At 61.5% G+C, this 115,343-nt stretch carries 93 protein-coding genes, 1 tRNA gene and 6 pseudogenes (1 of these 100 running past the window's edge); 47 read left to right on the top strand and 53 right to left on the bottom strand.

The features are described 5' to 3' along the window. The 3 genes from CGZ66_RS27475 to CGZ66_RS27465 form a co-directional block, all read right to left on the bottom strand. Positions 1–173: the 5' end (the start) of a c-type cytochrome gene (locus CGZ66_RS27475; protein ID WP_095089871.1), read on the bottom strand. Its footprint begins 265 nt before the window's first position; only the first 173 of its 438 coding nucleotides appear in the window; it begins with the start codon at positions 171–173; its stop codon lies off the left edge, out of view. Positions 174–443: 270 nt separating this feature from the next. After that, positions 444–1,040 carry a superoxide dismutase gene (locus tag CGZ66_RS27470; RefSeq protein WP_095089869.1) on the bottom strand — a complete coding sequence of 199 codons (597 nt, stop codon included), beginning with the start codon at positions 1,038–1,040 and terminating at the stop codon, positions 444–446. Positions 1,041–1,215: 175 nt separating this feature from the next. Beyond that, positions 1,216–2,094 (bottom strand): branched-chain amino acid aminotransferase, encoded by an 879-nt coding sequence (locus tag CGZ66_RS27465; protein ID WP_095089867.1) that lies wholly within the window; start codon positions 2,092–2,094, stop codon positions 1,216–1,218. A gap of 156 nt (positions 2,095–2,250) precedes the next feature. On the opposite strand from CGZ66_RS27465, the gene CGZ66_RS27460 reads away from it, so the two are divergent. Together CGZ66_RS27460 and CGZ66_RS27455 are read left to right on the top strand one after the other, a co-directional pair. Further along, entirely contained in the window at positions 2,251–2,913 is a 663-nt protein-coding gene (locus CGZ66_RS27460) for a haloacid dehalogenase type II (protein ID WP_095089865.1), read from the top strand. Positions 2,914–3,086: 173 nt separating this feature from the next. Beyond that, positions 3,087–3,914 carry a L,D-transpeptidase gene (locus CGZ66_RS27455; protein ID WP_095089863.1) on the top strand — a complete coding sequence of 276 codons (828 nt, stop codon included), beginning with the start codon at positions 3,087–3,089 and terminating at the stop codon, positions 3,912–3,914. Between the two features lie 75 nt (positions 3,915–3,989). On the opposite strand, the gene CGZ66_RS27450 is transcribed toward CGZ66_RS27455, so the two are convergent. After that, positions 3,990–4,532 carry a class I SAM-dependent methyltransferase gene (locus CGZ66_RS27450; protein ID WP_245331240.1) on the bottom strand — a complete coding sequence of 181 codons (543 nt, stop codon included), beginning with the start codon at positions 4,530–4,532 and terminating at the stop codon, positions 3,990–3,992. A 102-nt stretch (positions 4,533–4,634) separates the two neighbouring features. Continuing rightward, positions 4,635–5,441, bottom strand: a complete 807-nt coding sequence (locus tag CGZ66_RS27445; protein WP_095089860.1) for an alpha/beta fold hydrolase — start codon at positions 5,439–5,441, stop codon at positions 4,635–4,637. Between the two features lie 108 nt (positions 5,442–5,549). On the opposite strand from CGZ66_RS27445, the gene CGZ66_RS27440 reads away from it, so the two are divergent. From CGZ66_RS27440 to CGZ66_RS27425, 4 genes and pseudogenes are all read left to right on the top strand, one after another. Continuing rightward, positions 5,550–7,094 (top strand): bifunctional AfsR/SARP family transcriptional regulator/alpha/beta hydrolase, encoded by a 1,545-nt coding sequence (locus CGZ66_RS27440; protein ID WP_095089856.1) that lies wholly within the window; start codon positions 5,550–5,552, stop codon positions 7,092–7,094. A gap of 347 nt (positions 7,095–7,441) precedes the next feature. Next, positions 7,442–7,531 (top strand): annotated as a pseudogene (locus CGZ66_RS39390) (L,D-transpeptidase); the annotation flags it as partial. A gap of 83 nt (positions 7,532–7,614) precedes the next feature. Beyond that, complete coding sequence (locus CGZ66_RS27430; RefSeq protein ID WP_095089852.1) at positions 7,615–8,337, top strand: hypothetical protein; 723 nt, start codon at positions 7,615–7,617, stop codon at positions 8,335–8,337. Beyond that, the gene (locus tag CGZ66_RS27425) at positions 8,292–8,906 is read left to right on the top strand and encodes a hypothetical protein (RefSeq protein ID WP_143748864.1); all 615 of its coding nucleotides are present in this window, start codon (positions 8,292–8,294) and stop codon (positions 8,904–8,906) included. The genes CGZ66_RS27430 and CGZ66_RS27425 overlap by 46 nt, the downstream gene beginning before the upstream one ends. Before the next feature lie 222 nt (positions 8,907–9,128). Here the strand turns inward: CGZ66_RS27425 and CGZ66_RS27420 are convergent, their stop codons facing one another. Beyond that, positions 9,129–11,984 (bottom strand): ATP-binding protein, encoded by a 2,856-nt coding sequence (locus CGZ66_RS27420; protein WP_095089848.1) that lies wholly within the window; start codon positions 11,982–11,984, stop codon positions 9,129–9,131. A 226-nt stretch (positions 11,985–12,210) separates the two neighbouring features. On the opposite strand from CGZ66_RS27420, the gene CGZ66_RS27415 reads away from it, so the two are divergent. From CGZ66_RS27415 to CGZ66_RS27385, 7 genes are all read left to right on the top strand, one after another. Continuing rightward, positions 12,211–13,572, top strand: a complete 1,362-nt coding sequence (locus tag CGZ66_RS27415) for an epoxide hydrolase family protein (RefSeq protein WP_095089846.1) — start codon at positions 12,211–12,213, stop codon at positions 13,570–13,572. Positions 13,573–13,659: 87 nt separating this feature from the next. Then, positions 13,660–14,976 (top strand): epoxide hydrolase family protein, encoded by a 1,317-nt coding sequence (locus CGZ66_RS27410; RefSeq protein ID WP_095089844.1) that lies wholly within the window; start codon positions 13,660–13,662, stop codon positions 14,974–14,976. A gap of 54 nt (positions 14,977–15,030) precedes the next feature. Then, positions 15,031–15,678 (top strand): VOC family protein, encoded by a 648-nt coding sequence (locus CGZ66_RS27405; protein WP_095089842.1) that lies wholly within the window; start codon positions 15,031–15,033, stop codon positions 15,676–15,678. 120 nt (positions 15,679–15,798) lie between these two features. Beyond that, positions 15,799–16,458 (top strand): VOC family protein, encoded by a 660-nt coding sequence (locus CGZ66_RS27400; protein WP_245331239.1) that lies wholly within the window; start codon positions 15,799–15,801, stop codon positions 16,456–16,458. A 70-nt stretch (positions 16,459–16,528) separates the two neighbouring features. Further along, a complete protein-coding gene (locus tag CGZ66_RS27395; RefSeq protein WP_245331238.1) occupies positions 16,529–17,647 on the top strand; it encodes a redoxin domain-containing protein in 1,119 nt (372 codons plus the stop codon). 43 nt (positions 17,648–17,690) lie between these two features. Further along, on the top strand, positions 17,691–18,713 hold the full coding sequence (locus CGZ66_RS27390; protein ID WP_095089966.1) for an alpha/beta fold hydrolase: 1,023 nt from the start codon (positions 17,691–17,693) through the stop codon (positions 18,711–18,713). 55 nt (positions 18,714–18,768) lie between these two features. Then, the gene (locus CGZ66_RS27385) at positions 18,769–19,188 is read left to right on the top strand and encodes an Ohr family peroxiredoxin (RefSeq protein WP_095089836.1); all 420 of its coding nucleotides are present in this window, start codon (positions 18,769–18,771) and stop codon (positions 19,186–19,188) included. A 194-nt stretch (positions 19,189–19,382) separates the two neighbouring features. On the opposite strand, the gene CGZ66_RS27380 is transcribed toward CGZ66_RS27385, so the two are convergent. Continuing rightward, positions 19,383–20,930, bottom strand: a complete 1,548-nt coding sequence (locus tag CGZ66_RS27380) for a helicase HerA-like C-terminal domain-containing protein (RefSeq protein WP_095089834.1) — start codon at positions 20,928–20,930, stop codon at positions 19,383–19,385. Between the two features lie 316 nt (positions 20,931–21,246). On the opposite strand from CGZ66_RS27380, the gene CGZ66_RS27375 reads away from it, so the two are divergent. From CGZ66_RS27375 to CGZ66_RS27360, 4 genes are all read left to right on the top strand, one after another. Beyond that, on the top strand, positions 21,247–22,689 hold the full coding sequence (locus CGZ66_RS27375; protein ID WP_095089832.1) for a methylmalonyl-CoA mutase subunit beta: 1,443 nt from the start codon (positions 21,247–21,249) through the stop codon (positions 22,687–22,689). Beyond that, positions 22,686–24,806, top strand: a complete 2,121-nt coding sequence (gene scpA / locus CGZ66_RS27370) for a methylmalonyl-CoA mutase (RefSeq protein ID WP_095089830.1) — start codon at positions 22,686–22,688, stop codon at positions 24,804–24,806. The genes CGZ66_RS27375 and scpA overlap by 4 nt, the downstream gene beginning before the upstream one ends. A gap of 75 nt (positions 24,807–24,881) precedes the next feature. After that, positions 24,882–25,103, top strand: coding sequence for an AbrB/MazE/SpoVT family DNA-binding domain-containing protein (locus CGZ66_RS27365; protein ID WP_095089828.1), 222 nt, complete (start codon positions 24,882–24,884; stop codon positions 25,101–25,103). After that, positions 25,100–25,489 (top strand): type II toxin-antitoxin system death-on-curing family toxin, encoded by a 390-nt coding sequence (locus CGZ66_RS27360; RefSeq protein ID WP_095089826.1) that lies wholly within the window; start codon positions 25,100–25,102, stop codon positions 25,487–25,489. The genes CGZ66_RS27365 and CGZ66_RS27360 overlap by 4 nt, the downstream gene beginning before the upstream one ends. Here CGZ66_RS27360 and greA read toward each other — a convergent pair. Further along, positions 25,486–25,959 (bottom strand): transcription elongation factor GreA, encoded by a 474-nt coding sequence (gene greA, locus CGZ66_RS27355; RefSeq protein WP_095089824.1) that lies wholly within the window; start codon positions 25,957–25,959, stop codon positions 25,486–25,488. The genes CGZ66_RS27360 and greA overlap by 4 nt on opposite strands. Positions 25,960–26,080: 121 nt before the next feature. On the opposite strand from greA, the gene CGZ66_RS27350 reads away from it, so the two are divergent. Further along, the gene (locus CGZ66_RS27350; RefSeq protein ID WP_095089964.1) at positions 26,081–27,457 is read left to right on the top strand and encodes a TIGR03808 family TAT-translocated repetitive protein; all 1,377 of its coding nucleotides are present in this window, start codon (positions 26,081–26,083) and stop codon (positions 27,455–27,457) included. Between the two features lie 11 nt (positions 27,458–27,468). Here CGZ66_RS27350 and CGZ66_RS27345 read toward each other — a convergent pair whose 3' ends face one another. Further along, a complete protein-coding gene (locus tag CGZ66_RS27345; protein WP_095089962.1) occupies positions 27,469–28,473 on the bottom strand; it encodes an asparaginase in 1,005 nt (334 codons plus the stop codon). A gap of 124 nt (positions 28,474–28,597) precedes the next feature. Beyond that, entirely contained in the window at positions 28,598–29,764 is a 1,167-nt protein-coding gene (locus tag CGZ66_RS27340) for an acetyl-CoA acetyltransferase (RefSeq protein WP_095089960.1), read from the bottom strand. A gap of 199 nt (positions 29,765–29,963) precedes the next feature. Between CGZ66_RS27340 and betI the strand changes: the two genes are divergently transcribed. From betI to betB, 5 genes are read left to right on the top strand one after another with little or no spacing between them, the layout of a single operon-like run. Next, positions 29,964–30,554: a choline-binding transcriptional repressor BetI gene (betI, locus tag CGZ66_RS27335; RefSeq protein ID WP_095089822.1), complete on the top strand. Its 591-nt coding sequence runs from the start codon at positions 29,964–29,966 to the stop codon at positions 30,552–30,554. Further along, the gene (gene betC, locus CGZ66_RS27330; protein WP_095089819.1) at positions 30,551–32,080 is read left to right on the top strand and encodes a choline-sulfatase; all 1,530 of its coding nucleotides are present in this window, start codon (positions 30,551–30,553) and stop codon (positions 32,078–32,080) included. Before betI ends, betC begins: the two co-directional genes overlap by 4 nt. Beyond that, a complete protein-coding gene (locus tag CGZ66_RS27325) occupies positions 32,077–33,087 on the top strand; it encodes a threonine/serine dehydratase family protein (protein ID WP_167392267.1) in 1,011 nt (336 codons plus the stop codon). The genes betC and CGZ66_RS27325 overlap by 4 nt, the downstream gene beginning before the upstream one ends. A gap of 3 nt (positions 33,088–33,090) precedes the next feature. After that, a complete protein-coding gene (gene betA / locus CGZ66_RS27320) occupies positions 33,091–34,743 on the top strand; it encodes a choline dehydrogenase (RefSeq protein WP_095089815.1) in 1,653 nt (550 codons plus the stop codon). Between the two features lie 51 nt (positions 34,744–34,794). Further along, entirely contained in the window at positions 34,795–36,258 is a 1,464-nt protein-coding gene (gene betB / locus CGZ66_RS27315) for a betaine-aldehyde dehydrogenase (RefSeq protein WP_095089813.1), read from the top strand. Positions 36,259–36,265: 7 nt separating this feature from the next. Here the strand turns inward: betB and CGZ66_RS27310 are convergent, their stop codons facing one another. After that, positions 36,266–38,506: a mannose-1-phosphate guanylyltransferase/mannose-6-phosphate isomerase gene (locus tag CGZ66_RS27310; protein ID WP_095089811.1), complete on the bottom strand. Its 2,241-nt coding sequence runs from the start codon at positions 38,504–38,506 to the stop codon at positions 36,266–36,268. Positions 38,507–38,556: 50 nt separating this feature from the next. Next, positions 38,557–39,456, bottom strand: coding sequence for a LysR family transcriptional regulator (locus CGZ66_RS27305; RefSeq protein WP_095089810.1), 900 nt, complete (start codon positions 39,454–39,456; stop codon positions 38,557–38,559). Positions 39,457–39,556: 100 nt separating this feature from the next. On the opposite strand from CGZ66_RS27305, the gene CGZ66_RS27300 reads away from it, so the two are divergent. Then, entirely contained in the window at positions 39,557–40,444 is an 888-nt protein-coding gene (locus CGZ66_RS27300) for an NmrA/HSCARG family protein (RefSeq protein WP_095089808.1), read from the top strand. A 46-nt stretch (positions 40,445–40,490) separates the two neighbouring features. On the opposite strand, the gene CGZ66_RS27295 is transcribed toward CGZ66_RS27300, so the two are convergent. Further along, a complete protein-coding gene (locus CGZ66_RS27295) occupies positions 40,491–42,011 on the bottom strand; it encodes a phosphomannomutase/phosphoglucomutase (protein ID WP_095089958.1) in 1,521 nt (506 codons plus the stop codon). 199 nt (positions 42,012–42,210) lie between these two features. Between CGZ66_RS27295 and CGZ66_RS27290 the strand changes: the two genes are divergently transcribed. Both CGZ66_RS27290 and CGZ66_RS27285 read left to right on the top strand, forming a co-directional pair. Beyond that, positions 42,211–42,287: transfer RNA gene (locus tag CGZ66_RS27290), tRNA-Pro, on the top strand. Positions 42,288–42,652: 365 nt separating this feature from the next. After that, positions 42,653–43,401: pseudogene (locus CGZ66_RS27285) on the top strand (IS5 family transposase); the annotation flags it as partial. 56 nt (positions 43,402–43,457) lie between these two features. Here CGZ66_RS27285 and CGZ66_RS27280 read toward each other — a convergent pair. From CGZ66_RS27280 to ggt, 6 genes are all read right to left on the bottom strand, one after another. Beyond that, the gene (locus tag CGZ66_RS27280; protein WP_095089806.1) at positions 43,458–43,889 is read right to left on the bottom strand and encodes a hypothetical protein; all 432 of its coding nucleotides are present in this window, start codon (positions 43,887–43,889) and stop codon (positions 43,458–43,460) included. A gap of 140 nt (positions 43,890–44,029) precedes the next feature. Then, positions 44,030–45,145: a helix-turn-helix transcriptional regulator gene (locus CGZ66_RS27275; RefSeq protein WP_095089804.1), complete on the bottom strand. Its 1,116-nt coding sequence runs from the start codon at positions 45,143–45,145 to the stop codon at positions 44,030–44,032. Between the two features lie 757 nt (positions 45,146–45,902). Then, on the bottom strand, positions 45,903–46,598 hold the full coding sequence (locus CGZ66_RS27270; RefSeq protein WP_167392266.1) for an alpha/beta fold hydrolase: 696 nt from the start codon (positions 46,596–46,598) through the stop codon (positions 45,903–45,905). A gap of 605 nt (positions 46,599–47,203) precedes the next feature. Continuing rightward, complete coding sequence (locus tag CGZ66_RS27265) at positions 47,204–47,512, bottom strand: EthD family reductase (RefSeq protein WP_095089802.1); 309 nt, start codon at positions 47,510–47,512, stop codon at positions 47,204–47,206. 203 nt (positions 47,513–47,715) lie between these two features. Then, positions 47,716–48,099, bottom strand: a complete 384-nt coding sequence (locus tag CGZ66_RS27260) for a hypothetical protein (RefSeq protein WP_342586879.1) — start codon at positions 48,097–48,099, stop codon at positions 47,716–47,718. A 417-nt stretch (positions 48,100–48,516) separates the two neighbouring features. After that, the gene (gene ggt, locus CGZ66_RS27255) at positions 48,517–50,106 is read right to left on the bottom strand and encodes a gamma-glutamyltransferase (protein ID WP_095089800.1); all 1,590 of its coding nucleotides are present in this window, start codon (positions 50,104–50,106) and stop codon (positions 48,517–48,519) included. 321 nt (positions 50,107–50,427) lie between these two features. Here ggt and CGZ66_RS27250 point away from each other — a divergent pair, with 321 nt between their 5' ends. The 3 genes and pseudogenes from CGZ66_RS27250 to CGZ66_RS27240 form a co-directional block, all read left to right on the top strand. After that, positions 50,428–51,051: a GNAT family N-acetyltransferase gene (locus CGZ66_RS27250; RefSeq protein WP_143748863.1), complete on the top strand. Its 624-nt coding sequence runs from the start codon at positions 50,428–50,430 to the stop codon at positions 51,049–51,051. Between the two features lie 74 nt (positions 51,052–51,125). Continuing rightward, positions 51,126–51,560 carry a J domain-containing protein gene (locus tag CGZ66_RS27245; RefSeq protein ID WP_245331237.1) on the top strand — a complete coding sequence of 145 codons (435 nt, stop codon included), beginning with the start codon at positions 51,126–51,128 and terminating at the stop codon, positions 51,558–51,560. Between the two features lie 85 nt (positions 51,561–51,645). Continuing rightward, positions 51,646–51,903, top strand: a pseudogene (locus tag CGZ66_RS27240) (CbtA family protein); the annotation flags it as partial. 191 nt (positions 51,904–52,094) lie between these two features. On the opposite strand, the gene CGZ66_RS27235 reads toward CGZ66_RS27240, so the two are convergent. Next, complete coding sequence (locus CGZ66_RS27235; RefSeq protein WP_095089794.1) at positions 52,095–52,922, bottom strand: DUF4344 domain-containing metallopeptidase; 828 nt, start codon at positions 52,920–52,922, stop codon at positions 52,095–52,097. 548 nt (positions 52,923–53,470) lie between these two features. Between CGZ66_RS27235 and CGZ66_RS27230 the strand changes: the two genes are divergently transcribed. Continuing rightward, on the top strand, positions 53,471–54,619 hold the full coding sequence (locus tag CGZ66_RS27230; protein ID WP_095081857.1) for an IS30 family transposase: 1,149 nt from the start codon (positions 53,471–53,473) through the stop codon (positions 54,617–54,619). 294 nt (positions 54,620–54,913) lie between these two features. Here CGZ66_RS27230 and CGZ66_RS27225 read toward each other — a convergent pair. The 7 genes and pseudogenes from CGZ66_RS27225 to CGZ66_RS27195 form a co-directional block, all read right to left on the bottom strand. After that, a pseudogene (locus CGZ66_RS27225) lies at positions 54,914–55,453 on the bottom strand (HlyD family secretion protein); the annotation flags it as partial. 179 nt (positions 55,454–55,632) lie between these two features. Beyond that, positions 55,633–55,986: a DUF305 domain-containing protein gene (locus CGZ66_RS27220; protein WP_095089792.1), complete on the bottom strand. Its 354-nt coding sequence runs from the start codon at positions 55,984–55,986 to the stop codon at positions 55,633–55,635. Positions 55,987–56,025: 39 nt separating this feature from the next. Next, entirely contained in the window at positions 56,026–57,063 is a 1,038-nt protein-coding gene (locus CGZ66_RS27215; protein WP_095089952.1) for an alpha/beta fold hydrolase, read from the bottom strand. Positions 57,064–57,809: 746 nt separating this feature from the next. Further along, positions 57,810–58,658 carry an alpha/beta fold hydrolase gene (locus CGZ66_RS27210; RefSeq protein WP_245331236.1) on the bottom strand — a complete coding sequence of 283 codons (849 nt, stop codon included), beginning with the start codon at positions 58,656–58,658 and terminating at the stop codon, positions 57,810–57,812. Positions 58,659–58,766: 108 nt separating this feature from the next. Continuing rightward, a complete protein-coding gene (locus CGZ66_RS27205) occupies positions 58,767–59,201 on the bottom strand; it encodes a VOC family protein (RefSeq protein WP_095089788.1) in 435 nt (144 codons plus the stop codon). Between the two features lie 155 nt (positions 59,202–59,356). Continuing rightward, positions 59,357–59,842 (bottom strand): RidA family protein, encoded by a 486-nt coding sequence (locus CGZ66_RS27200; protein WP_095089786.1) that lies wholly within the window; start codon positions 59,840–59,842, stop codon positions 59,357–59,359. After that, complete coding sequence (locus tag CGZ66_RS27195) at positions 59,836–60,561, bottom strand: SDR family NAD(P)-dependent oxidoreductase (protein ID WP_095089784.1); 726 nt, start codon at positions 60,559–60,561, stop codon at positions 59,836–59,838. Before CGZ66_RS27195 ends, CGZ66_RS27200 begins: the two co-directional genes overlap by 7 nt. A 131-nt stretch (positions 60,562–60,692) precedes the next feature. Here CGZ66_RS27195 and CGZ66_RS27190 point away from each other — a divergent pair, with 131 nt between their 5' ends. Further along, positions 60,693–61,595: a LysR family transcriptional regulator gene (locus CGZ66_RS27190; RefSeq protein WP_095089782.1), complete on the top strand. Its 903-nt coding sequence runs from the start codon at positions 60,693–60,695 to the stop codon at positions 61,593–61,595. Positions 61,596–61,628: 33 nt separating this feature from the next. On the opposite strand, the pseudogene CGZ66_RS40945 reads toward CGZ66_RS27190, so the two are convergent. After that, positions 61,629–61,897 (bottom strand): annotated as a pseudogene (locus tag CGZ66_RS40945) (type II toxin-antitoxin system HipA family toxin); the annotation flags it as partial. 1,278 nt (positions 61,898–63,175) lie between these two features. On the opposite strand from CGZ66_RS40945, the gene CGZ66_RS27170 reads away from it, so the two are divergent. Both CGZ66_RS27170 and CGZ66_RS27165 read left to right on the top strand, forming a co-directional pair. After that, a complete protein-coding gene (locus CGZ66_RS27170; RefSeq protein ID WP_095089778.1) occupies positions 63,176–63,733 on the top strand; it encodes an OsmC family protein in 558 nt (185 codons plus the stop codon). A 53-nt stretch (positions 63,734–63,786) separates the two neighbouring features. Beyond that, positions 63,787–65,001, top strand: a complete 1,215-nt coding sequence (locus tag CGZ66_RS27165) for an NAD(P)-binding domain-containing protein (protein WP_280952829.1) — start codon at positions 63,787–63,789, stop codon at positions 64,999–65,001. A gap of 65 nt (positions 65,002–65,066) precedes the next feature. Here CGZ66_RS27165 and CGZ66_RS27160 read toward each other — a convergent pair whose 3' ends face one another. The 3 genes from CGZ66_RS27160 to CGZ66_RS27150 are packed head-to-tail and all read right to left on the bottom strand — an operon-like array spanning position 65,067 to position 67,245. Further along, the gene (locus CGZ66_RS27160) at positions 65,067–65,516 is read right to left on the bottom strand and encodes a CoA-binding protein (protein ID WP_206073782.1); all 450 of its coding nucleotides are present in this window, start codon (positions 65,514–65,516) and stop codon (positions 65,067–65,069) included. A gap of 5 nt (positions 65,517–65,521) precedes the next feature. Next, positions 65,522–65,893 carry a 2Fe-2S iron-sulfur cluster-binding protein gene (locus CGZ66_RS27155; protein ID WP_095089772.1) on the bottom strand — a complete coding sequence of 124 codons (372 nt, stop codon included), beginning with the start codon at positions 65,891–65,893 and terminating at the stop codon, positions 65,522–65,524. Continuing rightward, positions 65,890–67,245: a selenium-binding family protein gene (locus CGZ66_RS27150; RefSeq protein ID WP_095089770.1), complete on the bottom strand. Its 1,356-nt coding sequence runs from the start codon at positions 67,243–67,245 to the stop codon at positions 65,890–65,892. Before CGZ66_RS27150 ends, CGZ66_RS27155 begins: the two co-directional genes overlap by 4 nt. A gap of 970 nt (positions 67,246–68,215) precedes the next feature. Between CGZ66_RS27150 and CGZ66_RS27140 the strand changes: the two genes are divergently transcribed. Beyond that, positions 68,216–68,533 carry a hypothetical protein gene (locus tag CGZ66_RS27140; protein ID WP_095089766.1) on the top strand — a complete coding sequence of 106 codons (318 nt, stop codon included), beginning with the start codon at positions 68,216–68,218 and terminating at the stop codon, positions 68,531–68,533. Positions 68,534–68,821: 288 nt separating this feature from the next. After that, positions 68,822–69,166, top strand: a complete 345-nt coding sequence (locus CGZ66_RS27135; protein WP_095089763.1) for a hypothetical protein — start codon at positions 68,822–68,824, stop codon at positions 69,164–69,166. A 27-nt stretch (positions 69,167–69,193) separates the two neighbouring features. On the opposite strand, the gene CGZ66_RS27130 is transcribed toward CGZ66_RS27135, so the two are convergent. The 4 genes and pseudogenes from CGZ66_RS27130 to CGZ66_RS27115 all read right to left on the bottom strand — a co-directional run. Next, positions 69,194–70,813, bottom strand: a complete 1,620-nt coding sequence (locus tag CGZ66_RS27130) for an ABC transporter ATP-binding protein (protein ID WP_095089759.1) — start codon at positions 70,811–70,813, stop codon at positions 69,194–69,196. A 1-nt stretch (position 70,814) separates the two neighbouring features. Next, a complete protein-coding gene (locus CGZ66_RS27125) occupies positions 70,815–71,936 on the bottom strand; it encodes an ABC transporter permease (protein ID WP_095089757.1) in 1,122 nt (373 codons plus the stop codon). Then, positions 71,929–72,852: an ABC transporter permease subunit gene (locus tag CGZ66_RS27120; RefSeq protein WP_095089755.1), complete on the bottom strand. Its 924-nt coding sequence runs from the start codon at positions 72,850–72,852 to the stop codon at positions 71,929–71,931. The genes CGZ66_RS27125 and CGZ66_RS27120 overlap by 8 nt, the downstream gene beginning before the upstream one ends. Positions 72,853–73,268: 416 nt before the next feature. After that, a pseudogene (locus tag CGZ66_RS27115) lies at positions 73,269–74,414 on the bottom strand (peptide ABC transporter substrate-binding protein); the annotation flags it as partial. A 564-nt stretch (positions 74,415–74,978) separates the two neighbouring features. Here CGZ66_RS27115 and CGZ66_RS27110 point away from each other — a divergent pair. Then, complete coding sequence (locus CGZ66_RS27110) at positions 74,979–75,434, top strand: TadE/TadG family type IV pilus assembly protein (protein WP_095089751.1); 456 nt, start codon at positions 74,979–74,981, stop codon at positions 75,432–75,434. Beyond that, positions 75,435–77,126 carry a Tad domain-containing protein gene (locus CGZ66_RS27105; protein ID WP_095089750.1) on the top strand — a complete coding sequence of 564 codons (1,692 nt, stop codon included), beginning with the start codon at positions 75,435–75,437 and terminating at the stop codon, positions 77,124–77,126. A 55-nt stretch (positions 77,127–77,181) separates the two neighbouring features. On the opposite strand, the gene bglA is transcribed toward CGZ66_RS27105, so the two are convergent. The 10 genes from bglA to CGZ66_RS27055 form a co-directional block, all read right to left on the bottom strand. Further along, positions 77,182–78,807, bottom strand: a complete 1,626-nt coding sequence (bglA, locus tag CGZ66_RS27100) for a beta-galactosidase BglA (RefSeq protein WP_095089748.1) — start codon at positions 78,805–78,807, stop codon at positions 77,182–77,184. Beyond that, the gene (gene glgX / locus CGZ66_RS27095) at positions 78,794–80,824 is read right to left on the bottom strand and encodes a glycogen debranching protein GlgX (RefSeq protein WP_095089747.1); all 2,031 of its coding nucleotides are present in this window, start codon (positions 80,822–80,824) and stop codon (positions 78,794–78,796) included. The genes bglA and glgX overlap by 14 nt, the downstream gene beginning before the upstream one ends. 11 nt (positions 80,825–80,835) lie before the next feature. Further along, positions 80,836–82,464 (bottom strand): alpha-D-glucose phosphate-specific phosphoglucomutase, encoded by a 1,629-nt coding sequence (locus tag CGZ66_RS27090; protein ID WP_095089745.1) that lies wholly within the window; start codon positions 82,462–82,464, stop codon positions 80,836–80,838. Positions 82,465–82,467: 3 nt separating this feature from the next. Further along, positions 82,468–83,913, bottom strand: a complete 1,446-nt coding sequence (gene glgA, locus CGZ66_RS27085) for a glycogen synthase GlgA (RefSeq protein ID WP_095089744.1) — start codon at positions 83,911–83,913, stop codon at positions 82,468–82,470. Between the two features lie 91 nt (positions 83,914–84,004). After that, positions 84,005–85,270: a glucose-1-phosphate adenylyltransferase gene (glgC, locus tag CGZ66_RS27080; protein ID WP_095089743.1), complete on the bottom strand. Its 1,266-nt coding sequence runs from the start codon at positions 85,268–85,270 to the stop codon at positions 84,005–84,007. Between the two features lie 50 nt (positions 85,271–85,320). Beyond that, positions 85,321–87,534, bottom strand: a complete 2,214-nt coding sequence (gene glgB, locus CGZ66_RS27075; protein WP_095089741.1) for a 1,4-alpha-glucan branching protein GlgB — start codon at positions 87,532–87,534, stop codon at positions 85,321–85,323. A 182-nt stretch (positions 87,535–87,716) separates the two neighbouring features. Next, positions 87,717–90,185 (bottom strand): glycogen/starch/alpha-glucan phosphorylase, encoded by a 2,469-nt coding sequence (locus CGZ66_RS27070; RefSeq protein WP_095089739.1) that lies wholly within the window; start codon positions 90,183–90,185, stop codon positions 87,717–87,719. Between the two features lie 132 nt (positions 90,186–90,317). Next, positions 90,318–91,121 carry an ATP-binding cassette domain-containing protein gene (locus tag CGZ66_RS27065; RefSeq protein WP_425352322.1) on the bottom strand — a complete coding sequence of 268 codons (804 nt, stop codon included), beginning with the start codon at positions 91,119–91,121 and terminating at the stop codon, positions 90,318–90,320. Continuing rightward, positions 91,097–92,215, bottom strand: a complete 1,119-nt coding sequence (locus CGZ66_RS27060; RefSeq protein ID WP_095089737.1) for an ABC transporter permease — start codon at positions 92,213–92,215, stop codon at positions 91,097–91,099. The genes CGZ66_RS27065 and CGZ66_RS27060 overlap by 25 nt, the downstream gene beginning before the upstream one ends. 97 nt (positions 92,216–92,312) lie before the next feature. Continuing rightward, positions 92,313–93,329, bottom strand: a complete 1,017-nt coding sequence (locus CGZ66_RS27055; protein WP_095089735.1) for a substrate-binding domain-containing protein — start codon at positions 93,327–93,329, stop codon at positions 92,313–92,315. Positions 93,330–93,538: 209 nt separating this feature from the next. On the opposite strand from CGZ66_RS27055, the gene CGZ66_RS27050 reads away from it, so the two are divergent. The 4 genes from CGZ66_RS27050 (at position 93,539) to CGZ66_RS27035 (ending at position 97,533) form a co-directional block, all read left to right on the top strand. Beyond that, positions 93,539–94,765, top strand: coding sequence for an ROK family transcriptional regulator (locus CGZ66_RS27050; RefSeq protein ID WP_095089733.1), 1,227 nt, complete (start codon positions 93,539–93,541; stop codon positions 94,763–94,765). Further along, positions 94,765–95,211, top strand: coding sequence for an RbsD/FucU family protein (locus tag CGZ66_RS27045; RefSeq protein WP_095089731.1), 447 nt, complete (start codon positions 94,765–94,767; stop codon positions 95,209–95,211). Before CGZ66_RS27050 ends, CGZ66_RS27045 begins: the two co-directional genes overlap by 1 nt. Further along, a complete protein-coding gene (locus CGZ66_RS27040) occupies positions 95,208–96,131 on the top strand; it encodes a carbohydrate kinase family protein (protein ID WP_095089729.1) in 924 nt (307 codons plus the stop codon). The genes CGZ66_RS27045 and CGZ66_RS27040 overlap by 4 nt, the downstream gene beginning before the upstream one ends. Positions 96,132–96,390: 259 nt before the next feature. Beyond that, a complete protein-coding gene (locus CGZ66_RS27035) occupies positions 96,391–97,533 on the top strand; it encodes a DegT/DnrJ/EryC1/StrS family aminotransferase (RefSeq protein ID WP_095089727.1) in 1,143 nt (380 codons plus the stop codon). Between the two features lie 14 nt (positions 97,534–97,547). Here the strand turns inward: CGZ66_RS27035 and cysQ are convergent, their stop codons facing one another. Genes cysQ through cysD form a run of 3 tightly spaced genes read right to left on the bottom strand, consistent with a single transcriptional unit; the run spans position 97,548 to position 101,216 of the window. Continuing rightward, a complete protein-coding gene (cysQ, locus tag CGZ66_RS27030) occupies positions 97,548–98,360 on the bottom strand; it encodes a 3'(2'),5'-bisphosphate nucleotidase CysQ (protein ID WP_167392271.1) in 813 nt (270 codons plus the stop codon). Between the two features lie 10 nt (positions 98,361–98,370). Then, on the bottom strand, positions 98,371–100,308 hold the full coding sequence (gene cysN / locus CGZ66_RS27025; protein ID WP_167392265.1) for a sulfate adenylyltransferase subunit CysN: 1,938 nt from the start codon (positions 100,306–100,308) through the stop codon (positions 98,371–98,373). A 2-nt stretch (positions 100,309–100,310) separates the two neighbouring features. Then, on the bottom strand, positions 100,311–101,216 hold the full coding sequence (gene cysD / locus CGZ66_RS27020) for a sulfate adenylyltransferase subunit CysD (protein ID WP_095089719.1): 906 nt from the start codon (positions 101,214–101,216) through the stop codon (positions 100,311–100,313). 138 nt (positions 101,217–101,354) lie between these two features. Here cysD and CGZ66_RS40020 point away from each other — a divergent pair, with 138 nt between their 5' ends. The 3 genes from CGZ66_RS40020 (at position 101,355) to CGZ66_RS27010 (ending at position 103,967) form a co-directional block, all read left to right on the top strand. After that, a complete protein-coding gene (locus tag CGZ66_RS40020; protein ID WP_167392264.1) occupies positions 101,355–101,498 on the top strand; it encodes a hypothetical protein in 144 nt (47 codons plus the stop codon). Positions 101,499–101,697: 199 nt separating this feature from the next. After that, positions 101,698–103,023, top strand: a complete 1,326-nt coding sequence (locus CGZ66_RS27015; protein ID WP_095089717.1) for an O-antigen ligase family protein — start codon at positions 101,698–101,700, stop codon at positions 103,021–103,023. Next, a complete protein-coding gene (locus tag CGZ66_RS27010) occupies positions 103,020–103,967 on the top strand; it encodes an NAD-dependent epimerase/dehydratase family protein (RefSeq protein WP_095089713.1) in 948 nt (315 codons plus the stop codon). The genes CGZ66_RS27015 and CGZ66_RS27010 overlap by 4 nt, the downstream gene beginning before the upstream one ends. A gap of 49 nt (positions 103,968–104,016) precedes the next feature. On the opposite strand, the gene CGZ66_RS27005 is transcribed toward CGZ66_RS27010, so the two are convergent. The 3 genes from CGZ66_RS27005 to CGZ66_RS26995 form a co-directional block, all read right to left on the bottom strand. Continuing rightward, positions 104,017–104,556 (bottom strand): sugar transferase, encoded by a 540-nt coding sequence (locus CGZ66_RS27005; RefSeq protein WP_095089711.1) that lies wholly within the window; start codon positions 104,554–104,556, stop codon positions 104,017–104,019. A gap of 121 nt (positions 104,557–104,677) precedes the next feature. Further along, positions 104,678–105,610, bottom strand: a complete 933-nt coding sequence (locus tag CGZ66_RS27000; protein WP_095089948.1) for a glycosyltransferase family 2 protein — start codon at positions 105,608–105,610, stop codon at positions 104,678–104,680. Positions 105,611–105,853: 243 nt separating this feature from the next. Then, positions 105,854–107,842, bottom strand: a complete 1,989-nt coding sequence (locus CGZ66_RS26995; RefSeq protein ID WP_167392263.1) for a nucleoside-diphosphate sugar epimerase/dehydratase — start codon at positions 107,840–107,842, stop codon at positions 105,854–105,856. A gap of 341 nt (positions 107,843–108,183) precedes the next feature. Between CGZ66_RS26995 and CGZ66_RS26990 the strand changes: the two genes are divergently transcribed. Both CGZ66_RS26990 and CGZ66_RS26985 read left to right on the top strand, forming a co-directional pair. Next, the gene (locus CGZ66_RS26990) at positions 108,184–108,975 is read left to right on the top strand and encodes an ABC transporter permease (protein WP_095089707.1); all 792 of its coding nucleotides are present in this window, start codon (positions 108,184–108,186) and stop codon (positions 108,973–108,975) included. Between the two features lie 5 nt (positions 108,976–108,980). After that, the gene (locus tag CGZ66_RS26985; RefSeq protein WP_095089705.1) at positions 108,981–109,682 is read left to right on the top strand and encodes an ABC transporter ATP-binding protein; all 702 of its coding nucleotides are present in this window, start codon (positions 108,981–108,983) and stop codon (positions 109,680–109,682) included. A gap of 125 nt (positions 109,683–109,807) precedes the next feature. On the opposite strand, the gene CGZ66_RS26980 is transcribed toward CGZ66_RS26985, so the two are convergent. Then, entirely contained in the window at positions 109,808–111,649 is a 1,842-nt protein-coding gene (locus CGZ66_RS26980) for a rhamnan synthesis F family protein (RefSeq protein WP_095089703.1), read from the bottom strand. A gap of 394 nt (positions 111,650–112,043) precedes the next feature. Here CGZ66_RS26980 and CGZ66_RS26975 point away from each other — a divergent pair, with 394 nt between their 5' ends. Next, complete coding sequence (locus CGZ66_RS26975; protein WP_095089701.1) at positions 112,044–113,165, top strand: acyltransferase family protein; 1,122 nt, start codon at positions 112,044–112,046, stop codon at positions 113,163–113,165. A 96-nt stretch (positions 113,166–113,261) separates the two neighbouring features. Here CGZ66_RS26975 and CGZ66_RS26970 read toward each other — a convergent pair whose 3' ends face one another. Next, on the bottom strand, positions 113,262–115,235 hold the full coding sequence (locus tag CGZ66_RS26970; protein WP_245331235.1) for a rhamnan synthesis F family protein: 1,974 nt from the start codon (positions 115,233–115,235) through the stop codon (positions 113,262–113,264). Positions 115,236–115,343: the final 108 nt, after the last annotated feature.

The raw sequence follows: 115,343 nt of genomic DNA, 5'->3' as shown, positions 1-115,343 counted from the left end.
GCCGTCAGCACAGCCGCGGCATCAAAAGGTTCCTCGCCCTTTACCACCTTGGAAATGCCGCCGACGATCTTTCCACGCTCCTTCATCAGAGCCTGCCGATCGAGGATCGGGTCGGCAAAGGCCGCCGACGCCGCGAGGGCGAGCATTGAGATGGCGATGACAAGCTTTCTCATTCAATTGGCTCCATGATGAAGGTATTTTGGGGATGAGGGCATTTCGGGACAGGACGTTAACGGATGCCACGAAGGGAATATTCCCTTCGCCTCGGATGAATTTGCTGCGCCACAGCAAAAGAAAAGCCCCGGGAGTGCCGGGGCTTTGCTGGAGATCGATCAGGTCATCAAACGCGTCGCGCCCAAACGGACCCAAACGACGCGGCTTGAGTCCTTGCTCTCGTACAAATCGTGGTCCCAAAACCGCTGCGCACGTTTGGGCGACATGCATCAGGCCTTTTCGTAGAGCTCAAGCACGTGATCCCAGTTGATCAGGCTGTCGACGAACGCCTCGAGATATTTCGGCCGGGCGTTGCGATAGTCGATGTAATAGGAATGCTCCCAAACATCGACGCCGAGGATCGGCGACGCGCCATGGACGAGCGGGTTTTCGCCATTCGGCGTCTTGGAGATCGCCAGCTTGCCGTCCTTGACTGAAACCCAGGCCCAGCCGGAACCGAACTGCGTCGTGCCGGCGGCGATGAAATCGGCCTTGAACTTGTCGTAGCCGCCAAGATCGCTGTCGACTGCCTTCTGCAGGGCGCCGGGCAATTTGTTGCCGCCGCCGCCTTTCTTCATCCATTTCCAGAAATGGATGTGGTTGTAGTGCTGGGCGGCATTGTTGAAGAGGCCGGCATTCTTGCCGAACGACTGCTTGACCACCTCTTCGACCGACAGATCGCCCATTCCGGCTTCCGCGGCCAGCTTGTTGCCGTTGTCGACATAGGCCTTGTGGTGCTTGTCGTGGTGATATTCCAGCGTCTCTTTCGACATGTAAGGCTGCAAGGCCTCATAGTCGTAAGGCAAAGCGGGCAATTCAAAAGCCATGGGTAGTACTCCCTCGTGGAAAATCCGGTGTCGATACCGGACTAAGATAGGTCTGGATTGAGCTCGGACAACTCCGGAATGAAGCGCCGGTTCCCTTTCTAGGCGGGTAGCGGAAAACTGTCACACGGTTTTCCGACGACGAACCGCGCAGCGACAAAAAGCCAGGCCGGACGCGTCAGCCAGCCGACGTCGAATGCGCCCAATCCCAATAGAGTTCGCGCGCCTTCTTGGCCACCGGTCCGGGTTGCAGGTTGCGCTCCTCGATGCGCGTGATCGGCACCACCTTGGAATGGTTTCCGGTCGAAAAGATTTCGTCCGCTTCCAGGAAATCCCGTATCGACAGGGTCTTTTCGGTGGTCTTGAAGCCATACTCGCCGAGCAGCGTCATGGTGCGGGAGCGGGTGATGCCGGACAGGAAGGTGCCGTTCGGGGCCGGCGTCAGGACATGGCCATCCTTGACCAGGAAGATGTTCGAGGTTCCGGTCTCGGCGACGTTGCCCAGCATGTCGAGCACCAGCGCGTTGTCGAACCCGCGCATCTTGGCTTCGAGAATGGCACGGCCGTTGTTGGGATAAAGGCAGCCGGCCTTGGCATTGGTCGGCATGGTTTCGATGGTCGGGCGCCGGAACGGCGATACGGTAACCGAAAAGCCCGTCGGCGGGATCATCGGCGACTCATAAAGGCAAAGGCAAAAACGGGTCGAGGCGGGATCGGCCGGAACGCCCATATAACCGCCATGCTCGGCCCAGTACATCGGCCTGATGTAGACGGCTGTCTTGCCATCGAACTTCTTCAACCCGTCCCAGGTAAGCCCGACGATCTTGTCGGCGGTCATCGACGGCTTGAGGCCGAGCGCAATCGCCGAGGAATTCACCCTGGCGGCATGGCGGTCGAGGTCGGGGGCAACACCTTCGAACCAGCGGCCGCCGTCGAACACGCTGGTGCCAAGCCACATGGCGTGGCTGCGCGGCCCCAGAATGGCGACATTGCCCTCGTGCCAATCACCATCGACGAAAGTCCATGTCGCAGATAGTGCCTCAGCCGCCAGTGTCATCGCGTTGTCCCGTCCCGATCGATCTCGTGTGACGGCCAATGGAAGATGCTTTGGCGGGCGCCGTCAACCGGCATTGCGGAGTTTTGTTGAGGCCAGCGGCGCGCGCGATGCAATCAAAGCTTGCACCTTCTCGCGCCTCGCCTCAAAACTGTTGCCATGCAATACGCCGCCTATGTCTTCGACGCCTACGGCACGCTGTTCGACGTCCATGCCGCCGTGCGGCGTCATGCCGACCAGATTGGGCCGGACGGCCAATTGTTGTCCGAAATCTGGCGCGCCAAACAGCTCGAATACTCCTGGGTGCGCACACTGATGGGCGCCTATGCCGATTTCTGGCAACTGACGGAACAGGCGCTCGATTTCGCCTTGCGCAAGGTTCCCTCGGCCGATCCTGGCCTCAAGGCCAAACTGCTGGACGCCTACTGGCGGCTGGATTGCTATCCGGAAGTGCCGGCCGTGCTCAAGGCGCTCAAGGCTTCGGGAGCCAAACTGGCGATCCTGTCCAATGGCTCGCCAGAAATGCTGCAGGCGGCGGTCAAGTCCGCCGCGCTCGATCAGGTTCTGGACGACATCTATTCGGTCGATACGGTCAGGCGCTTCAAGACCGATCCGGCGGTCTACGACATGGTCACTACCGGCTGGCGCCTCTATCCCAACGCGGTTTCCTTCCAGTCCTCCAATCGCTGGGACATCGCCGGTGCGACCAAATTCGGCTTCCGCACGGTCTGGATAAACCGTTCCAACCAGCCGGAAGAGTACCGGGACTTTCCACCGGCCCTGATCCTGCCATCGCTCGAAGCATTGGTGCCCGGCAGCTAGGTTGCAAAGCTGTGTCTCTGACGCCACAGTGGCAGCGCAGTCACAGCTTCGCCTTTGTTTGTCCACGTTCGGGCCAGAATCGGAACCGCCTATCGCGCCGGGTGTTGTCAGACACCCACGCAGCAGTCGGCGTTTCAACCTTTGTTGCGATTTGACACCTAAAGAAGGCAACCATGTCCATAGCCGAAATCGAATCCTTTCGCCTGAGCCGTCGCGGCTTTCTCAACGCCGCTGCATTGGGCGCCGCTTCGATCGCGGTTTCCGCATGCGCCACCACCGGGCCGGAACCGGTCGAGCCGCCACCGCCGCCAACCTATGTCGAGCCGCCGCTGCCCGACTATGCGACCATGTACGCGGCCGTCAGCGACGGCGGCTTCGACCTTCCGCCAATACCGTTCGAGAGGATCGATCCGCAGTTCCTGCGCCAGATCGTCCCCGACCCGACGGGACAGAAGCCCGGCACCATCATCGTCGACACAACCGGGCACCATCTCTATCTCGTGCGCCAGGGCGGCCAGGCGATCCGCTACGGCGTTGGCCTTGGCCGCGCCGGCTTCGAATGGTCCGGCGACGCCGTCGTCCAGTGGAAGCAGAAATGGCCGAAATGGACGCCGCCGGATGAAATGGTCGCCCGGCAGCCGGAACTGAAGCCATACAGCGCCGAAAATGGTGGCATGCCGGGCGGGCTGAAGAATCCGCTCGGGGCGCGCGCCCTCTACCTCTTCCAGGGCGACGTCGACACGCTGTACCGCCTGCACGGCTCGCCCGAATGGAAGTCAATCGGCAAGTCGGTCTCGTCAGGCTGCGTGCGCCTGATGAACCAGGACATCATCGATCTCTACGACCGCGTGCCTTCGAAGACACCGGTGATCGTGACCAGCGATGTCAGCCAGCCAATGGTGGCAACGGCCAATCGCCGGGCTATTCCGATCGACGCCGGCGTGCCGGACGGATCGGTCCTGCTCGGGCCAGTGAAGGCCATCACGAATTCGATTTTCTGAGCCGCGGGGTGCGTGGCGGAAGGGCCATGCGAGCACAGTGCGCATTTTCGGACGTGCAGGTTTTGACGAAGGCCGTCAACCTGTCGGGGGTGCCGCGACGCCGGCGTAGTGGCTTCCCAATTGCCAGAAGGGCAGCGAGAACCGCCCGCGCTCCTCTTCAACGAGACTGAAGCCCGCCCTGCGGATCAAGAGCAACGGATCGCGATTGAGGTGGCAGCCGCCGGCGATCCGCCCCCACAGCCTGTTCAGGCGCTCCTGCCATCTGCGGCAACGCGGCTCCTCGGCCTGGCCATGCTCTATGAAGATCAGCCGGCCCGTCGGCTTCAGGATGCGTCGGATTTCGGTCAGCGCCATCTCAGGGTCCGGAATGGTACAGAAGGCATAGGTGACGACAACCGTGTCGGCGAAGGCATCGGCCAGCGGCAGACTTTCGCCGCTGGCCCGGAGGCATTCGACATCGAACGGCAAGGAGCGGCTCTTCGGTGCGGCCAGGCCGAGCATCGTGCCGTCGGGATCGACGCCGATCAGCCGCTCGACCCTGGCAGCGTCGTAATAGGGAAGGTTCAGCCCGGACCCGAAGCCGACTTCGACGACTATGCCCTCTGCCCGCGGGATCATTCGCCTTCGCATGTGTGCGAATGTGTTGGCCGAACAGCCGGCGTGGACGACGTAGGGAGCAATACAGCGTGCATACCAGGAGAGACAGGTTTGGCACATGACTTAGTCTCCTTGCCTTGTGCTCTGAGCACCGACACGGTCCAGAAAAGCGTCGACCACCGGCGTCACGGTGTCGACATCGAGGAAGGCGGTGACATGGTTCTTGCCCGCGAGCGGCAGAAACTCGCCGCCCGCCAGTTCCGCGAAATTCCGGACGGGCTCGCAACGGGGATCGAGCGTGCCGCTGATTGTCAACACCGGTATCCCCAGCCCCGCGAAGGCCGCCGAGAAATCCAGCCTGTCCCTGGCAAGGCTTGCTCGAACAGCGGTGAGATCGTTGGCCCTGATCCGCCGGCTTGCGGCCTGCGAAAGGTCGGGGGCCAGTTGCGTCAAGGAGGCGAGCCAGGTCTCGAAGTCATTCTTGAGCGCAGCTCGGAGGGAGGTGAGATCCTCCGCGTACGGATGCGCGCCATTGACGATCAGCGCGCTGACGCGGTCCGGGTGGTAGAGAGCCACGGCCAGCGCGACCACGCCGCCCATTGAATGTCCCATCAGTGCAGCATGCTGGACGCCGGCACTGTCGAGCACGGCAACGACATCTGCTGCCCGCCTGAGCCCGGAATAGGCAATCGGGTTGTGAGGCTTTCCGCTCCGGCCATGGCCGCGGCAATCGATGAGGATCAGCCGGCGCCCGCGCCGCAGCAGCTGGTCGACGTAACCCGCCTCGTACCAGGACTCGCTGTTTTCCGTCACGCCATGCAGCAGTACGAGCGGCTCGCCGCGACCCAGATCCTGGTAGGCGATGGAGATGCCGTCCCTGGCAACAGCCTCGGACGTGCGATGACAGGTGAGAGTATTGACCGGTAACATTTCTCGCTCCAAGGGAAGTCTCCTGATTGGGCCCAATCGGCCCGACCTCCTGGGGTGGATAGAAGGCCGGCGTCCCCTCAACGTCCCCGCGCGGCCGCATACGGATCGATGGAGCGATTGGAGTTCCGACTTCTGGGTTTTCCTGAGTTCCGTCTGAACGGGCGGCGGGTGGAACTTGCCTTGCGCAAGGCGACAGCGCTTCTCGTCTACCTCGCCGAGTCCGCCGGGCCTGTGGCGCGTGAGGTCGCAGCCACGCTTCTATGGCCCGAAACCGACGAGGAAGCCGCACGCGCACGCCTTCGGCGCACGCTGTATAAAATCCGCATCGCGTTCGGCAGCGAGGTTATCGCTACCAGCGGAACATCCCTAAGCCTGCACCCGGCGCTGTCCGTTGAGGTCGACTCCAAGGTCTTCGAGCATGCCTGCAATGTCGGTCCTCTCGACGAGGCAGCCGACATGCTTAAGGGCGACTATCTCGCCGGCTTCTCCGTCCCTGATTGTCCGGAATTCGAGGAATGGGTCTTCTTCAGGCGCGAGGCCCTGCGCAGCCGGCTCGTGCAGGCGCTGGAGCGGCTCATCGAAGCGAAGATCGCCGCCGGTGAGCCTCGCAGCGCGGTCGTGCATGCGACGCGCCTGACGGGACTGGACCCTTTGAGTGAAAGTGCGCACCGTCACCTGATCCGTGCCCACCTGGCGGCCGGGGACAGGGCGGCAGCCGAGCGCCAAAGGGACACCTGTGTTCGGTTGCTGCGGGAAGAACTCGGCATAGCGCCGGACCCAGCCACGCTTGCCCTGCTGCGTGAGCCATCTCACGATGCCGCCCCGGACGTGCCCAGAACGCGCTATGTCGAGGTGGACGGCATCCATATCGCCTATCAGATCGTTGGCAGCGGTCCGATGGATATCGTGCTTGTTCCGGGCTTCATTTCGCATGTCGAGCGGATCTGGGAAGACAGAAGCTGCCGCGCCTGGATCACCGCGGTTTCGCGTCTCGGCCGCCTGATCCTTTTCGACCGGCGAGGCATGGGACTTTCCGACCGTGTCGGTGCCCGCCCGACTGTCGAAGCGACGGCGCAGGATATTCTGGCGGTCATGAACGCGGCCAGTAGCCGTAGGGCCTTGCTCATCGGCGCGTCAGAAGGTGGGCCGGGTTGTGTCCGTTTTGCCGTAAACCACCCCGATCGCCTGATCGGTCTTGTTCTGTGGGGTTCCCTTGCGAAAGGCAGCCGCGCACCCGACTATCCTTTTGCCCTGACCGTCGCGCAATACGATCTGTGGAAGCCACGACTGCTCGCCAGTTGGGGTGGCCCGGCGGAAATCGAAACTTTCGCCCCCAGCCTGGCCGCAGACCGCCAGGCGCAGGCCTGGTGGGCTGGGTTGCTCAGGGCAGCCTCCAGTCCCGGCGCGGTCGCGGGCCTCCTGGAAGCGCTGCGTGATACCGATGTCCGTCATTTCCTTGCAAAGGTTTCGGCAAGGACGATGGTTCTGCACCGCTCCGGCGACCGCGCCGTTCGCATCGAAGCCGGGCGCTTCCTCGCGGCCAACATCCCAGGCGCGAAGTTCATTGAGGTTGCCGGCAATGATCACTGGTTCTGGGTCGGGGACCAACAGCCGCTGCTTAACAGCATCGGCGCGTTTGCACGACGTAGCTGATCGCTCAGCCAAGGGCGCTCACACTGCCGGGATGATCTTTGCAAGAGATCGGTGAAGGCCGCGCGCTAGGCGGCCTCCGCCATGCTGGTCAGATGGCGGAGCATTGACTTTGCCTCGGCCGTCATGCGCCGGACTGCCTCGCCCGCCGGCCGAACTTCGTCGATGTTGCCGGCGCTTTGTCCGGCCGTCACGCATGCTTGCTCCGGGATTGTCTGGCCGTTGAGGATGGTAGGGCCGATGAACTGGCCTCCGCATCCCTGGTGGCTTCGGCCTCCCGCTCCAGCGCCGCACGTGCGCCGTCATTGACGATGGCTCGCATCATCTGATCGGGCCACTCCGGGCCGTAGATGGTGGCGACGGCCAACCGCCGGGCCATTCCGGTCGACGCCCGCATGCCGGACGGATCGGTCCTGCTCGGGCCGGTGAAGGCCATCACGAAGGTGCTGCTCGGCAATCAGGCAAGCGAGGAAATCCGATTCTTGTTGTTGTTGCCGGTACTAGGTTGGGATAACGTTGCGTCATGGGGGAGTTGATCCAAAAGAATTTGGCGCTGTGGGGAGGTATTTTGGCCTCTCTAGTGGCGCTGATTGGAACGTTTGAAAGTTTTACCAACGCGCTCCTCTTCTGGCGCCTACTGGTGACAGGGGTGGCAGCCTCTCTAATTCTGTGGGAGGTGGCAGAGTATTTTGCGGCCCGGTCGAAGCCCGCCCCTAGAAAGATCACCTATGGCGAGGCAACCAAACCATCGCCACCGTGGGGGCTGATCCTATCCGGGGCGGTCATTTTGGCCGTGTGCGCCGCATTTGTCTTGCTTGCCTGCCTGCAAACTCAGCGCTTCATAATGAGGGTCGACGAGCAAATGGCCGGCTCCAGTGTCCGGACCGATTTGTATGCGCCCCTCAGGATGGTGGAGAAGGTCCTCATCCAACTTCCGGCGAAAGCTGAGAATATTTGCGACTGGCAAGATCTGCGACCTGGCGCATTGCCTGCGCTGTTTCCGCAGGAGATCGATATGGCAACGCCCACACCGAAACTACTCCTGCAAGATTTCGTGCAACCACAGGCGGTCAGGGTCGATTGCAAGGCTCCAACCTCAATCGCGAGCGGTATTCGAGTTTCTCCTCCGTCTACCGAAGTTTTCCGGACCAGCGATCTTCGCACTTGGCGACTGTGGATTTACATCATGGGAGGTCTGATATGGTTGAGCGCCGTTGGTCGAATGTGTTGGCTGTATTTTCGGTAGCTGCGGTTTCGTTGTTGCTTGGGGCGGTCGTAGGGGCGCATTCGGCAAACCCTCATCGTCATCCTGGCCGAGTGCTTGAACGTGCGTCGGGAGACCCAATTGTGGCCTCGGTGAAAGCGTGGCCTAACTCAGAACCGACGGGAAGCGAGGGAGACTGCGGGCTCTACGGCGAAAAGCCGCTCGCGTCGGTGATCTCGGACGCGGGGGGCGCATTCGAACTCGCGTTAGACGCCGATCAAAAGACCTACACGGCGGTTTATTGCGCGAACGGCTACACCACCTATGTCGCCCGTGACTTGCCGAACCTGACTGATGGCGACGCAACCATTCCCATCCCTGTCTTCCTAAGGGCAAAAGCGTCCCAACAAACCGGCGCAGCCGATTTCCCGGGTGACGTTATTCGCACAGCCCTGGGCGCTCTCAACGAGCTCGCCTATCTTCGCAGCGTTGATTCAGAGCGCTACAATTCCGCAATCAACGATTATGCCAGCCTTATCAAGGAAACGGACGGCAACCGAGCCGAGCTGTTTTTGGCGCTTGCGAATGTCACGGCGTCCTGGGGAAAATAGAGTCCCTAAGGTGAGCCTCGCCAAGGTCGGGAAGCGACGAGCAGGGCAAGCGATACCAAAATCACGGGGCACGGACGCGGCAGCCAGATCAGCATGCGCTTGAGCGGGGTCTTGGCCGCATAGACGGCCCGCACAGTGGCGCGTTCTCTCTCCTCGTCTGCGAGATCGGCCCTCCATGGAGATTGTTTGGGCCGACAGAGGCGGCGGTGGCATTGAAGGGTGCTACCTGAGCGTCGCCAGCAGGTGTTCGGCAGTCTTGACATCCGCCGTGTTCAGCCCCTCCACAAAATGCGCCGCAACCGGTTGCAAGAGCTCGCGAGCGCTATTGATCTCCCCTCGCCCGGCCATCAGCGTCGTCATGTCGATTGCGGTTCGCAACTCCCATGCCCGTGCGTGCTGACTGCGGCTCAACTCCAGTGCCTGCATGAGGTAGGCGGCAGCTTCGTCGCGGTTGCGTTGCGACTGGAGAAGGAGGCTTCCCTTCATCCGCAGCAACTCCGGGAGGTACAATTGGTCGCCGTTCTTTTCGACGAGGCCAAGCGACTCGTCGATCAGCGCAGTTGCTTCATCGACATGACCGATTGCGGACAATCCCCTGACCAGCGAGAGGTTGAGCGGAGTTGTGAGCAATTCGTAAGGTGCCGCGTGCAGCTTCTGAAGAGACGTCTGCAGGCCCTCGACACCGCCTTCTGCATCGCCTTGACGGATCGCTACTTCGCTTTTGAATCCCCGACCGACCAGCAGGTAAGGAGTCATGGAATGGGATTCCGCGCGGGCGATGAGCATGTCGATGTAAGCCTCGGCGCTCTTCAGGTCGCCCGTCCACAGGAAGACCGATATCGCCCAGATCAACGCGATCGCCAGCGTTAGAGAATGATCCATGGCGGCAGCCTCTTCGACGGCCTGCCGAGCATGCGCCATGGCTTGATCGGGATGGCCTTGCAGCCAAAGGTTCCTCGCCAGAATTGCCCTGGCCAGGATTTTGCCTTCGAAGCCCAGATAGATCGTGGTGGTCCGCTGAGAGCGCGGCCCACGGTCGAGCGCCGCCTCCAGCTCGGCGCGCGCTTCCGCTAGGTCACCCCGCAGGTGAAGCGAGATACCCAGGATCGAGTGTGCAAGCGCAATCGCGACCGAATCCTCCAGACCGGCGGCTGTGGCTGAACACCGTCTTGCAATTTCGAGGGCGGTTACGAAATTGCCCGTCCGCAGATGGAACATGTTGAGCGGACCCAACAGACGCGCCTGATCCAGCGGATCGCCGCGCTCCTCGGCGATCGCCAGGCTTCTCTGCAGGGCTACGCGCGCCCTGTCGCGTCCTCCCCGCATGAACATGAAGGATACGCCGAGAGCTGCCTGAAGATGCATCTCGTCAAGTCCGCCAAGGGCGGTACCGTCGAAAGCCAATATTGCTCTTTCAGACCAGCGATGACACTCCGGCAACAAGGACATCGCCAGGAAAACCGGCGCGGCAGCGATGGCGAGTCCGATGCCGATGTCGGTGTTTCCGTTGTTGCCGAAGCACCATTCCAGGGCAGCCCGGACATTGTTGATGGCGGCGAAGTGAGGAGCCCGTTCCTCACCGGTCCCGAGTTTTGGCCATCCGATCCCTGTTTGCTCCAGCCATCTCCGATAGTAGGCGGCGTGGCGCACTGCCAGATCGGCAGCCTCGGCATCATCGATCCGGATATCGAGAACGTAGGCGCGCGTGGTATCGAGGAGCCGGTAGCGCATCATCGCTCCGGCCGGACGCGTCGCCACAATCGATTTGGCGACGAGACTGTCCATGGCGCCCAGGACGGTCGATCGATCGAGGGTCGCGCTCGTCACCACCTCCAGCGCGGCATCGAGCGTGAAATGACCGACGAATACAGCGAGCCTGCGCAACACTATGCGCTCAAGGTCGGTCAGGAGCCCAAAGCTCCAGTCCAGTGTCGCCTGCAGGGTTTGCTGACGCGGCGGCGCGGTCCGCGAACCGAGCCATAGCAGTGTCAGGCGTTGATCAAGAAGTGCGGCGGTCTGTTGCAGCCCATAGGATTCGACGCGCCTGGCCGCCAGTTCGATGGAGAGCGCCACTCCGTCGAGCTTTCGACAGATGCTTGCGATGAGCAGGGCCTCCGCGTCGCTGATGTCCAAACGAGCGCCGCCTGCCGCCGCTCGTTCGACGAACAGTTGGGTGGCCGGGAAGGTCTGGACAATGGCCGCCGTCAGGCCAGGTTCGTCGGGCGGATAGGCAAGCGCATCCAACCGATAGATATGCTCGCCTTCGACCCGAAGCACCTCGCGGCTCGTCGCCAGGATGTGGACCTGTGACGCCGCATCGACAATGCTTGCTGCCAAAGGCGCCACCGCATCCAAGAGATGCTCACAGGTATCGAGGATCAAGAGAATCCGCTTGTTGCGCAAGTAAGCGATCAGGTTGGGCGTGGCATCTTCTGTTTGAACGGATAGCCCAAGCATCGAGGCGACGGCTGTCGTCACCAGACCGGGATCACCGATCATCCCCAGATCGACGAAAAGAACTGCCCCATAAAATGCGTCGATCAGATGATGTCCGACTGCGATCGCGACGGTGGTTTTGCCGACACCGCCGGCGCCAACGATGGTGACGAACCGCGAAGCATTCAGCTGCGCCGACAGCTTGAGAACGTCCTCATCCCGCCCGACCATTCTGCTCAAGCGGTTCGGAAGATTCGCATGCGGAAACCGGGCGGCGATGAATGGGGCTTCGTCGTGTGGGCTGCTTAATCGCGAGACCGGTGCAACGAAGCAATAGCCGCGCCCCGGAAGCGTCGCGATGTAACGCGCGCCATCCTTTCCATCGCCCAGCGCCTTGCGCAGTCCGGTCATGTGGAACCGCAGGCTGCCTTCCTCGACAACCACATCGGGCCAAACGCGCGCCATCAGATCCTTCTTGCTGACGACTTCATTCGGCGCGGAAGTCAGCACGATGAGAATTTCAAGGGCGCGCGAGCCCAACTCTACGGGAGCGCCTTCTCTTGTCAGGAGCCTTTCACCCGCAGCCAAATAGAAAGGGCCAAACGACAATCTGTCTTTGGCCTGACTTGGCGTTATCGTCATGGCGTCTCTTCTTTTGGGAGCCGCCTGCACCCAGCGCCTTACCTTAGGTCAAGGAGCGCTCCCGCACCATAGGGAGTCTCCACTGTCTGGCGCGCCTCCTATCTGCTCAAAAAAGCGGCAGGCGGGCAGCGACTAACAAGAGCTCACGACGCATAACGGGCTAATCCCATCTCCCGGGGGTACGTCAAGCAGCGCAAATCGCATCCGTCAACCCCAGGAGAGTCACATGGACACGACCAGAACCTCCGAAACAATCGACCAGGATCGCCGGCGACTTTTGGGCACTGCCGCGGTCGGCATCGCCGCCGCAGGCGCCGCGAGCCTGCTCCCGTCACAAAAGGCCGCCGCATCAACCAGCGATGGCATCCGCCCCTTCACCGTTAGCTTCCCGCAGGAAGAGCTCACCGAGCTTCGCCGGCGCATCGTCGCTACGCGCTGGCCCGAGCGCGAGCTCGTATCCGACGAGGCTTCCCGGCGGATCTGGTCCACCCCGGCGACGGTAGGGCCAACGCAGGGCGTGCAACTCGCCACGATGCAGAAGCTCATGAAGTACTGGGGAACGGAATATGATTGGAGCAAATGCGAGGCGCGGTTGAAGGCGCTGCCGAATTTCGTCACCGAGATCGACGGCCTCGACATCCACTTCATCCACGTGAAATCCAAGCATCAGGGCGCCCTGCCCGTCATCATCACGCATGGCTGGCCCGGTTCGGTCATCGAACTCCTGAAGATCATCGATCCGCTCACCAATCCCACCGCGCACGGCGGTGCCGAGGCCGACGCGTTCGACGTGGTGATCCCGTCGATGCCGGGCTACGGTTTTTCCGGCAAGCCAACCGAAACCGGATGGGATCCAGCGCGCATCGCGCGGGCGTGGATCGTGCTGATGAAGCGCCTCGGCTATGACCGGTATGTCGCGCAGGGTGGCGATTGGGGAGCACTTATCACCGAACAGATGGCGCTGATCGCGCCTCCCGAACTGGCCGCCATCCACACGAACATGCCGGGGACCATTCCGCCCGAGATCGTGAAGGCGCTTGCCTCTGGCGGCCCGCCCCCTGCCGATCTCGGTCCCGACGAGAAGCGCGCCTACGAGCAGGTCGCGTTCTTCTACAAGAACGGCCTGGGCTACGCCAACGAAATGGCGCTTCGTCCGCAAACGCTCTACGGGATCGTCGATTCACCGGCCGGCCTGGCGGCGTGGATCCTCGATCACGATGCGGACAGCTGTGCGCTGATCGCCCGCTCCTTCGACGGAGAGCCGGAGGGCCTTACCCGCGACGACATCCTCGACAACATCACGTTCTACTGGCTGACCAACACGGCGATCTCCTCGGCACGTCTCTATTGGGAACACTCGCAAACGGCGAAGGCCGGCTTCTTCGACGCCAAGGGCATCACAATTCCTGTCGGCGCCACTGCGAACCCCAGCGAAATCTACACAGCGCCGAAGAGCTGGACTGAACGCGCGTTCCCGAAGCTTCTGCATTACGGCCGCACAGACAAGGGCTGCCATTTCGCGGCCTGGGAACAGCCGAAGATCTTCACCGATGAGGTGCGCGCAACATTCAAGACGTTACAGACCTGACGAGTTGGCGGGGGATGGCGCGCCGGACGTGGGTCATCTTCCGCCCTGCGATAGCAGCGTACCGAACTTCCGAAGGGAGCGACTGCAATGAACCCCCTCACCAAGACGCTTGCCGCCGTTGCGGCTTGGACCGTGCTCGCTATCGCTGCGCTGGTGTTCGGGCTTTGCACCCTCTCCGCGCCCGCCTTCGCAAATCCGGTCGAGGATCGCTCGATCCGGCCCTTCAAAGTTCAGGTGCCGCAAGTGGCGCTCGACGATCTCCGCAGGCGTATTGCAGAAACACGGTGGCCCGACCGGGAGACCGTCGGTGACCAGTCGCAGGGCATTCAACTCGCGAAGATCAGGCCGCTCGTCGAGTATTGGGGCACGGCCTACGACTGGCGGAGAGCGGAAGCGAAGCTGAATTCCCTGCCTCAGTTCATGACCACGATCGACGGCGTGGACATTTACTTCATCCACGTTCGCTCGAAACATTCCCATGCCCTGCCGCTGATCATGACGCACGGCTGGCCCGGCTCGGTGCTGGAACTGTTGAAAACGGTCGGCCCGCTCACCGATCCCACCGCGCATGGGGGCAGTCCTGAGGACGCGTTCGACCTCGTACTGCCGTCGTTGCCGGGTTTCGGCTTCTCCGGCAAGCCGACCGAGACCGGTTGGGGTACAGATCGCATCGCGCGAGCCTGGGCAGAGCTGATGAAGCGCCTCGGCTATACGGAATACGTCGCCCAAGGCGGCGACTGGGGCTCCCCTGTTTCGAATGCGATGGGCCGCCTGGCCCCTGCAGGACTTCTTGGCATCCATGTCAACCTGCCGGCTGTCGTACCACCTGAGATAGCTGCTGTGCTCGCCACCGGCGGACCAGTGCCGGCAGGCCTGACGGGTAAGGAGCGCACGGCATTCGACGCGCTCAGCATGGCCGCCAAGATGGGGAACAGATCCTACGCCACGATGATGGGCACCCGACCGCAGACGATAGGTTACGCCATCAATAACTCCCCTGCGGGGCTCGCAGCGTGGATGCTCGGGCATCCGGGCTTTTCAGGCTGGACCTACGACGACAGCGACCCTGAAAAGTCGCCGGACGAGGTGCTGGACGACATAACTCTGTACTGGTTGACGAACACCGCCACCTCGTCCGGGCGAATTTACTGGGAGTACGGCGGCGGCCGCAGTCCCGTTTTTGCCGACCCTGAAAAGACCAACGAAGTCTCGCTGCCGGTCGCCATCACGGTCTTTCCGGGAGAAGGCTATCAGGCCCCCGAGACGTGGGCCCGGCGCGCCTACCCCAACCTGATCTACTTCCATGAGGTCGACAAGGGCGGCCACTTCGCCGCGTGGGAACAGCCGGAGCTCTTCTCCGCCGAGTTGCGCGCTGCCTTCAGGTCGCTGCGGCAAAGAAACTGAACTGACCGGAGGCACAAAGAAGCATTCCCATCAAACTCAACTGAGGAGGCAGACATGACGATTGCCACTACCCGCAGCAACACCGCAGTCGATATCAAGCTCGAGGTCGTAGTCATTCCAGTTTCCGATGTCGACCGCGCCAAGCTGTTCTATGCAGGCTTGGGTTGGCGGCTGGACGCCGACCTCATAGGCGACGAATTTCATATCATCCAGTTTACGCCTCCTGGCTCCCAGTGTTCGGTTGTCTTCGGCTCAGGCGTTGCACCAGGCCCTTATGCTCGTATCGAGCTCGACATCCTCGAAACCGCTGGTGAACTCGTCGTGTCGGACATCGAGGCAGCACGCGCCGAACTCGCCGATCGCGGGGTCGACGTAAGCGAAGTGTATCACTATGCCGGTGACAAAGGGCGCGTCAGCGGGCCCGATCCGGAAAGACGCAGCTACGCCTCGTGGGCTTCCTTCAGCGACCCGGCCGGAAACAAGTGGCTCTTGCAGGAGGTCACTGCGCGAGCACCAGGCCGCGTCGACGCTGGAGGCGCCACATTTGTCTCGTCGGCCGAACTCGCAGCCGCGCTTCGGCGTGCATCTGTGGCTCATGGCGAGCACGAGCAGCGGACAGGCGGCCAGCGTGATGAGAACTGGCCGGACTGGTACGCCGCGTACTTGGTGGCGGAGCACGCCGGCCAACCGCTTCCGCAATGAGTACTTCGATTGAACGGACGGCGTCGCGGGCGCTACCTGGCTAGAACTCGCGGCATTCGGGTTCTGTCCCGAGCCGCACGCGAGACGAGCTTCTCACGCAACTTAACGCAGGAGGTAGATATGGACATCACTAGCACCGTCAGCAGTATCGCAGTTGAGACACAACGGTCGCGATCCCTCGACATGAAGCTCGAAGTTGTTGTCATTCCCGTCTCGAATGTAGAGCGCGCCAAGCAATTCTACGAAGGGCTGGGCTGGAGACTCGACGCTGACTTTGTCGTTGGAGACACGTTCCGTGGGATACAGTTCACACCTCCCGGCTCGCCGGCCTCGATACACTTCGGCACCGGGATCACGACGGTCGCGCCCGGCTCGGCAAGCGGACTTTATCTTATCGTTTCGGACATTGAATCGGCTCGCGCCGAGCTTATCGGCCGCGGCGTCGAGGTCAGCGAGGCGTTTCATCGCGAAGGCCCCGGCAAGCCAACGGTGAAAGGCCGCGATCCCCAGCGACGCAGCTACTCCTCGTTTGCTACCTTCAAAGATCCGGACGGCAACGAATGGTTGCTTCAGGAAATCACCACCCGGTTTCCCGGTCGCATCGACTCCAGCACCACGACCTACGCCTCCGAGGCGGATCTTGCTTCCTCGCTGCGACGCGCGTCGGAGGCCCACGGCGAGTACGAGAAGCGCAACGGCGGTCGGCGCGATGAGAACTGGCCCGACTGGTACGCGAAATACATGGTGGCTGAGCAGGCCGGCAACGAGCTTCCGCTGTGAAGGGTTCGGCAGGCAGAGCGCATTCGAACCGTTCGCGCGACGACAGCGATCGAACCAAAAGGCGTCGTTGATGAAAGCAACCAAGCTGCTGCTCGCCACGGCGCTCGCAATGGCAATCGGGGCTCCGATTGCCGGTTTTCTAGGAGGCACGAACGTGGCGCAGTCCATAATCTCCACACCAATGCGGGTTCCGTTTCTTCACGAACTCTCTACCTACCGGCTTGAGGAAAAGTCGCAGCTTGCTTCGCTCGAAGCGGCGCACGAGTGGATAAATTCACCGCCGCTGACGGCGTCGGCCTTGCATGGCAAGGTCGTCCTCATCGATTTCTGGACCTTCACCTGCATCAACTGGCTGCGCACGCTTCCCTACGTTCAGGCCTGGGACGAGAAATACCGGAAGCATGGTCTGGTGGTGATCGGAATCCACGCGCCGGAGTTCGCATTCGAAAAAGACCTGAACAACGTGCACCGGGCGGCGAAAGACCTGCGGATCGATTATCCGATCGCCGTCGACAACGACCATCTCATATGGCGGGCCTTCAGCAACCAGTATTGGCCGGCACTCTATTTCATCGATTCGCAGGGACGTGTCCGGTATCATCATTTTGGCGAGGGGTCATACCAACAATCGGAAATGGTCATCCAGGAATTGCTGGCCGAGGCTGGCGCTGGCGGATTCGATAGTAAGCCTGTGTCGGTGGATGGCCGCGGCATCGAAGCGGCGGCCGATTGGGAGAGCCTCAAGTCTCCGGAGAACTATTCCGGATATGAACGCACCCAGAATTTTGCATCCAGCGGCGAGCTGGTCTTGGACGAGCCGCATGCCTACGAATTGCCGGCGCGGTTACGCCTGAATGAGTGGGGGTTGTCTGGCGATTGGACGGTAAGGAAAGAAAACGCCGTACTGAACAAGCCCGACGGCCGCATCGTCTACCGTTTCCACGCACGCGACCTTCATCTGGTCATGGGTCCGGCATCGCCGGGAACGTCCGTGAGATTTCGCGTGCTGATCGACGGACAGCCACCAGGCACGGCTTACGGCATCGACGTCAATGAAAAGGGCGAAGGTGCAGTGACAGAGCAGCGCCTGTACCAGCTGATTCGACAATCGAAACCCATCGTCGATCGCCAGTTCGAGATCGAGTTTCTCAACTCGGGCGTGGAGGTCTTTGCCTTCACGTTTGGCTGATCGTCCGGACAACAATAGAGGTTTATAAATGCATTCGTTCAATATCCCGGATGAGATCGACCAAGAACGCCGACGGTTCTTTGGCGCCACCGCGATGGCGCTCGCCGCCACTCAGTTCGGCTTGATGGGCCCGGCACAAGCGCAAGAGGCGGCGGGAGAGCCCGTGGCGGCGTCCTTCGGACCCTTGAAGCAGATCGATGCCGGTCTGTTGAGCGTCGGCTATGCCGAGCTTGGACCCGCCGACGGCCCACCCGTGATCCTGCTGCATGGCTGGCCGTATGACATCCACACCTATGCCAATGTCGCGCCTCGGCTGGCGGCGAAAGGCCACCGCGTGATCGTGCCGTACCTGCGCGGATACGGGCCGACCCGTTTCCTGTCGCACGATACGATTCGCAACGGCCAGCAGTCGGCGATCGCCGCCGACATTGTCGCCCTGATGGATGCACTGGGCATCGAAAAGGCGACGATCGGCGGCTGCGACTGGGGCGCCCGCACCGCGAACATCATTGCCGCGCTATGGCCTCAACGCTGCAAGGCTTTGGTCTCCGTGAGCGGCTACCTCATCGGCAACCAGCAAGCCGGCAAGCTGCCGCTGCCACCCAAGGTCGAGTTGCAATGGTGGTATCAATATTACCTCGCAACCGATCGCGGCCGCGCTGGCTACGAGAAATACACACGAGATTTCGCCAAGCTGATCTGGCAACTCGCGTCCCCCCAGTGGAACTTCGACGATGCCACATTCGAGCGCAGCGCCGCGGCCTTGGACAATCCCGATCACGTGGCCATTGTGGTTCACAACTATCGCTGGCGGCTCGGACTGGCCGCCGGCGAGCAGCAATATGACGCGTTTGAGGAGCGACTCGCGCAGGCACCGGTCATCGGCGTGCCGACGGTCACGCTCGAGGGCGACGCCAATGGGGCGCCGCATCCGGACGCCAGCGCGTACGCCAAGATGTTCTCAGGGAGATACGCGCATCGGGTTGTCACCGGAGGCATCGGGCACAACTTGCCCCAGGAAGCGCCGCAGGCCTTCGCTGATGCCGTTGTCGAGGTCGACGCCTGATCGAGTTCGCGGTAACCGCAGCCGGCGGTTACCGCTGCCAGCAAAAAGAATGCCCATGAGCCGCATCGCAAGGGTTGTCTACACGGCCAGGACCGCAACTACGGGCGGCCGCGAAAATGGCGCCTCGCGCAGCTCCGACGGCCTTCTGGACATCTGGCTTTCGGCGCCCGGATCGGCGCGCATAGGCACCAATCCGGAGCAGTTGCTCGCGGCCGGCTGGTCGGCCAGCTTCGCAAGCGCAGTCGCATCTGCGGCCCACGAACGAAAAATCGCGCTGCCTGCAGGGGTGAGCATCAAGGCGGAGGTCAATCTGAACTACGGAGAAAACGGCCACTTTCTCAGCGTCCAACTGGATATTGCCGTGCCGGATCTGGAGCGTGATGTCGTACAAATTCTGGTGGATGAAGCGCACGAGATCTGTCCTTACTCCAAAGCGACATGGGGCAACATCGATGTCATAACGAGGATCGTCTGATCTGATCTAAATCGCCCGTCGACGTTGAAGGGACCTCGCTCCCGGCCTGTTCTGGGTCAGATCATGATCATGCCCACGTCGACGCGAATGTCCGCTTCGATATCCGCGGGCTCGAAGCGGCCGGTCCGTTGTCGGCCCAACTGCGGTCATTTGGGAACCGTGGATGACCGCTTCTGGCGCATAGCTGCCGCTCCTTACCGCCCTCGCGACAAACTTCCCAATATGCCGCGCACGATCGCGCGGCCGACCGACGAACCCACCGAACGCACCACCGACTTGATCGCGGCTTCCGCCACCGTCTGGCGGTTGGACGGGCGCGGCGCCGGTGCGCGCCTACCACCCGATTGCGGTGCCGGGTCGTCATTGCCGAAGCCGGGAATGGTCCAGCGCGAACCGCCGCCTCCCGCCTGCTGCGCCTGCTCTTCGGCGTCCTGCGCCTCCCTGGCCTTTTTCTGCAGCATCTCGAAAGCCGATTCGCGATCGATGACCTGATCGTACTGGCCGGCGACCGGGCTTTCCTGGATCAGCTTTTGCCGCTCGGCAGGGGTGATCGGTCCAAGGCGCGAGGCCGGCGGGCGGATCAGCGTTCGCTGCACCATGGACGGAACACCCTTGGTTTCGAGCGTCGAGACCAGCGCCTCGCCGGTGCCGAGCTGGGTGATCGCGGTGGCGCAATCGAAGTCGGGATTCGGCCTGAAGGTTTCGGCCGCGGTCTTCACCGCCTTCTGCTCGCGCGGCGTATAGGCGCGCAGCGCGTGCTGCACGCGGTTGCCGAGCTGGGCGAGAACGGTTTCTGGAACATCCAGCGGGTTTTGCGTGACGAAATAGACGCCAACGCCCTTCGATCGGATCAGGCGAACCACCTGCTCGACGCGGTCGATCAGCACTTTCGGCGCGTCCTCGAAAAGCAGATGCGCCTCGTCGAAGAAGAACACCAGCTTCGGCCTGTCGGGATCGCCGACTTCCGGCAGCACCTCGAACAGCTCCGACATCAGCCACAACAGGAAGGTCGCGTAGAGCCGCGGATTCATCATCAGCTTGTCGGCGGCAAGCACGCTGATGGCGCCGCGCCCGTCACGGGTGGTGCGCATGATGTCGGCGATGCGCAAGGCCGGCTCGCCGAAGAAATGCGCCGCACCTTGCTGCTCCAGAACCAGCAGCGTGCGTTGGATGGCTCCCACGGAAGGCTTGGTCACATTGCCGTAACGCGAACCCAGCTCGTCGGCGCGCTCGGCGATGTTGGCCAGCAGCGCCTGCAGGTCCTTCATGTCGAGCAGCAGCAGGCCTTCCTCGTCCGCCAGGCGGAAGGCGATGTTCATGATGCCTTCCTGTGCCTCCGTCAGGTTCATCAGGCGCGACAGAAGCAGCGGCCCCATTTCGGAAACGGTGGCGCGGATCGGATGGCCTTGCTCGCCGAACAGATCCCAGAAAATGACTGGAAATTCCTGGAAGTCATAGGGGGCCAGCTTGACCTGCTCGGCCCGCTTGACCAGAAAATCCTGTGCCGTGCCCATCATCGCAATGCCGGACAGGTCGCCCTTGATGTCGGCGCAGAACACCGGCACGCCCGCATTGGAAAAACCCTCGGCAAGAATCTGCAAGCTGACGGTCTTGCCCGTGCCGGTGGCGCCGGTCACCAGGCCGTGACGATTTCCATATTGCAGCAACAGGTGCTCGGCACGCTGATAGCTGTCGTCCGGCTTGCGGCTGGCGCCGATGAAAATGCTGGTGTCGTCAGCCATATGTCGGTCTCCGCAAACTGATGTGTTTAAAGCCAGTGGCCTTGCCGCAGGTATAGTGAGGCCCTTGCACAGCGACAATGCCAATCGTTCAAGTGGGGCCAATCGTCCAAATCCGGCCCAATCGTCCAAATCGGTTTTTTGGAACTTGCGGATTTTGCCGGTGTTTGGCAATCGTTCATGGTTCGTCCATGCAGGCTACCTATATCTGGTGGATTGAATTCCGACCCTGAAAGCGCATTGCATTGCGATATCGGACCGTGGACCTTAGACTGAACTGCTCCAGGCTGGTGCGGCCGCATGAAAACGAGGAAGACGGATGGGCGCCGGAGCCTTGATCCAGGACGTTGAACCAGAGAATGCCGAGCGCCAGCGATGGCTGGCCCTGGCGGAAAAGGCGTTGGCCGGCGCCTCCTTCGAGGAAAAGCTGGTCTCGCATACCGACGACAACATCCGCATCGAACCGCTCTACGACCGCAGCATCGCAGCGGAACCGATCGTGCGCGCAAACCCGAAATTGCCCTGGATCGTCAGCCAGCGCATCGATGATCCGGATATCGAGCGCGCCAGAACCCAGGCCCTGGAAGAGGTGGCCCAAGGCGCGACGGGATTGTCGCTTGTCTTCGAAGGCGCGCCCAACGCATTCGGCTACGGCCTGCCGAGAACGGCGCAGGCGCTTGAGACGGTGCTGGACGGCGTACCGCTCAACCGCATCCAGGTCCGTATCGACGCCCATCCCTGGAGCCGCGCCGTGGCCGACTGGCTGGTGGCGTTCCTGAGCAAGCGCCGCTCGGATCCGGCAAAGCTCAACCTCTCCTTCGGCATCGATCCGGCGGCGATCTTCGCCGGAACCGGCCGACTGCGCATGTCGATCGAGGCGCTGCAGGCCTCGATGCCGCAGTCGCTTGCGCATTTCTTCTCGATAGGCGTTCCGGGCGTGCTCCTGGAGGCGGACGGGCGCGTGTTCCACAATGCCGGCGCCACGGAAGCGCAAGAACTTGGCATCATGCTGGCTTCGGCGGTGTCCTACCTGAGGATGTTCGAGACGGCGCGGCAGCCGCTTGTCTATGCCGCACCCCATATCGGCTTTGCACTAAGTGTCGACCAGGACCAGTTCCTGTCGGTGGCCAAGGTCCGGGCGCTGCGCAGGCTCTGGGCACGGCTGCAGGAGGCCTGTTCGATCCCCAATTCCACCGCCAATATCCATGCCGAGACGTCGTTTCGCATGATGACGGCGATGGATCCGGAGACCAACATCCTGCGCACCACAATTGCCTGCTTTGCCGCGGCATCCGGCGGCGCCGATTCGATCTCCATCCTGCCGCACACGATCGCGCATGGCTTGCCGGCGGGGTTTGCACGTCGCGTTGCCCGCAACGCGCAGCTGATCATGGCCAATGAAAGCCATATCGATCATGTCGCCGATCCTGCCTATGGCTCCGGCGGGGTCGAAGCGCTGACCGCGGAACTGTGCGAGATGGCGTGGGCGGAACTGCAGACAATCGAGGCCGAGGGCGGCGTCCTGTCCAGCCTTCAGGACGGACATATCCAGAAGCGCGTTCACGCCGCGGCGGCGCGACGCAACGCAGCCTACCAGGCCGGCGAGCGGGTCATCATCGGCACCACGCTCTACCCGTCCACAAGCGAACGTCCCGTCGAGACGCTGGCAGCGGAACGGCGGCCCGCCTTCACCGAAGGTGTTGCCGTCTGCGAACCCCTGTTTCCGGTCCGCATCGACCAATCGATCGGAGCCGCCTCTTGATCCCTGATTTCAGCCAGATCGGCTGGGCGCCGCCACGCCGCGCACCCGTCGAGGTCAAAGGCCAGCGGACGACGCCGGAAGGCCTTGTCGCCAAGCATCTGTACAATCAAAGCGACCTCAAGGGGTTGCCGCATCTCGACACCTATCCCGGCCTGCCGCCCTTCGTGCGCGGCCCCTACCCGACCATGTATGTCCAGCAGCCCTGGACGATCCGGCAATATGCCGGCTTCTCGACGGCCGAGGAGTCCAACGCTTTCTACCGCCGCAATCTTGCCGCCGGCCAGAAAGGACTGTCGGTCGCCTTCGATCTCGCCACGCATCGCGGCTATGACAGCGACCATCCGCGTGTCGCCGGCGATGTCGGCATGGCGGGGGTCGCCATCGATTCCATACTCGACATGCGGCAGCTCTTCGACGGCATTCCGCTCGGCGACATGACGGTGTCGATGACCATGAACGGCGCGGTGCTGCCGATCATGGCGCTTTACATCGTGGCGGCGGAAGAACAGGGCGTTGCGCAGAAGGATCTCGCCGGAACCATTCAGAACGACATTCTGAAGGAGTTCATGGTCCGCAACACCTACATCTATCCGCCGAAGCCCTCGATGCGGATCGTTTCGGACATCTTCTCGTATACGTCGAAGAACATGCCGAAGTTCAATTCGATCTCGATCTCCGGCTATCACATGCAGGAGGCCGGGGCGACGGCCGACCTGGAGCTCGCCTATACCATCGCCGACGGCATCGAATATGCCCGCGCCGGCGTTGCGGCGGGCCTCGATATTGACCGCTTCGCGCCGCGCCTGTCCTTCTTCTGGGCGATCGGCATGAATTTCTTCATGGAGGTCGCCAAGCTGCGGGCTGCCCGCCTGTTGTGGGCGACCTTGATGGCGAAGAATTTTTCGCCCAAGGACGAGCGGTCGCTGTCATTGCGCACCCATTGCCAGACCTCGGGCTGGTCGCTGACGGCGCAGGACCCCTACAACAACATCATCCGCACCATGATCGAGGCGATGGCGGCGACGCAGGGCCACACGCAGTCGCTGCACACCAATTCCTTCGACGAGGCGATGGCGCTGCCGACCGATCATTCGGCGCGGATCGCCCGCAACACGCAGCTGATCCTGCAGAAGGAATCCGGCACCACGCGCATCATCGACCCATGGGGTGGTTCGGCCTATCTCGAACGGCTGACGCATGACCTGGCGGCGCGCGCGCTTGCCCATATCGAGGAAGTCGAGGCGCTCGGCGGCATGGCCGCGGCGACCGAACAAGGCATTCCCAAACTGCGAATCGAGGAAGCAGCGGCCCGCACGCAGGCACGCATCGATTCCGGCGAGCAGATGCTGGTCGGCGTCAATGCGCATCGCCCCGAGACCGACATCAAGGTCGACGTGCTGAAGATCGACAATGCCGAAGTCAGGGCGCGGCAATTGTCGAAGCTGCAGCGGCTCAAAGGCACACGCGATGTCGGCGCGGTCGAGAGCGCCCTCGATGCGCTGACCCGTGCCGCTGAAGGCAATGAAAACCTGCTGGAGTTCGCCGTCCGCGCCGCGCGCGCCAATGCCACGGTCGGCGAAATCTCATTCGCCCTGGAAAGAACCTTCGGCCGCCATGTCGCGACGGTGCAGACGATCTCCGGTGTCTATCGAAAGGCACTCGGCGACAATTCCGTGGTCGAAGGGCTGCAGGGCAAGCTTGAAGCCTTTGCGAAGAAATCCGGCGGCAAGCCGCGCATTCTCGTTGCCAAGATGGGACAGGACGGCCACGACCGTGGGCAGAAGGTCATCGCCACCGCCTTCGCCGATCTCGGCTTCGATGTCACCGTCGGTGCGATGTTCCAGACACCGGATGAGATCGCCAGGCTGGCGGTCGCGCATGACGTTCATATCATCGGCGCCTCTTCACTGGCGGCGGGACATCTGACGCTGATCCCGGAATTGCGCGATGCGCTGAAGAAGCTCGGCCGCGGCGACATGCTGATCGTCGCCGGCGGCGTCATCCCGCCACAAGACTATGACGCGGTGCTGCAAGCCGGTGCGGCGGAAATCTTCCCGCCGGGCACGGTCATTCCGGAAGCGGCGGATCGCCTGCTGGACCGTCTGCTGAAGGCCTGACGGGAGCTGTTATAATCTCTGTTGCAACAACACTTCGCTCTGGTTATAATCGGCGTTGCAACAGGATGATCCATCATGAACACGACCATTCGCAAGATCGGCAATTCCGAAGGTGTGATCCTGCCCAAGGAGCTGCTTGAACGTCTGAACCTCAAAGCCGGCGACCAGCTTCAGATTCTCGAAACGGATAAGGACATCGTCCTCAAGGTGGTGGACGACAGTTTCGAGCGGCAGATGGAAGCAGCTCGCAAGGTCATGGACAAGTACAAGGTCGCACTACAGAAACTCGCCGAATGAGCTGGGAGTTTCTGTCACGTCGCGCGGTCGAAGCAATGCATGCCGAGCAATTGCGCAGGCACGGCGGAGCGCAAGGTTTGAGAGATGAAAATGCGCTCGAATCGGCGCTCGCCCGCGCTGAAAACAAGGCGAACTATGGGGACCCCTCGGTCGAGGATCTCGCCGCTGCCTATGTCTTTGGCACTGCCAGGAATCATGCCTTTGTCGACGGCAACAAGCGTACTGCCATCGTGGCCGCCGGCGCATTTTTGATTGTGAACGGCCATGTTCTGACAGCTGACAACGGCACGCTTTACGAATTCGTCATGGCCGTCGCTTCCGGCGAAATCGATGAAGCCGGAGCCGCGGCTTTCTTCCGCGATCACGTCGCCAAGCTCGAGGACTAGCTGTCGGAGAGCTTGACGATTTCCCATTCCTTGCCGTTGACCACAGCCACGTCGCCGACCTTCTTGCCGAACAGGGCGACGGCCATCGGCGACACGTGGGAAATGGTGCCCTTGGCCGGGTCGGCCTCGTCCTCGCCGACGATTTTCCAGTGCACCTTCCTGTCGTCATCGCCCTCGAGCGTGACGCCCATGCCGAAGCGCACCAGATCGCTGCCCGGCTCCGGGACGGACAGTTCGGCGTTTTCGCGCCGGGCGGTCCAATAGCGCAGGTCGCGCGACACCACCGCAATGCGCTCGCGGTCCGCCTTCCTTTCGGCTTTCGCCAATATGTCGCGCAGATCGGCCAGATTCTCCTCGATCATGGCCAGGCCGGTCTCCGTCACCAGGTTGCGGTGCTGGCTGATCGGCCGCTCGCCGATGCCGGCGATGGCGTTTTCGCTGTCTTCCTCGCGGGTAAAAGCTCTGCTCATCCGCTGAGCTTAGGCGCGGAGAGGCTGCTCGACAAGCCATTGTCGCTGCGCTGGCAAGCAGCGACAGACCGTCTGGCACGAATCCTGCGGTGTCTGGGTGGAACGCCAGGACCCTGTGCCGATGTTGAACAGACGAACGTTTTTAACCGGAACCGCCGGCTTTGCCGTCTTGGGCCTGTCGCTTGGCAGAGCGGCGGCCGCCAGCCTGACCGGCATCGAGAAAGCCTCGATGCGCGGTTCGATCAACGCCACCGAACTTGGCGTCTCACCCGGCACATTCGACGATCAGAGCAAGGCCTTCGCCAAGCTGCTGCGTGATGCCAACGACCGCGACATGCCGGTGTTCCTGCCGCCCGGCACCTATGTGGTGTCCAACCTCTCGCTACCCGGCCGTGTGCGTCTTTCCGGCGTGCCGGGCGCAACGCGGATCGTCTATGGCGGCGATGGCCACCTGTTCATGGCCGAACAGGCCGACCATATCGGACTTAGCGGGCTGGTCTTCGATGGCAGCAACCGCTCGATGGGCGACTACGCGCAAGGATTGCTCGATCTGCGCCGGGTCGCGCACCTCATTATCGACAATTGCCAAATAACCGGCAGCGGCAAGAACGGATTGGCGCTGGAACACGCGGCGGGCCGGGTCGAGCGCTCGGACATCTCAGGGGCTGCCGATGCCGGCATCTATTCGGTCGAGGCTGATGGGCTGGCAATTGCGGGCAACACCGTCTCCGACTGCGCCAATGGCGGCATCCTGGTGCACCGCTGGCAGGCGGCGGAAGACGGCACCATGGTCACCGGCAACCGCGTCGAGCGCATCCAGGCGCGCAGTGGCGGAACCGGGCAGAACGGCAATGGCATCAACGCCTTCCGGGCCGGCAATGTCGTCATCTCGGGCAACATCGTCTCGGACTGCGCCTTTTCGGCGATCCGCGCCAACAGCGCCAGCAATCTGCAGATTTCAGGCAACACCTGCTCGCGCTCAGGCGAGACCGCGGTCTATTCCGAATTCTCGTTCGAAGGCGCCATCATCAGCAACAACATCGTCGACGGCGCCGCCAACGGCATCTCGATCGTCAACTTCAACGAAGGTGGCCGCATGGGTGTCTGCTCGGGCAACATCGTCCGCAATCTGTCGACCAGCGGTCCCTACCCCGCTGACCCGCCCGGCTTTGGCGTCGGCATTGGCGTCGAGGCCGACACCACTGTTTCCAACAATGTCATCGAGAACGCACCGCTCTATGGCATGCAGATCGGCTGGGGGCCGTACCTGCGCAATATCGTGGCCACCGGCAACATCATCCGCAAGGCTGGAACCGGCATCGTCGTCAGCGTGGTCGAGGGCGCCGGTACGGCCGTCATCTCGGACAATGTCATCGATGGCGCGCTGAACGGCGCCGTTGTCGGCCAGCGCTGGGCCGAGCCGGCGACAGGCGACCTGACATCATTGGACAAGAGCGGCTACGCGCACCTGACCGTCGAGCGCAATCACGTTAGCTGAATGCTGGACTTTTAGTCCAAGGCCACCGTGGGCCTCAGCGCCCCGACCTTGGCCCCAATCCGGCTTTCAATCGGAGCGTTGGCCATTTCGAGCAGCTTCGCCGCCAAAGCCTCGTCCGCGCGCAGCAGCCTGGCAAGGACGGCGGCAACCATGGCTTCGCCGGCGCGGCCTGCACCGTCATCGCATTTGAGCGCGATGCCGAGGCCAATTTCCGGAATTGCGGCACAGTGAACACCTTCCGCGCCGCCTTTCGCAAAAATCCGCCCGGGCGCGGCCTCCATCAGAGCGACATCGGCACGGCCGGTGCCAGCGACAAAGAACGGTTCTGCCATGCAGGCGGTCATCAGACGCTTTGCGGCCTTGGCTCGCTCGGGACCAAAACCATTTGTCGTGGCCATACGGGCAAAGCCGAGGGCGAAGCTCCTGAGCGGCACCGCGTAGGTCGGGATCGAGCAGCCATCGGTCGCTCGTTCATCAGCACCATGGACAGCGCCCGTCACTGCCTGCATGGCGTCGCGCACCATCTCCTGCAGGGCGTGCTCCGGCTTGACATAGCCGCGATGCGCAATGCCGGTGTGGACGCAGGTGCAGAGGAAGCCGGAATGCTTGCCGGAGCAGTTGTTGTGCAGCGCGTTCGACGACCCGCCGGCGCGGGCAAGCGCAATCTCCGCGTCATGACTGGAGGGCCAATGCGCGCCGCATTCCAGCGCTGACCCGTCCAGCCCGGCCCTGGCCAGCATGGAACGCGCCAACTCCACATGCGCCGGCTCGCCCGAATGGGAGGCACAGGCAAGCGCCAGTTCTCTGTTGCCGAAGCCGTACGCGTCCGCCGTGCCGCTTTCGACCAGCGGCAATGCCTGGATCGCCTTGACCGCGGAGCGCGGAAACACCGGCTTCGAGGTGTCGCCGATCTCCAGGACCGGCTTGCCGTCGGCATCGAAGACCGCGACGGCACCGCGATGGGCGCTCTCGACGATCGCGCCACGCAAGACTTCGATCAGAACCGGATTTGTCATGAACCCTCCCGCTTGCGCATGACCTCGAAGATCGGAACCGATCTTCGAGGTCATGCGCAGAATCAAAGTGTTACAGCGTCCTTTGCGCGCCTCAAAAGGCGCGCGGCGCTGTAATGCGGGCGGTTTATCTGATCCGGTCGAGAATGGAAACGTAGTTGGCGACCGCTGCGCCACCCATGTTGAAGATGCCGCCGAGTTTCGCGCCCGGCACCTGGATGCCGCCGGCTTCGCCGACAAGCTGCATGGCGGTCAAAACATGCATGGAAACACCGGTGGCGCCGATCGGGTGGCCCTTGGCCTTCAGCCCGCCCGATGGATTGACCGGCAGGCGGCCATCCCTGGCGGTCTCGCCGCTCATGGCGAGCTTTGCCCCCTCGCCCGGCTTGGCCAGGCCCATCGCCTCATACTCGATCAGTTCGGCGATGGTGAAGCAGTCATGCGTCTCGACGAAGGAGAGATCGTCGAGCGTCACGCCGGCATTCTTAAGCGCCCTGCCCCAGGCCTGTTCGCAGCCTTCGAAGGTCAGGATGTCGCGCTTCGACATCGGCAGGAAGTCCTGCACATGCTCGTTGGCCCGGAAGGCAACGGCGCGGCGCATCTTCAGTGCCGTCGCGGTGTCGGCAAGGACAAGGGCCGCGGCGCCGTCGGAGACCAGCGAGCAGTCGGTGCGCTTCAACGGGCCGGCAACGAAGGGGTTCTTTTCGCTTTCCTGGCGGCAGAACTCATAGCCGAAATCCTTACGCATCTGCGCGTAGGGATTGTCGACGCCGTTCTTGTGGTTCTTGGCGGCAATCATCGCCAGCGCGTCCGACTGGTCGCCATAGCGCTGGAAATAAGCCTGCGCGATCTTGCCGAAGACGCCGGCGAAACCCGCCGGCGTATCGCCATCCTCAGGCAGATAGGAAGCCTTGAGCAGGTTCTTGCCGATCTCGGGGCCGGGCGTCGTCGTCATCTGCTCGGCGCCGACCACCAGCACGATGCGGGCAGCGTTGGCATCGATGGCACGGATGCCTTGCCTGACCGCCGCCGAACCGGTGGCGCAAGCGTTCTCGACGCGCGTCGCCGGCTTGAAGCGCAGCCGGTCGTCGGCCTGAAGCACCAGGCTGGCGGTGAAATCCTGCGCCGAAAAGCCGGCGTTGAAGTGGCCGAGTACGATCTCGTCGACCTCGTCCGGGCCGATGCCGGCATGGTCGAGTGCGTCGGTCGCCACCTTGACGATCAGGTTTTCGAGCGTCTCGCCCTCAAGCTTGCCGAAGCGCGAATGCGCCCAGCCAACGATGCATGCGGTCATGGCGGTCTCCATCCTTGGCGCCAGCCTAGCATGTGGGCTCATGGCGCACTTCGCCTTTATTGTTCAAATATAAACAATCGTGCCCGCGCCGGGAAGGGCCGGAACCGGACAATCGCTTGGTGCAGGCTAGCGACCACCGATTTTTTTGTTGATTGACCCGTCAATAAAAAATAATCCTGCTTCAAAGGACCCTAGCGAGATGCCGAAAGTCGGAATGGAACCCCTGCGCCGCAAGGCGCTCATCGACGCGACGATCTCGGCGATCGGCGAACGCGGCTCGCTCGACGTGACCATGTCCGAGATCGCCGGCCGCGCCGGCGTGTCCTCCGCTCTTGCCCATCATTATTTTGGCGCCAAGGATGAGCTGCTGCTGGCGACGATGCGTCATATCCTGGCCGAACTGACCATCGACATGCGGCGCGCCCTTGGTGCCGCCGGCAGCCCGCGCGAGCGCGTTTCTGCGGTCGTGGCCGTCAACTTCTCCGAGCTCCAGTTCCAGCCGGAAACCATCGCCGCCTGGCTCGCCTTCTATGTCGAGGCGCAGAAATCGGCGGCGCTGCGCCGGCTGCTCAAGGTCTATGCGCGGCGCCTGCACTCCAACCTGTTGAGCGGGCTGACCGGCATCCTGCCGAGAGCCGAGGCCGATCGCGTCGCCGAAGCGACCGCGGCGCTGATCGACGGGCTCTACATCAGGCGGGCGCTGAAGGACGGCGTGCCCGACGCCGCGACCGCGATCGCACTGGTCGAGGACTATCTCGAAACCAAACTCGGTGGACGGCAGACACAGTGACAGCCAAGCGACCCAATTTCCTGATCGTCATGGTCGATCAGCTCAACGGTACGCTGTTCCCGGATGGGCCGGCGGACTTCCTGCATGTGCCACATCTCAAGGCACTGGCCGCCCGCTCGGCGCGCTTTGCCAACAACTACACAGCCTCGCCGCTTTGCGCGCCAGGGCGGGCCTCGTTCATGAGTGGGCAACTGCCGTCTCGCACCGGGGTTTATGACAATGCCGCCGAATTCGTCTCGTCGATCCCGACCTTCGCCCATCATCTGCGCGCCGCCGGCTACTACACCTGCCTGTCGGGCAAGATGCATTTCGTCGGACCGGACCAATTGCACGGTTTCGAGGAGCGGCTGACCACCGACATTTATCCGGCCGATTTCGGCTGGACGCCGGATTACCGCAACCCCGGCGAGCGCATCGAATGGTGGTATCACAATCTGGGTTCGGTGACCGGCGCCGGCGTCGCCGAGACCACCAACCAGATGGAATATGACGACGAGGTCGTGTTCCTGGCCACGCAGAAACTCTTTCAGCTCGCGCGCGAGCAGGACGATGCGGACCACCGGCCCTGGTGCCTCACCGTTTCGCTGTCGCACCCGCACGATCCCTATGTCGCGCGCAAGCAGTATTGGGATCTCTACGAACACTGCCAGGCTCTGGACCCGGAAACCGGGTTCATTGCGCATGACGAGCAGGACACGCATTCGCAGCGGCTGTATCACGCCAGCGACTATCCGTCTTCCGAGATCACCCCTGAACAAGTACGTCGTTCCCGGCGCGGCTATTTCGCCAACATCTCCTATGTCGATGACAAGCTCGGCGAGCTTCTGGACGTCCTGCAGCGAACGCGCATGCTCGACGACACCATCATCCTGTTCTGCTCGGACCATGGCGACATGCTCGGCGAGCGCGGCCTGTGGTTCAAGATGAGCTTCTTCGAAGGCTCGGCGCGGGTGCCGCTGATGATTGCCGGCAAGGGCGTTCGCGCCGGGCTGATCGAAGCGCCCGTCTCCAATCTCGATGTGGCGCCGACGCTTTGCGACCTCGCCGGCATCGACATCGGGGCGATCGCACCGTGGACCGACGGCCAGTCGCTGCTGCCGCTCACCGAGGGCACTGAGCGCACCGCGCCTGTGTTGATGGAGTATGCGGCGGAGGGCTCCTGCGCGCCACTCGTTGCAATCCGCGACGGCAGATACAAATTCGTCCATTGCGAGCTCGACCCGCCGCAACTGTTCGATCTCGAGACCGATCCGCTCGAGCGAGACAATCTGGCCGGCGACCCGGCCAATGCAGACTTGGTGGCGGCATTCATGAGCAAAGTCCGCGCGCGCTGGGACATGGCCGGCTTCGACGCCGCCGTGCGCGAAAGCCAGGCGCGCCGCTGGGTCGTCTATCCGGCGCTACGCAACGGCGCCTATTACCCATGGGATTTCCAGCCGCTGCAAAAGGCGTCGGAACGCTACATGCGCAATCACATGAACCTCGACAATCTCGAGGAGAGCAAACGGTATCCACGAGGCGAATGATGGCAGACCTACTCGTCCCCTCTCTCGACCATCTCAGGCAGGCCTATGCCGTCACCTCGCGGGCGACACAGATCACGCCGCTGCTGGAATCGGCGGCACTTGCGCGCGAGACGGGCGCCGCCCGCGTGTTCATCAAGCCGGAATCGCTGCAGTGGGCAGGCTCGTTCAAGATACGCGGCGCCTATTGGCGGCTGAAGCAGCTTTCGGCCGAAGAGGCGAAGAAAGGCGTCGTCGCCTATTCCTCCGGCAATTTCGCGCAAGGGCTGGCGGCGGCCGGCCAGGCGCTTGGCATTCCGGTCACCATCGTCATGCCGATCGATGCACCCGTCGCCAAACGCGACGCCACCGCAGGTTATGGCGCCCGCGTCGTGCTGACCGACCATGGCGAGCGCGCGCGTGAGGAAGTCGCCGCCGCCAAGGCGCGCGAAATCGCCGAGACAGAAGGACTGGCACTGCTGCATCCGTTCGACGATCCGGAGATCGTCGCCGGCCAGGCGGGGGCCGGCCTCGAAGCGCTCGACCAGCTTGCCGCCAAGGACGCCAGCGCCGACCTTTTGTTCTGCTCGGTCGGCGGCGGCGGATTGATCGGCGGCGTTTCGCTCGCCTTCCACTATCTGTCGCCGGCCACCGAGATCATCGGCGTCGAGCCGGAAGGTTTCAACGGCATGGGCTCGTCGCTGGCGCATGGCAGCATCGAGACGATGCCGATCGGCCCGAAGTCGATCTGCGACGGGTTGATGTCACGACGCCCCGGCGACGCTCCGTTCGCGGCGGTCAAGACCGCCGGCGTTCGCGGCATCACCGTCGACGATCAATCGGTACGGCGCGCCATGCGCATCGCCTTCGAGCGCATGAAGCTGGTGCTCGAACCGTCGGGGGCCGCCTCGCTGGCGGCGCTGCTCGGCGGCAAGGTGGATGTAAAGGGCAAGACCGTGCTCGTGATGGCAACTGGCGGCAACGTCTCGCTCGCCGATTTCATCACGCATATGAACGATGGGCTGAAATGAACCATGCTTGAAGCGGATTTCGTCATCATAGGCTCCGGCTCGGCCGGCTCGGCCATAGCCTATCGGTTGTCCGAGGACGGCAAGCATTCGGTGATCGTCATCGAATTCGGCGGCACCGATATCGGACCGCTGATCCAGATGCCGTCGGCACTCTCGATCCCGCTCAACATGAGCCTCTACGACTGGGGCTTTGCCAGCGAGCCGGAGCCGCATCTCGGCGGCCGCGTGCTGGCGACGCCGCGCGGCAAGGTGATCGGCGGTTCGTCCTCGATCAACGGCATGGTCTATGTGCGCGGCCATGCCCGCGACTTCGACCATTGGGCCGAAGAAGGTGCGACCGGCTGGGGCTTTGCCGACGTGCTCCCCTACTTCAAGCGCATGGAGGACAATGACCGCGGCGAGGATGGCTGGCGCGGCCATGGCGGGCCATTGCATGTACAGCGCGGCTCGCGACGCAATCCGCTTTACGGCGCCTTCGTCGAGGCGGGGCGCCAGGCCGGCTTCGAACTGACCGACGACTACAATGGCTCCAAGCAGGAAGGCTTTGGGGCGATGGAGCAGACCATTCGCGGCGGCCGCCGCTGGTCGGCTGCAAGCGCCTATCTGAAGCCGGCGTTGAACCGCAAGAATGTTAGCCTGCTCAAGGGTTTCGCTCGCCGGGTGATCATCGAGAATCAACGCGCCATCGGCGTCGAGATCGAAGCTCACAAACAGATTCAGGTCGTTAAGGCGCGACGTGAGGTGATCGTCGCCGCATCGTCGATCAATTCGCCCAAGATCCTGATGCTGTCGGGCATCGGCCCGGCCGAGCATCTGAGGGAAAACGGCATAGAAGTGGTGGCCGACAGGCCCGGTGTCGGCCGCAACCTGCAGGACCATATGGAGCTCTACATCCAGCAGGAATCGACACAGCCGATCACGCTGAACTCGGTGCTCAACCCGTTCTCGAAGGCGCTGATCGGGGCGCAGTGGCTGTTCTTCAAAACCGGGCTAGGCGCCACAAACCATTTCGAGGCAGCGGCCTTCGTGCGCTCGCGCGCCGGTGTCGACTATCCCGATATCCAGTACCACTTCATCCCGGCGGCGGTCCGCTACGACGGCAAGGCGGCAGCGAAGTCGCACGGCTTCCAGGCGCATGTCGGGCCGATGCGGTCGAAGTCGCGCGGCTCGGTGACGCTGCGCTCGCCGGACCCGAAATCGAAGCCTGTGATCCGCTTCAACTACATGTCGCATCCTGACGACTGGACGGAATTCCGCCACTGCATCCGGCTGACCCGCGAGATCTTCGGCCAGAAGGCGTTCGATGGCTACCGCGGCAAGGAAATCTCGCCGGGCAGCTACGTGCAGTCGGATGACGATCTCGATGTCTTCATCAGGGATCACGCCGAGAGCGCCTACCATCCTTGCGGCACCTGCAAGATGGGCCGCGCCGACGACATGATGAGCGTCGTCGATCCGGAATGCCGGGTCATCGGCGTCGAGGGATTGCGCGTCGCCGATTCCTCGATCTTCCCGCGCGTCACCAACGGCAACCTCAATGCGCCGTCGATCATGACCGGCGAGAAGGCTTCCGACCACATTCTGGGCCGCACGCCGCTGGCGCCGTCCAACCAGGAACCCTGGATCAATCCGCGCTGGCAGGCGTCCGACAGATAGAGCATGATCCGGCGAACGTTCCGACCAAGCGAAGACGATTTGGAGACCTCCATGCGCGCCCAGCCCACGGCATCGCACTATGTCAACGGACGCTACATCGACGATGAGCAAGGCGCGCCGCTGCCGGTCATCTATCCGGCAACCGGCGAGACGATCGCCATGCTGCGTTCGGCGACGCCGAACGTGCTGGAACTCGCCGTCGAGGCCGCGCGTGCCGCGCAGCCTGCCTGGGCGCGGCTGAAGCCGGTCGAGCGCGGACGCATACTGCGCCGCGCCGCCGACATCTTGCGCGCCCGCAACGCCGACCTTGCCCGCATAGAGACGCTCGACACTGGTAAAGCGATCCAGGAGACGCTGGTGGCGGACGCGCCGTCGGCCGCGGACTGCCTGGAATATTTCGGCGGCGTGGTTGCCGCCTACAATGGCGAGGCGATAGACCTCGGCGGGCCCTTCGCCTACACCCGGCGCGAGGCGCTCGGCGTCTGTGTCGGCATCGGCGCCTGGAACTACCCGATCCAGATCGCCGGCTGGAAATCAGCGCCGGCTCTGGCCATGGGCAACGCCATGGTGTTCAAGCCGTCGGAAAACACGCCGCTGTCAGCGCTCGCGCTGGCCGAAATCTACAGCGAGGCCGGCCTGCCCGATGGACTGTTCAACGTCGTGCAGGGCTATGGCGATGTCGGCGCTGGGCTTGTCGGTCATGATGTCGTAGCCAAGGTCTCGGTGACCGGCTCGGTGCCGACAGGCCGCAAGGTGCTGTCGCTGGCCGGTTCGAAGATGAAGCACGCGACGATGGAGCTTGGCGGCAAGTCGCCGCTGATCGTCTTCGACGATGCCGACATCGAGAATGCCATCGGCGGCGCCATGCTCGGCAATTTCTATTCGACCGGCCAAATCTGCTCCAACGGCACGCGGGTCTTCGTGCAGAGCGGCATCCACGACCGCTTCGTCGAACGGCTTGTCGAGCGGACGAAAAAAATCCGCATCGGCGATCCGCTCGACCCCGAAACCCAGGTGGGGCCGCTGGTCTCCAGAGCGCAGCATGAGAAGGTGGTCGGCTATATCGCGGTCGGCAAGCAGGATGGCGCAGTTCTGGCCTGCGGCGGCAACGTGCCTTCGCTGCAGGGGTTCGACGGTGGCTTCTTCGTCGAACCAACGGTCTTCACCGGCGTCACCGACACGATGCGCATCGCCCGCGAGGAGATTTTCGGGCCGGTGATGAGCGTGCTGAAGTTCGACGGCGAGGACGAGGTGATCGACCGCGCCAACGACACCGAGTTTGGCCTTGCCGCGGGCGTCTTCACGCGCGACCTGCCGCGCGCCCATCGCGTCATCGCCGAGCTGCAGGCCGGCACCTGCTGGATCAATGCCTACAATCTGACGCCGGTAGAGATCCCCTTCGGCGGCTTCAAGCAGTCCGGCATCGGCCGCGAGAATTCGCTGGCGGCACTGGCGCTCTATTCGCAGCTGAAGTCGATCTATGTCGAGACCGGCGACGTGGCCAGCCCCTACTGAGCCTAGCCTACGGCGCCTTCTGCGCCGTGCTGTCCAGATACTGGGTCAGCGCACAAACCAGGTGGTAGAAAATGCTGGCCGGCACATCGGTCGCCAGCGAGCGGCCGCGTTCATCGATGCGGTCGATCCACAGGCCGAGCGGCGCCGGGTCGATGTGCCAACGGAACAGGCGGCCAACGCGTTCCTCGATTTCGGGCTTGAGGTCGGGCCCGCCCGAGCCATCCAGCGCAATCGCCGCCTTGACCGCTTCGGCCTGCGGCCAGCTGCGGGAGACGCGGTCGAGCGGCAGGCCTTGCCTGGAGACGGCGCCATAGGCAAGACCGGTGGCGCGGTTGAGGCCATTGGCGATGGCCGAGGCATAGAGTTTTCGGGCGAAGCCGCTCAGTTCGGACTGGCCGCTGCGCCCGGCGAAATCGACCAGCAGGGAGGCCCATTCGAAGTGATGACCGGGCTCGGTCCAGGCCCCCTTCTCGCCGGCGGACGGTTTCCATTCGGCGTCGAAATATTCGCCCAGGGTCCAGCTTTCGGCGTCGAAGAAGTGGCTGCGGAACAGGTCGATGATGCGCGCCGCACGGCGCAGATGGGTGCGCTCGCCGGTCGCCTGGTACCAGGCGAGAAACGCCTCGAGCAGGTGCATGTGCGGGTTGGAGCGCCGCTCGCCCTCCCCGTCCGATGTTTCGAGGAAGCCAGTCAGGCGGCTGTCCTCGAGATATGTGTCGAGAAAGGCTAAGGTTTCCTGACCAAGCCGCAAGGCGTCGGGATTGCCCGACATATGCGCATGCGCCAGTGCCAGCAGCACGCAGGAATGATCGTAGGCATCCTCAGTGGCGTCGGCCACGGAGCCGTCGACGTTCAGCGTGCGCACCCAACCGCCTTTGTCGGTGCGGCCATTTTTGGCCACGAAGTCGATGCCGTGGCTGATCAGCCGGTCGGCCGGACCGTCCCAGCCGCGCGCTTTGGCGACGGCGAAGGCATAGACCTGCCTTGCCATGGTGCGCATGCGCTTGGGCTTCATCAGCGGTGAGGCATCAAGGCCGAGCGCTTCGTGAAAACCGCCATGACGCTCGTCGACGCCCGATGTCGACCAGAGCGGCAAGGTCTCCTGAAACAGCCAGTGATGCACGCGCCGTCGCCAGGCGCCGCTTTCGATGACGCGGTCATGCGCCGGCGTGAACCGGGTTTCCAGCCGCCCCGATTTCTCGAGCTGTTCGACGATCTTCTTGACGTGCTGGCTGTGGCTGACCGGGGCGACGAAGGTGGCGTCAGTGGTCGAGACGATGGCGACGTCCTTCATGCCGATCGCCGATAGCAGGCGCCCGTCGCTGCGGATGTAGGAGTTCTCGCAGTGAATGGCGACGACATCGCCGATGACGACATTGCCCTGGTCGTCGGCAGGGCCGACATCGAGCAGCGACTGCCAGGAGCCGAGATCGTTCCAACGGAAGCCGGCTGGCACCATGGCGATGTCTTTCGCCCGCTCCATGATGGCGTAGTCGATCGAGTTCGACGGGATGGCCCCATAGAGTTCCAGTGGCATATAGAGACCGGACAGATCCGATGTCGCCGCTCTGTAGGCCGCTTCCGTGGCCTGCCAGATGTCAGGTTGGAACGCCGCGAAGGCGTCGCGCATGGCGCCGGCGCGAAACAGGAAGATGCCGGTGTTCCAATAGAAACTTCCGGCCTGGAGATAGTTTTGCGCCGTCGCAAGGTCCGGCTTTTCGACGAAGCGCGACACGTCGAAGGTGCCGCCGCTTTCGGCCGCGACTTCGATATAGCCGTAGCCGGTCTCGGGCTGCGTCGGCTTGACGCCAAACACCACCAGCCGGCCGGCGCGCGCTGCCTCGGTACCGGCTTCGATACTCCGCCAGAATTGGCGCGGGGTGTTGATCTCGTGATCCGACGGCACCACCAGAACCAGGCTGTCGCCGAACTCGGACAGCGTGCGTAGCGTCGCCAGCGCGACGGCGGCGGCGGTGTTGCGACCGGTCGGCTCGAACAACGGCCCGCCGCCGGCGAGATCGAGGCCGGCAAGGTCGGCGCGGACGCGGTCGGCATGACGCTCCGAGGCGATCAGAAAGATGGGCGTTTCGCCCTCTGGTCTCGCCGTGAGCCGACGCAAGGTCTTGGCCAGCATCGAGCCATCGCCGGACAGATCGTGGAACTGCTTGGGATTGTCCTCGCGCGACAGCGGCCAGAGCCGCGAGCCGATGCCGCCGCTCATGACAAAACTAACGATCCGCTCGGTCATTCAGGTCTCGCGCTCAGAGGCAATTGGTGGCCGGTGCTACTACACAAGCCTTAAGCGGTGTTTATGCCCTTGGAAATGCGTTTGGATGCAAGCTCGATAAATGCCTTGACCAGGGGCGATAGGTGGCGGCTGCTCGGATAGAGGGCATGCAAGCCGCCGGCCGGTGTCGTGTAATCCGCGAGAACGTGCCGCAGTCGCCCCTCCTTGATCAGCCCCTCGGCCATCGCCTGGGGCAATTGGGCGATGCCGAAGCCGGCGAGCGCGGCCGCAACGACCGCCTGCATTTCATTGGCGGCAAACCGCCCTGCCACCACGACCGTTTCCTGGCCGTGTGGCCCTTCCAGCACCCAATGGGCGCCTGAGGTCGAAGCGCCTGCGATGACGCATTGATGGTGCGTCAGGTCCGCCGGGCTTTGCGGCGTGCCGTGCCGGGCGAGATAGTCCGGGCTGGCGCCGAGCAGCCGGTGCGTGGAGCCGAGCTTGCGGGCGATCAGTGTCGAATCCTGAAGCATCCCGGTGCGGAAAGCGAGGTCTATGCCGTCCTCGACCAGGTTGAGCCTGTCGTCTGTGAGGCGGAGTTCGACATTGGTCTTCGGATACATTGCGAGAAAGTCGACCACGGCGCGGATCAGGAAATGGCCGCCAAAGCCGACCGGGGCCGAAATGCGAATCGTGCCCGACGGCTCCGCCCTCGCCTCCGCCAGGCGCAGATTTGCCTCCTCGATGGTGCGCAGGCCCTGGCTGCTCTGCTCATAGTAGAGACGCCCGGCATCCGTCAGGTTGAGGCTACGTGTCGTGCGCTGCAGCAGGCGGACGCCGACTTCGCGTTCGAGCGCGGCAATTCGGCGGCTGACCGTCGTCTTGGGCATGGCGAGCAGCCGCGCGGCAGCGGTGAAGCTGCCGGCTTCGACGACGCGAGCGAACACGACGATATCGTTGAGGTCGATCATTGTATTCAAAATTGGGACGACGTTTCCCAATTATAGTCAATTATGCATCAATTCGAAAGACCCTAACTTTGCTGCAGCCAAACAAGAAGGAGCAGACACCATGGCCAGCAAACGAAACATTCTGGTGACCGGCGCTACCGGCCAGCAAGGCGGCGCGGTTGCGCGCGCATTGTTGTCCAGGGGACATCGCGTCAAGGCCCTGACGCGCAAGCCGGACAGTGACGCCGCACGCCAACTGGCGTTGGCGGGCGCCGAGATCGTGGCCGGCGATCTCGCTGACGCAGCCTCTGTCGTCAGGGCCGCAAAAGACGTCGAGACCATGTTCCTGATGGGCAACAGCTATGAGGCTGGCATGCAGGAGGAAACCCGCCAGGGGATCATCGCCGCAGATGCCGCCAAGGCTGCCGGCGTCGGACACCTGATCTATTCATCCGTTGCCGACGCCGACAAGAAGACCGGCATCCCGCATTTCGAAAGCAAGTATCTGGTCGAGAAGCATGTCGTCGGGCTTGGTATCCCCTACACGATCAGCGCGCCGGTCGCCTTCATGGAGAATGTTGTCGCGCCATGGTCGATCGGCGCGCTCAGCCAGGGCACTTATGCCTTCGCGATGCCTCCCGAACGCGTCCTCCAACTGGTCGCCCTGGCGGACATTGGCGGCTTCGTCGCCGCCTTGGCCGAACGGCGAGAACAGGCGTTCGGCAAGCGGTTCGATTTCGCCGGGGACGAATTGTCGGGTGAAGAGCAAGCGAGAATCCTGTCCGAGGCCATCGGTCGCCCGATCCGCTATCAGGAAATCCCGCTCGCCGTGGCGCGCCAGCAAAGCGAGGATGCGGCCCTGATGTTCGAATGGTTCGACTGCGTCGGCTACGACGTCGATATCGCCGCCTTGCACAAGGATTTTCCGGAGGTCCGCTGGCACAGTTTTGCCGACTGGGCGCGAGCGTTCGACTGGAGCGCCCTGGAGCAGACCGCTTCCGCCGGCTGAGTACCCTGTCGCCGACGGTCTGCGTTGCTGCGACCAGGTCCCGAAGCTAGAAAGTCTGGTTGTAGGCGCCGACTTCGGGGCTGCGGCGCAGCACGGCGTCGACGGCGTCGAACATCTGCCGGCGACGCTGCGACGACACCGGGCTTTCGACGACGACGACAAGCTCCGGCTTGTTCGACGATGCCCGGACCAGGCCCCAGGTGCCGTCCTCGGCGACCACGCGCACGCCGTTGACGGTGATCAGATCGATTATCTTCTGGCCAGCGAAGCTGGCGCCATCGCGCTTCATCGCCTGAAAATCGGCAACCACCCGCTCGACCACGCCATACTTCACATCGTCGGCGCAGTGCGGCGACATGGTTGGGGTGCCGAAGGTCAGCGGCAGCGCCCGGTAGAGGTCGGCCATCGAACTGCCGGGGCTGCGATCCAGCATCTGACAGATGGCGATCGCGGTGACCAGCCCGTCGTCGTAGCCGCGCCCGATCGGCGGATTGAAGAAGAAATGGCCTGACTTTTCGAAGCCGGCGACGGCGCCGAGCTCGGCGACGCGGCGCTTGATGTAGGAGTGGCCGGTCTTCCAGTAGTCGGTGACGGCGCCGTTGGCGCGCAGCACCGCGTCGGTGTTGAACAGGCCGGTCGACTTGACGTCGACGACGAAGGTCGAGGCCGGGTGAAGCAGCGAAATATCGCGCGCGAGCATGACGCCGACCTTGTCGGCAAAAATCTCGTTGCCTTCATTGTCGACGACACCGCAACGGTCGCCATCGCCGTCGAAGCCGAGACCGACATCGGCGCCCGTCTCCAGCACCTTGTCCCTGATGGCATGCAGCATCTTCATGTCCTCGGGATTGGGATTGTAGCGCGGGAAGGTGTGGTCGAGTTCGACATCGAGCGGGATGACCTCGCAGCCGAGGCGTTGAAGCGCTGCCGGGGCAAAGGCGCCGGCGGTACCATTGCCGCAAGCGGCGACCACTTTCAGCTTTCGCGTGATGCGCTTGTCACGGACCAGATCATCGAGATAGGTCGCGCGGAAATCGCGGACGAAGTCATAGGAACCGCCGCTGGTAAGGTCGAAGTCGCCAGCCAGCACGATCGCCTTCAGGGCGCTCATCTCCTCCGGGCCGAAGGTCAGCGGCCGCGCCGCGCCCATCTTGACGCCGGTCCAGCCATTCTCGTTGTGCGAGGCGGTGACCATGGCGACGGACGGTGTGTCCAGCGCGAACTGGGCGAAATAGGCCATCGGCGACAGCGCCAGGCCGATATCCCTCACCTTTGCACCGGCGGCCATCAGGCCGGTGACCAGCGCCAGTTTGATCGACAGCGAATAGGAACGGAAATCGTGCCCGGTGACGATATCGGGGCCAGCACCGAGACGGCGGATCAGCGTGCCAAGCCCCATGCCGAGCGCCTGGACTCCGATCAGATTAAGCTCCGGCGGCTGCGCGGAGCCGGGATGACCGAACCACCAGCGCGCATCGTATTCGCGAAAACCCGACGCCTTGATCAGCGCCTCGGTTTCGAATTCGAAGCTGTTGGGGCGGGCTTCGCCAACGATTTTTGGGGGCAAGACAGCAAAGCTCCAGGCGGCAGAAATACGATCCATCTAGGCGGCGGTCTAGCACACAAGGCTTTATGCCCGGTTTATCCCGGGTGGAAATCCGGGCTTTCCGGGAATGCCCGACGAAAGACGACGAAATGCGACAGAACCACTGCCATTGCCGCTTGCAGGAACGAAGTGCGGCGGCTATAAGCCCGCGGTCTGGTCACGGAGTGTAGCGCAGCCTGGTAGCGCACCTCGTTCGGGACGAGGGGGTCGCAGGTTCAAATCCTGCCACTCCGACCAGAAAAAGCAGACACTTAGGTGTTTGTTTCTCCCGACACCCCACAGATTTCCCCACAGAAAAACGGAAAAAACCAGGCGCATGCTGCACCTCAGCAGCGTTTAGTCACCGGCGGTTGTCGGATGACGGCAATGGGGCCGGAAGCGGTCGGTCGGCTTCCGGGGCTTGGATTTTGAAAGCAGACCTTGAGCCCTCTGCCGGCCTTGACGTGATCTGACCCAACTCGGTCGTCGTCGCTGGCAAGATGGAATGTCTTGATTGCGCCGGCGAGCGGACTTCGGTCAGCTGGTCGTTGCTTGGTCCGGACCCATAAACGGATTCCGTTGACAGCGGTTCTGTGATTCACGGTCTCTAAGGGAGACCACAGATGAATCGGAATTATTTCTGGCTCACGGAGGAGCCGTTTTTGCGGCTGCAGGCGCTGCTGCCAACCGACGCGCGCGGCAAGCCAAGAGCCGATAACCGCCCGGTGATCAGCGGCATCGTCCATGTCCTCAGATCCGGTGGCCGCTGGGTCGATGCCCCTCACGTCTACGGGCCGAGAATGGCGCTCTACAATCGACTCGTCCGATGGGCTGCCAAAGGCGTTTGGGCCGACAACCTCCACAAGTTGGCCTCGGCTGGCGGTCCTCCGGCTGAGGTCCTGATCGACTCTTCGGCCGTGAAGGCTCATCGCTGCGCTTAAGGCCGCAAAGAGGCGCGAAATCAGGCGATCGGCCGGTCGCGCGGCGGGCGAACCACGAAGATCCACGCCCTGACCGACGGCTTGTGGCGCCCAATCGCTTTCCTTTTGACCGGTGGTCAGGCCGCCGATTGCGCTGCTGGCGAGCTGCTTTGGAGCAGTTGCCCAAGAGCCCGATCCTAAATGCCGACAAGGGCTATGACACCAATGCCATCCGCCACAAGGTCGAGGGCAAAGGGACAATGCCGAACATTCCGCCGAACCAACCGGCGCTGGAAGAACTGCTTCGCGCCGTTCCTCTGCCGCGATCGCAACGCCATCGAGCGCGTGTTCGGACGGCTCAAACACTTCCGCAGCATGGCCACCCGGTACGATCGATCAGCGACGAACTTTCTCGCGGCCATCTGCCTCGCGCCGCTGTCATCTACTGGTTACGTGTCAGAGCACGAATTCACGTCAAACAGCTAGACGAGCAGCATTTCCTTCGTTCTCACTTGGCGGCGCCAAGAAGGTAGCCTCCGTCCCAGTGCCAGATCTGCTTGTCGTCGACCGTGACCGTGACGATCGCCTGAAATCCGGCGAGCGTCCCGCTGCCGGCATGGAACGCACAGGTTCCGAGCGGCGGGCTGGCCGTGTCGTAGACAACACAGTACCCGACCGCCGAGTCTCCCTTTCCGACGGCAATGACCGCCGTGCTGCTGGTGAAAAGGGGACTGCCGGTCACCGGCCCATAGTAGAATATCTTAGTGCCCGCCGGGATCGCCGCGAGGTTCGATTCCGTAATGGTGCAGAAGCTCGGCGTATCGCCGGTGTACTGGCTGCATTCCTTAGAGATCTTGAGCGGTTGCGTAGCCGGCGCAGCGGACGCTACGGACGTTAGTGCCAGGATGGCACCAGCCGACAGGATCAACAGTCTGCTCATTTCCTCCTCCCTACGGTCAAATTGATGTCTGAGATTTCTACGCTATGAGTCCGGACCCTATCTATGGAGGGTGCTCGCAACTCTGTGTGCTTTTACACCGCATCGTTGAAGCTCGGTATCCCCCGAACAGGGGATGCCGCCTACGGAACCCGGGCGACTGTTGCGGCCGCCAGCAAAAGCGCCAGTGCGCTCTGGCGATTGACGCCGGTCTTGGCATAGATGTGCTTGAGATGTGTGCGCACGGTTTCCGGCGAAAGTGCCAACGCTCTGGCGGCGCGCCCGATGCTACCCGACCGCATGACCAGCCAGGCGACGCGCGCCTCCGTAGTGCTGAGCTTGTAGAGCGCCCGCAGGCGTTCGGTTGAAGCGGCAGCCTGGACTTCCGGGTCCGACAGGAGAACTGCAGCAGCGCCAGGCCGGCCTTGAGCGGCAAGCGACAGCGCGAGCGCGCCGGCAAGGGGTGAGACGAGCGCGGACACGGGAAGCCGCGGTGATGAACTGCTCAGCAAGAGCGAGCCGCCGGCACCTCCGGCGATGGCGGATCCGATGAGTCTTCGGAAGAAATCGCATTGTTCCCGTTGTCGAGGCCTGACCGTCCCGTCCGTCAGGACCAGTACATCTCCGGCCGCGGCGATCTCTTGTGCTGCCATATTCGCAAACAGCACACGCGCCTGGCTGTCGAGGATCACCACGCCCGCTGCCAGCTTGTCGAGCGTTTCCAGCGCCAGCTTTTCCTGTCTGCGGCTTCGTTCGAGGAGAAGCCGCAGTTGCATCGCCCGCCTCAGGTGGGGAAGCAGCTCTTGCGAGGCCTCGAGCTCGGTCGACGTGAATGGTCCGCGCCTTGTCGAGCGATTGATCGACATTGCGACGTGGAACGTCGGCATATCGTCCAGAGCGAACAGGGCCGAATGCCCGATGTCCCAAGGCTCCAGAATTTCACCGTAGAAGTCAGTGCGGCGCACCTGATCGAGCGAGACGAATGAGTCGCTGGCAGCTGGGATTCCCACGGGCAGAGTCACCATGTGCTGTCGCCAGACGTTGTTGAGATGGCGCGCGTTGAGCGTCGGCATCAGTGCAGGATCGAGGCCAGAGAGGACCGCAAAGGGTACCGGACCTGGGGTCTTCATCAAGATCCCCAGCATTCCGTTCTCGCCGCCCATGCGCTCACACATGCCGGACAGAACATCCGGCAGCGCATCAACGTCATCTACCGCGTCGTAGATCCGCCGAATAAGAGAGCTGGTGTCGCGTTGCATGTTCAGTGCCCCAATTAGCAGCCCCATTTTCGACCGGCAAACGCGGACTGGAACCTACGGCGAGTTTGTAACTGAGGCTGAGCAATTGGAGGATCATGCAACGTTGAATGCCCCCACAGCAACAGCTGCAGGTGGAGCCTTGCCGTCGTCTCGGCGATGCGCATAGGGCTGATCCCCACTGCCCACCGCAATGTTAGCACAGCTCAACCAATCTGTGCAGGCGCCTGAGCGGGCGGCGAAGCGGGTCGCCAAATGCCACGAGGGGGAGCCGCGCCATGAACCGCCGCGTGAAGCGCCAAGGCGAAGGTCGACTCAGCTCTGCGCCTAGGCCCCAACCAGTTGGAAATATCAAAACGGCTGAACTCGGCGTTCTTAGCAAGCCCTTAAGGCGTCCGCAAAGGAGGCGCAAAGCCGGATTTGCCTACTCCTCGGACGGTCCACCCGGCGGGTCAACTATGCTGACATTGTGGCTGATTAAACGGCGCGCCATGTTCGAGGCTTGCCGAGGTTCCTAGACGCTAGTCTGGGCATTGTAGGCGACGCCGGAAAAGTCCGCATTTGGCCGCTTTCAGGCTGTCCGCTTTTGGGGGCAGAAGTGAGAAAGTCGACGAAAAGGGGATCAAATTCGTGGCCGTCCGGCGCTTCGAGAAATGCAAGCAGCTTTCTCATCCTTAGCCGGGAAGTCTATTGGGGCTGGCGCGTCGGGATCGAGGACGCGCCAGCAGTGCTAGGAGAAGGACGAGGCCGGCTAATGCATTTATCCGGCCCGTTGCTGGACGGCGGCAGCCGCCTCCCGGATAACTTCGTACACGCGCTTGGGTTGCGACAGCATCGGAACATGGCTCGAAGCCAGCTCGGTGACTTTCGCGCCCATGCGCTGTGCGAGAAAGCGCTGTAGTTCGGGATGAACGGTTCGGTCTTCGGAACCGATGATGTAATATGTCGGTTTGGATTTCCATGCTGCACCGACGACGGGCTGACTGAATAGGTCCGCCAATGGCGCCATTTGAGTGGCCCAAACCAATTTTTGCTCTTCGTCAGAAAGGTCGCCGGCGAAGTCCGCGGTCCCCGCGGGACGCAAGAACAGTCTACCGTCAGCCCCCTCTATATGCTGGAACACCGGTGTCTGAGGAAATTTGGTTTGATCGGCCTGTGATGTATCGCCGTCCTCCGGTGCAAGCGCACAGATATAGACGAGCGCTTCAACGCGGTCGTCGGTCCCGGCTGCCGTAATGACCGTGCCACCGTACGAATGGCCAACCAATACGACTGGGCCGCTGGCGCGGCCCAGCGAAGTCCGAACTGCAGCCGCATCGTCAGCGACAGTGTTGAGATGATTTTGAGTCGCAATTACTTCAAAACCATCAGCAAGAAGCAGCTTGATGACTTTGCTGAAACAAGATCCGTCGGCCCAAAGGCCATGAGCGAACACAATGCTTGGCATGTCGGACATGCAACACCTCCGAAGGGGACCGTGGTTGTCTTAACTGGACGTCCGGACGTCCGGCGTACGATCAACGTGCGCGGGAGATTCCTGCCGGAGTCCCAGTCTGCTGCAATATGCTCCCGGCCATTTCCCGTATATTGCGATCTTGCGGAACGCTCTACAGTTCTTGCTTCGATCGCGGTAACGCTCTGGACCGGGACCATCGATATAGCAGCAGGTCATTTCCACGGGCAAGACTTGCCCGTCGGCTCAGTGCCCAAAACGCGACATTTCGAGCGTCATCTCTGTAAGGACAGCTTCTGGCGCAACCCCGACCTCCACTGTTGTTATCAGCAAAGTCTGCTTTCAGGAAACGGCAAAGCTGATCTCTATGACCGAGATGAAGGCGCAAAGCCGCCGGGCGTTTGGGTCCGGAAGTTGACGGTCTGCTTTTGGTGCTGACTGGTCCGAAAGCAGCCGTTACGCTGCCGATCTCAACCTCACCGTAGCCACCGCTCCAACCTGTCGAACGAGTGGAAGTCTGCGCAACTCTTGGTCCTGTCGTTCGGACGCATCTGCTTTCACGTCACTGCGATAACCGATAAACCTCTCGAAGGTGGGGTGGGCGAGGCTCAGACTTCCCTAGTCTCAAAGAGCAAAAGCTCCACTCCGCCGTCTGCGAAATTGCCAAGATCGGCCGCCGTGGCCTGCCCCTCGGGAGAGGCAAACGCGGCTTGAATGTCCGCAACGGAACCGAAGTGAAGGATAGCCACAAGATGATAGCCTGAGGGCCCTCCCGGCGAATGGACCCCGCCATCGCTGATCTCGTATTTCCTCAAGCCGGGAATCGTTTTGGCCAGCGGAATGTGGGTCGAAAAATAGTAACGGTCGAATGCGGTCAGGTCTTTCGGCGTCTTGTAGAGTGCGACAAGTCTGGCCATACGTCCCCCTTTTTGAAACGACACCCACCGCCGGCTATTTGCGCAAACAGTACCCTCCAGCGAAAGCGCTGGCAAATGGTGGCGACCCTCAATCTGAGAAGGTCAACCTGCAGATTGTATGAGCGAATATTTGGAAGAAGTGGCAAATCATATCGGTCAAGGCAGAATCGTTAAGTCCGACACCACCAGTCCATCACCGGCTCCTATTGGGCGCCGGGGGATGAAACACCACCATCTCGACGAAGCGGCTGAACAGGATTGACAGGCTCCGGTTTTACGTCGGTGCTCTTCGTCGAGCGCTTATAGAAAAGCCCTAATGTCAGCAGGAAATATCCAACCTGCAATACAATCAGCGTGAGGACAGCCCAAACGAGCGCCGACCAGATGGACCCGGTTTCCATGCCAGCCCAGATCGCCACGATGAATGACGTCCCGAACATGCCCACCAGAAATCGGGGAAAATACATTGTTGCAGCACCCAAAGTTTCGGCGATTTTGGGGGCTTTTGAATTAGCGGTTAAAGAGCCCACCGCTCCATTTGCGAAGCGGTGGGGGCCCCAAAGGTTACCCCCGACTGCCGGGGTCATCGACTCCGGCATTGCTGAGAGAGCAATTGCGGTGCCAGATTTATCGACCCATTACGGGACACCTATGCCGATGGCGCAAGACTGGATATCCGAATAATATTAACTGTGGCTAATGTATCACCCTTGGTAGGGGACAGAGTCGCGGCCACGCCAAGAAACATGGTTCCAGCACACAGCAGGCCGGCCGCTGGCACGCCACGTTGGATGGCGAACGTCATCACGAAAAGTGTTATCGGACAGTGAACAAGCTTGCCGTCACGCCGACCGCCTCGCCCTTGCGCTTATGGTGATGGCTGCCACGAAACGCCGGCCATACCATCCAGGCACCGTGCAGACCGCAGGCTTCGTGATCGAGAAGCTCAACACATCGCCACCGACAATCGCGCCGTACGTGCGGGGGCGCAGCAAAGTCCCGGTCTAGTAGCCGATCGCGCAGCCGTCCTTGCGCGGGTCAGAGCCGCCGATCAGGTTGCCCTTCTCCCAGTCGATAACGATGCCTTGCCCGCCGCCATGCGGCAGCGGACGAAGCACGACGTTGTGCCCGCGCGACTTTAGTCCGGCGACCGACTCTTCCGGCACGCCGCGCTCCACCTCGGTGTCCTCGTCCACGTAGAATACGCGCGGCGCGTCGATCGCCTGCTGAATGTCCATCTCGTAGTCGACCATGTTGGTGACGACGTGCGCGTGACCCATCGGCTGGAAGTCCGCGCCCATCACGCCGAACGACATCGTGCAGCGCCCATCGCGCATTGCGAGCGCCGGAATGATCGTGTGCATCGGCCGCTTGCCCGGCGCGATGGTGTTCGGATGGTGCGGCTCGACCACGAAGCCCGTTCCGCGATTGTGCAGCATCACGCCGCTCTTCTCGGTGCAGATGCCAGTGCCAAAGCTAGAGTAGAGCGAATTGATCAGCGACACCGCCATGCGGTCGCGGTCCACGACCGTGAGATAGATCGTATCGCTCGACGGCGCGGACGACGTCGGCAGCGGCACGCGCTTGCCGGGATCAAGCAACTTCGCAAGCTTCCTCGCAAAGCTCTTGTCAAGCAACCCCGCGACCGGCTCACGCATGTATGCAGGATCCGCGATGTGCATGTCGCGTACGCCGAATGCAAGCCGCGCGGCTTCGAGCGCGAGATGCAGCCGCTCCGCGCCCATCGGATCGAGACTCTTCAGATCGAACTGTTCGAGGATGTTCAGCAGCACCAGCGCGGTCAGCCCCTGCCCGTTCGGCGGCAGTTCGACGACATCGAGCCCGCGATAGTTCGTCGAGATCGGCTCAACGACGTCGCCCTTGTGGCGTGCGAGGTCTTCCTCCGTGAGCAGCCCGCCTGCGGCCTGAACGGTCGCGGCGATGTCGGCGGCGATCGCGCCCTCGTAGAACACCTTCGCGCCGCCCAACGCGATCGCCTTCAAGGTCGCGGAGAGCGCCGGCAGGCGCATCACATGTCCGACCTCGGGCGATTTCCCGTTGACCAGAAAATGCTTCACCGAGCCGGCATGCGGGGTGAGCTTGTCGACCATCATGGCCCAGTCGGCCGCGACGCGCGGTGCGATCGGGAAGCCATCTTCGGCGTGGCGGATGGCGTGCTGCAGCACCTTGTCGAGACCGAATCGGCCGTGCGCCTTGAGGATCGCCTCCCACGCATCGATCGCGCCAGGCACCGTAACGGCATGCGGCGATGTCGCCGGAATCTTGTGCGGCAGTCCTGCCGCGAGCATCCGCTCGGTCGTGGCAGCAGACGCCGCACGGCCCGAACCGTTGTAGCCCCATACCGGTGCATTCGGCTTCGCCACGAGGCAGAAGCAGTCCCCGCCGATGCCGGTCATCGCCGGCTCGACCACGCATAGTGTTGCGACACCCGCAACGGCAGCATCGGCGGCGGTGCCGCCAGCCTTGAGTACGTCGACCGCCGCGATGCTTGCGAGCGGATGGGAGGTCGCGGCCATTCCTTCGCGCGCGTAAACCGGCGAGCGGCCGGGTAAATGGAAATCGCGTGGTGTCATGTCGGGTTGGGTAGCGTAGCAGCGCGCCAACCCTAAACCGATCACGAGGGAAAGGCTACTCGACCTTTTGCGGCAGAATGATCCCAACGTGCTCGACGACGCTTGTCGGGCAACTCGTCACCCAATTGCCCAAAGGTCCGCCCATAGCGCAAACGCAATCTCCAGCCTGTCGCCGGCGATGTCTGCTTTCAGGAAGTGGCAACGCCAATCCCTACGGCCGACATGAGGCGCGATGCGGACGTTCGAGACAGCTGGACATGAGGCACTAGTTGCGTAGTGTCACATGCACTAGTGGACACTGGTCGGAGAGGAAATGCCGAAGTGCGCTCGCTTGATGTGGTGCGACTTCCAATTTCGCTGCTGGACCCCGCAGTGGATGTGTTGGTCAGGTCATTCGCCGCTGATCCGGGCCTTCTTTTCGTACTGCCCGACCGCGTGGCACGTGAGCAGCTCGCGCCGACAATGGCACGCGCCCTGTTGCAGTTCGTTGTGCGGACCGGGACTCCCTACTGTACTTGGGAGCCGGTGCGGGGCGTGGCACTTTGGTTTCCGCCCGGGCCGTCTCCGCCGTCCGAAGAGGACTTTTCGGCGACTGGGATGTCGGGCATCCCGGGTCAGATCGGCGCCGAGCCCTGGATGCGGTTCAAGCAGCTGGCCGAGTGCTTGGAGGCCTTCCACCCCCAATATGCACCGGAGCCTCATTGGTACCTTGCGATGCTTGGTGTTGACCCGGAGTGGCAGCGCCAAGGCATCGGCGAACTCTTGATGCAGCCAGTTTTCGATGCCGCCGACCGCGATGGGATCCCCTGCTACCTTGAAGCGCCGACACTAGAAAACGCGCTCTACTACCAACGCCGTGGCTTTCGGGTCGTTGGAGAGACGGATGTTCCAGGCAGCAGCGTGCACATCTGGATGATGCGTCGGGATCCGTCGAGACACACATAGACGCCGCATGTCGTGCAGGCTGCAGTTCCAACGTCTGGTCGGTCAATCATGGCTGGGCCGCCGACCTCCCTTCCTTGGGTTTCACCGGGGACGAATCCCGCTTCAGTGAAATCATAGATGCCCACAATACGCTCAAAGATCCGGTCAAGCGCGCGCAGTACGACATCGAGTATAAAGAGCATTTGAACATTCGCCGCGGGTTGAGCGAGGAAGCCAGCAACACCAAAGGCATAGAACGGGATGCCGTCATTCAGGCCAAAGTGCTCTCGTTGCTCTATGTCAAGCGCCGACAAGACGTCAACAATCCCGGCATTGGCGATACAGAACTCGAACGCATGGCCGACTGCCCGCGTGAACATCTGGAGTTTCATCTTTGGTATCTAAAAGCCAAAGGCTGGATAGGAAGGATAGAGAACGGGACGTTCGCGATCACCGTGGAAGGCATCGATCGCACCCATACCGAACATCGTCGTGAGCCTGCCACCAGACTTCTGGACTTCGCAGGCTGAAACCCTTGCAATGCCTCGCCAGTTCCGTTTTCCCGCCGGCCGGCCGCTGTCCTAGACCGCCAAAGCACTCCGCGCGGCCTGGCGCCTATGGAAGCAGCTCGGAGCGTGGAACGCCTCGATCATAGCCGGTATCGCTTTCCTGATCGTGTTTGCGCTGGTCAAGGTGGCGCTGCCCGACATCAACGAGGTGCTGGAGAAGTTCTCGGCCGTGCTGTTGTGGCAGTTCCGCGTCGCGTCGATGGGGATCCAGCTCATCCTGTGGACGGTGATCGGGCTCTTGTTCGGCGTCGTGGCTGAGCGGAAACTCGCGGCCGCCAGCCAAGCCCGCCTCGCGCGCGCTTGAAATCCCATGCGTGCCCTGGCGGCCATTTTCTTTTTGGCCGTTTAGCCCTGGCTTTTGCCTATCGCAACCGCCGAGGCGCATGGCGAGTTTAGCGATTCGCAACCGGCAAGTCGGGGCACACGGATCTTCGAATCGTGCGCGGCCGGCTTAGCTATGAGGAGTTCGGGCCGCACGACCGGCACGATACCCCACTATCCACTCGGCCGTAGCCAACTCTTGTCGAACACCTTTTTAGCGCGATGACGGTCGACATGCGGCTCGATCAGCTTCTTGTACGCATAACTGACCTGTTGGTATTCGTCTGCGCAATCCTCGGCTCGTTCCTTCGGCAAGTATCCCTTATCGACGATGTAGCCGAACTGCTCCTTGTCGGCACCATAGGCTAAGCACAACTCGTTGTAGAGGCGTTGCGCTGGCGTGCCATGTACGTCCGCAAATTTCGCCATTTGAGGTGGAGCTGTCGCGGCCTCCGCCTCGGTCTTATACGCGTAGGCGGTGCCCCCGACGATCCTGCGTGCCTCGTCCTTATGGAGTTCCAGCGTGATGTAGGCAGACACCTGATCGGCGGCGTCTTCCTCGCGTCCAAACACCGGCACCCGCAGCATCTCGAATAGGGCGTGGCCAAATTCATGGAAACAGGTATCCAACAAGGGACCCATGACGGCGTCGTCCGGCGTGACGCCGGCCAACGTGGTGTTTGCGGGCATGGTTTTCCGGAGTCCCTCAATGTACTCGTAGCAAATCGTTATCACGTTGTCTTCATACCAGGCATTGGCGTCACCGCCGCATCCCTCCACCTTTACCAGCAAAGGGCGCGGCAGTCGGAACGGACTGAGAAATTGCTGCAACCTCTCCAGAAACCTGACTTCCTTCAGTTGTTCGTAGATCGGCTGATGCGCTGAATTCTTGGGAAGCACATAGCTCACGGTCACCCGGTTGGCTTGAGCGGCAAGTGCTGTCGTCAAGGTGTCAGGCGCGACTACCACCCAGGTGATAAGCAACAGCAAGATCACTCTCATCACGTTCTCCTTTTTGCCATCGCGGCATTGTCGGACGTCTGCGCACTGGCAGCCCTGCCCCTTGTGTCCGGACAACCTCTGCCGTGCCTGCCTGATGCAGTCGCGGCCGACAAATGCTGTCGTTTTCTCACACCCACGCACAATCTGGTTACTGATCAGATGATGCGCTAATCATCGCGCTGATCCTGGACGAGGGAAAGTAGGTCACTGTTAAGAGCGGCCGAATGGGCAGAGATTTATTCTCGAATGTCAGCTTGCTGGCGTCAGCGGCGGCCTTCAACGTTGAGACTGGCATACGTTCAGAGCGCTACTCCGCCGCTTGGTACTCCCGACGAACGCAACGCAGCGAGCATTTGGCTGGAGGAAGTGCGTATGGCCGCTTCGCGGATAGTGAACTTCTGCACCTAGCGCTACCACGACCTCCAACACGGTCCGCCGCGATGTCTGCTTCCGGGCGGGGGCAAAGCTTGCCTCTACGGCCGACATGAGGCGGTGGGTTCAACCGATCGTGGCAACACCTTTAGTCTGAGAGGATGAGGAGGTGTCGCATGGTGACGTCACGGGTCTGGTTTACATCAGCGCAGAAGGTCGAGCTTTGGGAGCGATGGAAGCAAGGCCAAAGCATTTCGTCGATCTCGCGGGCATTGGACCGCAGGAACAAAACCGGCGTGCAGCGGATCGTATCCCTACATGGCGGCATTGCTCCGTCAGCAAGGCGTAGAGCGGCTTGGGCGCTTGGACTGGCGGAGCGAGAAGAGATCTCTCGGGGGATCGCGGCGGGTCTTGCGATACGCGCCATTGCCAGAAGTCTTGGGCGCGCGCCATCGACAATATGTCGGGAGATCACGCGCAATGGAGGTACGCGAACTTACCGTGCAACTCGGGCTGACAAGCAGGCTTGGGAGCGCGCGCTACGCCCGAAGCAGTGTCGCCTTGCATGCTCTGGACGGCTACGATGGCGGGTCGCGCAAAAGCTGGCGCTACAGTGGTCGCCGGAGCAAATAGCGGGCTGGTTGAGGCGAGAGTACCCGGGCGATCCAAGCATGCGGATATCTCATGAAGCAATCTATCGCAGTCTATTCATCCAGTCGCGAGGGGTACTCAAGAAGGAACTGACGGCACATCTGCGCACCAAACGGCAGATGCGCCTCGCCAAAGGTGCACAGCGCCGGACGGGGCAAGGGCAGATACTCGATATGGTCTCCATCCGCGAGCGTCCCGCTGAGGCTGAGGATCGAGCTATCCCAGGCCATTGGGAGGGTGATCTGCTCACCGGTGCGAACGACACGAACATCGCCACCCTCGTCGAACGACACAGCCGGTTCACGATGCTTGTGAAGTTGACGAGAAGGGACTCGGCCACCGTCGTGGCGGCCCTCGCCAAGCAGATCGGCACATTGCCCGAAGAGCTGCGGCGCTCGTTGACATGGGACCAGGGCAAGGAGATGGCTCGTCACAGGAGCTTCACCGTTGCAACCGATCTACAGGTCTACTTCTGCGATCCGCGCAGTCCCTGGCAGCGCGGCACCAACGAAAATACCAACGGTCTGCTCAGGCAGTACTTCCCGAGAGCAACCAACCTCTCCCGTGTCTCCCAAGCCCAACTCAACGCCGTCGCTCTGCGGCTCAATCAGCGCCCCCGAAAAATCCTGGACTTCGAAACGCCGGCCGATAGGCTACAGAAGGTGTTGCGGTGACCAGTTGAACTCACCGGCGCAAAGCTGCCGTTCGCCTCGTGGACGACGGACGTCGGGTTCGGGTCAACAGAGGCCTACCGCAAACTAAAGATCATTGGTCTTTGGGAAGGTAGGTTGCAGGTGTTGGCGGGCCCGGAGGACGTATTAATATCGTTGATTTTATTGACTTTTTCGTGAGCAACAATCAAAAGTCTTCCCGTATTGTACCGTATTGTCCCGTTGCGCTTCATCCCGGCCCTGCAAATACTCTGCCGGTTCCCGAAATCGCACATTAACAGGCGACCGTGATGATGATCAATCATGGCCAGGTGGCGCCTGTATGCTGGAAGCCAGGCCGGGATTGATCTGGTCCGGTTCGGGCGCCGCCTGTGCTTCCCACTCCGGAACCGATTGCGCCAGCTCATCGTCGGCCATCTCTGTTGGGATACAGTCCGGGCGGGCCGAGGGGCCGTCGAGCACGTTGGACAGGCTTTCACGTGCGCTCTTGAGCCAGGTGGAATGATTGGGAGCGGTATCCCGGATCGAGACGGTTGCCGTCATGCCGGAGACAAGCGGTACGCCGGGAGGCACTTCGTCTATCGCGATGCGAACGGGAACACGTTGGGCCAGCCGCACCCACGTATAGATCGGGTCCACATTCGGTAGTCCCTGGGCGCCGGCGGCCGCGTTGGAAACGCTGAGGCCGCGTGTGATCGTGCTGACGTGCCCAACGATCGGCGCAGAGTAACCCATCAGCTTCGCCTCGACCGGTGCGCCGGTGCAGACACGCGCCATCTTGGTCTCTTCAAAATATCCGTCGATCCAGAAACTGTCGGTATCGATGATCGAAACATTCGGATCGGTGACGGAAACGGTGTTCGAGAATTGCTCAGCGGCGTAGACGCGGTCGTGATGGCTCGCGGCGACGTCGCGCCCCCAAGGCGCCTGCCGCTGCTGCGCAAGTGCTGCTGTCGCTACGGAAGCTAAAATCAGCACTGCGAATGTTTTGTACACCTCAATGCTCATTCTGTCGCTCATGGTTGGGTGGGAACAGGTTCCGACGGAGGGAGTGGATCGCCAATGGCAAGTCGCATGGCGGCGATCTCCTGCTGCTGATCGACGATGATCTCCTGGGCGATGCGCTTGAGCTGCGGATTCGTGCCGTAGCGAAGCTCGGCGACGGCCATGTCAATCGCGCCCTGGTGGTGCGGGATCATCATCGTGGCGAAGTCGCGATCGACGTCGCCGGTGGCCCGGGCCTGCATCGCTTCCATCATGCGGTCCATCGCGGCATTCATTTCATCCGCAAACTTGCTCGTTGCCGCCGGCGCCGGCGTGGCCGCCGCGACGAGAATTGCAGCGCTCAACAAAATGGCAGTTCTGTGCATTGGCCACGCATCCTTTCTGACGGCGGCGATCGTCCGGACCTATCGGCTCGCGACGTCCATCACCGCCTGTGCGAAATCCCGCGGCGCTTCCTGTGGAAGATTGTGGCCGATTCCGCCCCGGATCGTCCGATGCTCGTACCGGCCGGTGAACCTCGCGCGATAGGCTTCGGGCGCCGGATGCGGCGCACCATTGGCGTCGCCTTCCATGGTTATCGTCGGAACGGTGATCGCCGGATTCGATGCCAGCTTACGCTCGACATCGGCGTAGTGTGCTTCGCCTTCCGCCAGGCCAAGCCGCCAGCGATAGTTATGAATCACGATCGCAACATGATCGGGATTGTCGAACGACGTCGCGGTTCGATCGAACGTCGCATCGTCAAAATGCCACTGCGGCGAGGCGAGCTTCCAGATCAGCTTGTTGAAGGCGTGGGTGTTTTTTTCGTAACCGAGCCGGCCTCGCTCGGTCGCGAAATAGAATTGATACCACCATTGATATTCGGCGTCGGGCGGCAGCGGCTGCTTGTTCGATTCCTGGCTGCTGATCAGATAGCCGCTGACCGCGACTAACCCGCGCACGCGTTCGGGCGAAAGCGCGGCGACGATGTCGGCCGTGCGCCCGCCGATGTCGAAGGCGCCCAGGATTGCGCGATCGATCTTCAGCGCATCCAGCAGATCGATTGCGTCCTGCGCCAGCGCAGCCGGCTCGCCGTTGCGCATCGTATCAGTCGACAGAAAACGCGTGTCGCCGAATCCGCGAAGGTAGGGCACAATGACGCGATATCCTTTCCCGGCAAGGATCGGCGCCACCTCGACGAAGCTATGGATGTCGTATGGCCAGCCGTGCAACAGGATCACGACAGGACCGTCCGGCGGCCCCGCTTCGGCATAACCGACGTTGAGCAGCCCGGCCTGCACCAGCTTGATAGGTGCAAAGGTCGCGGCCGATATCGGCTGAACCGGTTTTGGGGTTTGAGCAGCCTCTCCACTCGAGGTGCTCACCATACTGAGAGGCATAGCGGCAAAAGCTGCGGCGGCACCGCCGCAAAAGGTCCGGCGATGACAATCGATATCTTCCATCTGGATGTCTTCGCTCTGTTGTTCGCCACGCATAGCGATTTCCCTTTTCTCCCGAGTAGCGTGCTCGCGTCCCAAGCATGGGAGCGCGGAATGAGTGACGGGGCAGCTGGGAGTGAGCTAACCGTCCGTTCTCATGGACACCTAAAATGTCGTTCGCGATCGGCGACCGCTATCTTCCCTTAGTGCGCAAAATGTACGCACGCTCACTTCCCGAGCTGGTAAACTTCGGGCAAGAGTGGGCCTCAACCGAGGCACGCAAGCGGCTCAGCCCAGGTGGGTTGGTTGTGGGGCTGCCCGCCGGCGATGTTAGGATACCGTAGCAGATTGAGCGCGCCGTCGCATCAGCCGTGACACATCCACTGAACTCGCTCCCGAAGTTGATTGTCCGAACGGACTCGGTAGTAGGGGATCGGCTGGCGGCGGCTTGTCGTCAGTCGACTCATCCGCTTTGACGGGAGGAAAGCCGGAACCTCCGACCTGTGCCGATATCCCGGTCTCTTTCATAAGGGCGCGCAGTTCGGCTGGGGGTGTGAGGCAGAAAGTTCGAAAAGCTTCCAAGAACCCCAGTCGATCCCCAATTGTAGAACCGTAACTGGTCCCTTTGAGGCCGAACGCGGACGGACAGCTCCAGGTGACAAATGCGAGAAAGCGGACGTCGAGCCTGACCGGGAACCTCAGCCGGCTGATAGTATGTGCGCCCCTAGGCGGATCGGACGACGAGCTCAATGTTCCTAGGTCGATTTCGTCTACTTTGCGGCAGCCTCGATCACGCGAGCGACCGCAGCCGGCTGAGAGATGAAGACAGCGTGGCTTGCGGCCACTTCAGTCACCTTCGCGCCCGAGCGTTGATACATCCAGCGCTGAAGCTCCGGGCTCACGACATGATCCTGGGTGGTCAGGATGGCGAAGCTGGGCTTGGTTCGCCAGGCGGCCACGGAGACCGGCGCTCCCAGAGCTTTCTCCGCGAGCTGCTGTTGTGAATCAGCCAGGAATTGAGCATCCGCTGCCGGGACATCCTGGGCATAGGTCGCAGCGAACAGCGCCGGCTGCATGAAGAAATACTTGCCCGTAGTGGCAGTGGCGGCCGGGGTGGCCCGCATGGCGTCGCTTGGCGCGGCGAACTTGGACAGAAGCTGCCCGCTGGCTTCCCCTACATCGGGCTGGAGTGCGGCCACATAGACGAGCGCACTGACCTTCGGATCGGCGCCTGCCTCCGTGATCACCGAACCGGCATAGCTGTGACCGACCAGCACGACAGGCCCTGTTTGTTGATCGAGGATGCGCTTGGTAGCGTCGACATCCTCTGCCAGACCCGTGAGCGGCTCCTGCACGACAGTCACATGGAACCCATCCTTGGACAGGATGTCGTAGACGGCCCGCCAGCCTGAGCCATCCACCAGGGCGCCGTGGACGATGACGATATCTTTCGCAGCCGGCTTTGAATCGGCGTTAGCCACGGTGCCGGTCATGGCAACCATCAAGGCAATGGCAAAGCTCTTTCGCAGTGTGGACATGTGAGTCTCCTGGGTTTCAATTTGCCCGCCGTTTCGCGTAGCCATCTGGGTGGCAGGCATGTATCGATCGGTGATGGCCAACCGGGGTCGTGGCTGGTCGAACTCGCGCGCCGGCGTGCCGGGGCTCCGCGCTCATCGACGGTGTTGAAAAAGGGCCTCCCTTCCCGGCCAATCGCTGCCTGAACCGGATCACCGCGCCTTGCGCGCGTCCTCGAGGCGAGGATCGAATGCAAACTCGATCCGTATCCCACTGGGCTCCCGCACGATGAAATGGAGCTTGGGGCCTGCGCCCGAGGCTTCCGGACCGAACTCGACGACGACGCCAGGCCAACTCGACACGCGCTGATAAAGAGCATCGAGGCCGATCCGATCGACGACAGCGAGGGCCAAATGGTGCAATCCGACATTGGTGCGCCGATCGAACGGGATCGCTTTGCTCGGCGTTTCGACCTGCCACAGCGTCACGACGTCGTGTCCATCCGATACGAACACCGCTGGATAGTCCGGTCGCTGGCCAACGATCCGCCATCCGAGACAATCACAAAAGAATTGTCGCGTGCTCTCAAGGTCGCGAACACTCAGTCCGATGTGGTCGACACCGCATGTGCTGGTTTCATCTGTCATAGGCCCTCCGTGACCGGCGCCTCATGCGCCGAGGAAACGGTGGGTTGTTGAAGGTCACTTCCCAGCACGCATCGGACTTTTCGGTCGAAGTGCCCCGCAACGCGCGTCGGTGTTTCATCGTTACCTCTCCACGGGGTTGCAAGGCACTGCTTTGCCTAAGCCGCGATTTCAAAAACGAGCTCGACTTCGATCGGCATGCCGAGAGGCAGGCTGGCAACGCCGAGAACGATGCGGCCTGAGAGCATCCCGGTGCCGAAGACCTTGACGAGGAGTTCGGACGCTCCGTCGGCGACTTTCGGATGGTCCCGGAAGTCGCCTTCCGTCGCGATATAGACGCCGAGCTTCGCCACGCCGGTAATCTTGTCGAGCGAGCCGAGATGCGCCTTGGCCGCGGATAAGGCGTTGAGGCAAGCGATCTCGGCTGCCTTTCTCCCGTCCTCCGCTGAGAGCGCGCCACCGACGCGTCCGACATATTGCGGCTCGCGCCCGACGACCGGCAGCATGCCGCTCAGATAGAGCAGATTGCCGATCTTCACGGTTTCGACATAGGCGCCGAAGGGGGTGGGCGGCGGAGGGAGCGCGATGCCGAGATCGGTAAGCCGCTGGTCGGCACTGGCTTGCGTGCTCATCGAGGTCACCATCTTCCCAGATGTGCGCCGCCATCGACGTGCAGCACCTCCCCGGTAATGCGTGGCGCTTCCGTCAGGAACAGCACCGCATCAACAATCTCCTGGACGCTGGAGATGCTGTGCATGGGCGAGAGCGTCTTCAGAAAGTCCTTCGGGTTATCCTTGTGCAGCGGTGTGTCGACAACGCCGGGGGCGACCGTGTTGGCACGGATCTGCTCCTTTGCATATTCCATGGCGATGTTCTTCGACATGGCTTCGATGCCTCCCTTGGTCAGCATGGCGACCGATGCATTCACACCGGCGATCGGGCGATCCACCAGGGGTGTCGTGATGCTGACGATGCTACCACCACGCTTCTGCGCCAGCATCTGCCGCACGACGCGCTGCGTGAGGTGCAGAAATCCTTCGAGATTCGTTGCCGCGAGGCGACGGTAGTCTTCGACCGTGTAGTCGACGAAGGGCTTGGTGAAGAAGATGCCGGCATTGTTGACCAGGGCGTCGATCGAACCGAATCGCGCAAGCGCGGCTTCGACGACGGTCTTGGCGGTATCCGGGTCGGCGATGTCGCCATCGACGCGGGCCAGGCGGTCGGATGCGTTCAGCTCCGTCGACCGGCTGACCTGCCGCGAGGTCGCGACGACATTGTAGCCCCTTTCGAGAAAGCTGTTGGTGAGGCCGGCACCGATGCCCTGAGAAGCCCCTGTGATTACGGCCGTTTTCCGCGTCTGCATTTTCGTCTCTAATGGGTGGGCAGCGTCAGTGCTGCTGGATTGCCCTAATGCGACCGATGTAGTGCAGGCGCGATTTCTCGATTAGGCGGAAATATCTGGAATGTGTTTTCCACCTATGCAAAAATCTAGACATGGCCGATCTGAACGACATCGCCGTGTTCGTAAGGGTTGCGCAGTTCGAAAGCTTCAGCCGTGCCGCGCACGCGCTCGGCATGCCCGTCTCCACCGTCAGCCGCAAGGTGACGGCGCTGGAGGAGCGGCTCGGCGTGACCCTGCTGCAGCGGACGACACGCAAGCTCAGCCTGACGGCGCAGGGCCGTGCCTATTTCAATCAATGCAGCGAGCCGCTGAGCCAGCTTTTCGACGCGGAACGGGTGCTGACCCAGACCCAGAAGAAGCCTGAAGGTCTTCTGCGTATCTCCGCGCCGGTCATCCTTGGCCAGGAACCGTTCTATGCATTCCTGTCCTCGTTTCTGAAGGCCTATCCACGTATCCAGATCGACCTGTTCATGACCAACCTGTTCCTGGATCTGATAGCCGAGAATATCGACGTCGCCATCCGCTTCGGTGAATTGCAGGATTCGAGCCTGATCGCCCAGCGCATCGGTAAGAGCGTGCGCTATGTCGTCGCCACACCGGAGTATCTGCGCGGCCGGCTTCCTCCGTCGCAACCCGAGGACCTGCGCCACCATCAATGTGTGCTCGTGCAGGCGCGCAACAACGAGGTGGAATGGCATCTGGTGAGCGGCAAGAAATCCATCAAGCTCCACGTCTCGGGACCGGTGGCGGCGAGAGATTTCCAGGCGGTGAGCGCTTTCACCTATCGAAGCCATGGTATCGGCCTGCTGCCATCAACCTATTGCGATGCTCAGATCGCGAGCGGGGAACTCGTCCGGCTTCTGCCTGATTGGTCGTCTCCGGAAATTTTCGTGCATGCCGTCTATCCGACACGCCGGTTTCTGCCGGCGAAGCTCCAGGTATTTCTCGAGGAACTGAAGGCCTGGAAGAGTCCCCTTTGGATTCCGCTGCGATGACCACGGCGGCTATCATAGGATAGTGGCATCAATTCATGCGGAGATGCGTTCAAGGGCCTCTACAGGTATCACTTCCCGCTCGGGCAGACGCCACCAATGCTCGTTGACGGGTGCGACCGTCTCGACCACCGCCTTCAGTACGGCTCGTTCGGGCAACTGCGCGCGTCGGGCAAATGCTTCCAACGCGACGCCGTCAGCGCCTTGAACGACCGCTCCCCTCCGAGCGAAAGGGCCATGGCGTCGATGGGGATGTAGGGCACCGTCGAAAGCACCTCATAGATTGGAGCCAACGCCGGGCTGTTGACAGCCCGCCAGGTCGGCAAACGCCTCGCGCGCCGCACCAGACAGTATGTAAGACTTGGGGATCTCTGGCGGCTTGGATCGCATCTTTTGAAGTGTGGGGACGCCAAAGATCTCGGTACTGTAGTCGTCGAAAGCGACTGCGGACGAACGGCTCGCGAAATGAGCAGTGCGATACAGGAAATACCTCCGGCCCAGAACCAAGGCCCATGACAGCGCTAGCAGCTTTACTCGGGCGAAACCATGTACATTTCCGGACTACATCATCTGCCTGGAGGACAGGAAAAAGTTCAAGTCCCAGAAGCGCCATTAACACCCACTAAGGGCTTCCCCGGACGAATACCGTGAAAAAAATGTCGCCTTCCCGTGACTATCCGATGGTGGTGCCGAACTATTCCGGCGGCCGTTCGCAGTCGCAAGACGACAGCCCCCTACGCCAAGAAACCGGCGAGGGGCTAAAGGGTGCCCGCTAGTACCCTCGGGAAAAGCCTCCTCCAGGGCGTTAAAACCTCCGTGGAGCTGGCCTCGTGTTTGGTCGGGCTCGGTGCAGCTGGGTGGCTAACGGGCTTCTCCCTCGGTTAATCTCCCCAGTTATACTCTCCATTGAGGAAGAAAATGTCACGATCTTCCTGGATCCCGACCTGCCGGGTTCCTTGGCATGACCGTCGAGGTGCTAATCCAGACGTACGGCCATCATCATCCAGACTTTCAGGCGGATGCCGCCAAGGCGATCGTCTCCAAGTCGCGCTCCAGAAATCCTCCGAAAAATGTGGTCCTCATGCCGACGGCACAGAAGACGAACGCCCCAAAGCTCCCCACAGAAACTCCACAGTTATGTCAGAAACAAAGGTGAACAAAGGCCACCGACCACAACGCAAAATGGCGGAAATCCGGGCTTTTGCTGGCAGACCCCGTCGTTCGGGACGAGGGGGTCGCAGGTTCAAATCCTGCCACTCCGACCAGAAAAAACAGATACTTAGGTATTTGTTTCTCCCGATACCCCACAGATTGCTTCGCCTATTTATCCACCGCGCCCACAGTGGTCAGGCGCGTGAACGCGCGGCATGCCCTTGGCAGTCCCACGGTCGCCGTCGACCGACATGCAGGGCACTCCTTCGCCTGCAAGCGCAACTCGGTGCGCGAGGGGCGACTGTATCCCTGCGGAAACAACTTGATGAAAAACTTCGCTACCCATACCATGCCACACCTTGGTGAAATCTGATCAGGAGGTCAGTGGAATCGGTCGGGTTTTGAGCCAGTGCAAGGTAGGGAGGATAATCATGGCTTCCGAAGTACAGGCCAACAATGGCGTTAACGTAGAGGCGCTTCTCGCCGCAAAGGAAGCGCTTTCCAACGCCCCGGAGGCCGCGCAATTCAAGTGGCGCGCGGCTTGCGAATGGAAGGACGGCACCCACAGCCACTCGACAGTCGAGAGCTTTTACGGTCTCGGGCAGGACCAGCATCGCAAGACCACGTTCGCATTCGATGCCGACCATCCGGAGGTCTTCGCTTCCTTGGATAAGGGCGCCACGCCTGTCGAATACGTGCTGGTCGGGCTGGCGAGTTGCCTGACCGCCGGCATCGCCGCGGTTGCCCAGAACCGCAACATCCAGTTGAAGTCGGTGAAGGCTACAATCGAAGGCGACATGGATCTCGCCGGCATACTCGGCATCGACAGCGACGTCCGCAACGGCTTCAGCGGCATCACGGTAAAGTACAACATCGACGCCGACGCCAAGCCCGAGGACATCGAGGCTCTCGTCGCTCAGTCGCAGAAGCGATCTGCGGTCTATGACATTGTCACCAATCCGACGAACGTCACGGTCGTGGTGAATTGAAAGGCACTTCGAGCGGTAGACTCTGAGAGGGCGCGATTAGTTCCGTCACCACCGTGATCGTCGGTGCAGGGCACGCGGGGCTCGCGATGAGCCGCTGCCTCGCGGAGCGTTCGATCGACCATGTACTGCTGGAGCGCGGCGAGATTGCCCATACCTGGCGCACCGAGCGGTGGGATTCGCTGCGGTTGCTCACCCCGAACTGGCAGAGCCGGCTACCGGGCTTCCGCTATGACGGCGACGACCCCGATGGCTACCGGACGATGCCAGAGGTGATCGATTTCCTCGGGAACTATGCCAAGGCGATCTCGGCCCCGGTCAGAACCCACACGACCGTCACCTCGGTTCGCAGCGACGGGGCGGGATATCTTGTGCGCACGGATCGCGGCGAGTGGCGGGGCCGGACCGTGGTGCTGGCGTCGGGCGCGTGCAACATCGCGCGCCTGCCCGATTTCGCCGTCCGCGTGCCACCGTCGGTCACCATCCTGACGGCGCAGTCCTATCGCAATCCGGGTCAGGTCGCCGACGGTGGCGTGCTGGTGGTGGGCGCGTCGGCGAGCGGCACCCAGATCGCTCAGGAGCTGCAGCGTTCGGGGCGCCAAGTGACCCTGTCGGTGGGGGAGCACATCCGGGCGCCCCGCGTCTATCGCGGCAAGGACCTGGAGTGGTGGATGGACGCCGCCGGCGTGCTCGACGAGCGCTACGACGAGGTAGACGACATCAGGCGGGCACGACGGGTTCCTTCGCTGCAGCTTGCCGGCACGCCCGACCGCACCACCCTAGACCTCAATGCGCTGGTCGACCTCGGGGTCCGGCTCGTCGGCCGCCTCGCCGGCATCACCGAAGACGGCAAGGCGCAGTTTGCGGGGTCATTGCGCAACATGTGCGCGCTTTCCGATCTGAAGATGGCCCGGCTGCTCGACCTCATCGACGAATGGGCGCGCGACAACGGCCTAGACGCGACGGTCGGGCCGCCGGATCGCCCGCCGCCGACCCATGTCGAGGACAACCCGCCGCTCGGCCTCGACCTCGCCAGCGGCGCGATCAGGACGATCATTTGGGCCACCGGCTACCGTCCGGACTACTCGTGGCTGGAACTGCCGGTCATCGACCGCAAGGGTTACGTCCGTCACGACGGCGGGGTTGCTGAACATCCGGGCCTGTACCTGATGGGGATGCAGTTTCTGCGCCGCCGCAAATCTGCGCTGATCGACGGCGCTGGCGACGACGCGCGTGATCTCAGCGCCCATCTGGCATCGTACCTCGGGTAGAATTCAATCCAAGACGAAAGGAACAGGTCGGTTGCCGCGACACCTCCGAATTCGGTGACCCGCAATCATATTCCCAAGTGCAACTTCGGCTTCCAGAAGGGGCGGAACAACTCGATCTTTGGGCAGCGGTTCATCACCACTTTCAAGCCTGCTTCCTCCGCCAACTGAGCGGCAGCGTCATCGCGCACGCCAATCTGACCCCACAGAACCTTGGCATTGATGGCGATGGCTTCCTCAGCAACGTCCAACAGATCTTCGGAACGGCGAAAAACCTCAACCATATCGACAGGCCGGTCGATGGCCGCCAGCGACGGGTACACCTTGAGCCCTCGAATTTCATCCAGGCCGGGACTAGGGTTGACGGGGATCATATCGTAGCCGATCTCGTGCAGCACCCGGAGTACACCATAGGAGAACTTGGTTTTGTCGGGGCTGGCCCCCACCATCGCGATGGTTTTGACCGATTTCAGAATTCCTTGCAGATAAGCCTCCGGATAGGGCTCATCATGGTTTATATGGGTCATTTCTGTTCGTCCAAAGGGGTCGCAATATCGGCTTTCAATTCATGAGCGGCCAGGGGGTCAAGGAAGGGGTTGCGGTAGAGCTTGTCGTGACTTTCAACGCCGACCTCCAGCGTGCAGTCGCTCAAAGGGCGGGCGACGCAGAGGATTATGTAGCCATTGTTGATCTGGCGGTTGTTCAACGCCCGCTGCGCTTGCTGATTGACTTTGCCGCTGATTATTTTGGCCGCACAGCTTATGCAGCCGCCATACTGGCACCCGTAGGGCAAATCCACGCCCTGCTCGCGCAAGCTTTGCAAGAGGGGCTTGCGGTGATCGACGTCAAAGGCCGCACCGCCTTGGTTGGCGAGAGTGATGGTGAAGCTGGTCATACCCAGATGTCACTCGTGCAATCACCGCCGGGATAACGGGTTTCATGGCAGCGGCTTGGTCCATTTGGTTCCTTGCCAAAATCGACAACAAATCGCGGATCGATTTCCATGCCGCCGTTTTCGGTATCGCAATTGACCATCAGCATGCATCCGCCATTGGTGCGGATTTCCGGATAGAACTGATTGTCCCAGGTGGAGAAAAGTGAGGTTGTCACATACAGGCGCTTGCCGTCGAGGCTGAGCTGTATCATCTGAGGCCCGCCAGTCACTTTCACGCCATTGACCTCAGGCGCACGGCCGAGAAGTCCGCCCATCCACACTTGTCCAGTAAGCTTGGCATTGTGAGGGTCCGAGATGTCGTACTGACGGATATCGCCGTGCAACCAGTTACAAAAATAGAGGTATCTATCGTCCATGCTGAGCAGGATGACCGAGATCACGCCCGGAATCGGGATCGGCCATTCGGGATGTGGCTCATTGTCGACATCGATAATTTTTTCCCATTGCCAATCACCCGCCGCATCCTTCCACCAATGGATGATATTTGCTGAAAGGGCCGCGCCAACAAAGCCGTGACTGCTGTCGGGATTGTGGTGGAACCGCACTTCCAGTGGGATCAGGCCATCTTCACCGAGATAGAATGTTTGCTTCGGCTCCTTCTTTTCAAAATCCCAGAAATGGATCTCCCGGCCATATTTCAGATGGCCAACCTCTTCCAGGTCAAAACCAGGCATGAAGGTATTGGGAGCGGCCCACTCCGAACTGACCATTACGTTGTGTCGCGGCTGGTACCAGAAATCATAACCAAACTTGATACCGCCCATGGAGTTTTCCCAACGGCCGACAATCTCGAACTCCTTGCTGAGTTGCAAATAGCCGCCGGGGGCATTGCCCTGAGCGTCGCCAAGCATGGAAACGATGATGTCCGAGCCGAGGCAATGCACCGTGTGCGGTGCCGACAAGTTGGTCCTGGCTTTGATGTCAGCGCCGTTTATGACTTTGAACAGTGTCGGATTGCGGGGATCGGTACCGCAATCGACAATGTGCAGATTGGACGAGCGCACACCCGGCACAATCAGATATTTCCGCTCCATGCTCGCATCGCCATGGCACGACGAGCAGGCATTCCAGCCCGAGTGATGAAGCTCATCGCCAATCCCCGGCATTTGCAAACGTGAAATCACCTGGCTGTAGGTCGAACTCTCGGGGTCGACATCAATGGTGCACAAATAGTCCGGCTTCTGAATGCCCGTGCCGGTGTAGATGGCAACCGTATAGAGCAGCTTTTCGCGAGGTGCGGTCATCGCCTCGGCTGGGGAAGCATAGCCCGGTCCACAGCAATGATTGGTCATGGGTATGTCCCCAATTTAAACAGATCACTGGGCAGCCCCTACGGGGTCAAGCTGGGATGTTAGTGCATGCTTGGCATCGGCGCTACGGCCGGGTTGGCCGCCGGGGGGACGGAATGCGAACACCCCCGCTCCTCCCCACGGAAGCCTCAGAGGAACAGGAAAGTCGACGAAAGGCCGACTGGCCGATCAACGGGCGACCGGCCAGAACCCGCGTCGCACCTATCGGAGGCCGAAGAAGCTCAATATCGCAATTACGATGACCACCGCGCCAACGAGCCAAATGATGTTGTTCATAATCGTTCTCCTGTTGCCTGGGGAAGCCCGCGCCTCTGGCGGAGAACGCGGGCCGACCAGCCTTTGCCGGCTGATCTTCAGCAGACACGGATGTCGGCTGTGAGGAGTAGAACAATTAGGAACGTCTAATGTTCCGCCATTTGGCAAATCGAGAGATGGCTTGGTGAATTGCCTTTGTATTAGCTGCACCGCATATTTATCCTCACGGCGGCGACAGAATGCCGGTCAGGTCCGGAGCCAACATGCGCAAATTGGTTGTCACAGCAGCAGTCGCACTTGCCTGCGGTTGCGCGCCCTCGCAAGCAAACGACGAGCGGTCATGCAAGATAGTAGCGGCGGCAGCGCAGCTCTCCGGAAAGACCAACTGTAGCGAAGGTGATATCGCTGCGATCTCTGGCATGAGCGGCAAGGAGCTGCCGGAGGCAGTAGCCAGATATTGCGATTTTTGGGGGCAGATCGTTGTGCTGCCCGACGTGAGCGAGACCGACGCGTCAAGACGCATCGTTCTTTGCAAGTACCATCAGCGAGAGGCAGCCCCTTCTCAGCCCTAGGCGATGCGATCGCCCCTCTTTCGACATGCCGCAAGCGTTTCGGGCTGGCCCAAGCAGGCCGGAACCAAATTGATCACGGGCAGTTATCCAAACGAAGGGCCAATTCAGGAAATGGAGAAACTGCGATGAAAACAATGATCATGTGCGCGTTGGCGCTTTCCGTCGGCTTGCCGGCCATAGCTTCGGCAGCCGAGGCCGACGTGGTTATCAGAACCCACCATCGACACCACAACAGCGTCAGGATCATCAACGAGGACGGTCAGCGCTTGCATCACCGCCGCCACGGCGAAATTGCGTTCTACGATCATGGACGCCGGCATCATCGCGGAGACATGGTCGTCGTGAGACGGCATCATCGCCCAGACACCGTCGTGACAGGCTCCGTTTCCACTCACCGTCACTATCGCCACCACCCCGTGGTCATCGAAAACGACGGCTACTGATCGCCCACTGCCTGCCCAAGCGAACACGAAAAGAAAACCCGCCCCGGCGTCAGCCGGGACGGGCTTTCCCGTTTACCAGTCATTTTTTTAGTGCACTCGACAAACACCAACTTCGAGTGACAGAGAACGTTCCTGAAATTTGCGGGAACCCCGTGTGTTCATGTGGCGATGGGCTCGCCTCTGTGATGGGTTCCGTAGCGATCGGAAACTTTGACGAAGATCGCCGTCGGCTCTAGTAGTTCGATGCATATGATAGAGCCAGTGAAGCGGCTGTGCCGGGGTGCGGACATGAATCTGATTTCAACGACAGCCTCACCACCGGCTCTTGTGATTGCACTGCTTCTTCTCGCCGGCTGTTCGTCGATCGGCCGAACCGTCGATCCGGCGAAATACGACAGCATGAGCTGTGCCGAGCTCAACAGCGCGATGGGTGTCGTCGCGCGCGACATCTCGCAAACAGCAATCACCCGCGGCAAGGTCGCCAACACCAGCGTTCCACGCTGGCTGCTGGGCGGCGCGCGCGTGAAGAGCGCGGTCGCGGAGCGTGAAACGGCCAGGATCGACCGCCTGAAACAGCAGCAAGCGGCTCTTGCCAGCGCCAGGGCACGCCGATGCACCTCGCCATCGCAATGAGCTTGATCTCACCCGGACGGACGCGCTTCAGGCGCTCAGCCTGAAGCGTGTAACGTCGATCGCTGCGGCCATCAGCGTCTGTGTGTAGGCGTGCTGCGGGTTGCTGAAGATCGCCTCCGTCGGCCCCTCCTCGACGATCTTGCCTTGCTTCATGACGATGATGTAGTCGGCCATGGCGCGCACGACCGAGAGATCGTGGCTGATGAAGAGGTAAGACAGTTCGTGGTCTGCCTGCAGCTTGCGCAGCAGTTCGACGATCTGCTTCTGCACCGAGCGGTCGAGCGCGGAGGTCGGTTCGTCCAGCACCACCAGCTTGGGCTTCAGGATCATGGCCCGCGCGATGGCGATGCGCTGCCGTTGCCCGCCGGAGAATTCGTGCGGGTAGCGGTTGCGTGCATTGGGATCGAGGCCGACTTCGTTCAAGGCCTCGACCGCGCGTTGATCGCGCTGCTTGCCCGACAGGTTCGGCTCATGCACCAGCAGCCCTTCGGTGATGACCTGGCCGACGGTCATGCGCGGCGACAGCGAGCCGAACGGGTCCTGGAAGACCAGTTGCATCTCGCGCCGCAGCGGCCGCATCACTTGTCGGTCGGCGGTGGAAATGTCCCGGTCGCCGAAACGGATGAGGCCGTCGCTCGGCAACAGCCGCAGCAAGGCGCGGCCGAGCGTCGATTTGCCCGAGCCGGATTCACCGACAATGCCGATGGTCTGGTTGCGCTGCAGCCGGATCGAGATGTGGTCGACGGCGCGCAGCATCAGCGGCTCGCCAGCAAGAAACCCGCCGCCGATCCTGAATGTCACTTCGACATTCCTGCCTTCGAGCACCACCGGGGCGTTGGCGGGCGGCGGCGCCTTGCTGCCGGTCGGCTCGGCCGCCAGCAGCATTTTCGTATAGGCATGCTGCGGATTGACGAAGATGGCTTCCGCCTCCCCCTCCTCGACGACCTCGCCCTGGCGCATGACATAGACGCGATCCGCGAAGCGCCGCACGATGCCGAGATCGTGGGTGATGAAGACGATCGCCATGCCGAGCTTGCGTTGCAGCTCGGCCAGAAGCATCAGGATCTGCGCCTGGATGGTCACGTCGAGCGCCGTCGTCGGCTCGTCGGCGATCAGGATGTCCGGGTCGTTGGCAAGCGCCATGGCGATCATGACGCGCTGGCGCTGGCCACCCGACATTTCGTGCGGGTAGGATTTCATCCGCCGCTCGGGATCGGGGATATGCACGAGGCGCAGCAACTTGAGCGCCTCTTCGTGCGCCTCGGCGGCATTCAAGCCCCGATGCCGGCGGATCGGTTCGATCAGCTGGTTGCCTATCGAATAGAGCGGATCGAGCGAGGTCATCGGCTCCTGGAAGATCATGCTGATCTTGGCGCCGCGGACCTTGTTCAGTTCGGATTTGCTCAATGTCAGAAGGTTGCGGCCGCGATAGTCGACACTGCCGGTGGCTTCGCCATTCGAGGCGAGCAGGCTCATCGCCGCCATCATCGTCTGGCTCTTGCCGGATCCGGATTCGCCAACCACGGCAACGGTTTCGCCTGCATTGACGTGGATATTGATGCCCTTCACCGCCTCGACCGCGCCATCGAGCGTGCGGAAGCGGACGCGCAGGTCCTTGACGCTGAGGATCGTTTCGGAAGCAGCCATCTCAGCGGTCCTTGGGGTCGAGCGCGTCGCGCAGGCCGTCGCCGACGAAATTCAGGGCGAACAGCGTCGAGACGAGGAAGAAGGCGGGAAACAGGAGCAGCCAGTTGGCGGTGCCGATGTTCTTGGCGCCGACCGAGATCAGCACGCCCCAGCTGGTCATCGGCTCCTGCACGCCGAGCCCGAGGAACGACAGGAAACTCTCCAGGATGATGACCTGTGGCACCAGCAGCGTCATGTAGATCACCACGGGGCCGAGCAGGTTGGGAATGACGTGGCGCAGCAGGATGCCGCGCTGGCCGACGCCCATGGCTTCCGCCGCCTGAACATATTCCTGGCGGCGGATCGACAGCGCCTGGCCGCGCACGATGCGGGCCATGTCCAGCCACAGCACGGCGCCCACGGCCAGGAACATCAGCACGAAGTTGCGGCCGAAGAACACCACCAGCATGATGACGAAGAAGATGAAGGGTAAGGAATAGAGGACGTCGACGATGCGCATCATCACCTCGTCGACCTTGCCGCCGGCAAAGCCGGCCGCGGCGCCATAGACCACGCCGATGACCACCGCCACGACGCCGGCGAGCAGGCCGATGGCCAATGAGATGCGACCGGCCATCAGCGTGCGCGACAGCAGATCGCGGCCGGTGTTGTCGGTGCCGAACAGGAAATACTGCTGCTTGACCGAGGCGCTCATCGTCACTTCGAGCCCGTCGGGCGACTTGCTCTCGATCTTGGTGTCGTCAAAGGCGTCGGAACGGTCGAGATAGCGGATGTTACGGTCATCGATCGGCTTTGCCGACTTGACGGTGACGAAGACCTGATTGCCTTCCTGCCGCCACTCCTTGATGTCGACCCGCATGCGCTTGATCGCTTCGGTGAGCGCCGTCTCGATCATCTCGGCCTTCGGATAGGCCGACAGGCTTGGCGGCATGCGCACATAGTCGGCATAGATGGTGGTGTATTGATGCGGCACGAACCAGGGCCCGAACACGCTGACGACACCGATCAGGGCAAGGTAGTACAGACTGAACATGGCGGCGCGATTGGCCTTGAGGCGCGCCCAGGCGTCCCCCCAGAGCGAGCGCCCGATGACGGCGGGAGCCGTGGCTGCGATGTCAGTCATAGCGCACCCTCGGGTCGACGACCGCGTACATGACGTCGACGATCAGGTTGAAGACGATGGTGAAAATGGCGATCACCACCACCGTTCCCATCACCAGCGTGTAGTCGCGGTTGAGCGCGGCATCGACGAAATAGCGGCCGACGCCCGGAATGGAGAAAATCGTCTCGACGATGACCGAGCCGGTCAGCAGCGCGGCGGCTGCCGGGCCGGTGAAGGAGACGATCGGCAGGATGGCGCCGCGCAGCGCGTGCTTGACCACCACCGACCAGTCGGAGAGGCCGAGCGCGCGGGCTGTGCGGATATGATGGGACCGCAAGGATTCGATCATCGAGCCACGCATCAGCCGGGCGACGATGGCGATCTGCGGCAGAGCGAGCGTCAGCACCGGGCCGACCTTGTTGATGAAAGCGCCATCCCCCCAGCCACCGATCGGCAACAGCTTCCAGGTCAGCCCGAACAAAAGCTGGATTACCGGCGCGATGACGAAAGTGGGGATGGTGCTGCCGGCTGTCGCCAGCGCAATCACCGTATAGTCGCCAAGCTTGTTCTGGTTGAGCGCGGCGATGGTGCCGAGCACCGAACCGAGCATCAGCGCCAGGATCAGCGCCGACGCGCCGAGTTGAACCGAAATGGGCAGGCCCTTGGCGAACAGTTCGGTGACGGTGAAATCCGGCATGTTGTAGCTCGGGCCGAAATTGCCGCGCAGCAGATTGCCGATATAGTGGACAAATTGCAGCCAGAGCGGGTCGTTGAGGCCGAACTGGGCTTCGAGATTGGCCCTGATCTCTGGGCTCAGCCCTCGCTCCTGGTTGAAGGGGCCGCCTGGCGCGACGCGCATCAGGAAAAACGCCATGGTCACGATGACGAACAGCGTCGGAATGGCGGTCAAAAGCCGCCTTAGTACATATCGCAGCATCGGTGCCCCGCTTGATCCAGAGCAACGCGCGTCCAGCTGGACGATTGCGCTCTAGCCTGCAAATCTTCGCACCGACATTGCCGAAAATCGATTCCGGTTCCCGGGCCGATGCGATGGCAAACCAGCGCCGCCGCACATTCAGTGCGCGGCGGCTTGGCCAGGGATTAGTCCTTGCTGACGAAGCGCGACGGATGCACGTCCATCACGTTGTCGACGAAGCCATGCAGCTTCGAGGAAACGATGTCGTGGTAGCTGTAGTAGAGCAGCGGGATCTGGCCGACGTCGTCGATGAGGATGCGTTCGGCCTCGGAGAGGTCCTTCATGCGCTCTTCTGGCTTGCCGCCGGCAGCGGCTGCCTTGTCCATGGCCGCTTCGTATGCGGCGCTGTTGTAGTTCGAATAGTTGTTGCCGCTGGCCTTGCGGGTGATGCCGAGGAAGGTTTCCGGATCCTTGTAGTCGGCGATCCAGGCGGCACGCGCCACGTCATAGTTGCCCTTCTGCTCGAGGAAGGAGTAGTGGGTCTTGGTGTCGGTGTTGAGCAGCGTGATGTCAACGCCGAGCGGCTTCAACTGTTCCTGGATGGCGACCGCGGTGTTCTTGTGGTTTTCCGAGGTGTTGTAGCGGATCTCCATCTTCAATGGATGCTCGGGCGTATAGCCCAGTTTCTCGAGGATCTTCTTGGCCGCGTCCTCGCGGTCGATCTGCGGCATCTCGGCATACTTGGCCATTGCCGGCGTGTAGCCCTCAATGCCGGGAGGCACCATCGAATAGCCAGGCAGCATCGAGTTCTGCCAGACCTTTTCGGCGATGAAGTCGCGGTCGATCGCCATCGAGATGGCGTTGCGCAGCTCGACATTGTCCCAAGGCGCCTTGTCGGTCTTGATCGCATAATAGTAGGTGCCGAGGTACGGTCCGACGTGGATCTGATCGCCAAACTTGGTCTTGAGGTCGGCGAGCTGTTCGGTCGGCAGATCGTCGTAGCTGTCGAGTTCGCCGGCCTCGAAGCGCTTCATCGCCGATGAGCGGTCTTCGGTCGGAATGTAGTTGACCACGTCGAACTTGACGCTCGCGGCGTCCCAGAATTTTGGATTCTTGACCAGCTTCATGTGGTCGTTGGGAACCCACTCAGCCAGCGTATAGGCGCCGTTGGACACCAGATTGCCCGGCTTGATCCAGTCGGCACCGAGCTTATCGATGGAGGCCTTGCTGACGGGGTAGGTCGCCTGGTGGGTCAGCATCTCGAGGAAGTAAGGCGTCGGCGCCTTCAGCGTCACCTCCAGAGTGTTGGCGTCGATCGCCTTGACGCCCATGTCCTCCGGCTTGCCCTTCTTGGTGTTGACTTCCTCGGCGTTCTTCACGGGATAGAGCATGGAGGCATATTCGGCGCCGGTCGCCGGATCTTCCAGGCGATGGAAGGCGTAGACGAAGTCATCTGCCGTCACCGGGCTGCCATCCGACCACTGGCCGTCCTTGCGCAGCTTGAACGTATAGACGGTGCCGTCGTCCGATACCGTCCAGCTCTCGGCGGCACCTGGAATGAGGTTGGCCTTCTGGTCCTGCATGACCAGGCCCTGGAACAGGTCGCGCAAAACATTGGCTTCATAGACGGTCGAAGTCTTGTGCGGATCGACCGATTCCGATTCGGCGGCGGTACCACGGTTATAGACGCTCTCGGCGAAAGCCGGCGTGTAGAAGGTGCCTGCGGCCAGCGTCATCGTTGTGGCGAACACAGTCGCCTTCAGCATGTTTTTCAGCATGAAGTTCTCCCTGTCGGCGCTGCCGTCGGCGCGCCCTTAAGTGTTGACGCCCCGGAGCCGATGTCTGACCCCTTTGAGCGCGCCGCCGGTTCCCTTCCTGCGGCTGGTGCCCAGACACTAACGCGGAGAATTTTTATTTCAACAGACTCTCTGGGTCACCCAAAGTAAGGCGGCACGAAAGTTGTGCCGTGACGGCCGAAACACCAGCCGAAACCAGAAGCTTGACTTGGTTTCCTCATCTCGACGCCATTCTTCACCCGGAATCTGTGGCCGCGCCAGTTTGCCGGAATGTGTTAATGCGTTCTTAAGCAACCAGAAGTTACATTATGGGTGCCTTTTATACGATTCCATCTCAGACGCGTGGCAGTCATGAGTATCTGGACAAGTAAATCAATAAAAATCCGTCAGTTAATGCGGAAATTTCAAGAAGAATCCGGTACTTCTGCGGTTGAGTTCGCACTGCTCTCGCCCATCTTCATCCTCCTTCTACTCGGAATGGTTGCATACGGCATATATTTTGGCGCCGCCAACTCGATCCAGCAGATCGCGGCGGATGCGGCCCGCACTGCAATTGCCGGACTGAACCAGACCGAGCGCCAGACGCTCGTCGCCAGCTTCGTCACCAACAATGCCGGCGGATATCCCTTCGTGGATGCCGGCAAATTGACCTACCAGGCCAACGACAGCACGGCCGACGGAAGCCAGTTCGTGGTGTCCATCCAGTACGATGCCCGCAACCTGCCGATCTGGAACCTCTTCCCGGGCATCGCCATGCCAGGAACCACGATCAAGCGCCAGTCAACGATAAGGGTCGGGGGCATCTGAATGCCGCTGCTGGCGTGCAATGCGATCGGCCGGCTTGCCCGATTGATGCTGGCCGACAGACAGGCGAACATCGCCGTCATGACCGCGTTGAGCGCGCCGGTCGCGCTGGCGCTGGTGGCAATCGACGAAGCCTCGATCTATACCGAGCGCCGCGAAGCCCAGGCAATGGTGGACCTTGCTGCGATCACCGCTGCCTCGAACATCACCAAAGTCTACACCGCTGTCGTGACCACGCTGACCGACAACGGCATGCCGGGCGTGGTCGTTCAAGGCTCGGGACAGACGATCGCGCCGGCCGTCGGCAAAACCGTCGTGTCGGTCACGCCCGGCCGCTACGCGGCATCAACCGCCGATGTCAGCCAACGCTTCCAGTCCGGCGTAACGCCCTACAATGCCGTCCGCGTCACCCTGAAGAAAATCCCTGCCCGCTATTTCGCGAGTTCGCTGCTCCCCACTCCCGTCATCGGCACCGAGGCCACCGCCAGCATGACGCCGCAGGCGACGTTCTCCGTTGGGTCGAGGTTGCTCAGCGTCAATGGCGGCATTCTCAACGCTCTGCTCAGTGGACTTCTCGGCGGCAACATCTCGCTCAGCGTCATGGACTACAACGGGTTGATCTCGGCCGATGTCAGCGTGCTCTCGTTCATAGACGGCCTTGCCACACAATTGAGCCTGACCGGCGTCACCTATTCGGACGTGCTGGCATCGAAAGCGACCGTCGGCCAGATCGCCACCGCCATGGCCAACGTGCCCGGGCTTGGCAACACGGCCAAGCTGGCGCTGCAGACCATCGCCTCGAAATCGACCAGCACGGGCAAGATCCCGCTCAACAAGCTTGTCGATCTCGGTGCAGTCGGCAGCCTGGCTCTCGGGCAAAGACCAACCGGCCTTGGGCTAGACACCAACGCCATGGGCATGCTGACCGCTGCCGCCGTGCTGGCCAACGGCACCAACCAGGCCCAGGTCAATCTTGGCGCCACCGTACCCGATGGCATCGGAACCGTGGTGCGCACCGCCCAGACGCGCATCAAACTGATCGCCAGCGTCGGTGTCGGCACGCCCGGTCTCGGCGGCGGTATCAGCCTGCTGGCCGTCAATCTGCCGCTCAATGTGGAAGTCGCTTACGCCGAAGCCAAACTGACCGACATCACCTGTCCGACCGGGCCTTCCAGCATCAATGTTTCCATCGCCGCGCACCCGGGTATCGCCTCGCTGCACCTGGCCAACAGCAACAGTTCAGGCTTCGGCGACTTCAGTCAGCCGCAGACGTTCACCGACGCGGAGATCGCCGATGTGAGCCTCCATCTGCTGCTGATCAACATTCCGCTGATACAGGTGATGGGTTCCGCCGCCACCGCGATCACCAACAACAGCCCGACGACGCTGAACTTCAATGCGACCGACATCGCCAACAAGACGGTCAAGACCGTTTCGACCCGCAACATATCGCAGTCGCTGACCACATCGCTGGTCGGCAACCTGTCGCTTTCGGTCAATGCGCTTGGTCTCGGGATCGATCTGACCGCACTGCTCGCAACGGTCAAGCCGGCAGTCGTGGCCGTGCTGAACGGCGTAACGGCGCCGGTCGACGACCTGCTCTACAACGTGCTTTCGGCGCTCGGTGTCGGCGTCGGCCAGGCCGATGTGCGTGTCACTGGTGCGACCTGCGGGCGCGCGGTTCTCGTTCAATAAGGCATTTGCAGCCCAAGTGGATCACTTGCGTTGCAGCAGCGGCCGAAGCGCGAAATCAGTTCAGCTGACCAAGGAAACAGCCAAGCGCCGGCAGCGATATCTGGTTCTCTTCAAAAACCCCGCTGCCACCATCAATAGCCACGACAGCTCCTGTATCCGGCGGCAACGGCCAATTCGCCGGCTCCTCGGCGAAGTTGAAGACACAGAGAAGTTTCTCACCGCCGTCTTCGCGGATGAAGGCGAGAATTTCGCCCTCCGCATCGAGAAACCGGATCGAACCGCCGACCAGCGACGGATGCCCCCTGCGCAAGGCGAGCATGGTCCGATAGAAGGTCAGCACCGAGGCCGCGTCGGCGTTCTGGACGTCGACCGCGCGGGCGCGATGGCTGGCCGGTATCGGCAGCCACGGTTTACCGGTGGAAAAGCCCGCATTGTCGGCACCGGCCTCCCAGGCCATCGGCGTGCGACAGCCGTCCCTGCCCTTGACGCCCGGCCAGAAGCGGATGCCAACGGGATCGCGCAGATCCTCGAAGGCGAGTTCCGCCTCCTCCAGGCCGAGTTCCTCGCCCTCGTAGAGACAGATCGATCCGCGCAGGCAGGAGAGCAGCATGATCGAGAACCTTGCGACCGTATCGGGATCGCTGCCGGGCCTCGTCCAGCGGGTGACGTGGCGCACCACGTCATGGTTGGAAAACGCCCAACAGACCCAGCCGTCGGACACGGCTGCCTCGAAGGCTTCGACGCAGCCACGCACGTGCGCCGCCGAGAATTGTGGGCCAAGCAGATCAAAGGTGTAACACATATGGAGCTTGTCGCCGCCGGTGGTGTAGGCGGCGAGCGTCTGCAGAGACCGGCCTTCGTCGCCGATCTCGCCGACGGCAGCACGGTCCTCATACTCGTCGAGCAGCGCCCTGAAGCGCTTGAGGAACGCCAGGTTTTCCGGCTGCGTCTTGTCGAACAGATGTTCCTGGTAGAGGTAGGTGTTGGTCTCGCTGTTGGTGCCGGCGACGCTTGACGCCAAGGGTGGATTGCTGCGCAGCCAGCGGTCGTGGACATAGTAGTTGACCGTGTCGAGCCGAAAGCCGTCGACGCCACGCTCCAGCCAGAACCGTACCGTTTCCAGAAGCGCGTCGTGGACCTCCGGATTGTGGAAATTCAAATCCGGCTGAGAAGCGAGAAAATTGTGCATGTAGTACTGCCGGCGGGTCGAATCCCACTCCCAGGCCGGGCCACCGAAGACGGAGAGCCAGTTGTTGGGCGCGCCGCCATCGGGCTTGGTATCGGCCCAGACATACCAGTCGGCCTTGGGGTTGTCGCGGCTGGAGCGGCTTTCGACGAACCATTCGTGCTTGTCGGATGAGTGCGACAATACCTGGTCGATGATGACTTTCAGGCCGAGCCGATGCGCCTCGGCGACCAGCGCATCGAAATCCTCCATGCCACCGAACATCGGATCGACGGCGCAATAGTCCGACACGTCGTAGCCCATGTCAGCCATCGGCGACTTGAAGAAGGGCGACAGCCAGATGGCGTCGACACCAAGGGAGGCGACATGCTCCAGGCGGTTGGCGATGCCGCGCAGATCGCCGCTGCCGTCGCCGGTCGTATCCTGGAAGGAGCGCGGATAGATCTGATAGATGACGCAGCCACGCCACCATCCGATCCGGTCACCTGCCGCCATTGCGCTTCTCCCCTGTGCCGGCCTGTGCGGCTGCGCATTCGATCATGAAGATCACCGTGCGCCCCGATACCGGCCGCTCGATGTCGGCCGTCTCAGCAATCGCCGGCTCCCAGGAAAATCCCTCGCGCGCAGGCAGCGTGAACGTGCAAGCCCGACGATCGCCATTGATGAGCACCGCAAGACGGCGTTCGTCATCGCTGTCGCCGCCCAGGATCATGACCAGGCGGTGCCGCTGCGGGTCCTGCCAGCTTTGTTGGTCGAGCGGCGCGCCTGTTTCGGTTAGCCATGCGACGTCCGCTATGTCCGAATCTGCTGGTGGCCGGCCCGTGAGAAAGCGCGTGTCGGAGAGTGCCGGCACCGCTCGGCGCAGCGTCGAAAGCAGGATCGTGTAATGCTCCAGCGCCTGGTCGCGCCCGGCCCAGTCGAGCCAGGTGATCGCGTTGTCCTGCGCATAGGCGTTGTTGTTGCCCTGCTGGCTGCGGCCGAATTCGTCGCCGGCCGTCAGCATGATGGTGCCGCGCGAGGCAAACAAAGTGGCGAGCAGCGCGTGCTGATCGTTGAGGCGCGCCGTGGCTACGGCCGGCTTGTCCGCATCGCCTTCCACGCCGTTGTTCCAGGACAGGTTTTCATTGTGGCCGTCGCGGTTCTGCTCGCCATTGGCCTGGTTGTGCTTGCGCTCGTAACGCACGATGTCGGCCAGGGTCATGCCGTCATGGGCGGCAATGAAATTGACCGTGCGGCTGGCGCTTTGTCCGTTTGCGGCAAACACATCGGACGAACCGGCGAGCCGGGTCGCCAGTGCGCCGACCATGCCGGCGTCGCCGCGCCAGAAGCGCCTGATATCATCGCGATACTTGTCATTCCATTCGAGGAAAGGCGGCGGAAAACTCCCGAGCTGATAGCCATCCGGACCGATGTCCCAAGGTTCGGCGATCAACACGCGATCGGCCAGCAGCGCGTCCTCGCCCATCGCCTTCAGCAACGGCGCCTCGGCGTCGAAGGTCCCTTCGACCCGTCCCAGAATGGGCGCCAGGTCGAAGCGGAAACCATCGACGCCGGCATCGCGGACAAAATGGCGAAGCGTGTCGAGGACCATCTCCCCAGCGATCGGGTGGTCGCATGCCACCGTGTTGCCCGTCCCGGTGTCGTTGGCCAGCCTGCCGTCCGGCGTGTGCCGGTAATAGGCCTGGTTGTCGAAGCCGCGCAGCGACAGTGTCGGCCCGAGCCGGTCGCTCTCGCCGGTGTGGTTGAAGACAAGATCCAGAATGACGCCGATGCCGGCCTGCCGCAGCGCGGCGACCGCGTTCCGCAATTCCATGATGCCGCCAGGCGCAAGGCGTGGATCAAGCGCCATGAAGGTGACTGGATTGTAGCCCCAGGCGTTGCGCAGCCCGAGCGGCGGCAGGTGCCGTTCATCGATCGACGCCGTCACCGGCATCAGTTCGACAGCACTGACGCCAAGCTTTTTCAGGTGCTCGATAACCACGGGATGAGCGAGAGCAGCGACCGTGCCGCGCAGCTTCTCGGGAATGCCCGGATGCAGCATGGTGAAGGCACGCACCGGCACTTCGTAGATCAGGCCGCCGGGCTGGAACAGCGGCGGCGCTGCCGGCACCGGTTTCGGCAAGGCAGCGGCAATGGCCTTTGGCATCAGCGGCGCGGTATCGAGGCCCTCGCCCCGGCGTCGGGTCAGCCGCCAGTCATAGGCGTAAGGCCTGTCGATCCCGAGGGCGTAGGGATCGATCAACATTTTTTCGGGGTCGAACCATAGGCCGCGATCCGGCGCATAGTCGCCATCGGCGCGAAACCCGTAGCGGGTGCCAGGGCCAAGACCGGCGACGAAGAGCGCATGCACGCCCTCGCCTTCCGGCTGCAGCTCAAGCCGTTCGATTTCCTGGTTGCCCTGCTCGTCAAAAATCGAGACCCAGAGCCGGCGGGCGGCCTGCGACCATGCGGCAAAGCGAATGCCGCCCTCCGAAACAAGCCCGCCAAATCGCGGCCGCTGATCGGCCGGCATCGCAGATTTCATTAAGTGATGACACTCGGCTTGGCGCGGCCGGTATGGCTGCGAATCCCTGCAATATCATCGGCCGCCGATATCAGATCGGCAAGGGCGGCCTGGGTATCGAGATCGTGCCGCGACGTGTCCGGCTCGTAGCGCTCGATATAGACGCGTAAAGTCGCACCAGACGTGCCGGTGCCCGAAAGCCTGAAGACGACGCGCGAACCGCCTTCGAACAGCACCCTTATGCCCTGGTGTTCGCTGGTCGAACCGTCGACCGGATCGTGATAGGCGAAGTCGTCGGCGCTGGCGATCGTCATGCCGCGCACGCTGGTGCCCGGCAATGAACCGAGCTTGGCGCGGAGTTCGTCGATCAGCGCGTTGGCGCGGTCACTCTCGACCTCCTCATAGTCGTGGCGCGAATAGTAGTTGCGGCCATAGGTCGCCCAATGCTCGGTGACGACCTGCTTGCAGCTTTCACCGCGCGCGGCGAAGATGTTGAGCCACAGCAGCACCGCCCACAGGCCGTCCTTTTCGCGGACATGGTTGGAGCCGGTTCCGGCACTTTCCTCGCCGCAGATCGTCGCCATGTCGGCGTCGAGCAGGTTGCCGAAGAACTTCCAGCCGGTCGGAGTTTCATAGATGCCGATGCCGAGTTTTTCGGCGACGCGATCGGCCGCGCCACTGGTCGGCATCGAGCGGGCGATGCCCTTCAGGCCTTCGCTGTAGCCGGGAGCCAGGCGGGCGTTGGCGGCAAGCATGGCGACCGAATCCGACGGCGTGACGAATATGCCCTTGCCGATGATCAGGTTGCGGTCGCCGTCGCCGTCGGAGGCGGCGCCGAAATCCGGCGCGTCCGGCCCCATCATCTCGTCGTAGAGATGCTTGGCATGGACGAGGTTGGGGTCCGGATGGTGACCACCGAAATCGGGTAGCGGCTTGAAGTTGCGGCAGGTGCCGTTGGGTGCGCCAAGCCGGTTTTCGAGGATCTCCTTGGCGTAGGGGCCGGTCACCGCGTGCATGGCGTCGAAGCGCATGCGAAAGCCGTATTTGAAATTGGCGCGGATGGCGTCGAAATCGAACAGGCTTTCCATCAGCTCGGCATAGTCGGCGACCGGATCGATGATCTCGACCGTCATGCCGCCGGCCTTCACCGTGCCGATCTTGTCGATGTCGATCGCCTCGATATCGGTGGTCTTGAAGCTCGCAATCGTCTTGGTCTTTTCGAAGATCGCGTCGGTCAGCTTTTCCGGCGCCGGGCCGCCATTGCCGGCATTGTACTTGATGCCGAAATCCTCGTGCGGGCCGCCCGGATTGTGGCTGGCCGACAGGATGATGCCGCCGAAGGTCTTGTATTTGCGGATGACATGCGAGGCTGCCGGCGTCGACAGGATGCCGCCCTGCCCAACCATCACCTTGCCGAAACCGTTCGCGGCGGCCATGGCGATCGCCTTCTGGATGACCTCGCGGTTGTAGAAGCGGCCATCGCCGCCGATCACCAGGGTCTTGCCCTTGAACCCGTCGAGTGCGTCGAAGATCGACTGGATGAAGTTCTCGGCGTAGTGCTCCTGCTGGAACACCGGCACCTTCTTGCGCAGGCCCGAAGTACCGGGTTTCTGGTCGGAATAGGGCTTGGTGGGGACGGTCCGTATCATGCTTCAGGCAACCCTTTTCGAAAGCAGCAAGCGATAGAGTTCGACGTATTTCTCGGCGCTCTTGTCCCAGGAGACATCGGCTTTCATGCCCTGGCGCTGCAGCGATTCCCAGACCGCCGGGCTGGCATGCGCTTCGACGAGGCGACGCACGGCGTGCAGCAGGGCGCCGCCATTGTTGGGCGCGAACTGGAAGCCGGTCGCGACGCCGGCCGAGACGGCGGCCTCGTTGGCATCGATGACCGTATCGGCCAGGCCGCCGGTGCGGGCAACCAGCGGCACGCAGCCATAGCGCAGGCCGTAAAGCTGCGTCAGCCCGCAGGGTTCGAAGCGCGAGGGAATGACAATGGCGTCGCAGCCGCCTTGCATGATGTGCGACAGCCCCTCGTCATAACCGATGACGACGCCGATGCGGCCACGATGTCGAGCCGCGGCGGCGAGCAGCGCGCCTTCGAGGCCGGCATCGCCCGAACCCAGGATGGCCAGCCGCGCGCCCCTGGCAACGATGCCGTCGACGACCATTGCCAGTATGTCCATACCCTTTTGCCAGGTCAGGCGGCTGATGACGCAGACGATCGGGCTGTCGTCGCGCTCGAGGCCGAAGCGGTCCTCCACGGCAGCCCTGTTGGGCGCGCGCGCCTTCAGCGTCGCCGCCGTATAGTCGGAGACCAGATGCTTGTCGGTTTCCGGGTCCCAGATGCCGGTGTCGATGCCGTTGACGATGCCATAGAGATCGCTGGAGCGCATGTTGATGAGGCCGTCGAGCCCCATACCGAATTCCGCCGAGCGGATCTCCTGCGCATAGGTCGGGCTGACGGTGGTGATTGCCCAGGCTGCCTGCAGACCGGCCTTGAGGAAGCCGACGCCGCCATAATATTCGACGCCGTCGAGCGCCATCGCCACCGCCGGCAAGCCAAGCTCGCCGAAGATGCCGGCGCCGAACTGGCCCTGGAAGGCAAGGTTGTGCACGGTCATCATCGAGGGGACGCCGACCGCCTTGCCGTAGCGCATGTAAGCCAGCGTCATCGCCGACTGCCAGTCATGGGCATGGACGATGTCGGGCTGGTAGCCCGAGATGGCCCCGCCGGCGATGTCGCCGCCGACCTGGCTCAGCGCCGCAAAACGCCGCCAATTGTCGGGCCAGTCGACGCCGCTCGCATTGCCATAGGGGCCGCCGGGTCGGTCGAACAGATGTGGCGCGTCGAGCACGAACAGTTCGAGGCCGGCGAGCTGGACGGAATGGACGGAGGCCTTGGCGCCCTGCAGCAAGGGATATTGCAGAACGGCCTTCTTTTTCTTGAAGGCCGCCATCACGGTCGGAAAGCCGGGAATGAGCGTGCGCATGGTCACGCCCTTGGCCGCCAGCGCGATGGGCAGCGCGCCGGTCACATCGGCAAGCCCGCCGGTCTTGATCAGCGGAAAAATCTCGGGCGTGACCGACAGAACCTGCATGCGCCTACAATCCGATCCTGTCTGTCCTAGAGCCTTTGGTCTTGACCCAATTCCGGACGGAAAACCGTTTCACACTTTTCCTGGAATTGCTCTAAAGCGCCAGCTTGTCGATCATGTCCTGGGTGACCAGGCAGATGCCCTTTTCGGAAACACGAAAGCGCTTGGCGTCGAGGACGGGGTCTTCGCCGACCACCAGCCCTTCCGGTATCCTAACACCATGGTCGATGACGACGCGCTTCAACTTTGCGTTCCGGCCGACATGAACGTCGGGCAGCATGACGACTTCTTCCAGCGTCGAATAGGAATTGATGCGCGCACCGGTGAAGATCAGACTTTTTTTCAGTGAAGCACCCGAGACGATGCAATCGCCCGAAACAAGCGAGGAGACGGCAGAGCCGCGGCGGCCATCCTCGTCATGCACGAACTTTGCCGGCGGCTTCAATTCGGCGTAGGTCCAGATCGGCCAGTCGCGGTCGTAGAGGTCGAGTTCCGGCGTGACATCGGTCAAATCGATATTGGCTTCCCAATAGGCGTCGACCGTTCCGACGTCGCGCCAGTACGCCTCGTTCTCGGCGGTCGAGCGGACGCAGGACTTGGCGAAGCGGTGGGCGATCGCCTTACCGTGCTCGACGATATAGGGAATGATGTCCTTGCCGAAGTCGCGGCTGGAGCCCGGCTCGGCCGCGTCACGGCGCAGCTGCTCCATCAGGAACTTGGTCTTGAAGACGTAGATGCCCATCGAGGCCAGCGCGAACTCCGGCCTGTCGGGAATGCCGGGCGGATCGGCGGGCTTTTCGACGAAGGCAATGATGTTGTCCTTGGCGTCGACATGCATGACGCCGAAGCCGACGGCTTCCATGCGCGGCACTTCGAGGCAGCCGACGGTGACGTCGGCATTGGCGTCGACGTGCTGGCGAAGCATCATCTCGTAGTCCATCTTGTAGATGTGGTCGCCGGCGAGGATGACCATGTATTCGGGCCCGTAGGCCTCGATGATGTCGATGTTCTGGTAAACCGCATCGGCCGTGCCCTCATACCACTGCGTTTCCGAAACACGCTGGCTGGCCGGCAGGATGTCGAAACTCTCGTTTCGTTCGGGCCGCAGGAAGTTCCAGCCGCGCTGCAGATGGCGGATCAGCGAATGCGCCTTGTACTGGGTGGCGACGCCCAGGCGGCGAATGCCGGAATTCAGCGCGTTGGAGAGCGCGAAGTCGATGATGCGCGTCTTGCCGCCGAAATAGACGGCCGGCTTGGCGCGTCGGTCGGTCAGTTCCTTGAGGCGGCTGCCACGGCCGCCGGCCAGTACATAGGCCATGGCATCGCGCGCCAGCGGCTGGGTCCGTTTCAAGTCTGCCATTTCTACCCTCCCAAGTTACTCAGTCTCGACATGTTACCCAGTTTCGGGGCTCAGTCCGCAACCAGTTCGAGCATGATCGTCGACAGCGGCGGCAGAAGCATCGTTGCCGAGATGCCGCCTCCCTCCGCCCGCGCCTCGACCATGCCGCCATTGCCCTTGCCGGAACCGCCATATTCCGCAGCGTCGGTGTTGATGATTTCGCGCCAGTTTCCGGCCGTGGGCAATGGCACGCGATAATTGTCGCGCGGCACCGGCGTGAAATTGGAGATGACCGCCACCGGGCTGCCGCCCGGTGCACTGCGCAGCCAGGCAAAAACCGAATTCTGGCTGTCGTCGACGATCAGCCAGGAAAACCCTTCCGGTTCGCAGTCGCGGCCATGCAGCGCCGGGCGCGAACGGTAGAGATAGTTGAGATCGCGCACCGTCTGCCAGACGCCGCGATGCGGGCGGAACTCAAGCAGGTTCCAGTCGAGCGCGCGTGCCTCGCTCCATTCGCGGCGCTGCGCGAACTCCTGCCCCATGAACAGCAGCTTCTTGCCGGGATAGCCCCACATGAAGGCGTAGTAGGCGCGCAGCGTCGCGAATTTCTGCCAGTCGTCGCCGGCCATCTTGCCAAGCAGCGTACCTTTGCCGTGCACGACCTCGTCATGCGAGAGCGGCAGCACGAAATTCTCCGAGAAGGCGTAGGTCAGGCCGAAGGTGAGATCGTTGTGGTGGTGCTTGCGGAATATCGGCTCCTTGGAGAAATACTCCAGCGTGTCGTGCATGAAGCCCATGTTCCACTTGAAGCCGAAGCCCAGCCCGCCTTCATGCACCGGTGCCGAGACCTTCGGCCATGAGGTCGACTCCTCGGCGATGGTGATCACGCCCGGATGGTGGCCGTAGACCTCCTTGTTCATCTTCTGCAGGAAGCTGACCGCCTCGAGGTTCTCGCGGCCGCCCTTCTCGTTGGGGATCCATTCGCCCTGCTTGCGCGAATAGTCGAGGTAGAGCATCGAGGCGACCGCATCGACGCGAAGCCCGTCGACATGATATTTCTCGGCCCAGAACAACGCGTTGTTGACGAGGAACGACACCACCTCGCGGCGGCCGAAATTGTAGATCGCGGTGTTCCAGTCGGGATGAAAGCCCTTGCGCGGATCGGCGTGCTCATAGAGCGCGGTGCCGTCGAAATGAACCAGGCCGTGCTCGTCGACCGGAAAATGCGCTGGCACCCAGTCGAGAATGACGCCGACGCCGGCGCGGTGGGCGCCATCGACGAAGCGGGCAAAGCCGTCGGGATCGCCGAAGCGGGCCGACGGCGCATAGAGTCCGGTTGTCTGATAACCCCACGACGGATCATAGGGGTGTTCGGAGATCGGCATGAACTCGATGTGGGTAAAGCCGGTCTCGACTGCATAGGGGATCAGCCGGTCGGCCAGTTCGTCCCATGACAGGAACGTGCCGTCGTCGCGAAGCTGCCAGGACCCGGCATGGACCTCGTAGATCGAGATGGCTTCACGCCGGTGATCGGCATTGCGCCAGAAACTGCGATGGGCCTCGTCGCCCCACGGATGCGCCGGCGGCACCGCGGTCACCGAGGCGGTCGCCGGGCGCAATTCGGACTTGAAGGCGAACGGGTCGGCCTTCAGCGGCAGCCTGACACCATCGGGCCCGATGATCTCGTATTTGTAGGGCCGGCCGGCGCCGATATCGGGAATGAACACTTCCCAGATGCCGGTGTCGCGGCGGTCGCGCATCGAATGCCGGCGGCCGTCCCATTCGTTGAAATCGCCGACCACCGAGACGCGCCGCGCGTTGGGAGCCCAGACGGCGAAATGCACGCCCGTGGCGCCCTCGTGCTCGATGACATGCGCGCCGATTTTGTCGAACAGCCTCAGATGCGAGCCCTCGGCGATGTAGTAATCGTCCATCGGCCCGAGCACCGGACCGAACGAATAGGGATCCGTCAGCCACCAGTCGCCGCCGGCGTTCCTGGCATGATAGCGCAGCGGCTGACGCTTGCGGATCGACAGCTTGCCTTCGAAAAACCCACCGTCGTCGCGCCTCGACAGTTCACCGGCGATGTTGCCGGTCAGCGTATAGGCGGTGACGAACTCCGCGTGCGGGACAAAGCAGCGGGCAAACAGGCTCTTGCCGACCTCATGAACGCCAAGGATAGCGAAGGGATCGCCATGCGTGCCGGCAACAATCGCCGCGACATCGCTGGCTGCCGCCAGTCCGTCCGGCCCGCTTGTCGCAGCGGTCGCGCGCGGCTTCTTCATCAGGCAGTGTCCCTCCCCGGGCACGACTCTTTGTTCTTGTGCATGTCGTTATCCCAAAACCGCTAGGCACTTTCGGGCGACATACACCAATGTTTGTTTCGTGCCTGTCATTGTCCCAAAACGGCTATGCACTTTGGGCGACATGCAACGAGACCGATTGTTCGTGGCCTCATGCAATCACATCAGACAGGCACGTTCCAGATTTCTTTCGCATATTGGCGGATCGTGCGATCGGAGGAGAACCAGCCGACACGCGCAACGTTGCGGATTGCCTTGGCGTACCAGTCGGGACTGTTGCGCCAGACGGCATCGACTTCGCGCTGCGTCGCGGTGTAGGCGTCGAAATCGGCGGCGACCATGAACCAATCGCTCTGATAGAGACCGTTGATCAAGTCGCGGTAACGCTCCGGATCATCCGGCGAGAAGACGCCCGACGATACGGCGGCTACGGCCTGTGCCAGTTCGGGCGATGCTTCGATCACAGCGCGCGGGTTGTAGCCATTGTTGCGCCGCTCGGCGACCTCGGCCGTAGTCAGGCCGAAGATGAAGATGTTGTCGTCGCCGACGCATTCCTTGATCTCGACATTGGCGCCGTCGAGCGTGCCGATGGTCAGCGCGCCGTTCAGCGCGAACTTCATGTTGCCAGTGCCCGACGCCTCCATGCCGGCGGTCGATATCTGCTCGGAAAGATCGGCTGCCGGCATCATGATCTCGGCCAGGCTGACATTGTAGTTCGGCACGAACACCACCTTCAGCAAACCGCGCACGGCCGGGTCGCGGTTGATGACCTTGGCGACGTCGTTGGCGAGTTTGATGATCAGCTTGGCGTTGTGATAGCTGGGCGCCGCCTTGCCGCCGAAGAACTTTACGCGCGGCATCCAGTCACGCTCGGGGTGCGAGCGGATCTGGTCGTAGAGCGCGATCGCTTCGAGGATGTTGAGGAGCTGGCGCTTGTATTCATGGATGCGCTTGACCTGGATATCGAACAGCGCCGAGGGATCGACCTTGATGCCGAGCCGGTCGGCCACGAGATTGGCCAGCCGCACTTTGTTGGCGCGCTTGACGGCGGCGAACTTGTCGCGAAAGGCGGCATCGTCGGCGAAGGCATCGAGATCCTTGATGGCGTCGATGTCATCGAGAAAACGGTCGCCGATCGCCTCGCGGGCAAGCGACGTCAGCCCGGGATTGCACTGAATCAGCCAGCGCCGCGGCGTGATGCCGTTGGTCTTGTTGTTGATGCGATCGGGATAGAGCTTGTGCAGGTCGGCGAACACCGTCTCCTTCATCAGGTCGGTGTGAAGAGCCGAAACGCCGTTGATCGAATGCGAGCCGACAAAGGCCAGGTTGCCCATGCGCACCCGGCGGTCGCCATTTTCCTGGATCAGCGAGATGCGGCTGATCTGCTCGTCCGAGAACTGGTCGGAGGCACGCGCCTCCAGAAGCACTTCGGCATTGATCGCATAGACGATCTGCATGTGGCGCGGCAAAAGCCGCTCGAACAGCGGCACCGGCCAGCTTTCCAGCGCTTCGGGAAGCAGCGTGTGGTTGGTGTAGCCGAAGGTGCGCTTGGTGATGCTCCAGGCCTGGTCGAAGTCCATACCGTGGACGTCCATCAGCAGACGCATCAGCTCCGGCACCGCGATGGCCGGATGGGTGTCATTGAGATGGATCGCCGCCTTGTCGGGCAGCGACTTCAGATCACCATACTGGCTGAGATGGCGCTGGACGATGTCCTGCAGCGAGGCGGTGGAGAAGAAGTACTCTTGCCTGAGCCGCAGCTCCTGCCCGGCCTTGTGCGAATCCGCGGGATAGAGCACGCGTGACAGGGCATCAGCCTTGTTGCTTTCGGCAAGCGCGCCGATGTGGTCGCCGGCATTGAACTTGTCGAGCAGGATCGGATCGACCGGCATGCCCGACCACAGCCGCAGCGTGTTGACGCGGTTGGCCCGCCAGCCAACGACGGGCGTGTCATAGGCGACGGCCAGGACATGCTCGGTCGGCTTCCAGACATGGCGTTCGAGCCGGCCGTCCTTCGAGGTGATCGATTCCACCGAGCCGCCGAAACCGACCTCGAAGGAGCGTTCGCGCCGTTCGAACTCCCAGGGGTTGCCGTGATCGAGCCAGGTCTCGGGCAGTTCGACCTGCCAGCCGTCGTGAATCTCCTGGCGGAACATGCCATTGGCGTAGCGGATACCGTAGCCATGCGCGGGAATATCGACGGTCGCCATGCTTTCCATGAAGCAGGCCGCGAGCCGGCCGAGGCCGCCATTGCCAAGTGCCGCATCCGGCTCGAGTGCAGCGATGAGGTCGAGATCGACGCCAAGCGAGGACAAGGCTTCGCGCATATTGTCCATCAGGCCGAGATTGGAGAAGGCGTCGCGCATCAGACGGCCAATGAGGAACTCCAGCGACAGATAGTAGACGCGCTTTTCCTTCTGGTCGTAGGCCTCTTTCGTCGCCTGCATCCAGTGATCGACAATACGGTCGCGCACGACCTTGATCGAGGCGGTGAGCCAGTCGTACTGGGTCGCGACGGTGGTATCCTTGCCGACCCTGTATTTGAGGGCCATCAAGACTTCCCTTGCGAGCGTCTGGGGGTCAGGATTTTTGAGCAGTGGCGGGAGGGGTTCGGATGTCATAGCGCGCGTCATGCTGCCTCTCGTACGATTGCCATGATCATACCGGCTTTCATCGTTCCTCCCAGCCCATGCTAGCCGATACTCCCACATATTCAATCGATTTAGATGAACCCGCGCGGAGTTACCCTGCGGCAATTTGACAGTTCAGGCCGCCAGTGCCGCCTCCGGCGGAACCTTGGCTCCCGTCATGAAGGCCACGGCATCCGACATCGTATATTGCTTGGGATCTATGACGCAGAGGCGACGGCCCAGCCGGTGGATGTGGATGCGGTCGGCGACTTCGAAGACATGCGGCATGTTGTGCGAGATCAGCACGATCGGCAGCCCGCGCTTCTTCACGTCAAGCATCAGCTCAAGCACACGGCGGCTTTCCTTGACGCCGAGAGCGGCGGTCGGCTCGTCCATGATGACGACGCGGCTGCCAAAAGCAGCGGCGCGCGCCACCGCAACACCCTGGCGCTGACCGCCGGAGAGCGTTTCGACGGCCTGGTTGATGTTCTGGATGGTCATCAGCCCCAGTTCGGAAAGCTTTTCACGGGCGATCCTCTGCATCGCTGAGCGGTCGAGCCTTCGCAGCCACTGCCCGACAAAGCCCGGTTTGCGGATCTCGCGGCCGAGAAACATGTTGTCGGCGATCGATAACGCCGGGGACAGCGCAAGGTTCTGGTAGACGGTTTCAATGCCCGCCACACGCGCCTCGATCGGTGAGCGGAAATGCACCGGCTGGCCATTGAGTTCGATCCTGCCTGAGTCTGGAATGACCGCCCCACACAGCGCCTTGACCAGCGTCGACTTGCCGGCGCCGTTGTCGCCGATGACAGCGAGGATTTCGCCTGGCAACAGGTCGAAATCAGCATTGTCGAGGGCAACAACCCTGCCGTAGCGCTTGTTGAGGCCTCTGGCTTGGAGAACCGGAGTGTCGTTCATGCCGAAATTCTCCTGATCCATTGGTCGATGGTGACAGCAACGATGATCAGCACGCCCACGGCGAAGTCCTGCCACAGCAACTCAAGCCCGGAAAGCGCAAGGCCGTTGCGGAAGACGCCGACGATCAAGGCGCCGATCAGCGTTCCGACGATCGAGCCGCGGCCGCCAAACAGGGAGGTGCCGCCGATCACGACAGCGGTGATCGAGTCGAGGTTTGCGGTCTGACCTGCCTGCGGGCTTACGCCACCGATGCGCCCGATCAACACCCAGGCGGCGATCGCGCAGATGAAACCGGCGAGCCCGTACACGGCGATGAGGGTCCGTTTGGTGTTGATACCGGCCAGTCTGGCTGCATCCGGATCATCACCAGTGGCGTAGATGTGTCGACCCAACGCCGTTCTGTTCAGCACGTACCAAATAACGAACGCCAGGATCAACATGACCAGCGAACCATAGGTCAGCACCCAACCTTTCAAAAAGGTCCAGTCGAGCCCGAGCGTTTTTGAGAAGAAATCATAAGGTTTGAAGATCGTACCCGTCCACTGCAGGAATGGCGCCGCCGCCTCCATGTCTTGCTGGCGAATGGTTTCGCTCTGGGAATACCAGACATTCAGCGCGCCAAAAATGCTCCAGGTGCCAAGCGTGACAATAAAGGGCGGCAAGCGCAGCATCGTCACGATCAGGCCGTTGACGACGCCGCATGCCAGACCGCAGAGCAACCCGAGCGGAAATGCGATCAATACCGGAACGCCGTAGACGACCGCGGTCCGCCCCATCACCACCGAGCACAGGATCATGATAGCGCCGACGGACAGGTCGATTCCGGCCGTAAGGATTATCAGCGTCTGCGCCACACCGAGCACAGCGATGATCGTCACCTGCTGCAGCACCAACGAAAAGTTGAACGGAGCAAAAAACTTGTCCGGCGCTGCAATCGAAAAGATGACCACACCCAACAGCAGAACGAAAAAGGGAATGGACGTGGGAAATTGATGAAGGAAAGCCTGGAGGCGGCGGATCGCGCCGGCATCCGACTCATCAAAACTGGCTAGGGCTTCGGTGGCACCCTTCAGCCCGCGTTCGGCGGTGACCGAACCCGCGGTATCGTCGCTCATCAGGCAATCCTCCCCAACGCCTCGCTGTCAGGGGGCGCTACGTGCGCCCCCTTTGAGTTCTGGACAATAGTCTTCATGGTACGATGTTGAAAGGCGCTCAGCCCCAGCAGAGCTTCAGGCCTTCCTCGACCGAGATCGACGTCACGCCCTCAGCCGGCTTGGCTGTAATGAGTTGCGCACCGGTGTCGAGGAAGCCCATCTTCGGGTCGATATCCGGAATCTTGCCCGAGACGATCGCCTCTAGCGCCATCGCCGCCATCTTCAGCGGATACTGCTGGCTGGTCGCGCCGATTACGCCTGCCTGAACGTTCTTCACGCCAGGGCAACCACCGTCGATCGAAACGATCATCACGCTGCCGTCATCCTTGCCTACCGCCTTGAGCGCTTCCCACGCACCGGCCGCGGCGGGCTCGTTGATTGTGTAGACCACGTTTACATCCGGGCACTTCTGCAGCGCGTTCTCCATCGCCGTGCGGCCCTTCTCCTGGTCGCCTTGGCTGATTTCGTGATCGCAGATACGCTTGTCGTCTTCGTCGCCGTATTTGTTGGGATCCTTTACGTCGATGCCGAAGCCCTGCATGAAGCCCTGATCGCGCAGAAAATCGACGGTCGGCTGGTTGGTCGCGAGATCGAGAAATACGATCTTGGCGTCCGCTGCCTTGTCGCCTAGGGTCTTGGCAGCCCACTGACCGATCAGCATGCCGGCCTTGCGGTTATCGGTCGCAAAGGTCGCGTCCGCAGCGTCCATCGGATCGAGCGGCGTATCGAGCACGATCACTTTGAGGCCTGCGTCGCGCGCCTTCTTGATGGTCGGTACAATCGCCTTCGAGTCGCTCGGCACGATGGCAAAACCCTTGGCGCCGGCCGAGATCAGGTTCTCGATCGCCGCCACTTGGCCGTCATTGTCGCCGTCGAACTTGCCGGCGGCCGCGATCAGGGTAACGCCAAGTTCCTTAGCCTTGGCCTGAGCGCCCTCACGCATTTTCACAAAGAACGGATTGGTTTCGGTCTTGGTAATCAGGCCGACGGTATCGGCCGCATACGAGGCGCCTGCCATCGCGCCGTAAAAGGCAAGGCCGGCAACAGCCGCCTTCATGATATTCCATTTACCCATGACTTCCTCCCAGTGATGCATTTTCGAGTGCCGGCCAACCGGCCTCCACGGCATCCACGACATTCTCCCAGCATGGACGCCTTATCGCAACAGATACCAGTCCACGATTGCTGTCAATAATTAAATCACTCTTATTTATTATTGACAGCCTTGCTTCGTTCACCCATTCTGGCCCAAAAGCATTGCCGGGAAACGACGGGAGGAACAGGGTGGAGACCGCCATTGCGAGGCACGGTTCGCCCGAGGCGAATGACAGCCTCATTCACCGTGGCACCAACCAGAGCGGCATGCGGGACCACAACGAGCGGTTGGTGCTCTCACTGGTGCGCCAGCATGGCAGCCTGGCTAAGTCCGACATCGCCCGCATGACCGGGCTTTCGGCGCAGACGGTTTCGGTCATCATGCGCGAACTGGAGGAAGAAGGCCTTCTGCTGCGGCAGGCGCCGTTGCGCGGCAAGATCGGCCAACCCTCGATCCCGATGGCGCTCAACCCCGACGGCGCCTACTTCATTGGCCTGAAGATCGGCCGCCGCAGCGCCGAACTCGTGCTGATCGACTTCCTTGGCCAAGTCCGTTCGATGCTGCAGCATTCCTACCGCTACCCTGCCCCGCATGAGACAGTGGACTTCGTCAGCAACGGCATGCGGCAGATGCGCGGCGAGCTGACGCCCGCGCAGGACAAACGCATCGCCGGGCTGGGCATCGCCATGCCGTTCGAATTGTGGAACTGGGCCGATACCGCAGGCGCCCCGCGCGACGTCATGGACGAATGGCGTCACCGCGACATCAGGGCGGACATCCAGGCGCAGTGCGATTTTCCGGTTTACCTGCAGAACGATGCGACTTCGGCTTGCGGCGCCGAACTCGTCTTCGGCCAGACCGGTGCTGCGCGTGACTTCGTCTATTTCTACATCGGCGCCTTTGCCGGTGGCGGCATCGTGCTGAATGGCCGGCTTTTCGGCGGGCCAACCGGCAATGCCGGAGCACTCGGCTCGATGCCCGTGCCGGGGCCGGATGGCAAGCCGACCCAACTGATCGATGTGGCGTCCATCGCCATGCTCGAAAAGGCGCTCAATGCGCGCGGCGTCGAGGCTTCGCATCTGTGGACATCGCCGGAAGACTGGGGCGAGATCGGCCCCGAACTCGATGACTGGATTGCCAGCGCCTCGCGGGCGCTCGCCTATGCCATCGTTGCAGCATCCTCGGTCATCGATTTCGAGGCAGCGGTGATCGACGGATGGATGCCGACGGCAGTGCGCCGCCGGCTGGTCGACGCCATCATCGCGGGCATCGCCACGATCGACGGAGAAGGCCTGAAGCTTCCCGCCGTTCGCGAGGGGACCGTCGGCATCCACGCCCGGGCGCTCGGCGGCGCCAGCTTGCCGCTCTCCGAGCGCTTCCTGATCGGTTCGACGACGATTTCCAGGAGTACCTGATGCTGATCGGAATCCCGGCGCTGCTTGGTCCGGAGCTTCTGGCGACATTGCGCGCCATGGGCCATGGCGACGAGATCGCGATTGTCGACGGAAACTATCCGGCGGAAGAGCAGGCCAACCGGCTCATCCGAGCCGACGGTCATCATCTCCTGCCGGTGCTCGACGCGATCTTGAGCGTGCTGCCGGTCGACGATGCCGTGCCAGAGGCGCTGTTTCGCGCCTCGGTCAAGGGAGATCCCTCTCTTGCCGATCCCGTGCATCACGAGATCGAGGCGCTATGCGCAAAACGCGCGCCCGGCCGCAAGGTGGTTGCGCTGGCCGGCGCCGACTTCTATGCACGGGTCAAATCGGCGCATGCCATCGTCGCGACAAGCGAGCCGCGGCTCTACGCCAACATCATCATCCGCAAGGGCGTGATCTATCCGCCGGAGACCAGGAAGCCATGATCCTCTGCTGCGGCGAAGCCCTCATCGACATGCTGCCGCGCACGACGACCAACGGCGAGCCGGCCTTTGCCCCCTATGTCGGCGGCGCCGTCTTCAATACGGCCATCGCGCTCGGGCGGCTGGGCGCGCCGGCTGGGTTCTTTTCCGGCCTGTCGTCGGATCTGTTCGGCGGTCAGTTCAGGGATGCGCTTGGGGCGAGCAAGGTTAGTTCCACCTATGCGCACACGTCGCCACGGCCGACGACGCTTGCTTTCGTCAAGCTGGACAACGGCCAGGCGACCTACACGTTCTACGATGAAAACACCGCCGGCCGCATGCTGACCGTCGACGACCTGCCGCAGCTCGGCAACGAGATCGAGGCCATGCTGTTTGGCGCCATCAGCCTGATCTCCGAGCCAGCCGGCAGTGCCTATGAGGAGTTCATGAAGCGCGAGCATGAAAGCCGCGTCATGATGCTCGACCCCAACATTCGGCCGAACTTCATCCCTGACAAGGCCAAGCACCTCAGGCGCATCCGCGCCATGATGGCGATGGCCGATATCGTGAAACTGTCGGATGAAGACCTGAACTGGTTCGGCGAAGCCGGCTCGCACGAGGATGTCATCCGCAACTGGCTCGACCGCGGCCCGAAGCTGATCGTCGTCACGCATGGCAGCGAAGGCGCCATCGGCTACACCAAGGAACACGCCGTCACGGTGATGACGGAGAAGGTCAAGGTGGTCGACACGGTCGGCGCCGGCGACACGTTCAATGCCGGCATCCTCGCTTCGCTGCAGGAACAAGGCCTGCTGACAAAGACGGCAATCGCCGGCCTTTCGCTGGACGCCATCGGCAAGGCACTGGCGCTTGGCAACAAGGCGGCGGCCGTGACCGTCTCGCGAGCCGGCGCCAATCCACCCTGGCGGCATGAGATCGCCTGACCAGGTCGCGATGGGACCGAGACAGATCGGGGGCTTCTCGATCACTTTATGTTTCGCAGGGCCGATCTCAGGGATTATCAAGGTAGGATCGGGGCTGACGAAGGCCGGATTTCCGGCATATCACGAAGAACACGCCGGAAAATACAGGTAACAGACTGCGACACTTGCGCAATTCGCGGTTTTGCTCCTGCGGCTTTCTCGCCCGGCACAACTCTGATACCAGCGGCCGGTTATCTGGCTAACCCGTTTTGAGGCCGACATGCAGTTCATCGATCTTGGCGCGCAGCGCGAACGAATCCGCGACCGGCTGAAGGCCGCGATCGACCGTGTCGTCGAAGAAGGCCGCTATATACTCGGCCCGCAAGTCACTGAATTCGAGAACAAGCTCGCCGCCTATGTCGGCACCAAGCATGTCGTGGCCTGCGCCAACGGCACCGATGCGCTGCTGTTGCCGCTGTTTGCGGCCGGCGTAGGCCCGGGTGACGCCGTGTTCGTGCCAAGCTTCACTTTCGCCGCCACGGCCGAAGTGGTGGCGTTGGCCAAGGCGGAGCCGGTGTTCGTCGATGTCGACCCGCATAGCTACAACATCGACATTGCCAGCCTCGAGGCAGCCATCGCCATGATCAAGAAAGAAGGCCGGCTGAAGCCTAAGGCGATCATTCCCGTCGATCTGTTCGGCCTTGCCGCCGACTACGATGCCATCATGGCGATCGCCAACCGCGAAGGGCTGATGGTGATCGAGGATGCCGCCCAGTCGATGGGCGGCTCGAGCGACGGCAAGATGTGCGGCTCGTTCGGCGCGGTCGGCTCGACCAGCTTCTACCCGGCAAAGCCGCTCGGCTGCTATGGCGACGGTGGCGCGATGTTCACCAATGACGATGCGCTGGCCGAGCAGCTCAGGTCGTTTGCCTTCCACGGCAAGGGCGAGACGCAGTACGACAATATCCGTGTCGGCATCAATTCGCGGCTCGACACCCTACAGGCGGCGATCCTGATCGAGAAGCTGGCCATCCTCGAAGACGAGATGGTGGCCCGCCAGGTGGTGGCCAACCGCTACGCCGAAGGGCTTGGCGATATCGTCACCGCGGCCCGCAATCTGGACGGCAGCCGGTCGGCTTGGGCACAGTATGCGATCGAGACGCCCAAGCGTGACGGGCTGAAGGCGCATCTCGGCGAAAAGGGCATTCCATCGGTCATCTATTATGTGAAGCCGCTGCATACCCAAGTTGCTTATCGCGACTACCCGCGCACGCCGACCGGCCTTGCCGTGTCGGAGGACCTGCCGAAGCGGATCCTGTGCCTGCCGATGCACCCCTATCTCGGCGAAGCCGACCAGGACCGGATCATCGAGACGATCCGCAACTATATCGGCTCGAATTCGGCGCAGGCGGCAGCCGAGTAAGCTGCCGGCCCGCCTCAGCTGCGGCTGGCCTCGCCTGCCCTGCTGCTGGCGCCAACCTTGCCACTGGCAATGAAATGCGGATTGGCGAAATCCTCGTCATCGCTCTGCTTGCGCTTGCCGTAGACCAGGGGCTGGCCGTCCAGCGTGCGCGTCATGCCGCCGGCCGCGCGCAGCACGGCATCGCCCGCCGCCGTGTCCCATTCCATGGTGCGGCCGAAGCGCGGATAGACATCCGCTTCGGCGCTGGCAAGAAGGCAGAACTTCAAGGACGAGCCGACCGAGACGATCTCGGCAGCACCGAGGTCGCGAATATAGGCCTCGGTTTCCGGCGTGTTGTGAGAGCGGCTGGCGACGACGGCCAATGGTTCCACAGCCGTCCGCACCGAGATCGGCCGGCGGCCTGTGATCCGGTAGTCGTTGTCGACCTCGATGGCTTCCGCCCTGCCCGGCCGGCCCGAAAAAAAACGGCCGCTGCATGGAGCAAAGACGACACCGACTTCCGGTACGCCATGGCGGACCAGCGCGATGTTGACGGTGAAATCGGTACGGCGGTTGACGAATTCCTTGGTGCCGTCGAGCGGGTCGATGAGAAAGAAGGCGCCATGCAGGTCCGGCGGCACGATGCCGGCGGATGCTTCCTCCTCGGCCACGCAGGGGATGTCGGGAAATGCGGCGCGCAGCCCGGCGAGAATGATCTTCTCGCTCTCACGGTCCGCCTCGGTCACCGGCGAGGCGTCGGACTTGCGGTCGACCGCGCAGCCGGCATGGAAGACACGCATCACCTCGCGTCCGGCCGCCAGGGCCAGCCGCTCGAAGATTTCGAGCATCAGCCTGTCGTCAGATGCCGCCGCCGTTGTCGTATTGGTCTTCGGCAATGTCGCGCTCGTTCAGCCAGTGTTCCAGGGCGTCTACCATCTGTTCGGCCGATTTGCCGAGCGTCTGCAGATGGATTTCCGGTTTTTCCGGCGCTTCGTAGGGTGAATCCACGCCGGTGAAATTCTTTATCTCGCCATTCAGCGCGCGGGCATAGAGGCCCTTCGGGTCGCGCCTGGCGCATTCCTCGAAGGGCGTGTCGACAAACACCTCGATGAATTCGCCGTCGGCCATCAATTCGCGCGCCATGCGCCGCTCGGCGCTGAACGGCGAAATGAACGAGACAATGACAATCAATCCGGCATCGGCCATCAAACGCGCCACTTCGGCGACGCGGCGGATGTTCTCGACGCGATCGGCGTCGGTGAAACCAAGATCGCGGTTGAGACCATGACGGACGTTGTCGCCGTCCAGGATATAGGTATGGCGGCCGGTGGCGAACAGCTTCTTCTCGAACAGGTTGGCGATGGTCGACTTGCCTGAGCCCGACAGTCCGGTGAACCAGAACACGGCGGGCCGCTGGTTCTTCATGTCGGCGCGGACGCGCTTGCCGACATCGAGCGATTGCCAATGGATGTTCTCGGCCCGGCGCAGCGAATGCAGGATCATGCCTGCGCCGACCGTGGCGTTGCTGATGCGGTCGATCAGGATGAAGGCGCCCGTGGTGCGGTTCTCGGCGAAGGTATCGAAGGCGATCGGCGTCCGTGTCGAGATGTTGCAAATGCCGACTTCGTTCATGTCAAGCGACTTGGCCGCTTCATGGGCGAAGTCGTTGACGTTGATCCGGTACTTCAGGTCGGTGACGGTGGCGCTGGTCTGATCGGTCTCGGTGCGCAGGATGTAGGAACGGCCTGGCAGCAACGCATGCTCGTCGAACCAGACGATGTTGGCGGCGAATTGGTCGGCGACCTGCGGCCGTGCGGCCGGCGAAACCAGCATGTTGCCGCGCGAGATCTCGACCTCGTCGTCAAGCACGAGCGTTATGGCCTGGCCGGCGGCCGCCTGGGCCAGGTCGCCGCCATAGGAGACGATCCGCTTGACGCGCGAGGATTTGCCGGACTTGGCGACGACGACCTCGTCACCGGGTGCAACCGAACCGGACGCGATCGTGCCGGCAAAGCCGCGAAAGTCGAGATTGGGGCGGTTGACATACTGGACCGGGAAACGGAACGGCAGTTCGACCACTGCTTCCTCGACCGAGACGGTTTCGAGATGCTCGATCAGCGTCGGACCAGAATACCATGCCATGCTGTCCGAGCGGCTGGTGACGTTGTCGCCGTAGCGGGCTGACATCGGGATCGGCACGATGGTCTGGAAGCCGAGATCGCGCGAGAATTGCCCGTAGGCTTCGGTGATGCGTTCGAAGACGGCCTGGTCGAAGCCGACGAGATCGATCTTGTTGACCGCCAGCACGATGTGCCGGATGCCGAGCAGCGAGGCGATGATCGAATGGCGTCTCGTCTGCGGCAATACCCCTTGCCGGGCATCGATCAGCACGATCGCCAGGTCGGCGGTCGAGGCGCCGGTCGCCATGTTGCGCGTGTATTGTTCATGGCCGGGCGTGTCGGCAACGATGAACTTGCGCTTCGGCGTGGCGAAGAAGCGGTAGGCGACGTCGATGGTGATGCCTTGCTCGCGCTCAGCTTCGAGACCATCGACCAGGAGGGCGAAATCGATGTCGTCGCCGGTCGTGCCGTGTTTGCGCGAATCGCGTTCGAGCGCGGCGAGCTGGTCCTCGAAAATCTGCTTGGTGTCCGAAAGCAGGCGCCCGATCAGCGTCGACTTGCCGTCATCGACCGAACCGCAGGTCAGGAAACGCAGCAGCGACTTCTTCTCCTGCGCCGCCAGGTAGTCGCGGACGCCGTCGGTGGGTGCGAGGCTCTTTGCCAAGATGTGGCGCATGGTCAGAAATACCCCTCGCGCTTCTTCTTTTCCATAGAGCCGGCTTCATCGCGGTCGATCAGGCGACCCTGCCGTTCGGAGGTGCGCGCGGTCAGCATTTCGCCGACGATGGCTTCCAGCGTGTCGGCATCCGATTCGATGGCGCCGGTCAGCGGATAGCAGCCGAGCGTGCGGAACCGCACAAGCCGGTTCTCCACCGTCTCGCCGGGACGCAGTTTCATGCGCTCGTCGTCCCGCAGGATCAGCATGCCGTCGCGCTCGACCACCGGCCGCTGCTTGGCGAAATAGAGCGGCACGATCGGGATGTTTTCCTGCAGAATATACTGCCAGATGTCGAGCTCGGTCCAATTCGACAGCGGGAAGACGCGGATCGATTCGCCCGATGCGATGCGGGTGTTGAATATCTTCCACATCTCGGGCCGCTGGTTCTTCGGGTCCCACACATGCTGCGCGTTGCGGAAGGAGAATATGCGCTCCTTGGCGCGGGATTTCTCCTCGTCGCGACGGGCGCCGCCAAAGGCCGCGTCGAAACCGTATTTGTCGAGCGCCTGTCGCAACGCCACGGTCTTCATCACATGGGTGTGGGTGTTCGAACCGTGATCGAACGGATTGATGTTATCTCGCACGCCGTCTTCATTGACATGAACCAGCAGATCGAAACCGAGTTTCTGCGCCATCTGATCGCGAAAAGCGATCATCTCGCGGAACTTCCATGTCGTGTCGACGTGGAGGAAAGGGAATGGCGGCTTGGCGGGATAAAACGCCTTCATCGCCAGATGCATCAGCACCGAAGAGTCCTTGCCAACGGAATAGAGCATGACCGGCTTGGCGAAGGCAGCCGCAACCTCGCGGAAGATATGGATGGACTCGGCTTCAAGCCGTTGAAGATGCGTAAGCGCAATGGTCATGGACTGTAAGCGTTCTTTCGTGCCTTCCGACAGAAGACCTTGCCTCAAATCATCGGGCTTTTTGCGCCCGGTTCAAGCCTTGCTTCTGGACAATCTCTCTCGTGCCGGCGTTCTAGCAGATAGCCGTCGGAGAGAACAATGCTGGACTGGCCCCGCGGCGCACGGTTCGGGAATGAATTTTCCATGGGCGCGGCAAAACCCGGAAATTCCTGCTCACAGGGCAAGCCGCTAGGAAAAGCGAGGGAAAATATTGCCTGGCTGAACATGCAAATTGCTACGTGAGAGCCTCACCCAGGCCATCGTCGGTGGCCATCGATTTCTGGCGGCGATCCCACCTTGCCGCACTATCGAAAAAACGGCCAAGCCGCTATACCGGCTGCTGAAGACGAGCACGACGCATGATGGAACACGTGCAATTTCGAGGCGATATCCGTTGCCGCCGACGACACCTATCGCTCCCAGAGAATTGTGACCTAGAGCATTGAACCGGTTTTCATCGATAAGACAGCAATTCACTGCCTCGCGGGTGAATGTCTACTTCTCCATCCTTTGCTTCTTTTTTCCACCGGTTCTGGGATCGCTGGTCAGTTTTGTGTTCAATGGCGGAGCCCTCGCCTCCCTCGCGCTGATTGCCGCCGGGAAAAGGCACTTCAACATTGACCGGCCCATGATCTGGCTGACGGTCTCGATCTATGCCTATTGCGCGGCCAATCTCATGGCTTCCATCGTCAACAACGCGTTCGCCAGAGATGCGCCACACCTGATCCCGCTCGCTACCTTCCTGTTTTTCCCAATCTCCTATTCGACCTGGAGCATCACGCAGAAAGCCACGCTTGCCCGTACTATCGTGCTCAGCAGCATGGCCGCCTGTTTTGTCGCGCTGCAGATGGCTGTCATCCAGCAATACTGGATTGGGGTCAGGGCCGAGGGCGGGGCCGGCAATCCGATCGTCTTCGCAACCGTCGTCTGCCTTGCCGTGGTGGTCTGCGTGGCCGGTGCCTTGTCAGGCATAGAGCGAGCCCGGAACCCTCTCTTCTACGCCGCACTGGCCGGGACGATCGCCATTATCTATTCCGGTTCGCGTATTGTTTGGCTGGCGCTGCTGATTGCCGGCATCGCCGTTCTTTTGATCAACCATCAGAGGCTCAGAGGCAGGAATGCGGTTCGCGTGCTGCTGCTGCTGACTGCAGTCGGTGTCGTCATCGCGGCTTTCGGCTCCCAGGCGATATCCGGGCGCGTCGACTTTCTGCGTTCCGATTGGGATGCGCTTGGGACCCACGACAACTACGACACCTCGTTGGGGATACGTGTTGCCCTTTGGGACATCGGCCTCAAGGCATTCCATGACATGCCGGTGTTCGGACATGGTGTGGGCGCGAGCCAGCTTCTGATCAAGCAGGGCTTTCATGACCAGTTCGCAATGGACACAGGCTTCAACCATTTCCACAACGGCTTCCTGACCGCCTTGGTACAAGCAGGAATTCTGGGCGCCATGACGCTGGCGGCGATCTTCGTCTTTGCCGCTGGAAATGCCGTCCGGGTCTTGCGAAACAGCAGCGATCCGGTCGAACGGTTCGGCGCGACCATGATTGTCATCGTCGTGATCACCTATCTCACAGCCGGGATGACAGGCATCCTGATCGGCCATGACATTCTGGACTCGGTGCTGATGGTCTTCCTGGTGTGCGGGACATATCTTGCCTCCGGACGTCAGGCTCCGTTGGCGGAAGGGCAAGCACTTCCACCAGAGGTGGAAGGGCAGGCGCTTCCACAAGCCACCCAAGAGCTGTCGCGAGCAAGGCAATGAAAGTCTTGGTGACAGGTGCGACGGGTTTCATCGGACGTCTTGTCGTGCACCACCTTCGCGACGCCGGTGCCGAGCTTCGCCTCGCCTCCCGTCACCCGGAGAGGCTGGGTTCTGGAAGCGAAGCTGTGGCTATGCCCGGTTTCGATGCGCCGGCCGCGGCCTTCCTGGCGCTGACCAGGGATGTGACCCATGTCGTCCATTGCGCCGGCCTCAACAATGATCAGGGCGACGCCACCGAAGCCGATTATCGGGCGGCCAATGTGGAATTGAGCGCGCGGCTGGCGCAGGCAGCGGCCGCGCAGGCCAGCGGACGTTTCATCCACCTCTCGTCGATCCGCGCCGTGATCGGCGCTCGCGTCAGCGCAACGATCGACGAGACCACGCTTCCTGCCCCGCAATGCGACTATGGGCGCTCGAAGCGCGAAGCCGAAATCAAGGTTCTCAACGCCTATGCGTCGCACGGCCGTTCCGATGCCGCCGTGTTGCGCCTGCCTCCGGTCTATGGAAGCGGCATGAGGGGAAACCTGGCGACGCTGATGCGCCTGGCCGATACGGCGCTGCCGCTGCCGACAGGCGCCTTGGCGGGAATCCGCTCGCTGATGTCCTCCGAAGCCGCGGCGCGAGCCGTGTCGCACCTGCTGAGCCATTCGGAACCGCTTCGCCCGATCTATGTCGGCGCCGATGTGCCATCGGTCACCGTGGCTGCCGTCATTGCCGCCTTTCGCAGGGGTTTCGGACGTCCGACGCGCCTGATCACGGTGCCGGCCGGCCTGATGCGGCCGGCCGCGGCCGTGCTGGGCAAGCGGGCGTTTTGGGACAGCATGACCGCGACGCAGATATGCGATCCTTCGCTGCTGATATCGCAGGGCTGGGCACCTGAAACCGGTACGCTGGAGCGGCTGGCCGACCTGGCGCGGCTTCGTGAACGTCGACCTCTCGCTTGACCATGACCTCTTCCCAAAACCGGCTTCGGTTTTTGAGATCATGGCCTGCTCAGCTTCGATAGAGCGTCCCAAACAGGATCCGAAGGTCGAGCCAGAACGATGCCGTCCTGAGATAGGCGGCATCGGTTTTGGCCAAGAGCTCGGGGTTCGACATGTCGATGCCCCTGATCTGGGCCAGACCCGTTATGCCTGGAAGTGCCGCCAAGACCCCTAGTCGCCTGCGACACTCGATCAATTCCGTTTGCGTCGGCAGACAGGGACGCGGCCCAACCAGGCTCATCTCGCCCTTCAGAACGTTCCAGAACTGGGGCAACTCGTCGAGCTTGAATTTCCGCAAGACCTTGCCAACCGAGGTGACGGAATTCGTAGGCGCCTCGTGCGTGGGCAATGACGGCGTTCCAACATACATCGTCCGCAATTTGTGACAGCGAAAAAGCAGGCCGTCGCGACCGACCCGCGTCTGCGAAAAAATGGCCGGACCGGGTGATGATGCGCGAACAGCAAGGAAGGCGAGCACCAGAACAGGCGATGTGACCACCAGCAGCAGAGCCGCGCCGGCAAGATCGAAGATTTGCTTGGTTGCCTTCATGAACGGCCGATAGCGCTCCCTGCCAAAGCCCCGAGACAACGCCGCAGACGAAGCCCGTCAATACGGTCGACGTAGCATGAGGTCATCTCCTGGCCAAGCACACCATGCAGCCGTTCGATGCTCAGATGCGCCCCAGGATGAATGCGAGATAGAGCCCCAGGGTGCCGGCAAGTGTCTGCCGATAGACACCGCTTTTGCGCAAGCCGCCCAAACGCTGGAAAAGATTGCCCTGCCGCCCTTTTGTAAACAGATCGACGCACGCCGCTGCATCCTCGGTCAGCAGGTCGCGGTTGACGGCAAGTCCGTCAAGATTGCGATCCGTCCAGCCGGCAAAGTCGCCCTTGAACAGACGGCCAAGCCGGGAAATCCTCGCCCTCCACGACACGTTGGCGCCAACCAGGTTTGCCGCATGCTGGCGGTAGCGCACCAGCGGCCGTGGATCGTAGCGGACGATGCCGCCGGCGGCGGTCATGATGAGATAGGCCCACCAGTCGTGGCTGACGAACTCGGTTTGCGCTGAGGCCCTGGCCAGCAGGTCGCGGGCCGCGGCGTTGAGCAGGATGGTGTTGCCGCCGGCGATGCTTTGCACAAGCGCGTTGCGAAAGGATGGCGACCGGCGAAACAGCGGCGAATGGCCGACGAGGCTTCCGGATTCGGTCATGGTCGCGGTTCGCGAGCAAAACATCAGCGGGATTTTTGCGTCATAAGCCTGCATCCAGCGGACAGCGCTCTCCAGCCGGTCGGGCTCCCAGATATCGTCCTGGTCACAGAAGGCATAGCAGTCCGCATCGATGCGCCGATCAAGGATCATCGACCGGAAATTGGGGGCGAAGCCTTGCCGCGGCCCTTCCACCAGGGTCACTCGACCCTTGGGCCAGCGGGATTTCCACGCCTCGATGATGGCAATCGTGTCATCGACGGAGCCATCGTCGGAGATCCACAGGTCGATCAGAGGGTGCGACTGCGCGAGCACGGATTGCAGTTGCTCATCGATGAAGGCGGCGCCGTCTTTCGTGCCCATCAGGACTGCGATGCGCGGATCTTCTTTGCTCACGAGCTTCAAACACCCTGCAAATGCCTGGAATGGCTAGAGCGGCTCATCGTTTCACGGAAACGCAGAACCGCTCAATTTCCTTGTTTCGACGCAATTCCGGACGGAAAACCGTTTCACACTTTTCCTGGAATTGCTCTATCTCTTTGTTTTGACGCAATTCCGGACGGAAAACCGTTTTCACACTTTTCCTGGAATTGCTCTAGGTTTGTCCAATCCACGAGCAAGATCGCTATGCGGATTGGGTTAGGTCGCTTGCCGGGCCGTTTTCGGGACCACGTCCTGATGAATGCCGCCCCTGGCCTTCTTGGCCTGGTCAAGGCCTGCCAGCACGGCCAGCGCGGCATCCTTGTCCTGGTTCTTGACCGACTGCTGCAGCGCCGTGAGCGCGGCCTGGACATCCGACCATTCCACGACATCCGTGCTCAGGCCAAAGATCTTCGAAATGCCGAGTTCGACGAGTTCCTCATCCTCGCCATGCAGCATTTCGTGGAGTTTCTCGCCCGGCCTTATGCCGGTGAACCGGATCGGGATGTCCGTGTAGGGGCTCTTTCCGGACAGGCGGATCATTGTTTCGGCCACTTCAAGGATCGGCACCGGCTTGCCCATGTCGAGCATGTAGACGGCATAATCGTCCCCGCTCTGCCGCGATGCGGCATCGGCGGCCGACATAATGACGAGATCGACGGCTTCGGCCACTGTCATGAAATAGCGTGTCATGCGCCGGTCCGTGATGGTGACCGGCCCTCCGGCCTCGATCTGCGCCTGGAATATGGTCGCCACCGAACCGTTGCTGCCAAAGACATTGCCGAAGCGAACGGCCACGAACTTGGTGACCGAACGACGCGCGCCCGGCTCGCTGGCGGGGGGCCCATGCAAGGCGCTGATGATCTGTTCGGCAGCCCGTTTTGTCACCCCAAGCACCGATGAGGGATCCACCGCCTTGTCGCTCGATATCAGGACAAACTGGGCAACCCCGCATTTGGCGGCGACTTCGGCACAGACAAGCGTGCCGAAAACATTGGTCTGGATGGCCGAATCCCAGTTTTCCTCGAGCAGCGGAACATGCTTGAGCGCCGCGGCGTGAAAGACGATGTCCGGTCTGAATTCGGTGACGACACGCGTTATCTGGCGCCGATCCGCGACATCGACGATGCGGACCTTGAGGCGGTCGTGGTCCTTCTCGTCAATGTACTGGCTCAACTGGAAGATGCCGAACTCGGAGTTGTCGGCGACGAGCACCGCCTCCGCCCCCAGTTCCAACGACCGTTTGACCAACGTTCGGCCGATCGACCCGGCACCGCCCGTCACCAGGACGCGCTTGCCGCCAATAAAGGTCCCGATACGCTCGACATCGGAAGGCACTGTCGGGCGGCGTAGGATCGTTTCCATCTCGACGGCGTCGAGAACCAGTTTTCCCTGCTGTTCCAGTTCCGAAAGACCGGAGAACTGCACCACACTTATGTCGCCATGCCGGGCGACGCGGACGAGTTCCGAATACTCCTCGATCTCGTGCTCGGCGCCACTGCCGAAAATCAGCAAGTCCAGGCTTTCGGTGCCTGTCGCATAGTCTTCCAGGACGTCGATCAGCCGCGGTCGGGTCGCCACCACGGGAACACCTTGAATCCGCGTGCCCAATTGTACGGCGCGCTCGGTCGCCATGATCCCGGCGATGGAATAGTCCGCCGGCTCCGCCGTGCGCGTGAAGCGAATGATCAGGTCGGCTTCGCCGAGCCGGCCAACGAACAACGCCTGCTTGGCCTGCGTCTTGCCGGTCTTGGTGCTTAGAATGCCCCAGCTCGCGCCGTCACGCAGGAAGCGGTAGAACAGCCGGGGCGCCGATATGATCGTGAAGGAGACGAGGAAGAAGACGATGAACTGACGCTCGTTGAGCCCCTGCACAGGCTGGAAGGAACGAGCCAACATTGACGTGGCGTACAGAGCCAACGTCAAAATTGCGCAGCTCTTTAGGATATTGAAAAAGTCGGGCGTCGAAGCGAAGCGCCAAACGGTCTTGTAGAGACCACAATATCTGAACAGGAGATGGCTGATGACGACAATGCCCCCCCAGGTTCCCAAACCCTGGTTGGAGAGCGGATCGAACGAAAGATTCGACCGCGAAAGCACAAGGCTGAGCGCCACGGCGACCAGGACCATGACCACGTCCTGGACCATGATGAAGGCGCGCCGCATTTCCGGCCTGAGTCCGAATACAGCTTCGAGGTAAGAATTCATTGGACTGCACTAGACTCCAGGCTCACGGACATCAACATCACCAAGGTGCGAGCACGAATATGCTTCGTGGCCGATCGCTCTTTCAAAGTGCTATCCCTGGCCCCTGCCCTGTTGTATCGCATACTGCGGGCTCGAAGTCATAGCTAGATGTTTTTTCAAGAGAGCGCGAGGGCAAGCGATCGGACCCGAGGCCCAACTCGCGACATTAAAACGCAGTGCGTTGCCATAAGCACGTCGCAATGGCTATTAAGAGCTCCGTGGTGGTTCGTCACGGGCCTTGAAGCGATGAAGCGCCGGAAAAACCAAGCGCTGGAAAAAAGCAGATTGCGATACTCCCAACGATGATTGCGGCACTAAACGGCGCTTTTGACGATATCTCCAAGGCCGTGCGGTTGCACCGGGTCTGGGTCGCGCTCGCCCATGAGGACATCGGCGACCAGCACCGGCGTACGACCCTGGGTCCGCTTTGGATGCTGGTCAATTATTTTGCTTTCGTCGGCACATTTGTCTTCGTTTTCGTGACCAAGGACGCCAGCGATCCAAGCTACATAGCCTATGTCGCCATCGGCATGCTGGTGTGGTTCTACCTCACCGAAACCATCACCATGAGCGTGTCACTCTTCCAGCGCGAAGCGAGCTTCATTCAAGGCACGACGCTGCCGTTGTTCGTGTATGTGATGCGATTGACGATGCAATGCATCATCCGGGCTGGTTATTCGTTGGCGGGTTGCGTTCTTATTCTGCTGCTGGCCGGTTACGGAATCAACTCAAACTGGCTGCTGTCGTTGCTGGGTCTGTTGCTCATCGTCGTGGCAACTCCTGCACTTGTCACGGTTTTTGCGTTCTTGGGCGCCTTCTTTCCCGATAGCGAGTTCATCGTCGGGAACCTGATGCGGGTGGGCATGTTCCTGACGCCTGTTTTCTGGGTCTACAGCGGGCAAGAGGGCGTTCAAAAATACGCCTATCACTGGAACCCGTTCACCTACTTCCTGGAGGGCGTGCGTGAGCCGATCACGGCGGGCATCTTTCCGACGCATGCGTTGACGGTGACAGGCTACGTTTGTCTCGGCGTCTGGGCCCTTGCGTTGCTGCTGCTGGGCCTTTATCGCAAGCGCATCGTTTTCCTGATCTGAGTTCCATGACCTCCATCAAACTGAACAATGTCAGCCTCGTTTATCGCCTGTTCGAAAAGTTGACGCTTTCGGCGCCTGGCCGGCGTCGGAGCGCGCTCGGCGGCAACATATCGAAGTCGGGCACCAAGCAGGTCGTGCAGGCGCTCGACGATGTCAGTTTCGAACTCAAGGCGGGCGACCGGCTGGGGCTCGTCGGCCCGAATGGCGCCGGCAAGACCACCCTGCTCAAGGTTCTCTACGGAATCTACCAGCCATCGGGCGGCACGATATCGATCGCGGGCAAGGTCGATGCCTTGTTCAACATCAGCATAGGGTTTCGTCCCGAGGCCACCGGGCGCAGAAACATCGTGCTGAGGGGGCTGATCAGCGGTTGGACGCTGGCCGAAATCGAAGAGAAGATGGAAGAAATCATCGATTTCAGCGAACTGGGCGATTTCATCGACCTGCCGTTCAAGGCTTACAGCCAGGGCATGGCGGCACGGCTGGCGTTTGCAGCGGCGACCGCGCTCGAACCTGAAATTCTGCTGATGGATGAATGGATTGGCGCCGGCGACGCGTCATTCCAGGAAAAAGCCAAACGACGCATGGACGAATTGGCGGAAAAGGCCGGCATCATCGTGCTGGCCAGCCACGACGAGTCGCTCATCCAGCGCGTTTGCACGAAGAAGATGACGCTTCGAGCTGGCCGGGTAGAGTCGCTGACTTAACAGCGCCTCGTGATTGATCGGCCTCCTATCCTCGGGTGCCGAAACCTCAAATGGGATGTCGCCTGAGCGAAATTCGCCTTAGCTCGCCTGGAGCCTTTCCCGAGCGAATTGGCCATGGGGTGAGCTTAGTTTGTCGCGCCGCGACCAAGCGTGATTATCCTTCGCAGACCGCGGTAGATCGGCCGGAGGATCCTGAACGCTGTTGGCGATGTGGTCACGATCGATCTCTTGATCGAGAAGAGGAGGCCACGAAAGGACCTTGCCACTCCCAAGTTTCCGAATTCCGCCGGCGCTCCGTCCGCCAACAACGCCTGCAATTTGGCTTCCAACATGACGTAGTTGTGAGCCGCATTCCTCGCGGTCACCACATGCCGGAAGGTGTATCCGGCGTCGATTGCGACATAGGCAATGATCCGCTCTATAGCGTGGACCAAACTCCCATCCCGATAATCCATGTTGGCGAAGTCGTCCCAGGCCCACTTATGTTCGAAAAGCTTCCTGAGAGCGGCAGGACGAAACCAGTACATCCCACCGTAAGGCGCCACGGGCGAATTGGCATCCAGATGCACGATCAGATTCAGCTGTTTGGCTATCTTTTGGACGTTGTCCTTGTTGCCAAACCATGAGTTTCCCAGGGTCGGGTAGCCGATATGAATCATTGGCGGCATGACAAGGCCAAGCGCTGGGTTGTTGGCAAAAAGCTCGAGCAAATTCGAGACATACCCAGGCGTATGAAGAAGGTTTTCAAGGGTGTGAAGCTTGAACAGTTCCCCCTTTGCGCCGTCTTGGGAAGATTGCTTGGAATGTATCCGGCAGATCAGGTCGTAACGGTCCTCGAGCACGTAATCGCGGCACCCGATGAGGAGAGCAGAGGTATCCCTGCCGTCGTTCTCGACAACCAGAACGACGGCATTTCCGACGTTCTGCGCCTTTGCGATTGCTTGCTCGATCAATGCCTGCTTGTTTGCATTGTCGGTCGTGATGATCAGGTCGTAGCCCTTCGGCACGTTTTCGCTGTAGCCTAGAATCTCGTCGATCATGTCGACGTGATAGACGTGCGCGAGAACCGCTATCCGATAATCGTCCCAGTTCCTTTGCGGACCGACCTGTACATCCGGCAGGACGGAGAGCAACGCGGCGTTGCCATTTAGCGTACGAGGCGGGCCCAGGCGGCCAACGCTCTTCCATATCAGCGACAGATCATAATCGGATTGGTTCTCTATGATCTCCAGCGCGCGCGGCAGATTGATGGCCTCGCGCTCGAGGAACAGCGTGTCATGAAAAAACAGCCGCTTCTTCAGGATCGGGCTGCGATCCTCCAGCGTTTTGTCCGGCTCCATCAGCACTGGATATGACGTCTTGTATCGTGCGGGATCGAGCAAAACCGAACAGGTATAGCCCAAGGCCTGGAAATGCCCTGTGAACACCGTCTCATGTTTCGCGATTGAGTCCATGTAGGAGTTGATGGGCCCCATCTGGGTCCAATAATCCCGAAACGCCTTTGACTGATGCAGGGACCGCCGTACCGCGATGAAATGGGAGTTGAGATGGAAGGGCAGCTCCGCTTTTCTGACATCGATCGGATTAGGCCTCATCGCCCCGTGAGCGGAGATCCCCCAGAAATCACACTGACGCTGGTCCATCTCCGAGAACATTTCCGAGAAAGGGAAAATCGGCCCGTAGAAGGTGTGGTTGAAAAGCAAGATCTCATCGAAGTGCGAAAGCTCGTCCCACCCGATATGTTCGAGCGCAGTGCGATAGGCCCATGCATCGAACCCTTTGTTTTCCCTGATCAGGAAGCTGTCGGCGGCCTCGGAAAGACGCGATTCGGCCTCTTTGTCCACCGGACCGTTGCAAACCACCAAAACCTTCTCAACAAAAGGTTTGATCGATGCAATCAGGTGAAAATAATACTCATCTATCTTGCCGTGCTGGTCGTAGTAAAATGCGATAGCCAGACGCCTCATCGACCTATCTCTCTTTGGCGCTAATGGCACTTGAAAATAACTGCGAAAAACAACTCACGATATTTCAACATCCGAAATGTTGGAGGGCGATATAGGTCGATGATCCCTCGGCTCGAATGTGACCATGTTCCAGCCGGTGAATCTTTGGCAATTTCGAGCCAATGGGCAAGCTGCATTAAACCATTCGGTGCCGATAAAAAAGGCCGGAGACAGGCAACCTTCCATTCGGCGCCGACGCGCGGCTTGCGACGTTTGTCGAGGTGAACCCGCCCGACACTTTGGCTGGCTCGATCCTGGCTTAACTGTTGCTCCTAACCCGGCGCTACAACCGGGCGCGATCGTCAGCGCCCTTGCCATGACCCGGCCTTGGCGGCGGACTTGATCGGCAACTCCCATGCCGATAGAGGATGGCTTTGGGGAATTCAGAGCTATGCACTATCGGAACGTCCAGGGCCTGCGTGCCGTCGCATCATTGATGGTGCTGTTCAGTCATGTGCTTCACCCCTTCACGCCAATGCAGGCACACTGGATAACTCCATACATCTACAACCTTGGCCCTGGTGGCGTTGACATCTTCTTCGTAATTTCGGGCTTCATCATCTACACGGTTGGGGTCAAATCCGGTGGCGATCGTACGAAGAGCCGCTGGCAATCGACGCTGGATTTCCTGCTGAGGAGGCTAATCCGAATCTACCCGATCTATTGGGTGATGTTCCTTTTTGCTTCACTTACAATTGCGTATATCGTCGATATTCCCTTCCTGCCGATGCCAGTGCCACCCACATCTTCATTGCTGCTGTTGTTGAGCGCATCGAACAACATCATCCTGGCGGCATGGTCCCTTCACTATGAAATGATATACTACATGGTGGCGACACTATCATTGCTGATTTTTCGTCAGCATCTTCTTATCGGATTGATGATCTGGTTCGCTTTCACGCTTGCCTGCATTCTGGTTGCGTTTGCCCTGGGCAAGGATTGGATGCACCATGTCTGGGCGTCATCCTTGTTCTTCGAATTCATGTTCGGTGTTTTCGTCGCCCTGCTGGTCGGCAGGGGCCAAACAGCCTTCGCGAAAACATCGTTTGTTGTGGGAGTGGTGTTGTACGCGCTCGGCAGCGTTGTGTTGCATCGGCATGGCGGCTGGTGGGTTCTCGCTCCATGGTGGCGAACGGCCTTTTGGGGCATTCCCTCGGGCTTTATCCTTTATGGTCTCATCGCGATCGAATTGCGCGGCCTGTGGACGTTCCCGAAGGTTTGGCAGTACCTCGGCAATGCGTCGTATTCGATCTACCTGAGCCACCAGACCTTTTTCGCAATCCTGGCGCTAATCGTTCTGCGGGCCGGGCTGATGGACCTGCGGCCGCGCCTCCTTGTTGCTGGTCTCGCCTGCGTGCTGGCGATCGCTTTCGGCGCGGCTATCTATCAGTTCGTCGAAAAATGGCTTCTCGATAAGATCGGCAATGCGGTTCTTGGAAGACGCGTGCCGGTCTCGACAATTCAGCCCGCCGAGTGATCACCATTGGCAGGCTAGCTGGTCGTCGAGACCGCCACCATAAGGGTCTGACGCTCGCCAACCTTGGCGCCAGAGGTGGGTGATTCCGGGAAAGCGCTACAGAAGTACGCCGAGAATTGGCTTCAGGACCGCCCTTATGCCGCGATAGAACGGTCTGAGTATTCTGAACAAGATAGGCGATCTGAACTTCAGAGAGCTCTTGATGGCGAAATTGAGTCTAGCCAGAGCGTGTTTCACTGACGTCTGCGGCCCTGACATCAGCGCCGTCTGCGTCGCTGGCGTCATTGGAATCTGCATCGTTGACGCCCCCAAGGGATAACCGGCGTTCTTCCACTCAGACAACAGATGAGCATGCCACGGGAAGTCGTGCAGTGGCAGCATGCCGACAAGCCTTTGCATCTTGAACTCCAACATGCTGTAGTTGTGCGCTACCTGATGCTCGCACATAATGTGCTGCGTGGTAAATCCGGCATCCTGAGCAGAGTAGGTGATCAGCCGCTCCAGCACGTGAGCCAAGCCTCCGTCAATATGATCGGGCTCGGCATTGAACTCTTCCCATTTCCATTTGTGTTCGAACATTTTGCGCAGCGCGCGCGGCCGGAACCAGAACATGGTGCCATAGGCTGCGACCGGAGTGGTGTCATCGAACTTGACGTCGATGTTCAACAGGCGCGCCGTTTCCTCGGCCCTTGGCTTGTTGACAAACCATGAGTGGCCCATGGTCGGGTAAGAGATATGAAAGATCGGCGGAATGGCGACGCCGACTGAAGGATTGTCGTGAAACATGTCCAAAACATTCTGCACGTAACCGCGGGTATTCAGCAGATTGTCGAGCATGTGACGCTTGAACAGATTGCCTCTCGACGACTGAACTTGAGGCGATTTTTTTGTATGCAAACGACAGACAAGGTCGTAGCGATCGTCGATGAACAGATCTCGGAACGAGATGAAAAGCGACGACATGTCACGACCGCGGTTCTGTTCAACAACGCGGACGATGGCCTTTTTCACGCCAGGGCGCTTTGCCAAGGCGGCTTCGATCTCCGCCTTCTTTTCCGGCGTATTCGTGGTTGCAATGAAGTCATAGGGAACCGGAATGTTCTCGGTCAGCGCCAGCAACTCGTCAAGCAACTCGGTGTAGTAAATATGCGCGCAGACGGCCACCTTGCCGTAGTCGGCAGCAGCGTCGTCATCCTTGATCCGCTTGTCCGGCAGGACGCTCATCAGCGCCGCGTTGCTGTTGAGATTCCTCAATTCCGAAACGCGCAGAACATTGCGCCAAATCAAATTAACGTCGTAGTCGGACGTTTCTTTAAGTATCCGCAAAGCGCGCGGCAGATCGACCGCATTGTGCTCCAGAAAAGTCGGATCGTGAAAAAACGTTCGCCGCTTTAGCAGGGGGAAGCGGTTGATGATTGTTTCGTCGACGTTGATGAACGCCGGATAGTGCGAGCCATACTGATCCGGATCAACATATGCTTCTGCGGAATAGCCAAGGTCTGTAAAATGCTTGGTAAACTGCGACTCATGAAGCAGAACAGCATCGGTGTAGGTTTTTATCTCCGGCAGGTTCTCCCAATATCTCTTGAAGGCGCGCGACTTCAGCATCTCGTTGCGAATTGCAATGAAGTTTGCCGTGAGATGACGGGGCAGATGGCCTGTCCCGGTAAATGGGTTTGGCGTCATTTCCCGATGGGCAGAAGCGCCCCAGAAATCAGTGTTCCGCCCTTCCATTTCCGAAAACATTTCTGAAAAGGGGAAAAGAGGTCCGTAGCAAGTATCGTTCAGCAGGATAAGTTCGTCATACTTGGAAAGCTCATCAAAGCCGATGGCTTCGATTCCGGCCTTGTATCCACCGACATCAAATCCCTCGTTCTTACGAATCAGGAGCTGATCACACACTTTTGCAACCGCGACTTCAGAATGTTTTGAAAGATTGCCGTTGGAGACAACGACAATTCTTTCAACCAGTTCTCTCAGTTTGGTCAGTAAAAATATGACATACTCGTCCGCGATGCCGCGTTCGTTATACAGAGAAAACACCGCAACACGACGCAATACAGAGCTCATTCGTCGTCCCCTCAAGAAATCCAGATTTTCCAAACCAGCAGGGCCCAAATTTTAGCCGAGCTGTGCATCTATCCATTCGGAAAGCTGGTCGATCCCCTCGCCCACACT

This window comes from Mesorhizobium sophorae, assembly GCF_002270415.1.
Taxonomy (GTDB): domain Bacteria; phylum Pseudomonadota; class Alphaproteobacteria; order Rhizobiales; family Rhizobiaceae; genus Mesorhizobium; species Mesorhizobium sophorae.
This window is presented reverse-complemented; position numbering and strand designations above follow the sequence as displayed.

Coding starts and splice junctions, on each gene's coding strand:
- CGZ66_RS27470 (WP_095089869.1), bottom strand. CDS start 1,040: ATGGCTTTTGAATTGCCCGCTTTGCCTTACGACTATGAGGCCTTGCAG.
- CGZ66_RS27465 (WP_095089867.1), bottom strand. CDS start 2,094: ATGACACTGGCGGCTGAGGCACTATCTGCGACATGGACTTTCGTCGAT.
- CGZ66_RS27460 (WP_095089865.1), top strand. CDS start 2,251: ATGCAATACGCCGCCTATGTCTTCGACGCCTACGGCACGCTGTTCGAC.
- CGZ66_RS27455 (WP_095089863.1), top strand. CDS start 3,087: ATGTCCATAGCCGAAATCGAATCCTTTCGCCTGAGCCGTCGCGGCTTT.
- CGZ66_RS27450 (WP_245331240.1), bottom strand. CDS start 4,532: ATGATCCCGCGGGCAGAGGGCATAGTCGTCGAAGTCGGCTTCGGGTCC.
- CGZ66_RS27445 (WP_095089860.1), bottom strand. CDS start 5,441: ATGTTACCGGTCAATACTCTCACCTGTCATCGCACGTCCGAGGCTGTT.
- CGZ66_RS27440 (WP_095089856.1), top strand. CDS start 5,550: ATGGAGCGATTGGAGTTCCGACTTCTGGGTTTTCCTGAGTTCCGTCTG.
- CGZ66_RS27430 (WP_095089852.1), top strand. CDS start 7,615: ATGGGGGAGTTGATCCAAAAGAATTTGGCGCTGTGGGGAGGTATTTTG.
- CGZ66_RS27425 (WP_143748864.1), top strand. CDS start 8,292: ATGGTTGAGCGCCGTTGGTCGAATGTGTTGGCTGTATTTTCGGTAGCT.
- CGZ66_RS27420 (WP_095089848.1), bottom strand. CDS start 11,984: ATGACGATAACGCCAAGTCAGGCCAAAGACAGATTGTCGTTTGGCCCT.
- CGZ66_RS27415 (WP_095089846.1), top strand. CDS start 12,211: ATGGACACGACCAGAACCTCCGAAACAATCGACCAGGATCGCCGGCGA.
- CGZ66_RS27410 (WP_095089844.1), top strand. CDS start 13,660: ATGAACCCCCTCACCAAGACGCTTGCCGCCGTTGCGGCTTGGACCGTG.
- CGZ66_RS27405 (WP_095089842.1), top strand. CDS start 15,031: ATGACGATTGCCACTACCCGCAGCAACACCGCAGTCGATATCAAGCTC.
- CGZ66_RS27400 (WP_245331239.1), top strand. CDS start 15,799: ATGGACATCACTAGCACCGTCAGCAGTATCGCAGTTGAGACACAACGG.
- CGZ66_RS27395 (WP_245331238.1), top strand. CDS start 16,529: ATGAAAGCAACCAAGCTGCTGCTCGCCACGGCGCTCGCAATGGCAATC.
- CGZ66_RS27385 (WP_095089836.1), top strand. CDS start 18,769: ATGAGCCGCATCGCAAGGGTTGTCTACACGGCCAGGACCGCAACTACG.
- CGZ66_RS27380 (WP_095089834.1), bottom strand. CDS start 20,930: ATGGCTGACGACACCAGCATTTTCATCGGCGCCAGCCGCAAGCCGGAC.
- CGZ66_RS27375 (WP_095089832.1), top strand. CDS start 21,247: ATGGGCGCCGGAGCCTTGATCCAGGACGTTGAACCAGAGAATGCCGAG.
- CGZ66_RS27365 (WP_095089828.1), top strand. CDS start 24,882: ATGAACACGACCATTCGCAAGATCGGCAATTCCGAAGGTGTGATCCTG.
- CGZ66_RS27360 (WP_095089826.1), top strand. CDS start 25,100: ATGAGCTGGGAGTTTCTGTCACGTCGCGCGGTCGAAGCAATGCATGCC.
- greA (WP_095089824.1), bottom strand. CDS start 25,959: ATGAGCAGAGCTTTTACCCGCGAGGAAGACAGCGAAAACGCCATCGCC.
- CGZ66_RS27350 (WP_095089964.1), top strand. CDS start 26,081: ATGTTGAACAGACGAACGTTTTTAACCGGAACCGCCGGCTTTGCCGTC.
- CGZ66_RS27345 (WP_095089962.1), bottom strand. CDS start 28,473: ATGACAAATCCGGTTCTGATCGAAGTCTTGCGTGGCGCGATCGTCGAG.
- CGZ66_RS27340 (WP_095089960.1), bottom strand. CDS start 29,764: ATGACCGCATGCATCGTTGGCTGGGCGCATTCGCGCTTCGGCAAGCTT.
- betI (WP_095089822.1), top strand. CDS start 29,964: ATGCCGAAAGTCGGAATGGAACCCCTGCGCCGCAAGGCGCTCATCGAC.
- CGZ66_RS27325 (WP_167392267.1), top strand. CDS start 32,077: ATGATGGCAGACCTACTCGTCCCCTCTCTCGACCATCTCAGGCAGGCC.
- betA (WP_095089815.1), top strand. CDS start 33,091: ATGCTTGAAGCGGATTTCGTCATCATAGGCTCCGGCTCGGCCGGCTCG.
- betB (WP_095089813.1), top strand. CDS start 34,795: ATGCGCGCCCAGCCCACGGCATCGCACTATGTCAACGGACGCTACATC.
- CGZ66_RS27310 (WP_095089811.1), bottom strand. CDS start 38,506: ATGACCGAGCGGATCGTTAGTTTTGTCATGAGCGGCGGCATCGGCTCG.
- CGZ66_RS27305 (WP_095089810.1), bottom strand. CDS start 39,456: ATGATCGACCTCAACGATATCGTCGTGTTCGCTCGCGTCGTCGAAGCC.
- CGZ66_RS27300 (WP_095089808.1), top strand. CDS start 39,557: ATGGCCAGCAAACGAAACATTCTGGTGACCGGCGCTACCGGCCAGCAA.
- CGZ66_RS27280 (WP_095089806.1), bottom strand. CDS start 43,889: ATGAGCAGACTGTTGATCCTGTCGGCTGGTGCCATCCTGGCACTAACG.
- CGZ66_RS27275 (WP_095089804.1), bottom strand. CDS start 45,145: ATGCAACGCGACACCAGCTCTCTTATTCGGCGGATCTACGACGCGGTA.
- CGZ66_RS27270 (WP_167392266.1), bottom strand. CDS start 46,598: ATGTCCGACATGCCAAGCATTGTGTTCGCTCATGGCCTTTGGGCCGAC.
- CGZ66_RS27265 (WP_095089802.1), bottom strand. CDS start 47,512: ATGGCCAGACTTGTCGCACTCTACAAGACGCCGAAAGACCTGACCGCA.
- CGZ66_RS27260 (WP_342586879.1), bottom strand. CDS start 48,099: ATGACCCCGGCAGTCGGGGGTAACCTTTGGGGCCCCCACCGCTTCGCA.
- ggt (WP_095089800.1), bottom strand. CDS start 50,106: ATGACACCACGCGATTTCCATTTACCCGGCCGCTCGCCGGTTTACGCG.
- CGZ66_RS27235 (WP_095089794.1), bottom strand. CDS start 52,922: ATGAGAGTGATCTTGCTGTTGCTTATCACCTGGGTGGTAGTCGCGCCT.
- CGZ66_RS27230 (WP_095081857.1), top strand. CDS start 53,471: ATGGTGACGTCACGGGTCTGGTTTACATCAGCGCAGAAGGTCGAGCTT.
- CGZ66_RS27220 (WP_095089792.1), bottom strand. CDS start 55,986: ATGCACAGAACTGCCATTTTGTTGAGCGCTGCAATTCTCGTCGCGGCG.
- CGZ66_RS27215 (WP_095089952.1), bottom strand. CDS start 57,063: ATGGAAGATATCGATTGTCATCGCCGGACCTTTTGCGGCGGTGCCGCC.
- CGZ66_RS27205 (WP_095089788.1), bottom strand. CDS start 59,201: ATGACAGATGAAACCAGCACATGCGGTGTCGACCACATCGGACTGAGT.
- CGZ66_RS27200 (WP_095089786.1), bottom strand. CDS start 59,842: ATGGTGACCTCGATGAGCACGCAAGCCAGTGCCGACCAGCGGCTTACC.
- CGZ66_RS27195 (WP_095089784.1), bottom strand. CDS start 60,561: ATGCAGACGCGGAAAACGGCCGTAATCACAGGGGCTTCTCAGGGCATC.
- CGZ66_RS27190 (WP_095089782.1), top strand. CDS start 60,693: ATGGCCGATCTGAACGACATCGCCGTGTTCGTAAGGGTTGCGCAGTTC.
- CGZ66_RS27170 (WP_095089778.1), top strand. CDS start 63,176: ATGGCTTCCGAAGTACAGGCCAACAATGGCGTTAACGTAGAGGCGCTT.
- CGZ66_RS27155 (WP_095089772.1), bottom strand. CDS start 65,893: ATGACCAGCTTCACCATCACTCTCGCCAACCAAGGCGGTGCGGCCTTT.
- CGZ66_RS27150 (WP_095089770.1), bottom strand. CDS start 67,245: ATGACCAATCATTGCTGTGGACCGGGCTATGCTTCCCCAGCCGAGGCG.
- CGZ66_RS27140 (WP_095089766.1), top strand. CDS start 68,216: ATGAAAACAATGATCATGTGCGCGTTGGCGCTTTCCGTCGGCTTGCCG.
- CGZ66_RS27135 (WP_095089763.1), top strand. CDS start 68,822: ATGAATCTGATTTCAACGACAGCCTCACCACCGGCTCTTGTGATTGCA.
- CGZ66_RS27130 (WP_095089759.1), bottom strand. CDS start 70,813: ATGGCTGCTTCCGAAACGATCCTCAGCGTCAAGGACCTGCGCGTCCGC.
- CGZ66_RS27125 (WP_095089757.1), bottom strand. CDS start 71,936: ATGACTGACATCGCAGCCACGGCTCCCGCCGTCATCGGGCGCTCGCTC.
- CGZ66_RS27120 (WP_095089755.1), bottom strand. CDS start 72,852: ATGCTGCGATATGTACTAAGGCGGCTTTTGACCGCCATTCCGACGCTG.
- CGZ66_RS27110 (WP_095089751.1), top strand. CDS start 74,979: ATGAGTATCTGGACAAGTAAATCAATAAAAATCCGTCAGTTAATGCGG.
- CGZ66_RS27105 (WP_095089750.1), top strand. CDS start 75,435: ATGCCGCTGCTGGCGTGCAATGCGATCGGCCGGCTTGCCCGATTGATG.
- bglA (WP_095089748.1), bottom strand. CDS start 78,807: ATGGCGGCAGGTGACCGGATCGGATGGTGGCGTGGCTGCGTCATCTAT.
- glgX (WP_095089747.1), bottom strand. CDS start 80,824: ATGCCGGCCGATCAGCGGCCGCGATTTGGCGGGCTTGTTTCGGAGGGC.
- CGZ66_RS27090 (WP_095089745.1), bottom strand. CDS start 82,464: ATGATACGGACCGTCCCCACCAAGCCCTATTCCGACCAGAAACCCGGT.
- glgA (WP_095089744.1), bottom strand. CDS start 83,913: ATGCAGGTTCTGTCGGTCACGCCCGAGATTTTTCCGCTGATCAAGACC.
- glgC (WP_095089743.1), bottom strand. CDS start 85,270: ATGGCAGACTTGAAACGGACCCAGCCGCTGGCGCGCGATGCCATGGCC.
- glgB (WP_095089741.1), bottom strand. CDS start 87,534: ATGAAGAAGCCGCGCGCGACCGCTGCGACAAGCGGGCCGGACGGACTG.
- CGZ66_RS27070 (WP_095089739.1), bottom strand. CDS start 90,185: ATGACGCGCGCTATGACATCCGAACCCCTCCCGCCACTGCTCAAAAAT.
- CGZ66_RS27065 (WP_425352322.1), bottom strand. CDS start 91,121: ATGGATCAGGAGAATTTCGGCATGAACGACACTCCGGTTCTCCAAGCC.
- CGZ66_RS27060 (WP_095089737.1), bottom strand. CDS start 92,215: ATGAGCGACGATACCGCGGGTTCGGTCACCGCCGAACGCGGGCTGAAG.
- CGZ66_RS27055 (WP_095089735.1), bottom strand. CDS start 93,329: ATGGGTAAATGGAATATCATGAAGGCGGCTGTTGCCGGCCTTGCCTTT.
- CGZ66_RS27045 (WP_095089731.1), top strand. CDS start 94,765: ATGCTGATCGGAATCCCGGCGCTGCTTGGTCCGGAGCTTCTGGCGACA.
- CGZ66_RS27040 (WP_095089729.1), top strand. CDS start 95,208: ATGATCCTCTGCTGCGGCGAAGCCCTCATCGACATGCTGCCGCGCACG.
- CGZ66_RS27035 (WP_095089727.1), top strand. CDS start 96,391: ATGCAGTTCATCGATCTTGGCGCGCAGCGCGAACGAATCCGCGACCGG.
- cysQ (WP_167392271.1), bottom strand. CDS start 98,360: ATGCTCGAAATCTTCGAGCGGCTGGCCCTGGCGGCCGGACGCGAGGTG.
- cysN (WP_167392265.1), bottom strand. CDS start 100,308: ATGCGCCACATCTTGGCAAAGAGCCTCGCACCCACCGACGGCGTCCGC.
- cysD (WP_095089719.1), bottom strand. CDS start 101,216: ATGACCATTGCGCTTACGCATCTTCAACGGCTTGAAGCCGAGTCCATC.
- CGZ66_RS40020 (WP_167392264.1), top strand. CDS start 101,355: ATGCTGGACTGGCCCCGCGGCGCACGGTTCGGGAATGAATTTTCCATG.
- CGZ66_RS27010 (WP_095089713.1), top strand. CDS start 103,020: ATGAAAGTCTTGGTGACAGGTGCGACGGGTTTCATCGGACGTCTTGTC.
- CGZ66_RS27005 (WP_095089711.1), bottom strand. CDS start 104,556: ATGAAGGCAACCAAGCAAATCTTCGATCTTGCCGGCGCGGCTCTGCTG.
- CGZ66_RS26995 (WP_167392263.1), bottom strand. CDS start 107,842: ATGAATTCTTACCTCGAAGCTGTATTCGGACTCAGGCCGGAAATGCGG.
- CGZ66_RS26990 (WP_095089707.1), top strand. CDS start 108,184: ATGATTGCGGCACTAAACGGCGCTTTTGACGATATCTCCAAGGCCGTG.
- CGZ66_RS26985 (WP_095089705.1), top strand. CDS start 108,981: ATGACCTCCATCAAACTGAACAATGTCAGCCTCGTTTATCGCCTGTTC.
- CGZ66_RS26980 (WP_095089703.1), bottom strand. CDS start 111,649: ATGAGGCGTCTGGCTATCGCATTTTACTACGACCAGCACGGCAAGATA.
- CGZ66_RS26975 (WP_095089701.1), top strand. CDS start 112,044: ATGCCGATAGAGGATGGCTTTGGGGAATTCAGAGCTATGCACTATCGG.
- CGZ66_RS26970 (WP_245331235.1), bottom strand. CDS start 115,235: ATGAGCTCTGTATTGCGTCGTGTTGCGGTGTTTTCTCTGTATAACGAA.